The 115,343-nt window shown below is 73.1% G+C and carries 84 protein-coding genes, 2 pseudogenes and 1 riboswitch (1 of these 87 running past the window's edge); of the genes and pseudogenes, 57 read left to right on the forward strand and 29 right to left on the reverse strand.

Going from position 1 to position 115,343, the window contains the following annotated elements; all coding sequences use genetic code 11:
- Positions 1–588 precede the first annotated feature (588 nt).
- The 6 genes from ACU6P3_RS20585 (at position 589) to ACU6P3_RS20610 (ending at position 8,280) form a co-directional block, all read left to right on the forward strand.
- Entirely contained in the window at positions 589–1,683 is a 1,095-nt protein-coding gene (locus ACU6P3_RS20585; RefSeq protein WP_447197986.1) for a GNAT family N-acetyltransferase, read from the forward strand.
- A gap of 71 nt (positions 1,684–1,754) precedes the next feature.
- Entirely contained in the window at positions 1,755–3,272 is a 1,518-nt protein-coding gene (locus ACU6P3_RS20590; RefSeq protein ID WP_447193570.1) for a glycosyltransferase family 2 protein, read from the forward strand.
- On the forward strand, positions 3,269–4,237 hold the full coding sequence (locus ACU6P3_RS20595) for a polysaccharide deacetylase family protein (protein WP_447193571.1): 969 nt from the start codon (positions 3,269–3,271) through the stop codon (positions 4,235–4,237). Before ACU6P3_RS20590 ends, ACU6P3_RS20595 begins: the two co-directional genes overlap by 4 nt.
- Positions 4,238–4,444: 207 nt before the next feature.
- Positions 4,445–6,466 carry a hypothetical protein gene (locus tag ACU6P3_RS20600; RefSeq protein WP_447193572.1) on the forward strand — a complete coding sequence of 674 codons (2,022 nt, stop codon included), beginning with the start codon at positions 4,445–4,447 and terminating at the stop codon, positions 6,464–6,466.
- Between the two features lie 93 nt (positions 6,467–6,559).
- Positions 6,560–7,048: a hypothetical protein gene (locus ACU6P3_RS20605; RefSeq protein ID WP_447193573.1), complete on the forward strand. Its 489-nt coding sequence runs from the start codon at positions 6,560–6,562 to the stop codon at positions 7,046–7,048.
- 164 nt (positions 7,049–7,212) lie between these two features.
- A complete protein-coding gene (locus ACU6P3_RS20610) occupies positions 7,213–8,280 on the forward strand; it encodes a glycoside hydrolase family 26 protein (RefSeq protein ID WP_447193574.1) in 1,068 nt (355 codons plus the stop codon).
- Here the strand turns inward: ACU6P3_RS20610 and ACU6P3_RS20615 are convergent.
- A complete protein-coding gene (locus ACU6P3_RS20615; protein WP_447193575.1) occupies positions 8,255–10,750 on the reverse strand; it encodes a lipopolysaccharide biosynthesis protein in 2,496 nt (831 codons plus the stop codon). The genes ACU6P3_RS20610 and ACU6P3_RS20615 overlap by 26 nt on opposite strands.
- Positions 10,743–12,068, reverse strand: a complete 1,326-nt coding sequence (locus ACU6P3_RS20620; protein ID WP_447193576.1) for a DegT/DnrJ/EryC1/StrS family aminotransferase — start codon at positions 12,066–12,068, stop codon at positions 10,743–10,745. The genes ACU6P3_RS20615 and ACU6P3_RS20620 overlap by 8 nt, the downstream gene beginning before the upstream one ends.
- Before the next feature lie 178 nt (positions 12,069–12,246).
- Here ACU6P3_RS20620 and ACU6P3_RS20625 point away from each other — a divergent pair, with 178 nt between their 5' ends.
- On the forward strand, positions 12,247–12,993 hold the full coding sequence (locus tag ACU6P3_RS20625; protein ID WP_447193577.1) for a hypothetical protein: 747 nt from the start codon (positions 12,247–12,249) through the stop codon (positions 12,991–12,993).
- 110 nt (positions 12,994–13,103) lie between these two features.
- Here the strand turns inward: ACU6P3_RS20625 and ACU6P3_RS20630 are convergent, their stop codons facing one another.
- From ACU6P3_RS20630 to ACU6P3_RS20640, 3 genes are read right to left on the reverse strand one after another with little or no spacing between them, the layout of a single operon-like run.
- Positions 13,104–13,754 (reverse strand): contact-dependent growth inhibition system immunity protein, encoded by a 651-nt coding sequence (locus ACU6P3_RS20630; protein ID WP_447193578.1) that lies wholly within the window; start codon positions 13,752–13,754, stop codon positions 13,104–13,106.
- An 18-nt stretch (positions 13,755–13,772) separates the two neighbouring features.
- Positions 13,773–14,096 (reverse strand): RNase A-like domain-containing protein, encoded by a 324-nt coding sequence (locus ACU6P3_RS20635; RefSeq protein WP_447197987.1) that lies wholly within the window; start codon positions 14,094–14,096, stop codon positions 13,773–13,775.
- Between the two features lie 25 nt (positions 14,097–14,121).
- Entirely contained in the window at positions 14,122–15,492 is a 1,371-nt protein-coding gene (locus tag ACU6P3_RS20640; RefSeq protein WP_447193579.1) for a class I SAM-dependent methyltransferase, read from the reverse strand.
- Between the two features lie 259 nt (positions 15,493–15,751).
- Here ACU6P3_RS20640 and ACU6P3_RS20645 point away from each other — a divergent pair, with 259 nt between their 5' ends.
- The 3 genes from ACU6P3_RS20645 to groL all read left to right on the forward strand — a co-directional run bounded on the left by ACU6P3_RS20645 (position 15,752) and on the right by groL (position 19,525).
- Positions 15,752–16,636 (forward strand): polysaccharide deacetylase family protein, encoded by an 885-nt coding sequence (locus ACU6P3_RS20645; RefSeq protein ID WP_030747397.1) that lies wholly within the window; start codon positions 15,752–15,754, stop codon positions 16,634–16,636.
- A gap of 786 nt (positions 16,637–17,422) precedes the next feature.
- Positions 17,423–17,731 (forward strand): co-chaperone GroES, encoded by a 309-nt coding sequence (gene groES, locus ACU6P3_RS20650; protein WP_023539274.1) that lies wholly within the window; start codon positions 17,423–17,425, stop codon positions 17,729–17,731.
- 168 nt (positions 17,732–17,899) lie between these two features.
- On the forward strand, positions 17,900–19,525 hold the full coding sequence (groL, locus tag ACU6P3_RS20655; RefSeq protein ID WP_030747389.1) for a chaperonin GroEL: 1,626 nt from the start codon (positions 17,900–17,902) through the stop codon (positions 19,523–19,525).
- A 215-nt stretch (positions 19,526–19,740) separates the two neighbouring features.
- On the opposite strand, the gene ACU6P3_RS20660 is transcribed toward groL, so the two are convergent.
- The gene (locus ACU6P3_RS20660; RefSeq protein WP_447193580.1) at positions 19,741–20,523 is read right to left on the reverse strand and encodes an SDR family NAD(P)-dependent oxidoreductase; all 783 of its coding nucleotides are present in this window, start codon (positions 20,521–20,523) and stop codon (positions 19,741–19,743) included.
- 191 nt (positions 20,524–20,714) lie between these two features.
- Between ACU6P3_RS20660 and ACU6P3_RS20665 the strand changes: the two genes are divergently transcribed.
- The gene (locus ACU6P3_RS20665) at positions 20,715–21,605 is read left to right on the forward strand and encodes a LysR family transcriptional regulator (protein ID WP_447193581.1); all 891 of its coding nucleotides are present in this window, start codon (positions 20,715–20,717) and stop codon (positions 21,603–21,605) included.
- A gap of 142 nt (positions 21,606–21,747) precedes the next feature.
- Here ACU6P3_RS20665 and ACU6P3_RS20670 read toward each other — a convergent pair whose 3' ends face one another.
- On the reverse strand, positions 21,748–22,116 hold the full coding sequence (locus ACU6P3_RS20670; RefSeq protein ID WP_344279322.1) for a WhiB family transcriptional regulator: 369 nt from the start codon (positions 22,114–22,116) through the stop codon (positions 21,748–21,750).
- A gap of 424 nt (positions 22,117–22,540) precedes the next feature.
- On the opposite strand from ACU6P3_RS20670, the gene ACU6P3_RS20675 reads away from it, so the two are divergent.
- The 4 genes from ACU6P3_RS20675 (at position 22,541) to ACU6P3_RS20690 (ending at position 27,454) form a co-directional block, all read left to right on the forward strand.
- A complete protein-coding gene (locus ACU6P3_RS20675; protein ID WP_003948568.1) occupies positions 22,541–23,152 on the forward strand; it encodes a response regulator transcription factor in 612 nt (203 codons plus the stop codon).
- Between the two features lie 491 nt (positions 23,153–23,643).
- Positions 23,644–24,219: a sigma-70 family RNA polymerase sigma factor gene (locus tag ACU6P3_RS20680; RefSeq protein ID WP_030747378.1), complete on the forward strand. Its 576-nt coding sequence runs from the start codon at positions 23,644–23,646 to the stop codon at positions 24,217–24,219.
- Positions 24,220–24,583: 364 nt separating this feature from the next.
- Positions 24,584–26,086 (forward strand): IMP dehydrogenase, encoded by a 1,503-nt coding sequence (gene guaB / locus ACU6P3_RS20685; protein WP_447193582.1) that lies wholly within the window; start codon positions 24,584–24,586, stop codon positions 26,084–26,086.
- Positions 26,087–26,329: 243 nt separating this feature from the next.
- Positions 26,330–27,454 (forward strand): GuaB3 family IMP dehydrogenase-related protein, encoded by a 1,125-nt coding sequence (locus ACU6P3_RS20690; protein WP_030747372.1) that lies wholly within the window; start codon positions 26,330–26,332, stop codon positions 27,452–27,454.
- A gap of 106 nt (positions 27,455–27,560) precedes the next feature.
- Here ACU6P3_RS20690 and ACU6P3_RS20695 read toward each other — a convergent pair whose 3' ends face one another.
- On the reverse strand, positions 27,561–28,823 hold the full coding sequence (locus ACU6P3_RS20695) for a nucleotide sugar dehydrogenase (RefSeq protein ID WP_344279313.1): 1,263 nt from the start codon (positions 28,821–28,823) through the stop codon (positions 27,561–27,563).
- Between the two features lie 340 nt (positions 28,824–29,163).
- Between ACU6P3_RS20695 and ACU6P3_RS20700 the strand changes: the two genes are divergently transcribed.
- The 4 genes from ACU6P3_RS20700 to ACU6P3_RS20715 all read left to right on the forward strand — a co-directional run bounded on the left by ACU6P3_RS20700 (position 29,164) and on the right by ACU6P3_RS20715 (position 38,949).
- On the forward strand, positions 29,164–30,870 hold the full coding sequence (locus ACU6P3_RS20700) for a glycerol-3-phosphate dehydrogenase/oxidase (RefSeq protein ID WP_447193583.1): 1,707 nt from the start codon (positions 29,164–29,166) through the stop codon (positions 30,868–30,870).
- 367 nt (positions 30,871–31,237) lie between these two features.
- Complete coding sequence (locus tag ACU6P3_RS20705; RefSeq protein WP_447193584.1) at positions 31,238–33,196, forward strand: serine/threonine-protein kinase; 1,959 nt, start codon at positions 31,238–31,240, stop codon at positions 33,194–33,196.
- 218 nt (positions 33,197–33,414) lie between these two features.
- Entirely contained in the window at positions 33,415–36,738 is a 3,324-nt protein-coding gene (locus ACU6P3_RS20710) for a serine/threonine kinase C-terminal domain-containing protein (protein ID WP_447193585.1), read from the forward strand.
- 228 nt (positions 36,739–36,966) lie between these two features.
- Positions 36,967–38,949, forward strand: coding sequence for a serine/threonine-protein kinase (locus tag ACU6P3_RS20715; RefSeq protein WP_447197988.1), 1,983 nt, complete (start codon positions 36,967–36,969; stop codon positions 38,947–38,949).
- Between the two features lie 81 nt (positions 38,950–39,030).
- Here the strand turns inward: ACU6P3_RS20715 and ACU6P3_RS20720 are convergent, their stop codons facing one another.
- Positions 39,031–39,993 (reverse strand): alpha/beta fold hydrolase, encoded by a 963-nt coding sequence (locus ACU6P3_RS20720; RefSeq protein ID WP_447193586.1) that lies wholly within the window; start codon positions 39,991–39,993, stop codon positions 39,031–39,033.
- 141 nt (positions 39,994–40,134) lie between these two features.
- Here ACU6P3_RS20720 and ACU6P3_RS20725 point away from each other — a divergent pair, with 141 nt between their 5' ends.
- Both ACU6P3_RS20725 and ACU6P3_RS20730 read left to right on the forward strand, forming a co-directional pair.
- Complete coding sequence (locus ACU6P3_RS20725; protein ID WP_447193587.1) at positions 40,135–41,778, forward strand: succinic semialdehyde dehydrogenase; 1,644 nt, start codon at positions 40,135–40,137, stop codon at positions 41,776–41,778.
- A 149-nt stretch (positions 41,779–41,927) separates the two neighbouring features.
- Entirely contained in the window at positions 41,928–43,829 is a 1,902-nt protein-coding gene (locus ACU6P3_RS20730; protein ID WP_447197989.1) for a GMC oxidoreductase, read from the forward strand.
- Between the two features lie 182 nt (positions 43,830–44,011).
- On the opposite strand, the gene ACU6P3_RS20735 is transcribed toward ACU6P3_RS20730, so the two are convergent.
- Together ACU6P3_RS20735 and ACU6P3_RS20740 are read right to left on the reverse strand one after the other, a co-directional pair.
- On the reverse strand, positions 44,012–45,094 hold the full coding sequence (locus tag ACU6P3_RS20735; protein WP_447193588.1) for a hypothetical protein: 1,083 nt from the start codon (positions 45,092–45,094) through the stop codon (positions 44,012–44,014).
- Between the two features lie 257 nt (positions 45,095–45,351).
- The gene (locus ACU6P3_RS20740; RefSeq protein WP_447193589.1) at positions 45,352–45,678 is read right to left on the reverse strand and encodes a chorismate mutase; all 327 of its coding nucleotides are present in this window, start codon (positions 45,676–45,678) and stop codon (positions 45,352–45,354) included.
- Between the two features lie 480 nt (positions 45,679–46,158).
- Between ACU6P3_RS20740 and guaA the strand changes: the two genes are divergently transcribed.
- The 4 genes from guaA (at position 46,159) to ACU6P3_RS20760 (ending at position 50,760) form a co-directional block, all read left to right on the forward strand.
- Entirely contained in the window at positions 46,159–47,751 is a 1,593-nt protein-coding gene (gene guaA / locus ACU6P3_RS20745; RefSeq protein ID WP_447193590.1) for a glutamine-hydrolyzing GMP synthase, read from the forward strand.
- Between the two features lie 166 nt (positions 47,752–47,917).
- Entirely contained in the window at positions 47,918–48,544 is a 627-nt protein-coding gene (locus tag ACU6P3_RS20750; protein WP_447193591.1) for a Uma2 family endonuclease, read from the forward strand.
- 192 nt (positions 48,545–48,736) lie between these two features.
- The gene (locus ACU6P3_RS20755) at positions 48,737–50,002 is read left to right on the forward strand and encodes a hypothetical protein (protein WP_447193592.1); all 1,266 of its coding nucleotides are present in this window, start codon (positions 48,737–48,739) and stop codon (positions 50,000–50,002) included.
- 218 nt (positions 50,003–50,220) lie between these two features.
- Positions 50,221–50,760: a DoxX family protein gene (locus ACU6P3_RS20760; protein WP_447193593.1), complete on the forward strand. Its 540-nt coding sequence runs from the start codon at positions 50,221–50,223 to the stop codon at positions 50,758–50,760.
- A 156-nt stretch (positions 50,761–50,916) separates the two neighbouring features.
- Here ACU6P3_RS20760 and ACU6P3_RS20765 read toward each other — a convergent pair whose 3' ends face one another.
- The gene (locus tag ACU6P3_RS20765) at positions 50,917–52,332 is read right to left on the reverse strand and encodes a PspC domain-containing protein (RefSeq protein WP_447193594.1); all 1,416 of its coding nucleotides are present in this window, start codon (positions 52,330–52,332) and stop codon (positions 50,917–50,919) included.
- Between the two features lie 204 nt (positions 52,333–52,536).
- Here ACU6P3_RS20765 and ACU6P3_RS20770 point away from each other — a divergent pair, with 204 nt between their 5' ends.
- Positions 52,537–53,880, forward strand: coding sequence for a PspC domain-containing protein (locus ACU6P3_RS20770; RefSeq protein WP_447193595.1), 1,344 nt, complete (start codon positions 52,537–52,539; stop codon positions 53,878–53,880).
- A gap of 218 nt (positions 53,881–54,098) precedes the next feature.
- Positions 54,099–54,821, forward strand: a complete 723-nt coding sequence (locus tag ACU6P3_RS20775; RefSeq protein ID WP_447193596.1) for a LuxR C-terminal-related transcriptional regulator — start codon at positions 54,099–54,101, stop codon at positions 54,819–54,821.
- A gap of 85 nt (positions 54,822–54,906) precedes the next feature.
- Here ACU6P3_RS20775 and ACU6P3_RS20780 read toward each other — a convergent pair whose 3' ends face one another.
- On the reverse strand, positions 54,907–55,353 hold the full coding sequence (locus ACU6P3_RS20780) for a hypothetical protein (RefSeq protein ID WP_447193597.1): 447 nt from the start codon (positions 55,351–55,353) through the stop codon (positions 54,907–54,909).
- A 188-nt stretch (positions 55,354–55,541) separates the two neighbouring features.
- A complete protein-coding gene (locus tag ACU6P3_RS20785) occupies positions 55,542–56,597 on the reverse strand; it encodes a C40 family peptidase (protein WP_447193598.1) in 1,056 nt (351 codons plus the stop codon).
- A 296-nt stretch (positions 56,598–56,893) separates the two neighbouring features.
- Here ACU6P3_RS20785 and ACU6P3_RS20790 point away from each other — a divergent pair, with 296 nt between their 5' ends.
- Positions 56,894–57,247 carry a hypothetical protein gene (locus ACU6P3_RS20790; protein ID WP_447193599.1) on the forward strand — a complete coding sequence of 118 codons (354 nt, stop codon included), beginning with the start codon at positions 56,894–56,896 and terminating at the stop codon, positions 57,245–57,247.
- Positions 57,248–57,370: 123 nt separating this feature from the next.
- Here ACU6P3_RS20790 and ACU6P3_RS20795 read toward each other — a convergent pair.
- A pseudogene (locus ACU6P3_RS20795) lies at positions 57,371–57,781 on the reverse strand (C40 family peptidase); the annotation flags it as partial.
- Between the two features lie 1,489 nt (positions 57,782–59,270).
- Positions 59,271–59,434, reverse strand: a riboswitch (cyclic di-AMP (ydaO/yuaA leader).
- A gap of 250 nt (positions 59,435–59,684) precedes the next feature.
- Here ACU6P3_RS20795 and ACU6P3_RS20800 point away from each other — a divergent pair.
- Positions 59,685–62,330, forward strand: a complete 2,646-nt coding sequence (locus tag ACU6P3_RS20800) for an ATP-dependent DNA helicase (RefSeq protein WP_447193600.1) — start codon at positions 59,685–59,687, stop codon at positions 62,328–62,330.
- A 204-nt stretch (positions 62,331–62,534) separates the two neighbouring features.
- On the opposite strand, the gene ACU6P3_RS20805 is transcribed toward ACU6P3_RS20800, so the two are convergent.
- Entirely contained in the window at positions 62,535–64,343 is a 1,809-nt protein-coding gene (locus tag ACU6P3_RS20805; RefSeq protein ID WP_447193601.1) for a M23 family metallopeptidase, read from the reverse strand.
- A 334-nt stretch (positions 64,344–64,677) separates the two neighbouring features.
- Positions 64,678–65,529, reverse strand: coding sequence for an esterase/lipase family protein (locus tag ACU6P3_RS20810; RefSeq protein WP_447193602.1), 852 nt, complete (start codon positions 65,527–65,529; stop codon positions 64,678–64,680).
- A gap of 601 nt (positions 65,530–66,130) precedes the next feature.
- On the opposite strand from ACU6P3_RS20810, the gene icmB reads away from it, so the two are divergent.
- On the forward strand, positions 66,131–66,544 hold the full coding sequence (gene icmB, locus ACU6P3_RS20815; RefSeq protein WP_030747301.1) for a coenzyme B12-dependent isobutyryl CoA mutase small subunit: 414 nt from the start codon (positions 66,131–66,133) through the stop codon (positions 66,542–66,544).
- 280 nt (positions 66,545–66,824) lie between these two features.
- Here icmB and ACU6P3_RS20820 read toward each other — a convergent pair whose 3' ends face one another.
- Both ACU6P3_RS20820 and ACU6P3_RS20825 read right to left on the reverse strand, forming a co-directional pair.
- Complete coding sequence (locus tag ACU6P3_RS20820; protein ID WP_447193603.1) at positions 66,825–68,747, reverse strand: DUF5691 domain-containing protein; 1,923 nt, start codon at positions 68,745–68,747, stop codon at positions 66,825–66,827.
- A gap of 50 nt (positions 68,748–68,797) precedes the next feature.
- The gene (locus tag ACU6P3_RS20825; protein WP_447193604.1) at positions 68,798–70,153 is read right to left on the reverse strand and encodes an SWIM zinc finger family protein; all 1,356 of its coding nucleotides are present in this window, start codon (positions 70,151–70,153) and stop codon (positions 68,798–68,800) included.
- Positions 70,154–70,286: 133 nt separating this feature from the next.
- On the opposite strand from ACU6P3_RS20825, the gene ACU6P3_RS20830 reads away from it, so the two are divergent.
- The 6 genes from ACU6P3_RS20830 (at position 70,287) to sucD (ending at position 78,162) form a co-directional block, all read left to right on the forward strand.
- Entirely contained in the window at positions 70,287–70,718 is a 432-nt protein-coding gene (locus ACU6P3_RS20830; protein WP_447193605.1) for an MmpS family transport accessory protein, read from the forward strand.
- A 134-nt stretch (positions 70,719–70,852) separates the two neighbouring features.
- Positions 70,853–72,010, forward strand: a complete 1,158-nt coding sequence (locus tag ACU6P3_RS20835) for an ATP-binding protein (protein WP_447193606.1) — start codon at positions 70,853–70,855, stop codon at positions 72,008–72,010.
- Positions 72,007–74,607, forward strand: a complete 2,601-nt coding sequence (locus tag ACU6P3_RS20840; RefSeq protein ID WP_447193607.1) for a DUF5682 family protein — start codon at positions 72,007–72,009, stop codon at positions 74,605–74,607. The genes ACU6P3_RS20835 and ACU6P3_RS20840 overlap by 4 nt, the downstream gene beginning before the upstream one ends.
- Positions 74,604–75,818 carry a VWA domain-containing protein gene (locus ACU6P3_RS20845; RefSeq protein WP_447193608.1) on the forward strand — a complete coding sequence of 405 codons (1,215 nt, stop codon included), beginning with the start codon at positions 74,604–74,606 and terminating at the stop codon, positions 75,816–75,818. Before ACU6P3_RS20840 ends, ACU6P3_RS20845 begins: the two co-directional genes overlap by 4 nt.
- A 257-nt stretch (positions 75,819–76,075) precedes the next feature.
- Complete coding sequence (gene sucC / locus ACU6P3_RS20850) at positions 76,076–77,257, forward strand: ADP-forming succinate--CoA ligase subunit beta (RefSeq protein WP_447193609.1); 1,182 nt, start codon at positions 76,076–76,078, stop codon at positions 77,255–77,257.
- A 20-nt stretch (positions 77,258–77,277) separates the two neighbouring features.
- Positions 77,278–78,162: a succinate--CoA ligase subunit alpha gene (gene sucD / locus ACU6P3_RS20855; protein ID WP_030747281.1), complete on the forward strand. Its 885-nt coding sequence runs from the start codon at positions 77,278–77,280 to the stop codon at positions 78,160–78,162.
- Between the two features lie 240 nt (positions 78,163–78,402).
- Here sucD and ACU6P3_RS20860 read toward each other — a convergent pair whose 3' ends face one another.
- Both ACU6P3_RS20860 and ACU6P3_RS20865 read right to left on the reverse strand, forming a co-directional pair.
- The gene (locus ACU6P3_RS20860) at positions 78,403–79,749 is read right to left on the reverse strand and encodes an RNA polymerase sigma factor (RefSeq protein WP_447197990.1); all 1,347 of its coding nucleotides are present in this window, start codon (positions 79,747–79,749) and stop codon (positions 78,403–78,405) included.
- 105 nt (positions 79,750–79,854) lie between these two features.
- Positions 79,855–80,160: pseudogene (locus tag ACU6P3_RS20865) on the reverse strand (helix-turn-helix domain-containing protein); the annotation flags it as partial.
- Between the two features lie 29 nt (positions 80,161–80,189).
- Here ACU6P3_RS20865 and ACU6P3_RS20870 point away from each other — a divergent pair.
- A complete protein-coding gene (locus ACU6P3_RS20870) occupies positions 80,190–82,130 on the forward strand; it encodes a cell division protein PerM (RefSeq protein ID WP_447193610.1) in 1,941 nt (646 codons plus the stop codon).
- Here the strand turns inward: ACU6P3_RS20870 and ACU6P3_RS20875 are convergent.
- On the reverse strand, positions 82,098–83,135 hold the full coding sequence (locus ACU6P3_RS20875) for a hypothetical protein (RefSeq protein WP_447193611.1): 1,038 nt from the start codon (positions 83,133–83,135) through the stop codon (positions 82,098–82,100). The two genes, ACU6P3_RS20870 and ACU6P3_RS20875, sit on opposite strands and share 33 nt — an antisense overlap.
- Before the next feature lie 369 nt (positions 83,136–83,504).
- On the opposite strand from ACU6P3_RS20875, the gene purN reads away from it, so the two are divergent.
- Positions 83,505–84,164, forward strand: coding sequence for a phosphoribosylglycinamide formyltransferase (purN, locus tag ACU6P3_RS20880; RefSeq protein WP_344279223.1), 660 nt, complete (start codon positions 83,505–83,507; stop codon positions 84,162–84,164).
- On the forward strand, positions 84,161–85,747 hold the full coding sequence (gene purH, locus ACU6P3_RS20885; RefSeq protein ID WP_447193612.1) for a bifunctional phosphoribosylaminoimidazolecarboxamide formyltransferase/IMP cyclohydrolase: 1,587 nt from the start codon (positions 84,161–84,163) through the stop codon (positions 85,745–85,747). Before purN ends, purH begins: the two co-directional genes overlap by 4 nt.
- Before the next feature lie 134 nt (positions 85,748–85,881).
- On the opposite strand, the gene ACU6P3_RS20890 is transcribed toward purH, so the two are convergent.
- Positions 85,882–86,511: a hypothetical protein gene (locus ACU6P3_RS20890; protein WP_447193613.1), complete on the reverse strand. Its 630-nt coding sequence runs from the start codon at positions 86,509–86,511 to the stop codon at positions 85,882–85,884.
- Positions 86,512–86,879: 368 nt separating this feature from the next.
- Between ACU6P3_RS20890 and ACU6P3_RS20895 the strand changes: the two genes are divergently transcribed.
- Entirely contained in the window at positions 86,880–87,743 is an 864-nt protein-coding gene (locus ACU6P3_RS20895; protein ID WP_447193614.1) for a bifunctional methylenetetrahydrofolate dehydrogenase/methenyltetrahydrofolate cyclohydrolase, read from the forward strand.
- Positions 87,744–87,789: 46 nt separating this feature from the next.
- A complete protein-coding gene (locus ACU6P3_RS20900; protein ID WP_447193615.1) occupies positions 87,790–88,527 on the forward strand; it encodes a DUF3017 domain-containing protein in 738 nt (245 codons plus the stop codon).
- 253 nt (positions 88,528–88,780) lie between these two features.
- Here the strand turns inward: ACU6P3_RS20900 and ACU6P3_RS20905 are convergent, their stop codons facing one another.
- Positions 88,781–89,227: a peptidoglycan-binding domain-containing protein gene (locus ACU6P3_RS20905; protein WP_447193616.1), complete on the reverse strand. Its 447-nt coding sequence runs from the start codon at positions 89,225–89,227 to the stop codon at positions 88,781–88,783.
- Between the two features lie 333 nt (positions 89,228–89,560).
- Between ACU6P3_RS20905 and ACU6P3_RS20910 the strand changes: the two genes are divergently transcribed.
- The 9 genes from ACU6P3_RS20910 (at position 89,561) to ACU6P3_RS20950 (ending at position 102,668) form a co-directional block, all read left to right on the forward strand.
- On the forward strand, positions 89,561–90,412 hold the full coding sequence (locus tag ACU6P3_RS20910) for a helix-turn-helix domain-containing protein (RefSeq protein WP_447193617.1): 852 nt from the start codon (positions 89,561–89,563) through the stop codon (positions 90,410–90,412).
- Positions 90,409–91,410, forward strand: a complete 1,002-nt coding sequence (locus ACU6P3_RS20915) for a helix-turn-helix domain-containing protein (protein WP_447193618.1) — start codon at positions 90,409–90,411, stop codon at positions 91,408–91,410. The genes ACU6P3_RS20910 and ACU6P3_RS20915 overlap by 4 nt, the downstream gene beginning before the upstream one ends.
- Before the next feature lie 393 nt (positions 91,411–91,803).
- Positions 91,804–93,006: an XRE family transcriptional regulator gene (locus ACU6P3_RS20920; protein WP_447193619.1), complete on the forward strand. Its 1,203-nt coding sequence runs from the start codon at positions 91,804–91,806 to the stop codon at positions 93,004–93,006.
- 378 nt (positions 93,007–93,384) lie between these two features.
- A complete protein-coding gene (locus tag ACU6P3_RS20925; RefSeq protein ID WP_352084242.1) occupies positions 93,385–94,374 on the forward strand; it encodes a malate dehydrogenase in 990 nt (329 codons plus the stop codon).
- A 397-nt stretch (positions 94,375–94,771) separates the two neighbouring features.
- Positions 94,772–96,274 (forward strand): aldehyde dehydrogenase family protein, encoded by a 1,503-nt coding sequence (locus tag ACU6P3_RS20930; RefSeq protein ID WP_344283529.1) that lies wholly within the window; start codon positions 94,772–94,774, stop codon positions 96,272–96,274.
- A gap of 281 nt (positions 96,275–96,555) precedes the next feature.
- A complete protein-coding gene (locus ACU6P3_RS20935; RefSeq protein WP_447197991.1) occupies positions 96,556–98,223 on the forward strand; it encodes a GMC family oxidoreductase in 1,668 nt (555 codons plus the stop codon).
- A complete protein-coding gene (locus ACU6P3_RS20940) occupies positions 98,220–99,530 on the forward strand; it encodes a quaternary amine ABC transporter ATP-binding protein (protein ID WP_447193620.1) in 1,311 nt (436 codons plus the stop codon). The genes ACU6P3_RS20935 and ACU6P3_RS20940 overlap by 4 nt, the downstream gene beginning before the upstream one ends.
- Positions 99,530–101,635: an ABC transporter permease subunit gene (locus ACU6P3_RS20945; RefSeq protein WP_447193621.1), complete on the forward strand. Its 2,106-nt coding sequence runs from the start codon at positions 99,530–99,532 to the stop codon at positions 101,633–101,635. Before ACU6P3_RS20940 ends, ACU6P3_RS20945 begins: the two co-directional genes overlap by 1 nt.
- A gap of 1 nt (position 101,636) precedes the next feature.
- A complete protein-coding gene (locus ACU6P3_RS20950) occupies positions 101,637–102,668 on the forward strand; it encodes an ABC transporter substrate-binding protein (RefSeq protein WP_447193622.1) in 1,032 nt (343 codons plus the stop codon).
- A gap of 190 nt (positions 102,669–102,858) precedes the next feature.
- Here ACU6P3_RS20950 and ACU6P3_RS20955 read toward each other — a convergent pair whose 3' ends face one another.
- From ACU6P3_RS20955 to ACU6P3_RS20965, 3 genes are all read right to left on the reverse strand, one after another.
- A complete protein-coding gene (locus ACU6P3_RS20955) occupies positions 102,859–103,338 on the reverse strand; it encodes a hypothetical protein (RefSeq protein ID WP_030747197.1) in 480 nt (159 codons plus the stop codon).
- A 180-nt stretch (positions 103,339–103,518) separates the two neighbouring features.
- Positions 103,519–104,538 (reverse strand): ArsR/SmtB family transcription factor, encoded by a 1,020-nt coding sequence (locus tag ACU6P3_RS20960; RefSeq protein WP_447193623.1) that lies wholly within the window; start codon positions 104,536–104,538, stop codon positions 103,519–103,521.
- 292 nt (positions 104,539–104,830) lie between these two features.
- Positions 104,831–105,385, reverse strand: coding sequence for a carboxymuconolactone decarboxylase family protein (locus ACU6P3_RS20965; RefSeq protein WP_447193624.1), 555 nt, complete (start codon positions 105,383–105,385; stop codon positions 104,831–104,833).
- A 191-nt stretch (positions 105,386–105,576) separates the two neighbouring features.
- Here ACU6P3_RS20965 and ACU6P3_RS20970 point away from each other — a divergent pair, with 191 nt between their 5' ends.
- The 4 genes from ACU6P3_RS20970 (at position 105,577) to ACU6P3_RS20985 (ending at position 109,737) form a co-directional block, all read left to right on the forward strand.
- Positions 105,577–107,118 (forward strand): aminotransferase-like domain-containing protein, encoded by a 1,542-nt coding sequence (locus ACU6P3_RS20970; protein WP_447197992.1) that lies wholly within the window; start codon positions 105,577–105,579, stop codon positions 107,116–107,118.
- 385 nt (positions 107,119–107,503) lie between these two features.
- Positions 107,504–107,899, forward strand: coding sequence for a VOC family protein (locus ACU6P3_RS20975; RefSeq protein ID WP_447193625.1), 396 nt, complete (start codon positions 107,504–107,506; stop codon positions 107,897–107,899).
- Between the two features lie 341 nt (positions 107,900–108,240).
- Complete coding sequence (locus ACU6P3_RS20980) at positions 108,241–108,474, forward strand: hypothetical protein (protein ID WP_447197993.1); 234 nt, start codon at positions 108,241–108,243, stop codon at positions 108,472–108,474.
- Positions 108,475–108,549: 75 nt separating this feature from the next.
- The gene (locus tag ACU6P3_RS20985) at positions 108,550–109,737 is read left to right on the forward strand and encodes a glutathionylspermidine synthase family protein (protein ID WP_344283491.1); all 1,188 of its coding nucleotides are present in this window, start codon (positions 108,550–108,552) and stop codon (positions 109,735–109,737) included.
- 367 nt (positions 109,738–110,104) lie between these two features.
- On the opposite strand, the gene rocD is transcribed toward ACU6P3_RS20985, so the two are convergent.
- Positions 110,105–111,403 carry an ornithine--oxo-acid transaminase gene (rocD, locus tag ACU6P3_RS20990; protein ID WP_447193626.1) on the reverse strand — a complete coding sequence of 433 codons (1,299 nt, stop codon included), beginning with the start codon at positions 111,401–111,403 and terminating at the stop codon, positions 110,105–110,107.
- A gap of 299 nt (positions 111,404–111,702) precedes the next feature.
- On the opposite strand from rocD, the gene trpS reads away from it, so the two are divergent.
- A complete protein-coding gene (gene trpS, locus ACU6P3_RS20995) occupies positions 111,703–112,716 on the forward strand; it encodes a tryptophan--tRNA ligase (protein ID WP_344283486.1) in 1,014 nt (337 codons plus the stop codon).
- 219 nt (positions 112,717–112,935) lie between these two features.
- Complete coding sequence (locus ACU6P3_RS21000) at positions 112,936–113,526, forward strand: 2'-5' RNA ligase family protein (protein ID WP_447193627.1); 591 nt, start codon at positions 112,936–112,938, stop codon at positions 113,524–113,526.
- A gap of 59 nt (positions 113,527–113,585) precedes the next feature.
- On the opposite strand, the gene dprE2 is transcribed toward ACU6P3_RS21000, so the two are convergent.
- Positions 113,586–114,380 carry a decaprenylphospho-beta-D-erythro-pentofuranosid-2-ulose 2-reductase gene (gene dprE2 / locus ACU6P3_RS21005; protein ID WP_447193628.1) on the reverse strand — a complete coding sequence of 265 codons (795 nt, stop codon included), beginning with the start codon at positions 114,378–114,380 and terminating at the stop codon, positions 113,586–113,588.
- Positions 114,381–114,530: 150 nt separating this feature from the next.
- Between dprE2 and ACU6P3_RS21010 the strand changes: the two genes are divergently transcribed.
- Positions 114,531–115,343, forward strand: partial view of a YihY/virulence factor BrkB family protein gene (locus ACU6P3_RS21010; protein WP_447193629.1) — the 5' portion only. It continues 165 nt past the right edge of the window; the window shows 813 of its 978 coding nt (coding positions 1–813); its start codon is at positions 114,531–114,533; its stop codon lies beyond the right edge, outside the window.

Consider the following 115,343-nt stretch of genomic DNA (forward strand, 5'->3'; position numbering starts at 1 on the left):
GTTCGTCGTCGCGGTCTGCGCGCTGGGGCTCACACTCGCCCTGGTCGTGGGGCTGCGGCTGTAGATCCGCGCCGGCCGGACGCGCCGAGCACTGACGGCGCACGGTGGCGGAGCGGGTTGTGCGCGGAGCGGTGGTGCGCACCTCGGTGGTGGTGCGTACCTCTGTGGTGCGCGCCTTTGTGGTGCCTGAAGCCGAGCGGGTGGGGGAGTTCCCACTCGGGGACGGTCCGATCCTAGAAGCGGCCGGTGGCTTCGGACAGTGGTGGTTCCGGCCCCTTTGGCGGGGCCGCGGTGAGGTCCGTACCGCCCCATCCGTTGAATTCGTCACCGGATGGGCAACTGGCACTGTCCCGGCGTGATTCGGGCCGGTATCGTCCTGTCGGGCGTGAGCACATGGGGACGCGGTACGGGGGTTCGCGGATCCATGAGGCTCATGGGGGGATGTGACCGGGGGGTCGAGAATTGAACGTTCCGCCGCGTGCCCGGTCCGACGGCGCGCAGGACGACGCACAGAGCGCTGTACGGAACGGCGCACAGAACGGTGTCCGGGACGGTGTCCGGCACGGCGAACGCGGTGCCGCGCACAACATCCGGGTGATCGCGCCAGGAGAGCTGTCCGAGGCGGACGCCGAGGTTTGGCGCGCTTTACGGGCCCGGTCCGGCGCGCCGGCCAACCCGTTCATGGAACCGGAGTTCACGCGCGCCGTGGGCCGGGTCCGGCCGTCCGCCCGCGTCGCCGTCCTCCGCGCGGATGATGGCGCCGACGGCGCGCACGGCAGCGGACCGGCCGGCTTCTTCCCGTACGAGAAGGGCCCGTTGGGCCACGGCCGGGCGATCGGCTTCGGCGTGTCCGACACTCAGGGCGCGGTGCTCCGCCCCGGGCTGGAACTGCCGACGGCCGCGCTGTTGCGGGCCTGTTCCCTCGCGGCCTGGGACTTCGACAACCTCGAGGCCGGGCAGGAACTGTTCGTCCCCGACGCCGCCGAAGAGTTCGAGTCGCCGGTCATCGAGCTCGGGGAGGGGTACGAGGCGTACGAAACGGGCCTGCGGGAACGCTCGCCGAAGTTCTACCGCACGACGACCGCGAAGGAACGCAAGCTCGGCCGCCGCGAGGGCGAGGTCAGGTTCGTCCTCGACGAACGGGACCCGGCCGCGCTGCGCACGCTCATGGCGTGGAAGTCGGCGCAGTACCGCAGGACGGGCCGCCGCGACCGGTTCGCCAAGGAGTGGATCAGCGACCTGGTGCGGCAGCTCGCCCACACCCGCGCGCCGGGCTGCTCCGGACTGCTCTCCGTGCTCTACGTGGCGGGGCGGCCCGTCGCCGCGCACTTCGGGCTGCGCTCGCGCACGGTCCTCTCGTGCTGGTTCCCGGCGTACGACCCCGAGTTCGCGAAGTTCTCGCCGGGGCTGATCCTGCATCTGCGGATGGCCGAGGCGGCGGCGCGGGAGGGCATCACGATGCTCGACCTGGGGCGCGGCTCCGCCGAGTACAAGGACGCGCTCAAGACGGGCTCGCTGCGGGTGTACGAGGGCTCGTCGGTACGGCCGGGGGCGCGCGCGGCGCTCTCCTGGCTGGCCCGTGAGCCCGCACGCCGGGCGCACGGCTTCGTACGGGACCGGCCCAAGCTGGCCGGGTACGCCCAGCGGGCGCTCAAACAGGTGGGCCGGCTGCGCGACAGGTGAGGGCGCGTGAGGGGCGCGAGGAGCGGAAGGGCGCGAAGGGCGCGAGGCCGGGGAAACGGGAGCGGACAGCCATGACGTACACACAGAGGGCGGCGAGCGCCGGGACCGCGCGCCTGCCCGAGTTGCCGCCGGTCGCCGTGGCCGATCTCGATCTCGACGGCCCCGGTGGGTCGGTGCTCGCGCTCCGGCCCGCACCAGGCGGCCCGCCCCTGGAGGCCGGGGACGTCTACGCGCTGGTGCGCTTCCGGGGCCGGCCGGTCGCCACCGTACGCGCACGGGTGCCGGCCGGGGGAGATCCGGCGCGCGTCCTCGTCGCGGCTTTCCGGGCGCAGTGGAACGACCAGGACGACCAGGACGGTAGCGGCCACCGGGACGGCAGAGACGACCGGGGCGGAGGAGGCCACCGGGGCGGGGGAGGCGGCCAAGGCGGTGGAGAAAGCAGGGGCGGTGGAGGAAGCAGGGGCGGCACGGAAGCGGCGGCCCCGACTCCGCCCCGTACCACCGTCGTCGTCGCCACCCGTGACGGCGCCGGGCGGCTCGCCGGGGCCCTCGACTCGCTCCTCGCCCAGGACCACCCGGACTACCGGGTCCTCGTCGTCGAGAACGTGCCGCGCACCACCGCCGTCCGCGAGCTCGTCGAGTCCCGCTACGCCGGCCGGGTCGACCTCGTCCAGGAACTCCGTCCCGGGCTGGCCGTCGCCCACAACCGCGGGCTCGCCTCCGCCGACGGCACGGTCGTGGCCTTCACCGACGACGACGTCGTCGCCGACCCGCACTGGCTGACGGCCCTCACCACGCCGTTCGCAACGGACCCCGGTCTCGGGTGTGTCACCGGCCTGATCCTGCCCGCCCGGTTGCGCACGCCGGCGCAGATCCTGCTGGAGAGCCACGGCGGCTTCGCCAAGGGATTCAGGCCCAGGCTCTACGACCCGGCCGGGCCGCCCGCCGGCGAACCGCTCTTCCCGTTCACGGCGGGCAGCTTCGGATCCGGCGCCAACATGGCCTTCCGGGCCGATGCCCTGCGGGCCGTCGGCGGGTTCGACCCGGCGACCGGCACGGGCACCCCGGCCAAGGGCGGCGACGACCTCTACGCCTTCGTACGGATCCTGTCCGCCGGCCACCGGCTGCGCTACACGCCGGAGGCGCTGATCTGGCACCACCACCGCGAGACCGCACGTGACCTGCGCAACCAGGCGTACGGCTACGGCGCCGGGCTGACCGCCTACCTCACCGCTGTCCTGGTCCGGCGGCCCGCGCTGCTGCCCGCCCTGCTGGCGAGACTCCCACGCGGACTCGCGCACGCCCGCGCGATCACGGCGCCGCGGGCGCACGCGAGCCGCACCGGTCCCAGTGGCGCCGACGCCGACAGCGGGAACAGCGATGGCAAGGGGCCAGACGGTACAGGGGGCGAGGGCACGGGGGCCGACGGCACGTGGGTGGCCGGTGCGCCGGGCGCGCACGGCGCTCAGAGCTACCCGTGGCCGCGCTCCCTCTCCCGGCTCGAGCGCCGGGGCATGCTGTACGGCCCGTTCGGTTACGCGCACGCGCGCGTGCGGGCATGGGCGCGCGAGAGCGGGAGACGGACATGAGAGCCCCTGATGCCTCCGCACGCGCCCTCCGCGCTCCCGGCGCGATACCGGTCCTCCTCTACCACGCGGTGATGGACGACCCGCCTTCCTGGATCGCCGAATTCACGGTCACGCCGAGGGACTTCGCCGCTCACCTGGACGCGATCGTGGCCGGTGGCCGCACCCCGATCACCGTCAGCACGCTCGCCTGCCACCTCCCGGCCGCCGTGCCGGGACACCGCACACACCGGCCGACGACGTTCCCTTCGGCACCGGAGACGTCTCCGTCTCTGTCTGCGTATCCGCCGACGCCGACGCCGACGCCGCCACCCGCACCGGCACCGCCGGCCGCGCCCCTGCCGCCCCGGCCCGTCGTCCTCACCTTCGACGACGGCTTCGCCGACCTCCCGGGTCCGACCGCCGAGGCGCTCGCCGCCCGCGCGCTGCCCGCCACCGCCTATCTGACCACCGGCGCCATCACGCCCGGCCGCACCAGCCTGCTGCCGCCCGCCCCGATGATGCGGCTCGCCCAGGCACCCGCCCTGGAGTCGTACGGCGTGGAGGTGGGCGCCCACACGGTCACGCACCCCCCGTTGGACACCCTCCGCCCGGCCGCTCTCCTTGGTGAACTCCGCGCGTCCAAACAGGCGCTGGAGGACACCCTGGGGCACGAAGTGGCACATCTGGCCTATCCGCACGGCTACAACAGCCGCGCCGTGCGCCGGGCCGCCGCGTCCGCCGGTTACTCCTCCGCCGTCGCCGTACGCCACGCGCTCAGCTCGGTACAGGACGAGCCGTACCGCATCGCCCGGCTCATCGTGCGCCGGCGCCACACCGTGGCCGACGTCGAGGCGTGGATGGCGGGCGCCCCCGCCCGGGGCGAGCGGGCCCGGGTCGCGCCCTTCCCGGACTCGCCGGCCACGCTGGGCTGGCGGCTCTACCGGAGCGCGCGCGCCCGCGTGCGCGGCCCGGAGTTCGCGGGATAGCGACGGCACCACCGGACAGGGTCCGATACCGGTCGCCTCTTCACAGGGCCCGATTCCGGCCACCACCCCGTACGGCCAACTCCCCTGCGCACCAAAGATGTACGAGAGCACCACAAACGCGAAGAGAGTTCCTATACTTTCCTATACCGCGCTTCAGGGGGACAGCGGCGTGACGGCCGCGACCACATCGGTGGGGGGAGTCGTGCCGTGCAGCAACGTGTGCCCTCGCCGGGCACGACGAGGAGCGGTGAGCCGTCCACCGCGCGCCCGCCCGACATCGATCCGGCGCGCGAGACGGCCGCCGGGTCGGGAGCGCCGCATCACCGGCCCGGGCACGGCCACGGACTCGGCCCCGGGGATCTCGTCGTCGCCCTCCTACGGCCCCAACTGCTCTTCTCCTGGCTGCCGCTCGCCGTGGCAGCGGCCCTGTGGACGTGGTCCTTACCCAGGATCGGGTTCCGTCACATGGGGGCCTTCGGCCTCCTCGACCGCTTCCCGATCGCCTTCTACGCCTCGTCGGCCGTGCTCTCGGCCGGCTTCCTCGTCAGCCTGCGCCGGGCCGGGACGGCTCCCTGGTGGCCGCTGACGTACTGCGTCACCATGCTGGTCGCGCTCAAGGCGCCCCCCGCGCTCCTCTACGACTCCGTCCGCTACGCGTGGGCGTCCAAGCACGAGGAGGTCATCGCCCGGCTGCTGGCCGAGGGCACCGTCGAACCCCGGCTGCGCCTGTCCGGCGGCATGTCCGCCTACGACCAGTGGCCCGGGTTCTTCTCGCTCAACGCGGCGCTGATCAGGGCCTTCGGTATCGAGGGCGCCGCCCCGTACATCAACTGGGCCCCCATCGTCCTCGGCGTCCTGACGCTGCCGGTGCTGGTGCTGATCTACCGCACCTTCACCGACGACTGGCGGCTGGTGTGGACCGCCGTCTGGATCTTCCAGCTGGCGAACTGGGTGGGGCAGGACTACCTCGCCCCGCAGGGCTTCTCCTATCTGCTCTTCCTGGCCGTCCTCGCCGTCGTGCTCCGCCACTTCGTGCGGCCCGGCTCCGCCGGAAGGCTGCGCGACCGCACCCGTCTCGACCCGGCGTCGGCCGCCGTACCGCCGCCCACGACCCGGCGCCAGCGGGCCGTCGCCCTCGCGATCACCGCCCCGCTCATCGCGGCCGTCAACGCCTCGCACCAGCTCACCCCCGTCATGCTCTGCATGACGCTGCTGGCGCTCTGCCTCACCCGTCGCCACCGCAACATCGGACTGCTCGTCGTCACCGGCGTCATCATGATCGTCTGGGATCTGACGATGGGGCGCGTCCTCTTCCTGGACACGCTGGCCACACTGCGCGACTCGGTGGGCGACCTGATGCGCAACTCCCGCGCCGGATACGCCGGTCAGCCGACCGGGCCGGGGCCCGAACTGGTCGGTACCGCCAACATCGCGATGGTGCTCGTGCTCGGCGGACTCGCGGTCACGGCCGTCCTGCTGCGCCGCGGGCTCGCGCGGGGCGCGCTGCCGCTGCTGCTGGCGGCCGCCGCGCCCGTACCGCTGTTCGCGGTGAACGACTACGGCGGCGAGATGCTGTTCCGGGTCTATCTCTTCGGGCTCCCCGGAACGGCGTTCTTCGCCGCGGCGGCCCTGGTCCCGGCCGCCGCCGGGACGGCCACGGCTCGGCGCGTGGCCAGGGCGACCGCCCGGGTGGCGCTGCCGCTCGCCCTGGTCGCGCTGCTGGCCGGCTTCCTGCCGTCGTACTACGGCAAGGAGAGCATGCAGTACGCGCCGCGCGGAGAGATCGAGCTGGTCAGGAGGGCGTACGACCGGGCGCCCGACGGCGCGCTGATCCTGGCGGCCACCGGTTCCTTCCCGGCCGCCTACTACCGCTACGACCACTACGAGCGCTGGTTCTTCACCGAGCAGGAGGTGCCGGAGAACCTGAGGATGCTCAAGGACCCCGCCGGCTATCTGAACGCGGGCATCGCGGCGGGCCGGCCGGCCTACGTGATCCTCACGCCGACCCAGGAAGAGGCCACGACCGGGGAGGGGTTCCTGCCGGTGGGCGGCTTCGCGCGGCTGACCACCGCGTTGAAGCGCTCGCCGTACTTCCGGACGGTGGAGGAGAGCCGGTACGGGCTCGTGCTCCAGCACGTGGAGAGCGCGCGGGTCACGGACACGGGCACGCCCGCGGACAGGAACGCGGTCACGGGCGCAGGCCCGGACACGGGCACGCCCGCGCGATGACGTACGCGACGTGCCGGCACCGCGAGACGCCTTGCCGGACGCGCCGACCGCACCACCACACGCACGAGACGCACGCGGAGGTCTGACGCCACCATGCCCGCCACCGAAACCGGCGCCCGCCCCCGGCGCTCGCCCCGCTCGTCCCGCCTGCTCCGGCCGAGCCGTCCCTGGCTCAGAGCCGTACTCGCGCTCTCCGGGTGGGCGGGCCTCGCGGCGACCGCGCTGCCCGGCGGCTCGCCCGCGCGCTGGATCCCCGTCCTGGTCTTCGTCGCCGTCGGCCCCGGCTGCGCGCTGCTGCTGCCGCAACCGCCGGCCGACCGGCTGCGGCCCGCCGCGCGGATGGAGGCTGTGGCACTGGCCGCGCCGCTGAGCCTGTCCCTCGCGACGCTCGACGCGACGGCCCTCCATCTGGTGGCGGGGTTCTCGGTGCCGCTCTTTCTGGGGTCGCTCGCGGCGTTCTGTACGGTCGCGGCGCTGCTGCCGGGGCTTCCCCTGCCCGCCGCCACGCGCGGCGCCGTCGAACGCGAGCGCCCCCGCGACGGACGGTCCGGAAGCCGGAACAGCGCCGTGAGCGACCGATGACGCGGCGGGGGGACAGGGGGGAGTGGCCGGCCCGGGGGCAGTCGTCGGCCCGGGGGGAGCAGCCTGCGTGGCGGGAGCGGGCGGCGCGGCGTCTGTCGGGTCTCCGGGCGCGGCGCGTTCCGCGGGCCCGCCGCGGCACGTACCTGGCCCTTGTCCTGGCCGCCGTGGGCGCGCTGCTCGCCGGGATCGGCGTCTGGCTGATCCGGGAGGAGGGGGCGGAGAACAAGGAGCCCGGCGCCGCGGGCACCGGGCTGCCCGGGAACGCCGCGTCCGGCTCGTACCCGGACGGCGAGTGCGCCCCCAGCGCGTCGCTGGAGCCCCGCTGCGGGGCCTGGTGGGGAGCGTATGTCCCGTACGCCCGGAGCGGTTCCCTCAAGGACGCGGTGCACGACTTCGAGGCCAGGATCGGGCGCGAGCTCGACCTCGTCTACAACTACCACGACATGTCCAACACCCCGCGCGACGGCGTCCTGCTCACCCCCGACGAACAGGAACTCGGCCGGGACCGGCTGCTGATGCTGGCCTGGGAGTCCACCGTATGGACCGAGCCGCACCACGAGAACTGGACGGAGACACAGCTCGGCTGGGCGAACGTGGCCGCCGGAAAGTTCGACGAGGAGATCATCGATCCGCAGGCTCGACGCCTCAAGGCGTACGGCAAGCGCGTGTTCCTCTCCTTCGACCAGGAGACCGACTTCCGTACCCCGGACGCGGGGACGCCGGAGGAGTTCGTCGCCGCGTACCGCCATGTCCGCGACCGCTTCGAGCGACTCGGCGTGGACAACGTGGTGTGGGTCTGGACGGTCTCCGGCTACCTGGGCAACGCCGGGCTGATGAAGGCGCTGTACCCGGGTGACGCGTACGTGGACTGGATCGGCATGGACCAGTACAACTACTACCTCTGCCACGACTCCGCCCGGTGGCTGGACTTCGACCGCAGTCAGCGCCCCTCGTACGAGTGGCTGCGCGCGAACATCACCGACGAGAAGCCCGTCATGCTCGCGGAGTTCAGCACGGCGCCGGACCCGGAACGGCCGGACCGGCAGCGCGACTGGTACCGGCGGATCCCGGAGGTCGCGCCGACGCTGCCGAGGGTGCGGGCGTACGTGCACTGGAACCGTCCCGTGCCGGGTGAGCACTGCGACCTGACCGTCAACGAGGGGCCGGCGCTGGAGGGTTACCGGGAGGCGGGCCGGGCCCCGTACTTCAACCAGCCCGTTCCGACCCGCTGACCCCGTCGTCGGCCGGCGGGGCGGCGAGGCGGCTGGGTGGCGGGGCGGCGGACGAGGCTGTCAGCGGGGCGGAACCACGGTCGCGGTGCCGGTGCCGGTGTCGGCGCCGGGCGCGGTGATGCCGTACGACCGTCCCCGCCCCGGCCACCAGCAGCAGCCCGGCCGCCACCCCCAGCCCCAACGGCAGGGCTGCCGCCGCGAACTCGTGCTGTGCCGCCCAGCCGGCCACGACGAGCACCCACAGCGCGCTCGACGCGACCCGGCCGTCCGTACGCGAAACTCGCAGCGCGACGGCGGCCGACACCAGGCAGAGCAGTTGCAGCACCACCGGCAGCAGGCGCACCAGGTGGTCCTGCGCCGTCAGGCCGTGGTGCGCCGTCAGGCCCCCGTGCCCGGCCGCGCCCGGCAGCCGGCCGAGGAGATCCATGGCCGCGCCGTGCCAGGGGCCCGACGCGCGGTCGGGCGGGACACCGAGCAGCGGCGGCGCGGTGTGCAGCGCCGCGAAAGTGATCAGCGGGACAATGGTCAGCAGCACGGGTCCTGGCCGGACGAGCGAGACGACCGCGCACTGCAGGACGATCAGCAGGATGCCCGCCACCAGCGTGAGCGGTGGCAGGAACGCCAGCAGCTCGGTGCCCGTCAGCTGATCGCGGCCGATGTCCACGGCCCGGACCAGCGGGGTCCAGAACAGCCCGGTGGCCAGCCCGAGCAGCAGCCACACCACGCTGATCGCCCGGCTCTCGTCCGGCGGCCCCTCGTGTGCGGGCCGGGCCGCCGGTGCGGGCAGGGGCGCGGGCAGGCCGAAGGACAGCGTCGGGGTGTCGCGGGCGCCGTCCAAGGAGGCGGCGCGCGCGGCCCAGGCGGTGCCGTACTCCTGGTCGTGGCCCGTGCCGTCCGCGGTGCCGCGCGCGGCTTCGTCCCTGGCTCCGTACCCGTACCCCGCTTCGTACCCCGCTCCGTTCCCGACTCCGTCCTCGGCCCGTCCGCGGGCGGCTCCCGTACGGCCCCTGTGCGCGGCCTTCCGCGCCCACTCGGTGCCGTACTCCTCGTCCGTCCACGCCGTTCGCGCCGCCCGGGGCGCCGGCGGTCGCCGTACGTGGCGGGCGGGCCCGCCGTCGCGCAGGGCCGAGCGCAGCCCCGGCGCCGCCACCAGCGCGATCAGAGTCATGGACAGCAGCATCGCCAGCCCGGCGCCGGAAATCCCGGCCGGACCGAGCAGGACCAGCGCGCCGCCGAGCACGAGCACGCACATGGCGCCCTGGAGCGCGGCGAGCATGCCCGTACGGCCCTGGACGCGCAGCACCCCGATGTACAGCTCGACCACGACCCGGGGCAGGGCGGCGGCGGCCAGCAGGCGCAGCACCGTCGTGCCGTGGCGTGCGTAGTCGGCGCCGAACGGCGCGAGCACCTGCGGCGCGAAGATCACCAGCACCAGGACCACCGGCACCAGCAGGACCGCCATCCGGCGCAGCGCCCCGCGCACCCCCTCGGCGAGCTTGCCCGGGCTGTGCGAGGCGTGCGCGGTCAGGGAGGAGGCCATGTTGATGGCCATGAACTCCATCGTGCCGCCGACGGTGTACGCCGTGTAGAAGAAGGCGTTGTGCGCGGCGTCGAAGCGGACGGCGACCAGTACTGGCAGCAGGTTGATCATCGCCAGGCTGAACAGCGCGCCGACCGAGTCCCCGGCGAGGAACCGCCCGATCTCGCGCAGCCGGGGCGGCTCACGGTCGTGGTCGGCGGCGGCCTGCCGGGGGATGAGCCGGCGGAAGACGAGCCAGCCGAGCGGCAGCACGGACAGGGCGATGGCCGCGGCCCAGGAGACGAACACGCCGAGGACGGGCAGCGCCGTGGCGAACACGACGAGCAGCAGCAGCTTTCCGAGGGAGAACACGGCGTTGCCGACCGGTACCCAGAAGGCTTTCCGCAGGCCGGTCAGGACCCCGTCCTGGAGCGTGAGCAGCGCCCAGGCCACGCAGGAGGCGGTGAAGAGGACACCGGCCGTGACCCCGCCGAGCGGCGCGTAGGACGGCCCCCACAGGTCCAGGGTGAACAGGAAGACGGCACACGCGAGGCACACCACCAGCGAACTGACCGCGTACGCGCGCCACACCAGCGGACCGGTGGCGCGGCCGGCCCTGGGCACGTAGCGGACCACCGCGCCGATCATGGTGGTGGCGGTGAGGGAGGCGAGGAGCCGCATGGCCGCGATGGCGGCCGAGCCCTGGCCGACCGCCTCCTCGGTGTAGTAGCGGGCGGCGACCAGCCAGAATCCCAGGCCGAGGGCGGCGGAGACGCCGGTGGAGACCATCAGGGCGTAGGCGTTGCGGAACATGGGGTCCCCGCCGCCGGACCGTTTCCGCACGGTCTCCAGCCCTCGTCGGGGCGCGGGCACGGCGGCGCCCGTGCCGGTGTCGGCGCCGGGTGCCGCCGCGGGGTGACCGGGGCCGTGTAACCGGGTGATGTCAGCCACCGGTGCCGCCGGTGCCGCCGGTGCCGCCGGTGCCGCCGGTGTCGCGGGTGCCACGGGTGTTGCTCGAAGCACCTCTCGTGCCGCTCGTGCTGTCGCTCGTCTCCGGTGGGGTCGTCGGCCGGATGCCGGCGGCGCGGAGGATGCCGATCACCTGATCCGCCTGGTGAGGGTCGACCGGCAGCGCGTGGCGCGCGAACCAGGCGGCGCCCTCGGGGGCGGGCGACGGATCGGTGAACGCCTCGCCCGCGTAGGCGTCGAGCGGCGGATCGTAGAGATAGCCGGTGGTGATCCGGTGCCGGGCGAGGGCGGCGACGGCCGCGTCACGGTCCTCGACCAGGAGGGGAACGCGGAAGAGGGGCTGTCCCTCCCCCTCCCCTGGGCCCGCCCCCGCAGCGGCCCCCGCAGCGGCCCACGGACTGGCGAGCAGCCGCCGCGTCCCGCTCCGGTGGACTGCGAGCCGTTCGTCGAGTCCGGCCAGGAGCCGCGCCGTTCGTCGCAGGCGCATCCGGCTCGGCCGGAGCCGGTAGTCGTGCATGTCGACCCGCACCCAGGAGTGGAACCCGTCAAGGCCCGGCGCCGTTCCCAGGGCCCGTGCCAGCTCGCCGGGCCGCAGCGGCATCCGGATCCCCTGCCGCTCCTCCCGCCCCAGCAGCCGCAGCGTCGCGTGAGCGGCGCGGGCGAGCCGCAGCCCGCGCACCCCCGCCTCCGCGTACGGCCGCAGGGCGTACGCGAGGTCGGCCGTGAGCCGCGACGGGACGAGCAGCGCGTCCCGCTCCGCCTCCAACTCCGCCCGCGAACCCGGATCCGCGACCGCGAGGAAACCGCCGGTCTTCGCGCCCACGTGCTTCGACAGGCTGAACACCGAGGCGGCACCGAACGTCCCGACCGGGCGGCCCCCGACCCGGCTGCCGATGGCGTGCGCGGCGTCCTCGATCAGCGGGACGCCCGACGCCTCGCAGCGGGCGCGCAGCTCGGGCGCGGGATCGGGATTGCCGTACAGATTGGTCGTGAGCACGCACGACAGCGAGCGCCACACGGACTCCGGCACGCCGGCCGGGTCGACGGTCCCGTCCCACGGACGCAGGGGTGCCTGTACCGGACGCAGCCCGGCGGCCAGGACGACGAAGAAGATCACGTCGTCGTTGACCGGGGACATCAGCACCCGCCCGCCCGGTGGACACCAGTGCCGCAGCGCCACGTACAGCCCGAGGCGGCAGGACGGCACGTACAGGCACTCCCTGCCGAGCCGGCGGCGCATGGACATCTCCAACGCCGCGTACGCCGAACCCTCCGCCGGGCAGCCCTCCCCAAGAGCCATACCGCTTCCCCCTGCTTCCCCTGCCCCGGCTCAATGTGTCCCATATGGGACGAGCCGTCAACAACGCCTCGGAGGACCGGGGCGAGGCCGTCGTCGGGGCACGCCGACGTCGTCGACGGGTCCCGAGGGTCCCGACCCCGCCGCGCGGCCGACGGCCCGCACCGCTACTCTCAGCCGGATGATCGTCCGCCGTCCGTTGCCGCCCCCGCCTCCCGAGGACCCCCACGCCTGGCCCGACCGGGAATCGATGCTGGCGGACCGGGCCGCGGTCCTCACCGAGCTGACCAGGCGCCGGCTGGCGGCCGGCCGGCTGGTGCTGCTCTGGCTGACCGGACTGGCCGCCGCCGTCGGCTGGGCGGCGGCGGGGCTGGCGGTGCGCAGCCTCGAAGTCGGCGGCCTGAACCTGCCGACCGCGCTGGCGGCGCTGGTGCTGGCGGCGGTGCTGCTGGCGGTGGCGGGCGTCGGGCTGGACTTCTGGCTGCGTCAGGGGCGTGTCGTAAGGGAACGCCTGGAGGCATGGGCCGACCTCGCCCGGGACCCCGCGACGGACGTCCGCGCGCGGGCGCGGCGGCGGTACGTGACCTGGCTGGTGGTCTCGCTCGCGCTGTGCGCGGTCGGGGCCTGGATGCTGTTCCATCTCGTGGCGCCGGGAGCGGACGCGGGCGTCGGAGCCGCCGCCGGCACCGTGCCGGGAGCCGGTTCCGTGTCCGGAACCGGTAGCGCCCTCGTTCCCGACCGGGAACCGGGCGCACCGGCGGAAGCGGACTTTGGGGGCCTCGGCGGGACGGTCTACGTGCTGGGGTGGTCGGTCACCTGCCTGATCACCGGCCTGCTGGGCGTCGCCCGGTCCGTGGGGCACCAGCACTGGTCGGAACGGCTGCTGAGCGCGGTGCCCGAGCGCTGGGGCGGTGGCGCGCACCGCTGACGAGGGTACGGGTCCGTTGACGCGGGTACGGGTCCGTCGCTTCGGTACCGGCCCTTCGCTTCGGTACGGGACCTCGGCTTCGGTAGGCCGTTCCCCATGGGCGGCTCTCCTCACCGCCCCCTGTCACGGCGCTCGGCCTCCGGTTCCATGAGCCGTACGGCGACGGTGGCCGGCCAGCCACTGGGGGTGTACGGGGCCGGCGGGGCCACCTCCATGCCCAGCTCGGTGACGGCCACGGCGTGGTCGGTCTCGCCGAGGGGCAGGGCCAGCAGTTCGTGCAGTTCCCCCGCCAGCGCGGCGACGAGGTCGGGGTGGGTGCCGGCCAGGTAGTCACGAAGGGCGGCGTCGTGGTCCGCGAACTCGGCCGGCATGGCCTGGGAGAACCAGCACCCGAGGAACTGCCCCAGCTCCGGGAAGCGCGCGTGCCACTCCCAGTGCGTCCGAGGTGTCGCGGGCGGCGGGGCCTGCCCGGTCGTGACGCTCTGTTCGACGCGCTCGGCGAGGGCCAGGAGCCAGGGCCGGATCTCGTCGTCGGGCAGCCCGACATCGGGTACGGGGATGTCCGCGAGGTCGCCGCCGGACGCGGCGCACTCCCGTAGCTGCCGCCCGGCCACCGCGAGGGCCCAGGGCCGGGTACGCCAGGTGTGCCGCAGGTACGCGGTCAGGGCCTCCTCGTCCTGGGCGAGCCGGCCCAGGTGGGCGCCGACGACCTGGTCCAGTTCGCCGTACGCGCGGTCGTGTTCGAGTGGTCCGAGGGGCATGGACGGCTCCGGAACCGGTCAGAGGCGGACGGGAAAGGACGCGTGGACGGCGAAGCCGCGCGGTTGCGCGGAGTCACGGCGGAGGACGACCCGCGCCGCCCGGACCGCGCGCGCCTCTCCCGCGATCCGCACGTGACCGACGGGCGCGTCCCGGGACGGCCAGGCGGCCTCAACGGCCAGTCGCCCCCGGTCGGTCCGGGCGAGCCAGCGGCGGATGGCCTGCTCATGGCCGGCCAGCACCTGACGGGTCGCCCACTCGGCCGTCTCCGGGTCGGTATAGGCGGCGGATCGTTCTCGCACAGTCGGTTGCCTCGCTCTCGACGGTTCCGCATTCCCCCGGATCGACGCCGCCCAATCCCGCTGGTCGCTATTCGGCGCGGTTGCACACCGTCGGCCGTACCGCGGCCGGGTGGCCGATCAGCATGGCCGGCGCGCCCGCGACACGGGTGAGGAAGACGGTCGCGGCGTTCGGGCCCTTGAGCTTCATGCGGCGGCGCAGTTCCTCCGGTTCCACCGCCGAGCCGCGCTTCTTGACCGTCAGTACGCCGACTTCGCGTTCACGCAGCAGCGCCTTCAGTTTCTTGAGGCCGAAGGGGAGTTCGTCGGTGATCTCGTAGGCGGTGGCGTACGGGGTGGCGCGCGCCTCGTCGGCGGTGATGTACGCGATCGTCTCGTCGAGGAGCCCGCCGTTCAGTTCCTCCGCCACCTCCGCCACCAGATGCGCGCGGATCACGGCTCCGTCGGGCTCGTACAGGAATCGGCCCGGCCCGCGCACCGGCGGGTCCGGCAGACCCCGGGAGGTGAGCGTGGCGCCCGAGGGGAGGAGCGTGGCGCGCCGGGTGCCGCCGACGACGGCACCGGGTACCTCCGGCGCCCCGGCGGGCGCGAAGGTGTCCGGCCGGCCCCCCGCGTGCGCCTGCGCCGCCTGGCCACTCGGGTCCGCCTGCGCCGCCCGTGCCGCCCGGCCGTCGTGCCAGAGCACCGCCTCCTTGACATCTCCGCCGTCGGAGATCCACTCGGCCTCGAAGTCGTCGGGGACCAGCTCGTGCGGGATTCCCGGGGCGATCTTGATGGCACCCAGACCTGTCCGGCGTACCGCGTCGACCGCCCAGGACAGCGGTGGAGAGTACGCCTCCGGGTCGAAGATCCGGCCCCGTCCGCCGCGCCGCGCGGGGTCGACGAAGAGGGCATGGGGCGCCGTCCCGCCCGGTTCCGGGAGTTCCGTCTCGCGGACGTCCTGGCAGCGGACCGTCGGTGACGGCGCGTCGGGGGCCAGCGTGCGCACATTGGTCAGCGCGATCTCGCAGGTCAGCGGGTCGAGATCGACACCCGTCACGGCGAACCCGGCGCGGGCCAGCTCGATCGCGTCCCCGCCGATGCCGCAGCAGAGGTCCAGGACTGCGGCCCCCGCCTCCGGGGCGATGCCGCGCAGCCGCGCTGCCCGGTGGGCGGCGACGGCGGTCCGGGTCGACTGTTCGACGCCGTGCGGCGTGAAGTACATGCGGTCGGCGTCCCGGGCGCCGAACTTGGCCGCCCCGCGCTGCCGCAGCCGCGCCTGGGCCAGTGCCGCCGACACCAGCTCGGCCGGGTGGTCCCGGCGCAGCCGGGTGGCGACGGCGAGTTCCCGGGCCGGGTCGTAGTCGCGCAGTTCGGCCAGGAGGGCCTGGCCCTTGGGGGAGAGCAGGGGCGCGAGGTGCGGGAGGTGAGGGGCGGGAGCGCGGTCGTTCACCCGCCCCATTGTGAGCCAGTTGTGAGCCGGGCGGGGGACGGTGCGCCGCGGACAGCGGTGTCGTACGGCTGACGAAGGACCGGCGCTGACAAGATGCGGCGCCATGCGACTAGTACGACAAAAAGAAAAAATGACATCGAAGGTGATGGTTCGCAGGGCCCAGCGGGCCGTCTTCCCAGCCTCCACCTCCACCTCCGCGTCCGCCTCCACCTCCGCCCCGGCCGCTCCCGTGGTCCCCGTCGTCCCCGTCGTCCCCGTCGTCCCTGCCGTGCTCGCGGCGCTGCTCGTCGCCGCGCTCGGCTCCGGATGTTCCGCCGGTTCCGGCGAACCGGGCGGCCACGCCTCCGCCAAGCCCGCCCACGGTCAGGAGGCGGCCCACAAGCCGGGCTCCGCCGCCGCGCGCGCCGCGTACGCCGAGAAAGTGCGCCGTACGCAGGCCGCGCGCGCCGTGGCGGCCAAGAAGTGGGGGCTCGCCAAGACCCCGCTCGCCGCTCCGCCTCCGCCGGCCGTCAAGCCGAAGATCACCACGCGGAAGGGGTTCGAGGTCGAGGGCGGTGAGAACCTCCCGCCCGTCTTCACCACCGTGCCGGTGAAGGGCAAGAAGGTCGTCTTCCTGACCATCGACGACGGTTCGGAGAAGGACCCCGAGCTGCTGCGGATGATGAGCGAGCTGAAGATCCCGTACACCGCCTTCCTGAGCGACTACGTCATCAACGACGACTACGGGTACTTCAAGCAGATGCGGGACCGCGGGGTGACCCTCAACAACCACACCCTCAACCACCCGTACATGCCCGGCCTCTCGTACGACGAGCAGAAGTACGAGATCTGCGGTCAGCAGAAGGTGCTGCAGAAGCAGTACGGGAAGAGGCCCGTCCTCTTCCGTCCGCCGTTCGGCAACTACAACGTGGACACCCTGCGCGCCGCGAAGGCGTGCGGCATCAAGGCGGCGCCGATCTGGGCGGCCGAGGCGTTCCCCGACCACATGGAGTGGCGCGAGTGGGACCGCGACATGCACCCGGGCGACATCATCCTCACGCACTTCCGCGGGTCCGACGAGTGGAACGGATCCATGACCGACATGGTCCGGCACGTGATGAAGGTGATCACGGACAAGGGGTACGCCGTGGGCCGGCTGGAGGACTACGTATGAGCCCCGCGCACCGGCTGCTGGCCGGGGTGCTGGCAGCCGGTGCGCTCCTGACCGCCGGCTGCGCGCAGTCGGTGGACCCGATCGAACGGCTCGGGCGCAAGGCGGCGCAGCGGATGAGCCCGCACGCCCCGCTCCCCGCGCCGGCTCCGGCGCCCGCGCCGTCCGGCCGCGCGCCGGCGCTCCCCGGCCCGCCGGCCGAGCGGTCCGCGGTCCGGCTGCCGGTCGTTCACCGGCCCGGGGCGGGCCGCCCGGCGACCGCGCCGGGCGCCGCTCGTCGGCCCGCCTGCGACCGGGCCGACGAGCGGTCACCCGTACGGCCGCCCGTCCGGCGGCGGCCATCACGGCGGGAGGGGGACCGTCCGGGCGCCCGTGGGCGGATGCCGCACGTGCCGCCCTCGTCGTCCCCGCGGGCCCGGCACTGCCCCCGCCCGTACGACCGCCCGTCCGCCGGGCGGTATGACGGCGACAGGCCGGGTGCGCCGTACGCGACCTGTCAGGGCGCGACGCGTTCCGGCGGGACGTATTCCGGCGCCGGCGCGACGTATCGAGGGCGACGGGCCGGGCGCGACACGCCCGGGGAGGGGCCGCACACGCCGCCACACCGGCGCACATTGGCACTCCGCTTGACCGAGTGCTAATCGCGGTCATAGTCTCAGGCTTGGCACTCCCCGGTGGAGAGTGCCAAAACGAGCGACGGGCAGGTCCGGCACCCGCGACGACGGATCGACCTGGTCGCCACCCTCAGACAATTGACCCCGTGAGATCTCCGAAGGGGGAGGTCGGATCGTGACGACCGCCAGCACCAAGGTTGCCATCAAGCCGCTTGAGGACCGCATCGTGGTCCAGCCGCTCGACGCCGAGCAGACCACGGCCTCTGGCCTGGTTATCCCGGACACCGCCAAGGAGAAGCCCCAGGAGGGCGTCGTCCTGGCCGTCGGTCCGGGCCGCTTCGAGAACGGCGAGCGTCTCCCGCTCGACGTCTCCGTCGGCGATGTCGTTCTGTACAGCAAGTACGGCGGCACCGAGGTGAAGTACAGCGGCGAGGAGTACCTCGTCCTCTCGGCTCGCGACGTGCTCGCGATCATCGAGAAGTAGGCCGGACGGCTGGGGGACGCCCCCAGCAGCTCCGGATCCAATTTTTGCTTGTGAACTGCGCCCCTGGCCCCCCTGCGACAGCCGGGCGGACGGGGGCGCAGCTCATAGGAGCGGTAGCGGTCGCCAGGGGTGGCCGAGATTCGCAACGAGAGGACTGAGAAAGCTCCCATGGCGAAGATCCTGAAGTTCGACGAGGACGCCCGTCGCGCCCTTGAGCGCGGCGTCAACAAGCTTGCCGACACGGTGAAGGTGACGATCGGCCCGAAGGGCCGCAACGTCGTCATCGACAAGAAGTTCGGCGCCCCCACCATCACCAACGACGGCGTCACGATCGCCCGTGAGGTGGAGATCGACGACCCGTACGAGAACCTGGGCGCCCAGCTGGTGAAGGAGGTGGCGACCAAGACCAACGACATCGCCGGCGACGGCACCACCACCGCCACCGTGCTGGCCCAGGCGCTGGTCCGCGAGGGCCTGCGCAACGTCGCCGCGGGTGCCTCCCCGGCCGCGCTGAAGAAGGGCATCGACGCCGCGGTCAAGGCCGTGTCCGACGACCTTCTCGCGACCGCGCGCCCGATCGACGACAAGTCCGACATCGCCGCCGTGGCCGCGCTCTCCGCGCAGGACCAGCAGGTCGGCGAGCTCATCGCCGAGGCGATGGACAAGGTCGGCAAGGACGGTGTCATCACCGTCGAGGAGTCCAACACCTTCGGTCTGGAGCTGGACTTCACCGAGGGCATGGCCTTCGACAAGGGCTACCTGTCCCCGTACATGGTGACCGACCAGGAGCGTATGGAGGCCGTCCTCGACGACCCGTACATCCTGATCCACCAGGGCAAGATCACCTCCATCCAGGACCTGCTGCCGCTGCTGGAGAAGGTCATCCAGGCGGGTGGCTCCAAGCCGCTGCTGATCATCGCCGAGGACGTCGAGGGCGAGGCGCTCTCCACCCTCGTCGTCAACAAGATCCGCGGTACCTTCAACGCGGTCGCGGTGAAGGCCCCCGGCTTCGGTGACCGTCGCAAGGCCATGCTCGGCGACATCGCCACCCTCACGGGCGCGACCGTCATCGCCGAGGAGGTCGGCCTCAAGCTCGACCAGGCCGGTCTGGACGTGCTGGGCTCCGCCCGCCGCGTGACCATCACCAAGGACGACACGACCATCGTCGACGGCGGCGGCAACGCGGCCGACGTCACCGGCCGCGTCAACCAGATCAAGGCCGAAATCGAGACCACGGACTCCGACTGGGACCGCGAGAAGCTCCAGGAGCGCCTCGCGAAGCTGGCCGGCGGCGTGTGCGTGATCCGCGTCGGCGCCGCCACCGAGGTGGAGCTCAAGGAGAAGAAGCACCGTCTGGAGGACGCCATCTCCGCGACCCGCGCCGCGGTCGAGGAGGGCATCGTCTCCGGTGGTGGCTCCGCCCTGGTGCACGCCGCCAAGGTGCTCGAGGGCAACCTGGGCAAGGAGGGCGACGAGGCCACCGGCGTCGCGGTCGTCCGCCGCGCGGTCGTCGAGCCGCTGCGCTGGATCGCCGAGAACGCGGGCCTGGAGGGCTACGTCATCACCGCGAAGGTGGCGGAGCAGGACAAGGGCAGCGGTTTCAACGCCGCGACCGGCGAGTACGTCGACCTGGTGAAGGCCGGCGTCATCGACCCGGTCAAGGTCACGCGCTCCGCGCTGGAGAACGCCGCGTCCATCGCGTCGCTGCTGCTCACGACCGAGACCCTGGTCGTCGAGAAGCCGGCGGAGGAGGAGCCCGAGGCGGCTCACGGCGGTCACGGGCACAGCCACTGACGCGCCCCGCGCGGCGTCCCGCGCGCTGACGGCCGCCCCGGCCGACGCGCACGGCGACATCACCACCGCACCGACCGAGGCCCGGTGCCCCCTCGCGGGGGTGCCGGGCCCCGGCGCGTCCCGGCACGATTTCCGCGTGTCGCCCGATCGGTCCACCGGGCCCCGTCGGCCCCACAGGCGCCCCCGGGTCTGCCGGCACCTCCGGTCCGATAGGCCTACTGAGACCTGCTGGGGCCGAACTTCCGGCCCGTCTTCGTCGTGACACCGCCCAGCAGCCCGCGCGGGGCCAGCTTCACCGCTCCCATCAGCGCCTTGTAACGCGGGTCCGGGACGGAGACGTTCCGCCCGCGCGCCAGGTCCGCCAGTGCCGCCGTCACCACCTTGTCCGCGTCCAGCCACATCCAGCCAGGGATGTTGTCCGTGCCCATACCGGCCCGCTCGTGGAACTCGGTCCGTACGAAACCGGGACACAGCGCCATCAGCCGCACGCCCGATCCGGCCAGGTCCCGCGCCACGCCCTGGGTGAACTGCACGACCCACGCCTTGGACGCGCCGTACGTGCCGCGCGGCACGAACGCGGCCACCGACGCCACGTTGACGACACCGCCCCGGCCGCGCGCCCGCATGCCCGGCACCACCGCCGACGTCAGCCGCAGCACCGCCTCGCAGTGCACCTTCAGCATGGTCAGCTCGTCGGCGACCGGGACGTCGAGGAACGCGCCCTTGTTGGCGAACCCCGCGTTGTTGACCAGCAGATCGACCGGCTGCTTACGGTCCGACAGGCGCTTCTCCACCGAGGAGATACCGCTGTCCGTGGCGAGGTCGGCCGTCAGCACCTTCGCCTCGATCCCATGGCGGTCGTGCAGTTCCGTGGCCTGTTCCCGCAGACGCTCCGTGTCGCGTGCCACCAGCACCAGGTTGTGTCCGTCGGCCGCCAGCCGCCGCGCGAAGGCGGCGCCGATCCCCGCCGTCGAGCCCGTAATCAAAGCAGTCGTCATACGCGCACGTTAATGCCTGTGTCCGTGGACTCGCCGTCGGTGCGCGACAGGCGGACACCGGTGCCCGGCCCGTACCGCCCCACGCCACCGCCGGACGAGCCGCCGGACGAGCCGCGGAGCCCCTCCGCCACTGTCTCAAAGTCGATCACCCCTATTCGGTGATACCCCAAAGCATTCCTTATAATCGAGAAATGATCGAGCCCCGCCATCTCCGCGTCCTGCGCGCCGTCTCCGCCACCGGTTCCTTCTCGGCCGCGGCCCGCGAGCTGGGCTGCACGCAACCGGCCGTCAGCCAGCAGATGAAGGCCCTCGAATCCGCCGCGGGCACCCCGCTGATCGTCCGCGCCGGTCGCGAGATGCGGCTGACGCAGGCGGGCGAGGTGCTCGTGCGGCACGCGACGGGCATCCTCGCCGGGCTCACCGCCGCCGAGGAGGAGATCGCCGCCATCGCCGGGCTCCGGGCCGGCCGGGTCCGGCTCGTGTCGTTCCCCAGCGGCAGCTCCACGCTGGTCCCCAGCGCCCTGGCCGCCCTGCGCGCGGCCCATCCGGGCACCCGCGTCTCGCTCGTCGAGGCGGAGCCGCCGAGTTCGGCCGAGATGCTGCGCGCGGGCGACTGCGACGTGGCGCTGGCGTTCCGGTACGGCGGCCCCGGTGAGGAGTGGGGCGACCTGGTGGAGCGACCCCTCCTGACGGACCGGCTCGTCGGTGTCGTCCCCGAGGATCACCGGCTGGCGCGGGCGGAGTCGGTGTCGATCGCAGAACTGGCCGAGGAGGCGTGGATCGCGGGCTGCCCGCGCTGTCGCACCCAGCTCGTGGAAGCGTGCGGGGCGGCGGGATTCAGTCCCCGGATCGACTTCGCGACGGACGACTATCCGGCGGTGATCGGCCTGGTCGCGGCGGGGCTCGGGGTGGCGGTGCTGCCGGAGTTGGCGCTGGCTTCGGCGCGGGTCGACGGCGTCCGTACGCTGAGGGTGGCACCGGCGGTCCGCCGGGAGATCGTGGCGCTGACCCTGCCCGACCTGGCTCAGGTCCCGGCCGTCGCGGCCACGTTGGACGAACTGGAGCGCGCCGCCGAGCGCTGAGCGTGTCGCGACGCCTGACGGGCGGTCGGGGACCGGGCGAAGAGGCGGGGGCCGGAATGGCACGGGACGGAAAGGCGTAGGCGCTGAGGTGTGGGCTACCTGTGCAGGAACGTTTCTTCTGGGTCTGTCGCCAGCCGACGCGTCATCCGTGCGGGCGAGGGCGGCCTTCCGTGTCGGCCGCGCCGTTGCCGTGTCCCCGTGCGGTCGTCGACGCCGACGTGGTGATCAGCCGCGCGCGGGCCCGCCCCATCAGTTCTTCGCGTTCGTCCTCCGTCAGCCCGCCCCACACGCCGTACGGCTCCCGCACCGCCAGCGCGTGTGCCGCGCACTCCGCACGGACCGGGCAGCGCATGCACACCTCTTTCGCCGAGTTCTCGCGCGCGCTTCGCGCAGCGCCCCGTTCCCCTTCCGGGTGGAAGAAGAGCGAGCTGTCGACGCCACGACAAGCCGCCAGGAGCTGCCAGTCCCACAGATCTGCGTTCGGTCCGGGAAGGCGGGAGAAATCTGCCATTGCTCATGTCCCCTTGAAACCGTGCTGAGGGCGGATACGGGCCGCGCGGACGCCGGGTCGAGCCCGGCGTGCTACTCGCACCGGTGCTCACGACGGTACATCTACTATCCAAGTAGATGTAAATATGACTCATTGCGAATCTAGCTATAGACGCTGATAAAAGGAAGAAAAACCGCTAAATGGGGCATACCTCTGCGTGCGGACCTGGCGCCCCGGGCTGCTCTCCTGTGTGCGCGACCCCTCACGGGGAGTGCCGAATTGAGGTGCGTGGGCCGTAACTCTTTCGAGTGACCGTCGTTGAATGTGCGAGGCGGTTGAGAGAAACGGCAATCGGGCAAATGTCCGGGAGCGTCAATCGCACAGGTGACGACATGTAACCAGCCTGGAGGCTCAAGGTGACGCGCATCAGCTGCGGAGGACGGTCATGACATCCGTCCTCGTCTGCGACGACTCCCCGCTTGCCCGAGAGGCGCTCCGCCGCGCGGTCGCGACCGTGCCCGGCGTCGAGCGCGTGACGACCGCGGCCAACGGGGAGGAAGTCCTCCGCCGATGGGGCGCCGATCGTTCCGACCTGATTCTGATGGACGTACGGATGCCGGGTCTCGGCGGTGTCGAGACCGTCCGCCGGCTGCTCTCGGCCGACCCCGGCGCCCGCATCATCATGCTCACGGTCGCCGAGGACCTGGACGGAGTCGCGCTCGCGGTCGCGGCCGGAGCCCGTGGCTACCTGCACAAGGACGCCTCGCGCGCCGAGTTGCGCGCCACGGTCACCCAGGCGCTCGCCGACCCGACCTGGCGGCTCGCGCCGCGTCGGCTCCGCTCGGCGGAGATGGGTGCCGCGCCCACCCTCACCGCCCGGGAGATCCAGGTGCTCGAGGGGATGAGCCACGGCCGTTCGAACGCGGAGATCGGCCGTGAGCTGTTCCTCTCCGAGGACACGGTCAAGACGCACGCACGGCGCCTGTTCAAGAAGCTCGGCGCCTCGGACCGCGCCCACGCGGTGGCCCTCGGGTTCCGCTGGGGCCTGGTCCGCTGAGGTTCGTCGGGATCCCTGGGCCGCAGCGGGCTCCGCGGCGTGCCGCCCGTCGCAGGGTCCTGCCCGGCAGGCCGCCACGGCCGGTCACCGCGGCCGGGCCCGCGCCCGTACGAGGGCCAGGGCCCGTACCCGGACTCGTGTCCGGGCTCGCGGTCGTACCCGGCCCGAGCCCGCCTCCGGGCTTGTGCCGGTCGCCGGGCGGTCGGCGGCCGTCCGGTCCGGTTCCGGGCCCTGCCCCGCTGGTCGGGGCGCTGTCCGGGGGCGCGCGGACGCCCCGGAACGACCCGGAGCGCAGGGGGACGTATGCCCGTACGCACCCGTTTCCCGCGCGATGCCGCATCCTTGAAGGTGTGGAGTTCCTCGGGGACGAGTCGGACGAGCGCGAGGGGAGAGCGCAGGGGATGAGTTCTGCGGCACCCGCTCATAACGCTTCGGTGCACAACTACGGACGTGGAGCCGCTGATTCTGAGCGGCCAAGGCACCATGGACCGATGCGCGATGACGAGACCACGGTGATCGGTGCGCTCGTTCACCGTGCCGTCGACGGCGACGAACGGGCCACGCACGACCTCCTGGCCCGTGTCCACCCGCTCGCGCTGCGCTACTGCCGTACGCGGCTGAGCAGGCTGCCCGGTGACGCTCGCCACTTCGTGGAGGATCTCGCGCAGGAGGTATGCGTCGCGGTGCTGATGGCGCTGCCGCGCTACCGCGACACCGGCAGACCCTTCGAGGCGTTCGTCTTCGCCATCGCCGGACACAAGGTCGCAGACCTCCAGCGGTCCGCCATGCGCCATCCGGGATCCACCGCCGTGCCGTCCGACGAGATGCCCGAGCGGCCGGACGACTCGCTGGGCCCCGAGGAGCGCGCGCTGCTCAGCAGCGACGCCGAGTGGGCCAAGAAGCTGCTGGCCAACCTGCCCGAGAACCAGCGTGAGCTGCTGGTGCTGCGCGTCGCCGTCGGGCTGACGGCGGAGGAGACCGGCCAGCTGCTGGGCATGTCCCCGGGCGCGGTCCGGGTCGCCCAGCACCGCGCCCTCAGCAGGCTGCGGGCGCTGGCCGGGCAGTAGCCCAGGGGCGGGGGGACCACCGGGCCGGGGGACCGCGGGACGGGCATCCGAGGGCTCGGGTGGTACGGACCGGGTGGCACGGGCAGGCCCGTCCGGGGCCTGCGGCCGGATCGCGGCCGTTCGGGCGCGGTGGTGGCGCGGAAGTGCGTCGCGGCGGCGGTCCGGGAGCGAGCGGACCGCACCCTCCGGGGCGCCCGTTGAACAGCATATGGTCGTACCGCGTACGTCCATACATACGTCCATACAGACGACCGCGCGCCCGGCCGCGCTCACCCGGCCGGTCACCGTGATCGTGGAATGAGGGGCCCGCGAAGGCCGTTAGCATGGACATCCGCACCGATCAAGGCCATTTGGGGAAGGTGTCATGACTGCAAACGTCGACGGAGTGCCCGAGAAATTCGCGACGCTCGGGCTGACATACGACGACGTGCTGCTGCTGCCGGGCGCGTCCGACATGACGCCCGACGCCATCGACACCTCGTCCAGCATCTCCAAGAACGTCCGGGTGAACATCCCGCTGCTCTCCGCGGCGATGGACAAGGTCACCGAGGCCCGGATGGCCATCGCGATGGCACGCCAGGGCGGCGCCGGGGTGCTGCACCGCAACCTGTCCATCGCCGACCAGGCCAACCAGGTCGACCTGGTGAAGCGCTCCGAGTCCGGCATGGTCACCGACCCGATCACGGTGCACCCGGACGCCACGCTCGCCGAGGCGGACCAGCTGTGTGCCAAGTTCCGGATCAGCGGTGTCCCGGTCACCGACGGCGGCGGCAAGCTGCTCGGCATCGTCACCAACCGTGACATGGCCTTCGAGGCGGACCGGACCCGCCAGGTGCGCGAGGTCATGACCCCGATGCCCCTCGTCACCGGCAAGGTCGGCATCTCCGGCGTGGACGCCATGGAGCTGCTGCGCCGGCACAAGATCGAGAAGCTGCCGCTGGTCGACGACGCGGGGGTGCTCCGCGGTCTGATCACGGTCAAGGACTTCGTCAAGGCGGAGAAGTACCCGAACGCGGCCAAGGACAAGGAAGGCCGGCTGCTGGTCGGCGCGGCGGTCGGCGTCGCGGGCGACGCGTACGAACGCGCGCAGGCGCTGATCGAGGCGGGCGTCGACTTCATCGTCGTGGACACCGCCCACGGCCACTCCCGGCTGGTCGGGGACATGGTCGCCAAGATCAAGTCCAACTCGGCGGTCGATGTCGTCGGCGGCAACATCGCCACCCGCGACGGCGCCCAGGCACTGATCGACTCCGGTGTCGACGGCATCAAGGTCGGTGTCGGTCCCGGTTCCATCTGTACGACGCGCGTGGTCGCCGGTATCGGCGTCCCCCAGGTGACGGCGATCTACGAGGCGTCGCTCGCCGCCAAGGAGGCCGGTGTCCCGGTCATCGGCGACGGTGGCCTGCAGTACAGCGGTGACATCGCGAAGGCCCTGGTCGCGGGGGCGGACACGGTGATGCTCGGCTCGCTGCTCGCGGGGTGCGAGGAGTCGCCGGGCGAGCTGCTGTTCATCAACGGCAAGCAGTTCAAGTCGTACCGCGGCATGGGCTCGCTGGGCGCGATGCAGACGCGTGGCGACCAGCGGTCGTTCTCCAAGGACCGGTACTTCCAGGAGGGCGTGGCCTCCGACGAGAAGCTGGTGCCCGAGGGCATCGAGGGCCAGGTGCCCTACCGGGGCCCGCTCTCCGCGGTCGTGCACCAGCTGACCGGCGGACTGCGCCAGTCGATGTTCTACGTCGGCGGGCGGACGGTGCCGGAGCTCCAGGAGCGCGGCCGGTTCGTGCGGATCACCTCGGCGGGGCTCAAGGAGAGCCACCCGCACGACATCCAGATGACGGTCGAGGCGCCGAACTACAGCCGGGGCTGAACGGCGGGCCGGCGGCGAATCGCCCGAACGGACCGTACAAACGCGACGTACGAACGGATCGAACATGTCCCCGAGGGGCGGCTCCGGTGGTTTCCGGAGCCGCCCCTCGGCGCGTACGGGGCGTGTCCGGGGGCCCGCGTCGCATGACGACGGGGCCGTACCGGCCGGGCACCGCGCCCGGTACGGCTGTCGGAGGCGTCGGGGATACTGGGACCGCAGACGTAGAGGGAAAGGCCACACATCGTGACTGAGATCGAGATCGGGCGCGGCAAGCGCGGCCGCAGGGCGTACGCCTTCGACGACATCGCCGTCGTCCCCAGCCGGCGCACCCGGGACCCGAAGGAGGTCTCGATCGCCTGGCAGATCGACGCCTACCGGTTCGAGCTGCCCTTCCTGGCCGCTCCGATGGACTCCGTCGTCTCCCCGCGGACCGCCATCCGTATCGGTGAACTCGGCGGCCTGGGGGTGCTCAACCTGGAAGGCCTGTGGACCCGGTACGAGGACCCGCAGCCGCTGCTCGACGAGATCGCCGGCCTGGACGGCGTGACGGCCAACCGCCGCCTCCAGGAGATCTACGCCGAGCCGATCAAGGAAGAGCTGATCGGGCAGCGTATCAAGGAGGTGCGGGACTCGGGCGTGGTGACGGCGGCCGCGCTCTCGCCCCAGCGCACCGCGCAGTTCTCCAAGGCCGTGGTGGACGCCGGCGTCGACATCTTCGTCATCCGCGGCACGACGGTCTCCGCGGAGCACGTCTCCTCGGCCGCCGAGCCGCTGAACCTGAAGCAGTTCATCTACGAGCTGGACGTGCCGGTCATCGTCGGCGGCTGCGCCACGTACACCGCGGCGCTGCACCTGATGCGGACGGGCGCGGCGGGCGTGCTGGTCGGCTTCGGCGGCGGCGCGGCGCACACCACGCGCAACGTGCTGGGCATCCAGGTCCCGATGGCGACCGCCGTCGCGGACGTCGCGGCGGCCCGCCGGGACTACATGGACGAGTCCGGCGGACGGTACGTGCACGTCATCGCGGACGGCGGCGTCGGCTGGTCGGGCGACCTGCCCAAGGCGATCGCCTGCGGTGCGGACTCGGTCATGATCGGTTCCCCGCTGGCCCGGGCGTCGGACGCGCCGGGGAAGGGCCACCACTGGGGCATGGAGGCGGTCCACGAGGACGTGCCGCGCGGCAAGCTGGTGGACCTGGGGATCGTCGGGACGACGGAGGAGGTCCTGACGGGCCCGTCGCACATCCCCGACGGCTCGATGAACTTCTTCGGAGCGCTGCGCCGGGCCATGGCGACGACGGGATACAGCGAGCTCAAGGAGTTCCAGCGCGTCGAGGTGACCGTGGCGGACTCGCAGCACCGTCGCTGACGGCGGGCGGCCGAGAGCGGGCGGCGCACGGCGGGGCGGCGGCTGGGCAGCGGCCGCGGGCCGGCGGGTGTCGCCGAGCCCGGCGGGCGGGGCGTGCCGAGACGGCTCAGAGGCGGTAGGCCGCGCCCGCGGGAGTCGCCCCCCTGGTGTCGAGGAGTAGTTGCGCCTTGACCGCCAGCCCTTGGAGGTCGTACGTGCGGTGGTGCTGGAGCAGCAGGGTCAGATCGGCGTCGGCGGCGGCCTCGTACAGGGAGTCCGCGCGCGGCACGGGCCGGTCGCGTACGCGCCAGTCGTGGATGTAGGGGTCGTGGTAGCTGACGGCCGCGCCCAGGTCGGACAGCCGGCAGGCGATCTCGGTGGCCGGTGAGTCCTGCCGGTCGGCGAGGTCGGGCTTGTAGGTGACGCCGAGGAGCAGCACCCGGGCGCCGCGTGCCGACTTGCCGTGTTCGTTGAGGAGGGTGGCGCAGCGCTGGATGACGTACCGCGGCATCCGGCTGTTGATCTCCCGCGCGAGCCCGACCATGCGCAGGGGGTGGCCGGGTGTGCGCCCGGCGCCCGGCAGGTAGCCGGGGTCCAGTGCCACGCCGTGGCCGCCGACCCCGGGGCCCGGCCGGAACGCCTGGAAGCCGAACGGCTTGGTCTCGGCGCACCGGATGACGTCCCACAGGTCGACGCCGAGGTCGTGGCAGAGCACGGCCATTTCGTTGACCAGGGCGATGTTGACGTGCCGGAAGTTGGTCTCCAGGAGCTTGACGGTCTCCGCCTCGCGCGGGCCTCGGGCCCGGACGACCTTGTCGGTGAGACGGCCGTAGAAAGCGGCGGCGGCCTCGGTGCAGGCCGGCGTGAGGCCGCCGATCACCTTGGGGGTGTTGGCCAGGCCGTGGGTGCGGTTCCCGGGGTCGAGCCTGCCGGGGGAGTAGGCGAGGTGGAAGTCGCGGCCGGCGCGCAGGCCCGAGCCGTCTTCCAGGAGGCCGCGCAGGAAGCCTTCCGTGGTGCCGGGCGCGACCGGTGACTCCAGCAGCACGGTGGTGTGCGGACGCAGCCGGGCGGCCAGTGCGGCCGCCGCGTCGCCGATCGCGGTGAGGTCCGGGGTGCCGTCGGCGCCGAGCGGGGCGGGCGCGCAGATCACGGCGGTACGGACCCGGCCCAGCGCATCGGGGGTGGTGGTGGGCCGGAAGCCGCCCGAGAGCATCCGGCGGATGTCGGCGGCGGTGAGCGGGCCGTCGAGGGGGGCGTGGCCGGCGGTCAGATCCGTGACCGGCCGGGGGTCGGTGTCGTAGCCGATGGTGTCGATACCGGCGGCCACGGCGGCCTGGGCGAGGGGCAGGCCGAGATGACCGAGGCCGATGACGGCGAGATCTGCGGGCACGGCGGTGGCCGTCCTTCCCTTGGCCGGAGTGGACAGAAGGCGCGAGTCCGATGGACACATGGGCGGGCGCACCGTCAGACTAGGCGTAAATATGACCGTTATGCGGCATTGCTCGCCGTGGCCGGGTTATTTGTTGGGGTTATTCATTGGACGGCCAGGTGCGGGCATGGTCGTGCGTCACCTGCGTCACCTGCGTCACCTGCGTCACCTGTGGTCCCCGTACACCCGTGCGATCCGTGAACCGGAACCGGAGTTATCCACAGGCGGTGGCTGAAGTCGCGTGGTGCGGACAGAATCGAAGCTGTGAGCCCGACCACATGGGGGACGACGGGAGGCAGCGGTGAGGACAGCGACACTGGGGCCCGTGGAGCGCGGCCAGGCGCTCGAGGCGATGGCCGAGCGTGAACTGGACGTGCTGGTCGTGGGCGCGGGCGTGGTGGGTGCCGGGACCGCTCTCGACGCCGTGACCCGAGGACTGACGACCGGACTGGTCGAGGCGCGGGACTGGGCGTCCGGCACGTCGAGCCGGTCGAGCAAGCTGATCCACGGCGGCCTGCGCTATCTGGAGATGCTCGACTTCTCCCTCGTACGGGAAGCTCTCAAGGAGAGGGGGCTGCTCCTGGAGAAGCTGGCCCCTCACCTGGTGAAGCCGGTGCCTTTCCTGTATCCGCTGCGGCACCGGGGCTGGGAGCGGCTCTACGCGGGCACGGGCGTCGCGCTGTACGACACGATGTCCGTCTCGTCCGGGCACGGCAGGGGCCTGCCGGTCCACCGCCACCTCTCGCGGCGGCACGCGCTGCGGGTGGCTCCCTGCCTGAAGAAGGACGCGCTGGTCGGCGCGTTGCAGTACTACGACGCGCAGATGGACGACGCGCGCTTCGTCACCACCCTGGTCCGTACGGCCGCGACGTACGGCGCGCACGTGGCCTCCCGCGCGCGGGTGACCGGGTTCCTGCGGGAGGGCGAGCGGGTGGTCGGGGCGCGGGTCCAGGACGTCGAGGCCGGCGGGGAGTACGAGATCCGGGCCAGGCAGATCGTCAACGCGACCGGGGTGTGGACGGACGACACCCAGTCGCTGATCGCCGAGCGCGGACAGTTCCACGTCCGCGCGTCCAAGGGTATCCACCTGGTCGTGCCCAAGGACCGGATCCACTCCACGACGGGCCTGATCCTGCGGACCGAGAAGTCGGTGCTGTTCGTCATCCCCTGGGGCCGCCACTGGATCGTGGGCACCACCGACACGGACTGGGACCTGGACAAGGCCCACCCCGCGGCCTCCAGCGCGGACATCGACTACCTGCTGGAACATGTGAACGCGGTGCTGTCGGTCCCGCTGACCCGGGACGACGTCCAGGGCGTGTACGCGGGGCTGCGCCCCCTGCTGGCCGGGGAGTCGGACGCGACCAGCAAGCTCTCCCGCGAGCACACGGTCGCGCACCCCGTGCCCGGCATGGTGGTCGTCGCCGGCGGCAAGTACACGACGTACCGGGTGATGGCCAAGGACGCCGTGGACGAGGCGGTGCACGGCCTCGACCGGCGGGTGGCGGACTGCGTCACGGAGGAGGTGCCGCTGCTCGGCGCCGAGGGCTTCGCCGCGCTCTGGAACGGGCGGGCCGGCCTGGCCGCGCGCACCGGACTGCATGTGGCACGCGTGGAACACCTGCTGAACCGCTACGGGACGGTGGTGGGGGAGCTGCTGGACCTGATCACCGCCGACCCGGGCCTGGGCGAGCCGCTGGCCGCCGCCGACGACTATCTGCGGGCCGAGATCGTCTACGCGGCCTCCCACGAGGGCGCGCGCCATCTCGACGACGTGCTCACGCGCCGGACCCGGATCTCCATAGAGACCTTCGACCGGGGCGCGCGCAGCGCGCGGGAGTGCGCGGAGCTGATGGCGCCGGTGCTCGGGTGGGGCGCGGACCAGGTGGACCGCGAGGTCGAGCACTATGAGAAACGGGTCGAGGCGGAACGGGAGTCGCAGCGGCAGCCGGACGACCGGACCGCGGACGCGGCGCGACTCGGCGCGCCTGACATCGTGCCGATCTGAGCGTCCGCCGGGCCGTGCGGCCCTCCCGGCCCGCCGGCCCGTGACGCGAGCAGCCATAACGGACAGGCCAAATCGGGGGTGAACGGCTCTACAAGACACGTTGTCACTCTTCCGGCCTATGGGGAGAACGCCGATTCGTGGCGCGATCGCATCCATTTCGAACAGAGTTCTGGTCGGCAAGGTGGCCGGACGAGGGCGGAGGAGGGGCCCGGTGAGGTCTTTTTCACCGTCCTTCCCCCGTCGGACGCGGGCCCCGCGAACGGTGACGGTCCCGGAGTGAGGGACAATGAAGGCTCTGCCAGGGGGCGTTACGCACCGCGCGGGTGGGCGGCGGTCGCGCCAGGATCGGGTATCGCAGAGGGGACGCATGTCGGAGTCGAAGCAGTTGCGGGACACGGCGAAGGAGCCCCGTAAGGACGCGGACAGGAGCGCCGACACCAGTCCCGAGGGGCGGCTGCTCGCGGGGCGGTACCGGCTCGGCGCGGTCCTCGGGCGCGGCGGCATGGGCACCGTCTGGCGAGCCCTCGACGAGACGCTCGGCCGTACGGTCGCGGTGAAGGAGCTGCGGTTCCCCTCCAGCATCGACGAGGACGAGAAGCGACGGCTCATCACGCGCACGCTGCGCGAGGCCAAGGCGATCGCCCGGATCCGCAACAACGGCGCCGTCACCGTCTTCGACGTCGTGGACGAGGACGACCGGCCCTGGATCGTCATGGAGCTGGTCGAGGGCAAGTCGCTGGCCGAAGCGATCCGGGAGGACGGCCTCCTGTCACCGAGACGGGCGGCCGAGGTGGGCCTCGCCGTCCTGGACGTCCTGCGTTCGGCGCACCGCGAGGGCATTCTGCACCGTGACGTGAAGCCGTCGAACGTGCTCATCGCCGAGGACGGGCGGGTCGTCCTCACGGACTTCGGGATCGCCCAGGTCGAGGGCGACCCGTCGGTCACCTCCACCGGAATGCTCGTCGGCGCCCCCTCCTACATCTCGCCCGAGCGTGCCCGGGGGCACAAGCCGGGGCCCGCCGCCGACCTCTGGTCGCTCGGCGGCCTGCTGTACGCGTCGGTGGAGGGCTGTCCCCCGTACGACAAGGGTTCGGCCATAGCGACCCTCACTGCCGTGATGACCGAGCCGCTGGACCCGCCCAAGAACGCGGGCCCGCTGACGGAGGTCATCTACGGGCTCCTCGCCAAGGACCCGGCCCAGCGGCTGGACGACGCGGGTGCGCGGGTGCTGCTCGAAGGGGTCCTCAACGCGCCGGAGGAGCCGGCGCGGGAGCCGGAACCCGAGCCGGAGGCCACCCGGGTCGTTCCGCTGCCGCCGCTGCCCGCCGCCGATCCGGCCAGGCCGGCGGCGCGGCCCGTGGCGGCCGCGGCCGTCGGGGGTGCCGACCGGCTGCGCGGCGCGCTGCGCTCCGCGAAGAACGCGGCGGCGGGGTCCGGCGCGGTGGGCGCGCGGCGGACGGAGCCCGTGGCTCCGCCGCGGCCGGTGCCGCCGCGCGCGTCGCTCACCGACGTCGTGCCCCGGCGCACACTGGTGATCATCGCGGTCGTCGCCGCGCTGGCGTTGATCTCCACGGTCCTGCTCGTCGCGTTCAGCGGCGACTCCTCCGAGGACGCGAACGGATCGAAGGCGGGCCGGGACGGCTCGGCCGTATCGGCGGGAACCTCCACCGGCAACGAGGAAAGGGAGAACGGCGGACGCGACGCGGACTCGCCCAAGAGCGCGGACGAGGGTGGCACGAGCGGACGGTCGGGGCCGGACTCGGGCAAGGACTCCGGCTCCGACGAGAAGGCGTCGGAGAGTTCGGACGCCTCGGACGGTGCGGGCGACGACGGCGGGGACCGGGGCGGCGAGAAGGACGACGGGAAACCGCCGGCGGACTACGCCACCGTCACGGATGATCAATTCCGCTTCTCGATGTCCATGCCGAAGGGTTTTCACCGAACCGGTATAGCCGGACGGAACTCCGGCGGCATTTTCAGTGAGAACGGCGGATTCCCGCGCGTGCAGGTGGACTTCGGCGGCAGCCCGACCGACGACGCCGCGGCCGCCTGGCGGGCGGCCGAGCCCGCGGTCAGCGGGAGCAGTAGCAATTACCGGCTGATCGGCATCAAGAAGGTGGACTACAAGGGCTATCCGACCGTCGCGGACTGGGCGTTCGAGCGTGATCAGAGCGGCAAGCGGATACGGGTCCTGAACAGGGGTTTCAAGATCGACGACAAGCGCGGTTACTCGATCATGATCAGTTGTCGCGCGGAGGCATGGGACTCGGAGAAGTGTGAGACCCTGCGCGAGACGGCATTCGCCACGTTCGCACCGAAGGGCTGAACGGGCGGATGAATGGGGCTCGTTGCGGGGATGGATGTGGTTCGGCGAAGGCGTATGTTCCCGGGTCGGTTACCGCGACCCTGCGACATGTTCGCCCGCGGCCACGTATCGTGAGAACTCGCGAACCGTACGCATCCACAATGAGCCGGTAGACGACCGGAATTGGCGGTTTCGCGAGTCTCCGTGACCGGGAGACAGCGTGTTGGTGGGGAGGCGTCGTGGACGACTACGCGGGCCGGGTGCTGGCCGACCGCTACCGCCTGCCGTTGCCGCCCTCCGACGAGTACGAGCTTGCCGAGACGAGGGCGTTCGACACTTACAGCGGGCAGGAAGTCCTCGTCAGGCAGGTGCCTCTGCCGGAGGTCGTGGACGCGGAGGTCGTCGACGCCGACGGTGACGCCGTGCCGCGCCGGGTCTCCGGACGCTCGGTGCGCAAGGCGACGGATCCGGCGGTACGGCGGGCGATCGAGGCGGCCCAGAGCGCGGCCCAGATCCCGGACCACCCACGGCTGGACCAGGTCTTCGACGTGTTCGCCGAGGCGGGCTCGCTGTGGATAGTGAGCGAACTCGTCGCCGCCAGACCGCTGGCCGCGCTGCTCGCCGAGAGGCCGCTGAACCCGTTCCGCGCGGCGGAGATCGCCTCGGACGTGCTCGCCGCCGTCCGCGTGCTGCACGGACACGGCTGGACCCACCGGAACATCACCGTGCGCACGGTGCTCGTCTGCGACGACGGGCGCGTCGTGCTCACCGGCCTCGCGGCCGGTGCCGCCGAGGAGGCGCTGTGCGGCTACGCGCCGGTGCCCGTGCCGGAGCGGCCCGACCAGGCCGGGCCCGGCCGGCAGGGGCACCACGAGTCGGAGTCCTACGAGCCGGGGCGTCAGGGACCGGAGTTCTACGACTCGGAACCGTACGGGGCCGATCCGTACGGGGCGGAGCGGCCCGGCGCGCAGGCGCTCGAGCAGGGTGGCGAGCAGGACCACGAGCAGGGTCACGGGGCCCCGGGCGGACCGCGGGACCGTCCCGGGCCGGCGGACCACGTCGTACCGCCCCAGGGGCTGGCGGGCCACGGCCATGGGGCGCCGGGGCTGTCGTACGACCCGGGGGTGACCACGGGCGTGCCGGGCGGTCCGGGCCGAGCCGCGCTGGAGACGGCACGGGCGGCGGACGCCCCGTACGACGACGGTGCCTCCTCCGGTACGTCCGGCGCGATGCCGCGTCCGCCACGCGACACGTCCGGGATCCCGGCCCCGTACGGTGGCCGGAGCGCGCTGCCGGGCGGGAGTGCCGCGGGGGACATCCGGGCCGCCCGTGCCGGGGCCATCGCCGCCTACCGCGCGGGCGCACGCGCGGCGGCACGCGCGCACGAGGACCAGGGGCCGGGCGCGGAAGCGCTGCCTCCGGCGGTGGACCGGGACACGGACGCGACGGGTGTGGCAGGAGCGACGGACACGACGGGAACGGGTGGCCAGGGCGTGGGCTCCGGCGCCGACGTCACCCGACGCGGTGAGGGAACGGACGCCCCCGCTCGGCACGTCCCGCAGCACGGTCGGCCGGACCGCCCGTCGCCGGAATCCGCGTACGACCCCGCGCCGGGGACCGTGTACGACTCGTGGGGCGCCCAGGAGGACCGCGGCCCCTCGAGCGGCGGCGAGCCGGACTGGTGGGACCGGCCCCGGCCCTTCGGCGAGGCCGACGCCGACGAGGACGACGACCCGCCCACCCCCTACCGGCCCCGGCTCTCGGGCAGCTGGCACGACGGCCCGACGTCATGGAACGACTCCTCCGGGTCCCTGCCGGCGGCGGGTGGCGGCGGAAGCGGCCGAACGGGCGCAGGCAGCGGGACCGGCCTGAGCGCCGGCACGGGCGGCGGCGCGCAGCGGTACGCGGCGGCCCTGCCCGCCGTACCGGAACCGGGCGCGGGAGCCGGACGCTGGGACGACATCGTGGCGAGCGGTTCGCTGCCCGCCTACCGGGGCCCCGCCACGCCGCTGGCCGCCGAGCGGGCCCGGCAGGCGCGGATCGCCGTCGTCGGCGCGGTCACCGAGCGCTGGGCGCCCGAGCAGGCCGGGCCCGTGCACGAGAACTGGCAGCTGGCCCCGCCCATCGGGCCCGCCACCGACCTGTGGGCGCTCGGCGCGCTGCTGTACCGCGCGGTGCAGGGCCACGCCCCGTACCCGGAGGAGAACGCGGCCGAGCTCGTCCAGCTCGTCTGCGCCGAACCGCCCGCATTCGCCGAGGAGTGTGGTCCGCTGCGCCCGGTCGTGGAGTCGCTGCTGCGACAGGACCCCACCGAACGCCCCGACTTCGAGGAACTGCGCGGCTGGCTGCGGTCGCTCATAAGGTCCGCGCCCGAACCGGAGGCCGGACTGGACGTCGTACCGCTGCCCGCGGACGAGGCGCGCCTGCCGATCGTGCGGCGCCGTGGCGAGCTGGTGCGCAAGCGCTGGTGGCGGGGGCGCGACCGCGACCTCGGTCACGGGCGCCACCGTCACCGCAAGGGCAGGGAGCGGGCGGAGCGCGCGGGCAGGGACAGCGGGGCCGGCGCGATCGGCATGTCCGGTGCGGACCTGTCCGACGAGCGGACTCGGCAGGCGCGGCTCCAGCGGGAGGCGACGCTCCCGTACGGGGACGACGGCCGGTACCCGCCCGGGGCCGAGGAGGCGTACGCCCGCGCGGAGCGGCTGGGCGCGCCCGGGCGGTCGGACCGGGCCGGACGCGCCGACCGTGGTGACCGTGACGACCGGATGGCGTGGTCGGACCGGGAGGAGCGGTCCCGCGGGGCCGGACGGCCGGGGCAGGGCCGCGGCCCGCGCGCGCTGGGCCGCACCCTCCTGCTGCTGATACTGCTGCTGCTCGCCGCCGCCATCGCCTACGCCGTTCTCTTCATGCCGAAGAACGACGCGGGTGGCCCCGGCAGCAGTGTCGACGAGGCGAGTCCGGGCGCGTCCGCCGGGGGCGCGGCGCCGGGCGGTCAGGATCCGGGCCGGCCGTCGGAAACGACGGACCCCGGCTCGGCGGACGCGGGTTCGGGCGGCGCCGAGCAGCCCAACGCCTCCGCGCCGCAGACCTCCGACCCCGCCGTCAACGTCGCCGACGGCTACGTCCTCCGCAAGGACAGGGAAGGGTTCCAGATCGCGGTCGACGAGGACTGGCAGCGTCGGCCCATCAACGACAGCGGGCAAGTCCGCTACGAGGGCGGCGACTTCACGCTGATCGTCGTACCGGGCCGGGACTCCGTCGCGGACAACGGCGCGGACCCGCTGGCCTACCAGCGCGACAAGGAACGCGAGATCCAGCCGTACCGCGACTCCTCCTGGGCGGAGGTCAGCGGGGAACGCCGGGTCGACGTGGGCCGACAGGCCATGGCCGAGGGCCGGTACACCTGGCAGGACAGCAGCGGCCGCCCCGTCTATGTACGGAACCTCGCGATGGTCATCAGCGGCCGGTACCACGTCATCCAGGTCATCGGCCCGGAGGGAGAGCGGGACAAGGTCGACGAGATGTACCAACAGGCCGTGAACGCCTACCGCATGACGGGCTGAGAGGTAAGGCCCTCTTCACGGAGGGTGATCGAGTCAGGATATTCCGCGCCGTCAGGAGGCGTACCCGGCCCCGCCGTACGTCCTCTACGGGTGACTTTGTCGCGCTTCGGGGTCACAGTGCGGTCACCTGGGACACCCGAAGTTCCCCCCATGGGCCTTCGCTCCGTAACCTGTGATCCCGAGGAACCGGGCAGGACGTGGAGCACGATCGAGGTACGGGGCACGGACATGGGTACGAGCACGGGGCCGGTGCTCGCCGGCCGCTACCGGCTGGGTGAGGCCATCGGCAGCGGCGGCATGGGCAAGGTGTGGCGCGCCCACGACGAGGTGCTGCACCGCGTGGTGGCCATCAAGGAGCTGACCGCGGGGAGCTACGTCTCCGAGGCCGACCGCGCCGTCCTGCACCGGCGGACCCGCACGGAGGCGCGGGCCGCGGCCCGGATCACCCACCCGGGCGTCGTGACCGTCCATGACGTCCTCGACCACGACGACCGGCCGTGGATCGTCATGCAGTACGTCGACGGACCGTCCCTGGCCGACACCATCAAGGCGTCCGGGCCGCTCGCGGTCCACGAGGTGGCCAGGATCGGCCTGGAGACCCTCGACGCACTGCGTGCCGCGCACGCCGCGGGGGTGCTGCACCGCGATGTGAAGCCCGGCAACGTGCTGCTCGAACGGGGCAGCAGGGTGCTGCTCACCGACTTCGGCATCGCGGCGATAGAAGGGGACTCGACCCTCACCAGGACCGGTGAACTCATCGGTTCCATCGATTACCTGGCGCCTGAACGGGTACGAGGCTCCGACCCCGGGCCGGCGTCCGACCTCTGGTCGCTGGGGGTGACGCTGTACACGGCGGTGCAGGGGAACTCGCCGTTCCGCCGCACCTCACCGCTGAGCACCATGCAGGCCGTGGTGGCGGAGGAGGTGCACCGCCCCGAACGTGCGGGGCCGCTCACGCCCGTGATCGACGCGCTGCTCGCCAAGGAGCCGCAGGACCGGCCGGAGGCGGACGAGGTCGAGCGGATGCTGCGTGGGGTGCTGGAGGGGCGGGCGGAGAGCGCCGAGGCGACGACGCACGCGCGGACCCGGGTGCTGCCGGACAGCGACCGGCTGTCGTCGCCCGCCGGCGCGCATGTCCCCGCCGGCGCGCAAGCCCCGTCTCCCGGGCAAGCCCCGTCTCCCGCGCAGGTCCTGCCTCCTGCGCAGGACCGGCCACAGCCCTTGGCCGCGGAGTCCGCCGGGAGCCAGTCGGCATCGGGCATCGGAGCCGGGGCCGGAGCGGGCGCCGGGACCGGCCTCGGCGCCGGTAGCGGTGCCGTCGCCGCCTCCGAAACCGGCGCGGGAGCCGGGGTCGGGGCCGGGGCCGTGCCACCCGGACCGATGCCGTCCGCACCTCTTCCGGCGGGGTACCACCAGCCGGGCCAGGGCCAGGGCCAGGGCCAGGGCCAGGGGCCGGGCGAGCCCCGTGTCCAGGGCCCGCAGGGGGCCCGGGAGCCGGAGCGGGACCGTCGGCGCGACCGCAGGCGCAGGACGATCGTGGCCGTCGTCGTCGCGGCACTTCTCGGGAGCGGTGCCGGATACGCCGCCCTGCAGTACTCGTACGGCGGTGGCGGTTCCGAGGAGAACGTGACCGACACCGGAGGCGGAACGGGGAACGACGGTACGTCCGGTGACGATACGGCCGCCGACGACACGACCTCCGGCGGAACGGACCATGGCGACACCGGCGGCTCCCAGGGGGACACGGTCGCCGAGGGCTGGCAGCGCGTCGAGGCCCCGGAGGGCTTCAGCATGAGCATCCCCGAGGGCTGGGAGCGCCTCGCCGCCAGCGAGCAGATCGACTACTCCCCCGACAACGGTGTGCATCTCATACGGATCAGCATCGGTCCGCCCGACTTCGAGACGCCGTACCAGCACCTGCAAAGCATGGAGCAGGGCGTCCTGAAGCGGCTTCCGCAGTACGAACGGCTGGAGCTCGCGCCGAACGACTTCCGCGACATGAAGCTGTCCGCCCGCTGGGAGTTCACCTGGAACGCGGCGGCGGCGCCGATCGAGCGGCGCGCGATCGACCAGGTCTACTACTCCGAGGACAGCACCACGGAGTACGCCATCTATATGGCCGGTCCCGCGGAGGACTGGACCGAGACGCGCAAGCAGTTCGACGCGGTCCTGCGCAGCTGGCAGCCGCCGCCGAGCGACGCCGCCCGCTGACTGTCACTGCTCTGTGCTCGCGCCTCGGCAGCACGGCAGCACGGCAGCACAACTGCCGGAATGGACCGGGACCCGGCTGGATCAGAGCAGTTCGTCCAGGAAGCCGAGCAGCGCCGCGTTGACCTCGTCCGGCCGCTCCTGCTGCGTCCAGTGGCCGCAGCCGGGGAGGATGAGAGGCTCCCGGACGTCGGGCAGCAGCCGGGGCAGGTTCTCGACGAGTTCCGGGGTGCCGGGGAACGCGGTCACCAGGTCCCGGTCACCGGCGATGTAGAGGGCGGGCGGCTGGACCGTCGCACCGGCCCAGGGGGCCGTCAGCTCCCAGTTCCGGTCGATGTTGCGGTACCAGTTCAGGCCCCCGGTGAAGCCGTTGGCGGCGTACTCCTCGGCGAAGACGTCCACATCGGCCTCGGTCAGCCAGGACGGCAGCGTCTCCGGCTCGGGCATCCGCTCCAGGAAACCGCCGCCGCGCGGGACGAGTGGCTGGGGAGGGGTGACGTTGGCGGGGTTGTCGCCGGAGGCCGCGTAGAGGAACCGCCGCAGGGACGTGCGCACGTCCCGTTCGAACTCGGCCTCGGCGACCCCGGGCTTCTCGAAGTAGTTCCAGTAGAACTGCCCGTCGAACAGCTTGTTCATCGCCTCCAGTGGCCGGGAACCGCCCCGGAACGGCGGCGGGACGCTCAGTCCGGCGACTCCACGGACGACATCGGGCCGCAGCAGGGCCGTGTGCCAGGCGACGGGCGCGCCCCAGTCGTGGCCCACGACGAAGGCGCGTTCCTCGCCCAGCGCGTGGATCAGGCCGACGACATCGCCGACGAGGTGCAGGATCGTGTACGCGTCGACCGCCTCGGGGCGTTCGCTGCGGCCGTAGCCGCGCTGGTCGGGGGCGACGACGTGGAAGCCGCGGGCGGCGAGCGGGCCGAACTGGTGCCGCCACGAGTACCAGCACTCGGGGAAGCCGTGCAACAGCACCACGAGTGGCCCCTCGCCCTCCTCCGCGATGTGCAGCCGTACCCCGTTCACGTCGACAGCGCGATGCTCAACCATGTGCCCAGAATAGTGACGGTACGTCAGCTGTCGACCATGTCGTTGTCGGTCACGCCGGCGTTGACCGGGCCGTCGTCGGCCGGGCCGAATGTGTTACCGCCTGGTAGTCAAACGTGCGGGGAGCGTCATACCCTCGGGCGCATGACCGAGTCGCAGGATCCCACCGCACCTGACACCGGCGCCGGGCTGCCGGGCCCACTCGGCACCAACCCCGTCGCGGCCGCCCCCGCCGGTGCGCGTACGGCGGCCGATGTCGTCACGCCGGACGTCGTCGCCCGGCTCACGCGCGACGTCGTCGGCTCGGGCCGTACCGCGAGTCATACGCCGCTCACCGCCCGGAAGCTGGCGGACCTGCCCGAGTCCACCCCCGAGGACGTGGCGACCGCGTTCGACCGGGCCCGTTCCGCCCAGCCCGTCTGGGCCGACACGCCCGTGCGCGAGCGCGCGGCCGTCCTGCTCCGCTTCCACGACCTCCTCCTGGAACGCCAGGCCGAGGTCCTGGACCTCGTCCAGCTGGAGACGGGCAAGGCCAGGCTGCACGCCCACGAGGAGGTCCAGGGCGTGGCCGTCGTCGCCCGGCACTACGGCCGGGCCGCGTCCTCGTACCTGCGCCCGAAGCGGCACATCGGCGTCGTCCCCGTGCTGACGAAGGTCACCGAACTGCGCCGGCCGCGCGGGGTCGTCGGTCAGATCGTTCCCTGGAACTACCCGCTCGAACTGTCCGTCGGCGACGCCCTGCCCGCGTTAGTCTCCGGCAACGCCGTCGTGATGAAGCCCGACACGGAGACCGCGCTGTCCGCTCTGTGGGCGCGCGAGCTGCTGATCGAGGCCGGGCTCCCCGAGGCGGTGTTCCAGGTCGTGCTGGGCGAGGGCCCGGTCGTCGGGCCCGAGGTGGTGCGGCACGCGGACTACGTCTCGTTCACCGGCTCGACCCGTACCGGCCGTGAGGTCGCGGCCAGGGCCGCCGCCCGGCTCGTCGGCGCCACCCTCGAACTCGGCGGCAAGAACCCCCTGCTGGTGCTCGCGGACGCGGACGTGGAGAAGGCGGCGGCGGGCGCGGTCCGTGCCTGCTTCACCTCCGCCGGGCAGTTGTGCGTCTCGGTCGAGCGGCTGTACGTCCACGAGTCGGTCGCCGACGTCTTCGCGGAGCGGTTCGTGGCCCGCACGAAGGCGATGCGGCTCGGCACCTCGCTCGCGTACGGCGCGGACATGGGGTCCCTGGCCGGCGAGCGCCAGTTGAAGGCGGTGACCGGCCACGTCGAGGAGGCCGTGGCCAAGGGCGCCACGGTCCTCGCCGGCGGTGTCGCCCGCCCCGACATAGGGCCGTACGTCCACGAGCCGACCGTCCTCGAGGGCGTCGAGGCGCCCATGGCGGTGTGCGCGGAGGAGACCTTCGGTCCGGTCGTCTCCCTCTACCGCTTCGGCGACGAGGACGAGGCGATCCGGCTCGCCAACGCGACACCGTACGGACTCAACGCCAGCGTGTGGACGAGGGACGCCCGGCGCGGCCACGAGGTCGCGTCCCGGCTGCGGGTGGGCACGGTCAATATCAATGAGGCGTACGCGTCGGCGTACGGCAGCGTGCGGTCGCCCATGGGCGGCATGAAGGACTCCGGTCTGGGCCGGCGGCACGGGTCCGAGGGCATCCTCAGGTTCACCGAGGCCCAGACCGTCGCGCGGCAGCGGCTCCTGCCCATGGGACCGGCGTTCGGGATGGACGACGAGGCGTACGCCGCGTTCATGAGCCGGAGCCTGCGGGTGATGAAGGCACTGCGGCTGCGGTAGCGCGCGGTGGTGAGCGGCAGCGCGCACCCCGGCGGCCCCTCCCGCCCTCTCGACGAGGAGAGCCAGTGACACAGGACAGTCCCGCACAGGCCGGCGGCCACGCCGGGGACGACGACCGGGGGCACGGCGACCGCGCGCAGGGGGACAGCGTGCGGGAGGGCAGCGCGTACGCCGACCGGGAGTACGACTACGACGTCATCGTGGTCGGCTCGGGGTTCGGCGGCTCGGTCGCCGCGCTGCGTCTGACCGAGAAGGGTTACCGCGTCGGCGTCCTGGAGGCGGGCCGCCGCTTCACCCGCGACACCCTCCCCAAGAGTTCCTGGGATCTCAGGAACTACCTCTGGGCGCCCGCCCTCGGGCTCTACGGCATCCAGCGGGTGCACCTGCTCGGCCATGTCATGGTGCTCGCGGGCGCCGGGGTCGGCGGCGGCTCGCTCAACTACGCCAACACGCTGTACGTACCGCCCGCCGCGTTCTTCGAGGACCCGCAGTGGGCGGCCGTCACCGACTGGAAACGGGAACTCGCCCCCTATTACGACCAGGCGCGGCGCATGCTCGGCGTACGGATCAACCCCACCATGACCGCCTCCGACGTCCATCTCAAGGCGACCGCCGAGGCGATGGGGGTCGGGGAGAGCTTCCGCCGGGCACCGGTCGGGGTCTTCTTCGGGGACGGCGAGGACGCCGACGGCAAGGGTGCCGCGGCCGGGCCGGGGACCGCCGTGGACGATCCGTACTTCGGCGGCGCGGGGCCGTCCCGTACCGCGTGCACCGAGTGCGGCGCGTGCATGACGGGGTGTCGGCAGGGCGCGAAGAACAGCCTCACCGAGAACTATCTCCACCTGGCCGAGCGGGCCGGGGCGGCCATCCGTCCGATGACGTCGGTGGTCGCGGTGACGGAGGATGGCGCGGACGGTTACCGGGTCTTCACCGTGCCGACCGACGCGCGCCGCGTCACGGGACGCAAGACTGCGACTGCGGACATGGACACCGGCGCGGAGCCGGACACCCGCGCGGACACGAACACGGGCGCGGACAGGCGACGGGGGAGCACGCGTCACACCGTGCTGCGCGCCCGCCGGGTCGTGATCGCCGCGGGCACCTACGGCACGCAGACGCTGCTGCACACGATGAGGGACCGTGGCCTGCTGCCACGTCTCTCGGCCCGGCTGGGGGAGCTGACCCGTACCAATTCCGAGGCGCTGGTGGGCGCGCAGACCGATGACCGGCGCTACCGCGCACGCCATGGCGCCCGTAAGTGCGACTTCACGCGTGGCGTCGCCATCACGTCCTCGATTCACCCGAACGAGTCCACGCACATCGAGCCCGTACGGTACGGCAAGGGCTCCAACGCGATGGGGACGCTGTCCATCCTGCAAGTGCCGTACGCGGAGCGGCGGATACGGGCCTGGCTGGGACACGTCGCCCGGCACCCCGCGTTGTTGCTGCGGTCGTTCTCCAACCGCCGCTGGTCTGAACGCACGATCATCGGCCTGGTCATGCAGTCGCTGGACAACTCCCTGACGACGTACCGCAAACCGAGGGGCGTGGGGAAGGGACTGCTGACCGCCCGCCAGGGCCATGGTGCCCCCAACCCGAAGCAGATACCGGAGGCGACGCGGGCGGCGACACTGCTCGCGGAGGAGATCAACGGCTTCCCGGGCAGCAATGTGGGCGAACTGATGGGGACGCCGCTGACCGCTCACTTCCTGGGCGGCTGCCCGATCGGCGCGTCGGCGGCGGAAGGCGTGATCGACCCGTACCACCGGCTGTACGGCCACCCCGGTATCTCGGTGGTCGACGGCTCGGCGGTCTCCGCGAACCTCGGCGTGAACCCGTCCCTGACCATCACCGCGCAGGCGGAGCGCGCGATGGCCCTCTGGCCCAACAAGGGGGAGCCGGACCCGCGGCCCGCGCAGGGCGCGTCCTACGTCGAGCTGGAGCCGGTGCGACCGGTGTCACCGGCGGTACCGGAAGAGGCGTTCGGCGCGCTGCGGCTGCCGTTCCTCGGCATGCCGAAGATGCCCGGCGACTCCGGGCGGCAGCGGTAGCGGTAGACGGGGGCGGTCGCCGGAGGCGGGAGTGGGCGGGCACGCAAGAGGCGCTGCACCCCCCTCCGAGTGCAGCGCCTCTTACGTATGCGGGCCGTTCGCACGCCGCCCGTGTGCGTGCCGCGTGCGTGCGGCCGTGCGGCCGGTGCGGCCCGAACGGCTCGCTCGTACGGCGTTCTTCGTTACGCGGCGGCGCCGCTCCGGCGCCGCTTCACCGCGAACATCACGCCGGCACCGGCCACGACCGCGATTCCGCCGGCCATCCCGACGACCGGGAGCACGGACGAGGAACCGGTCTCGGCGAGGGTGCCCGTCGGCTTGATCTCCGTGTTGCCCGCGGGCTTGGCCGGCAGCGGCTTCTTGCCGCCCTGCGGGGTGGCCTCGTTGGGGTCGCCCGCGTCCTTTCCGGCGGCGAGGACGTCGAACAGGTAGACCTCGTAGTCCCCGACGACGCAGTCACCCTCGTCGTCGGCGTAGAGCCCGATGCCGAACGCGTAACCGATTCCGTCGGGGGCGGACTTGTCCACGCTCATGCGCAGGTCGACGGAGTACGTCGTCTTCGCCTTGACGTCCGTGTAGCCGAGGTAGCCCTGCTCGTCGTCCTCGGCGTCGACGGAGATGTTCTTCCACGTACCGGACTCGGGGTCCTTGTACTGGAGCGTCAGGTGATCGGTGCGGTCCTCGAAGGTGTCACCGTCGACCTGCGCGGCGAAGACGCCGAGGTCCACGCGCCGGTAGTCGGTGTTCCCCTTGTTCGCGACGTCGAGGGTGAAGGCGTGGAAGCCGCTGCCCGCGACGACGCGCTCCGGGAGACCGGAGAACGTGGTCTTGAGGTTCGTGTCCTCCTTCACCTCTTCGCCGTCCAGGCAGCCCTCGGGGCCGTCACCGGGGGAAGCGCTCGGGGAGGCGCCCGGGTCGGTCGGCTCGGCGGCGGACGGGGAGGGGGCGGGAGTCTCCGGGGTGGTCTCGGACCCGGGTGCCGACGGCTCGGGGTTCTCCGGAGTCTCCGGGTTCTCCGGGGTCTCCGCGGCAGGCTCGGAGGCGGTCGCGGAGGGGTCCTGGCCCTCGGGTGACGTCCCGGGCCCGGACGGGTCCTGGTCGGGGCTCTCGGGTGTCTGGGCGTCAGGTCCGGAAGGCGGCTGCGGCTCGGTCACCGTGGTGTCCTGGGCCCCGTCGGCCGCGAAGGCGGCAGGGGCCGCGAGGAAGGCGGTGGGCGCTATGACAGCGGTCGCGGCGGCGACGGCCAGGGAGCGGCGGAGCTTCATGAAGACCTCTGCGATGTCCGGCGCACCGCTGGGCGCGGTGCGTTGAGTCGTGGGGCCTTCCCCGGCTGGGGGACACAGGTGAGGCCGTTGGATTTCGCAAGCAAGACCTGTGACACGTGTGAATGGTTGTCCTCGTTTTCACAGAATCTTTAAGTGTCCTGTGTCACATGCGCCGCAGGTCCCCCTGCGGTGCCACCGAGGGAACCGGCCGGCACCGGGGACCTCCCAGTGCCGGCCGGTTCCCTCGGCGGGTGGCCTCAGACGTGGCCCCGGCACAGCTCCAGCAGTGTCATCGCCAGCGCCGTACCGGGTTTGCCGAGGGCGTCCCTGTAGCGGCCGAGGATCTCCATCTCGCGCGAGAGATTGACCCGGCGGCCCCCGGAGGCGATCCGGGCGTCCTGGATCACCGCCGAGACCGCCATCCGTTCCTGTACGAGGCCGAGGATCCGGTCGTCGAGCGCGTCGATGCGCTCGCGGGCGCCGCCGATGAGTGCGGCGGCCTCGTCCGTACGGGCGCCGGTCCGCTCGGTGGCGGGAGCGGTCACGCGGTCGGAGGTGGTCACGGTGCCGGTGTCGACTGCCATGGGCTGAAGCCTTTCGGGAGCGGTGCCCCGCCGGCCGGACGGCCCCGGACGCGACAGGCGCCCCGGGCCTGTTCGGCCCGGGGCGCCTGGGAGGTCGCTTGTCAGATCAAGCAGCACGACCATGGCAGCCGGACGGGCCGGTGCCATAGGTAAAGACGAAGCTGTGCTGCTGACGCATGCTCCCAGTATGGACCCTGCCTCCCGGAGGGGGCGGAGCGTGCCGCATGGTGAGACGGCCGGTGGTCCTGGCCGTGGCGGTGGCCGCGGTGGCGATGGCGGTGGCGGTGGCCGCGGGGACGGTGGCGGGCCGCCGGGTCCGGACGCCCGAACGGTGCGGGGGAACGGCGTGCGGAGCCGGACGCCGGAACGGTGCGGGCGGGGCGTGGGTGCTCCATCGCTCGGCGTCCCCGTGGGTGTCGGCGCCCCCCGTTAGAATCGAGGAGAACCCCGAGTCACTCTCCATCGCCGGAAGGCCGCCACGTGCCAGCAGCGCCCCCCGCCGCCCCCGCCACGCCCGACGTCGTCCTCGTCGTCGACTTCGGCGCGCAGTACGCCCAGCTCATCGCCCGCCGCGTCCGCGAGGCCCGGGTGTACAGCGAGATCGTGCCGTCCACGATGCCCGTGGCGGAGATGCTGGCCAGGAAGCCCAGGGCGATCATCCTCTCCGGCGGCCCGTCCTCCGTGTACGCGGAGCACGCGCCGACCGTCGACCGTTCGCTCTTCGAGGCCGGGGTCCCCGTCTTCGGGATGTGCTACGGCTTCCAGCTGATGGCGACCACGCTCGGCGGGACCGTCGACAACACGGGTGCGCGCGAGTACGGCCGTACCGAGCTGCGGGTCTCCCGCCCCGACTCCACGCTCTTCGAGGGCACCCCGGTCGAGCAGCCGGTCTGGATGTCCCACGGCGACGCGTGTTCCGCCGCCCCCGAGGGGTTCACCGTCACGGCGTCCACGGACCTGGTCCCGGTCGCGGCGTTCGAGAACGACGAGAAGAAGCTGTACGGGGTCCAGCACCACCCCGAGGTGATGCACTCCACCTTCGGCCAGCAGGTCCTGGAGCACTTCCTCTACCGGGGCGCCGGCATCGAGCCGAGCTGGACCACCGCGAACGTGGTGGACGAGCAGATCGAGGTCATCCGCGCGCAGGTCGGCACCAAGCGTGCCATCTGCGGCCTGTCCGGCGGGGTGGACTCGGCCGTGGCGGCCGCGCTGGTGCAGAAGGCCATCGGGTCCCAGCTGACCTGCGTGTACGTCGACCACGGGCTGATGCGCAAGGGCGAGACCGAGCAGGTCGAGAAGGACTTCGTGGCCGCGACGGGCGTCCAGCTCAAGGTGGTCGACGCGCAGGAGCGCTTCCTGACGGCGCTGGCCGGGGTGTCCGACCCCGAGCAGAAGCGGAAGATCATCGGCCGGGAGTTCATCCGGGTCTTCGAGCAGGCGCAGGCCGAGATCGTGGCCGAGGCGGGCGCGGAGGGCGAGGACGTCGCGTTCCTCGTCCAGGGCACCCTCTACCCGGACGTCGTGGAGTCCGGCGGCGGTACGGGCACGGCGAACATCAAGTCCCACCACAACGTCGGCGGCCTCCCCGAGGACATCGAGTTCGAGCTGGTCGAGCCGCTGCGCAAGCTGTTCAAGGACGAGGTCCGGGCGGTCGGCCGGCAGCTGGGCCTGCCGGACGAGATCGTCGAGCGCCAGCCGTTCCCCGGCCCCGGTCTCGGTATCCGTATCGTCGGCGAGGTCACGCGCGAGCGCCTCGACCTGCTACGCGAGGCGGACGCCATCGCCCGCGAGGAGCTGACGGCCGCCGGCCTCGACCGCGACATCTGGCAGTGCCCGGTGGTCCTCCTCGCGGACGTCCGCTCCGTCGGAGTCCAGGGCGACGGCCGCACGTACGGCCACCCGATCGTGCTCCGGCCGGTCTCGTCGGAGGACGCGATGACGGCGGACTGGACGCGCATGCCGTACGAGGTGCTGGCGAAGATCTCCACCCGCATCACCAACGAGGTCGCGGAGGTCAACCGCGTGGTCCTCGACGTGACGAGCAAGCCCCCGGGGACGATCGAGTGGGAGTGACCACTCCTCCCGGCCCCGGCCCGTGCCGCCGGGCCCCGGCCCGTGCCGCCTGACACGGGCAGCAGGTCAACACCGACGCCGTCGCTCATTCGTTTGGGCGGCGGCGTCGCTGTTCGGCGTGGGTACGCTGCTGATAGACGCGAGACTCCGTCGCATGGGAGCAATCATGAGCGCCGCACCTGAGCATGGGCTGGAACCGCGGTACCAGTGGCCGATCCCGCCCGCCGGGGGCTGGACCGCGGACGATCTCGACCGGATTCCGGGCCTCCCGCCGCACACCGAGCTGATCGACGGGAGTCTTGTTTTCGTGAGTCCGCAGCGAAGGTTCCACACGCGCACCATGTGGCTGCTGGAGAACAGCCTGCTCTCGCAGCTGCCGGACGGCCTGGACGTGGATCGCGAGATGACGATCAGGATCGACCGAAAAAACCGCCCGGAGCCGGACCTCGTGGTCTTTCGGGGGGAGGGTGATGAGGACGCGGATCCGGACCCGGACCAGACGTGGTTCCGCCCCGAGGACATTGTTCTCGCCGTCGAGGTCGTCTCGGACGACTCGGTGGAACGCGACCGTGACATCAAACCGCGCAAGTACGCTGCCGCGGGCGTACGTCACTTCTGGCGGGTCGAGAAGGAACACGGCCTCCCCGTCGTCTACAGCTACGAACTCGACCCGGCCACTCACGTGTACGTGCCGACCGGCATCCACCGCGAGCGGCTGGAGCTGAAGGAGCCGTTCCCGATCGACATCGACCTCACCGCGGTGAACCGACGCCGACCGTCCCAGGACGACTGAGGCCGAGGGTCCCTGAGACCCGCCGGTCCGGCGTGTCAACTCCGTCACCGGGTTCTCACTCTTCCTCGCCTTCCGGCGGCGCGCGCCACCGCCCTCGTACGGCACAATTCCCAGTTACGGCACGGACGTTCACGGCAGTTCGCCAAGGTCGCCGTGGCTCGGGGTCTCGGGGTGGGGAAGGCGGCGTTCGGGGTGGCGGTGCAAGACGCGGAGCGGCGTGCGCACGGCGGGAGCTGTACGTGCGGGGACTGTCCGCTCGGGGCACGTGAGGGACATCGACGGGCCGTCGCCGCGTTCCTGGTGAAACGGGACGAACTGGCGGCGGGGCGGGGGCTTCCCACCGCGCTCGCGCACTCGGCGGGCGCCTCTCGTCAGTGGGTGTCCGACGCGCTGACCGAGTCCGCCCGCGCGGTGGCGGAGCGCGGGCGGGAGGCGGGCGAGGCCTGGCTGCACACGGTTCCGCGCCATACGCTGCTGGCGGTCTGGGGCGCCGTCGCGGTGATCGCGCTCGGCCAGGCCGGCACCGCGATCGGCGCCGGCTGGACCGCCGCGCGCACGGCCGGACTGCTCGCCGCCCTCGTCGTCGCCGGGCTGCTGACCGCGGCCGCCCGGCTGCACCGGGCGCGCGGCGGACTGCTGGCACCGCTCATCGGCGAGGACAACCGGCTGTCGACCTCGCGCACCGTCGCGTCCGGCTGGGTGCTGCTCGTCGTCTTCGCCGTGCTCGTGCTCGCCCTCCAGCTCGCGGGCGCCGCGGGACCCGACAGGCGGGACGAACTGATCGCCGGACTCGAACTCGCCCGGGGCATCGGCCTGGTGACCGTACTGGCCGTGGTCTGCGCCATCGCCGTCGTCGTACGCCGGGTGGTGACCGTACGGGTGCTGGCCCAGCGGCTGCAGAAGGTGCGGGCCGAACGGCCGCGCCCCGCCGACCTGCTCTGCGACGACAGCGGGCGCGGCAGTTTCACCGATGTGCAGTACACGCTGGTGAACGCCGTCGCCGTGGTGTTCTCCGCCGTCCGGCTGGCCCGGCGGCCCGACCAGCTGCCCGACCTGCCCTGGGCGCTCGTCCTGCTGGTCGTCGTCTCCGCCGCCACCTATTTCGCGGGCAAGTACGCGGAAGGCGGGCGGCCCGTCGTCCTGTCGGTGGTACGGGCCCGGGAGGCGGGCGACCTGGACGCTCCGATCCGTACCGGGGACGACATCGAGATCCGGGGCGCCGGATTCGTCCCCCCGGGCGCGGGCACGCCGGACCGGCTGGCCCGGATGGTCGTCAGGATCGGGCCCGTACACGTCCACGTTCCGCTCGTGCCGGTGCCCGGCGGGTTCGCCAACCCGTCGGACACGGCGCTGACCGTGCCCGTCCCGGTGGACGTGGAGCCCGGCCCCGTCGAGGTACAGGTGGTGACGGCGGCCGGCGTGGAGACGAACCGGGTCGTCGTCGAGGTCGCGGACTGACCGGTCTCGGCGCAGTCCCTCAGCGCGGAAGACCCCCCGGCCCCCTGGCGCACGGATACCAGCCCGGACAGGACACCTCCACGCTCCGGCCGGTTACAACGGCTTCCCCGGCTGGTTGACTGAGTGACCCAAGCGCCCCCTGCGTATGCATGGAGGAGGCGCGCGGGGAGACGTACCTCCTCGCGACTGTGGCGCGGACAGGGAGAGGCGGACCGGCGATGACGCACAGCTACCGGGCGGACACCTATGGAGCGGCCACCTACGACATGGACGGCGGTCCGGGGCGAGGCGGCGGGGTGCGGCAGACCGCCACACGCCACGCCCTGCTGCCGCTGAGGATCTTCCTCGGCGTCACCTTCGTCTACGCGGGCATCGACAAGCTGACCCAGAACGGCTTCTTCGCCGCGAGCGGCCCCGGATCGGTCGGCGAGATGATGCGTGGCGTCCGTGACAGTTCCGCCGTCCCGGCCCTGGTCGACCTGGCGTTGAAGAACCCCGCCGGCTTCGGCTACGCCATAGCCATCGGCGAACTCGCCGTGGGCCTGGGCGCGCTCTTCGGCGTGCTGACCCGGCTCGCCGCCTTCGGGGGCGTTCTGCTGTCCCTGAGCCTGTGGCTGACCGTCAGCTGGCAGAGCACCCCGTACTACTACGGCAACGACCTGCCCTACCTGATGGCGTGGGTGCCGCTGGTGCTCGCCGGAGCGCCGTCGTTCTCGCTGGACGCGCTGCGGGCCGGGCGTCGGCGACGTATCCGGTAGGCCGTCCAGGCCGACAGCGCGGCGAGGGAGAGCCCGCCCGAGAGCATCGGGAACACGGCGTACCACGGCACCTGCCAGGCACCGGTCGCGTCTCCCGCGTACGCCGTGGCGGCGCCCAGCATCACCAGGCCCGCGACCAGACGGCCCGGCCGGAACTCATGACGCGACACGGGTCACCTCCACCTGTCCCAGACCGACTTCGAGCCGCAGGTCGAGCGTGCCCGCCGGGGGCGCGCCGACCGCGGGCCGAAGGGTGTCCTCCCGCGAACGGCCCGGTGAGACGTCCGTGTCGTTGTGTGGGTCCCCGGGGAACCGGATGTCTCCGAGACCGGCCTCGGCGTGGACCCGTACCGTCGCCTCCGGCGGCACCAGGACCCGCAGCCGCCCGGCCCCGACATCGACGGCCGTACGCACGGTCCGCCCCTGAGGGACGGCCAGATCGCTCAGGTCGAGCGTCCCGTCCCCGGAGCCCAGCCCGTACCGGTCCTGCACCGCGGAGACCGAGGCGGGCTTCCAGTTCGTGCGGCTCCAGTGCGTGGAGATGTCCTTCGGCAGCGCCGAGGCACCCGCGAGCAGCACGGCCGTCACCGTCGCCAGGAAGATGGTGCCGAGGCCCGTACGCCCTACGAAGGAGGCGAGCACGAGGCCGAGACCGAAGACCACCAGCGCGGCGGTCAGCCCGGTCTGGACGCTCGTGGCGAACGGGCGTCCTTCCCACGACAGGCCCGTACCGAGCCCGCCCGCGAGCAGGGCCAGCAGGAAGACGAGCCCGCCGATCCAGCGCGGCCCCCGCTGCCCGGCCGGGCGGGCCGGCCGCCGCCCGCTCGCGGGCGGGGCCGCGTCCGCCGCCGTGTCGGCCGGGCCCCATATGTAGCCCGGGTAACTGACCGTCCAGCCCGTCGGGCCCCCCTCGAACAGAGCGCTCCCGAAGCGGCCGTCCTTGGAGAGTCCGTCCTTGGAGAGTCCGTCGCGCCACCATGAGGGCGTGCCCGGGGTGGGCGGCGCCTTGGTCTCAGGAGGCACGTCTCCCACCGCGTGCGCCGCCATGGCGTCCGGTGCCGTCCCGCCGGGTGGGACGATCCGGCGGCGCTGGGACCAGACCGCCGCGCCCGCGACCGCCAGCGTCAGCATCGTGGCGAAGCCGAGCGTCTGCCCGTTGCTCAGCATCGACAGGAACAGGCCACAGCCGATCAGCGCGAGCAGCACGGCGATCAGCGACGCACCGTCGACCCGGCCCGAGAGCAGCCTGCGGGCCTCGTTCTCCTCCTCTCCCTCCAGGGGGAGGAGGAGCCAGGCGAAACCGTAGAAGATCAGCCCCACCCCGCCGGTCAGCGAGAGGACGCCGACGGCGATCCGGAAGATCACCGGATCCAGGTCGTAATGCCGTCCGAGCCCGCCGCACACGCCCGCCACCGCCTTGTGCCGCCGTGAGCGACGCAACGGCGTGCTCGCGACGGAAAGAGGGGTGCCGGCCCGGTCGGCCGGGCCGGCGGGACCGGATCGGCCGGATTCGGGAGGCGGAGGGGGAGGAGGGGCCGGCGGTGCGGCGGGCGGCTCGGGCGGCTGGGTCATGCGTTCCATGGTGACGGGGCGGTGGCCGTGGCTCCAGCGGCATCGACCCTGGCCTGTCCCTGATATCGCCCCTGATCGGCGTCGGGGGCGCGCGGCGGGGCCGGGGACGGGCCGGAGCCGACCCGGGATCAGGGGCGTCTCAGGGGCTTGTCAGGGATCCGACCCTGATGCCCCCGCACGTCCCGCCGTGTGACCATCGATGGCATGCCGAGCGCCCCGCCCCGCCCCGCCGCCATGCCCTCCTCCCGCGCCGCCGCGCCGGAGGAGCCCGGGGTGCGCAAGCTCTACCGCAGCGCGGACGGCCGGATGCTCGGCGGAGTGGCGCGCGGGCTGGCCGGACACCTCGGCATTCCGGTCGTCTGGGTCCGGCTGGTCTTCCTCGGCCTCCTCTTCTCCCAGGGCCTCGGCGCGGTGCTCTACGCCGCCTTCTGGTTCGTCGTCCCGCTCGGCGTCGGCGGAACCGCGGTCGCGGCGCGTCCCATGTTCGAGACCAGCCCCGACGGCAGGCGCCGGCTCCGCAAGCCGGACAAGGGCCAGATAGTCGCCCTGGTCGCGCTGCTGATCGGCTTCGGCACGTTCGTGGGAAACGTCAACCTCGGCCGCAGCCAGGCCGACCGGTACATCTGGCCGGTGCTGCTGATAGGCGCGGGCGTGGTGCTGGTCTGGCGACAGGCCGACAACGCCCGCCGCGCCCGGTGGACCGAGGTCGGCAGCCGCCGCCAGGTGCTCCAGCTCGCGCGCGGCGTGGCGGGCGTGGCGCTGGTGGCCCTGGGCCTCACGGTCTTCGTCGTGGTGCGCGGCTCGGCGGCGCAGCTCGGGAACGTACTGACCGGCGCGATCGCCGTCGTGGCCGGGATGGGGCTGCTGGTCGGGCCCTGGCTGGTCCGGATGGCCCAGGACCTCTCCGAGGAGCGGCTGATGCGTATCCGCGCCCAGGAGCGCGCCGAGGTCGCCGCGCATGTTCACGACTCGGTGCTGCACACCCTCACGCTCATCCAGCGCAACGCGGACGAGCCCGGCGAGGTGCGCCGCCTCGCCCGGGCCCAGGAGCGGGAGCTGCGGGCCTGGCTGTACCGGCCGGAGGGCACGGGCAAGGACGAGGAGGACGAGCCGGCCACCCTCGCCGAGGCGGTGAAGCGGACGGCGGCCGAGGTGGAGGACCACCACGGCGTGCCGATCGAGGTCGTCGTGGTCGGTGACTGCCCGCTGGACGAGAAGCTGTCGGCCCAGATGCAGTCCGCGCGTGAGGCGATGGTCAACGCCGCCAAGTACGGTGGCGAGGGAGGGGCGGTGCAGGTCTTCGCGGAGGTGGAGGGCCGTACGGTCTTCGTCTCCGTACGGGACCGGGGGCCCGGCTTCGACCTGGACGCGGTGCCCGCCGACCGGATGGGTGTGCGGGAGTCGATCATCGGCCGGATGCGCCGCAACGGCGGGTCGGCGCGGCTGCGCTCGGTGCCGGGCGGCGGGACGGAGGTCGAGCTGGAGATGGAGCGGGCGACGGCGGAGGACGACGCCGCCGGCCGAACAGCCGACCGGGCCGCCGGCTGACCGGACGGCGGGCTCGTCGCGCGGTGGGCTCGTCGGCCGGCGGGCTCGGCGGGCGGCGGACTCGCCGGGCGGCGGACTCGCCGGGCTCGGGTGAGGCCGGCCGACGGCCGGGCCGACGGCCGCGGGACCGGGGCCGTACGGTGACAGGAGATGCCGGAAAACGATCCGCCGCCGGACAGGCGGACGACGGCACGGGACCAATGGGTGAGGGGCAAGGCATGAACGAGGGCGTACCGGCCGGGGGCACTGCCGGCGAGAGCGGAAGCCCGGCCGACGAGGGCCGCCGGGTCCGCGTCGTGCTGGTCGACGACCACCGGATGTTCCGTACCGGTGTCCAGGCCGAGATCGGGGTCACCGAGCAGACCGGTGTGGAGGTCGTCGGCGAGGCCGCGGATGTCGCCCAGGCGATCAGCGTGATCACGGCGACGCGTCCCGAGGTCGTCCTGCTGGATGTCCATCTGCCGGGCGGCGGCGGAGTGGAGGTGCTGCGCCGCTGCGCCCCTCTGATGGGGGCGAGCGTCGACCCCGTGCGCTTCCTCGCCCTGTCGGTGTCGGACGCGGCGGAGGACGTCATCGGCGTGATCAGGGGCGGTGCCCGTGGCTATGTCACCAAGACGATCACCGGCGCCGATCTGGTCGACTCGATCTTCCGGGTGCAGGAGGGCGACGCGGTCTTCTCACCGCGGCTGGCCGGCTTCGTACTGGACGCCTTCGCGTCGACGGACGCCCCGCCGGTCGACGAGGACCTGGACCGGCTCACCCAGCGGGAGCGCGAGGTGCTGCGGCTGATCGCGCGGGGATACGCGTACAAGGAGATCGCCAAGCAGCTCTTCATCTCGGTGAAGACCGTGGAGTCGCACGTCTCGGCCGTGCTGAGGAAGCTCCAGCTCTCCAACCGCCATGAGCTGACACGCTGGGCGACGGCCCGCAGACTGGTCTGACGCCCCGTCCCGGGGCCGCGGGGCTCTTGGGGCCGCGCGGGGCTCTCGGGACTGCGCGGGGTCCGGACCAGTGCCGCGACCGGCATCAGGAACAGAGCCACTCAGTGACGAACACCCGGCCCCGGTGGTCCAGCAGACCGCGGATGCACTCGCCCGGCAGCGTGGCGATCGTACGGGACAGCTCGGCGCGGCCGGAGCGGGTGGGCGAGGTGCCGAACCAGTCGGGGAACGCGGTGATCCGCTCGTCCTTGCGCTGGTAGCCGAGTCGTACGGAAAGCCCGGGGCCGGCACCGTGGCGCACGTACCGGACGGTGAACCCGCCCGTGCCGCCGATCGGGCCCGCCACGCAGAGCCGGCCCCCGGAGAGGTCCCCGCAGCCCCGGGGGGTCAGACCGACGGGGGCGAGTACGAAGAGCGCTCCGACCGCGAGAACCGTGACCGTGAGCGCGGTACCTCCGGTGGTCCGGGCCCGGGGAGCGGCGGTGGGAGCGGTGTGCGCGGCATGCGCCCCGGTGGCGTCGGCTCCTCTCACGGCTCCCCCTTCATGGGCCGATGGCGTGCTGCTGCTCATCGTGACCCGGATACGGGAGCGGGGCATCCTGGAGCGGACCGGTCCGGCGATCCGGCCCGCGCCGGGACATGGCACGCGGGACGGCCGGACAGGGCACGGCCAGATCGGGGCGGTCGGACGGGGCGGGCCGGTCAGGCGGGGCGGGCCGGTCAGGCGGGGCGGGTGGCTCCCGCGAACGGCATCTGGTCCAGGGGCGCCATCCGGACCGCTGTGCCGGGCCGCGGGGCGTGGATCATCTGGCCATTGCCCACATAGATGCCGACATGGCTGATGCCGGAGAAGAAGAACACCAGGTCACCCGGGGCCAGCTGATCACGGCTCACGCGTCGGCCGACATTGATCTGGGCGTACGAGGTGCGCGGGAGGGCGACGCCCGCGGCGCGCCAGGCGGCCTGGGTGAGCCCCGAGCAGTCGAAGGAGCCGGGGCCGGTGGCGCCCCAGACGTAGGGCTTCCCGATCGCTCCGTGGGCGAACGCGACGGCCGAGGCGGCGCGTGGATTCGGTGCCGGGACGGTCCCCGCGCCCTGCGGGCCGCCGGGGCCCGCCGCGCCGCCCTGGTCGTCCTGTGCGGCGTCCCTGGCGTACCGCGCCCGCTGGGCGGCGGTGAGGCCGTCGAGCAGCCGCCGGGCGGAGGCCAGCTTGTTCTCGACGGTGGCTCTGTGGTGTGCGAGTTCGCTCTGGCGGGTCTTGAGTTCGGAGAGCCGGCCGTTCGCCCGTGCACGCACACCGGCGATCTCGGAGAGCCCCCTGCGGACTCCGGCGATCATGGCGGCCTGGCGGGTCCCCGCCCGCTCGGCGAGGGAGGCGTCCCTGAGGTAGTCGTCGGGCCGGGAACTGAGGACGAGCTGCGCGGCGGGGTCGAGGCCGCCGGACCGGTACTGCGCGGCGGCGATCGAGCCGAGCGCGGCCCGGGAGGTGTTGAGCCGCGCCGTCCTGCGGGCCGCCTCGTCCCGCAGCTCGGCCAGGGAGTCCCGGGCGGCGTCCGCCTTCTCCTTCGCCCCGTTGTACTTCTCGGTCGCGGCCCCGGCCTGCTCGTAGAGCCGGTCGACCTCGGCCTTGACCTGCGCGGGCGTCAGACGGGGCTCGGCGTGTGCGGGGCTGTCGAGGGCGGTGGCCGTCGCCGCGCCGGTGAGCGCGATCGTGGCGGCGGTGCGGCCGGCCGGACCGGCCAGAGATCGTCGTTTCGGTTTTCTGTGCGCTCCCACGGGGGCGGGTCCTCTTCCTCGTGTCGTGCGGTGGGCGGTCCACGGAGGTGGAGCGTCCGCGGAGCCGGGCGGCCCGCGGAGGCGGGCCGCCCGGAGAAGGACGGTAAGCGCGAGATCACTGCTCGACGGCGGCATGGCCGCTATTGGCGTGAGGTGACCGTTGCAGGATGCTTTGTGTTCACGCAGGTCTCTGGAACAGCGGATCCGGGGCCCGCAATGGATCGATTCACCGCCAAGGCGACAAAGCCACACCCTGCCCGAAGAGCGCCGATACCGACCTGGTTAGGCTCCGGGCCATGGACGTACTCATCAATGTCTTCGTCGCCCTGCACATCGTCGGCATCGCCGCACTGCTCGGCGGCTTCCTGACACAGACGAAGGCCATGAGTGCCGGGACGGCGACCTTCAGCCCGGCGATGCTGCACGGAGCCCTGACGATGCTGCTCACCGGCATGGTGCTGGTCGGCCTCAACCAGGCCGACGGCGCGGCGGTGAACAACATCAAGATCGGCGTCAAGCTGGCCGTGCTGGTCGTGATCCTGGGGATCGTGTACGTGAAGCGCGACGAGGAGGTCGCGCCGAAGCCGCTGTTCGGCGCGGTGGGGGGACTGACAGTCGCCAACATCCTGATCGCCACGCTCTGGACCTGATGGATTCGGACCGGGCTTGACCGCTCCGTCGGCCTATCGGCGCGGGACAACGACACGGGTGCGCAGCGGCCCGGACCATGCTTTCCCAGCGCGGTCCGGGCCGCTCCGTGCGGGCCGGCTCTCTCAGGCCGGGCGGACGCTGCCGTAGATCGGCATGTAGTAGATCGATTCCTCGCGGACGTTCGAGCCCGGTCCGGGGGCGTGGATCATCATGCCGTCGCCGATGTAGATCCCGACATGGCTGATGTCGTCGTAGAAGAAGACCAGGTCGCCGGGGAGCAGCCCCTCGGTCGCGACGCGTGTGCCGGTCTTCACCTGGTCCCAGGTGCTACGCGGCATCTCCACGCCCGCCTCCTTCCAGGCGGCCTGCGTCAGCCCGGAGCAGTCGTACGAACTGGGGCCGGCCGCGCCCCGGACGTACGGCTTGCCGATCTGCGCGCGGGCGAAGGCGAGGACCTTGGCGGCCTTGGCCGCGTACGTGCTGGTCCCGGTGCCCGTGCCGGAACCTGTAGTGGTGGGCGAACCGACTCCGGCGACCCGTCCGGTTCCGGTGACCGACGTGGGCAGTGCGGGCGAGCCCGTCCCCGTGACCGACTCGGGGAGGCGTACGGAGCCGGTTCCGGTGGCCGACCGGGGCGCGGGGACGGCGCCGTTGGCGGCGCCGGTGCCGGGGGCCGACCGGGGCGCGGGGATCATGCCGGTCCCTGTGACGGACGGGGGCATCGGACTCGCTCCCGTGCCGGTGGCCGATCGGGGTGCGGGGATCGCGCCGGTTCCGGTGATCGACGGCGGCATCGGGGTGGAGCCCGTACCGGTGATCGATTCGGGGAGGCGTACGGAGCCGGTTCCGGTGGCCGTGGCGCGTCGGGCGCCGGCCCAGGTTCCCGCCGCGCGTTCCTGCGCTGCTCGTTCCTGCTCCGCCCGCTCTTGCGCCGCTCGTTCCTGCCGCAGGAGTTCGGCCGCGGCCTGGGCCTCCGCCGCCGCGCGGGCCTCGGCCTCGGCTCTGGCCTCCGCCGCGCGGCGGGCCTCCGCCTCCTTCGCGCGCTCCAGCGCGGCCAGTCGCTCCTGCTCCTCGGCGGTGAGCCGGGCCAGCAGCGTCCGCGCGGTCCGCAGCTTCCGCTGAACGTTCTGCTTGCTGGTACGGAGCGAGGCCTGCGAGGCGTTCAACGACGCCATCCGCGCGGCCTTCTCCGCCGCCCGCTTGCGCATCTTCTTCGCGATCGCGGCCTGCCGCGCCGGATCGTCCGGGACGTCCGCGACGGCCGGGGAGACGGGGGCGGCCGGGGCAGCCGAGGCGATCGGGACGTCCGGGACTACGGGTGGGGCGGTAGGAACAGGAGGAACGAGAGGAACGGGCGGGACAACCGGGATGGATCCCGTCCCGGGTCCTGAAGCGGGACCTGCCTGACGTCCCGTCATGGATCCGGCCGTCGCGCCGCCTTCGGTGTACGACCGCGGGCCGTCCGAGAACAACTGGGCCGCCGTGGGGCTGAGGCCCCCGTTCCGGTACTGTCCGGCCGCCGAGTCACCGGGCATCCGAGGGGACCCGTACCGGCCGGCCGCCGGCTCCGTGTCCGCCCGATCGCCGCCGGCTCTCCTGCCGTCGGCCCGTTTGCCGTCCGCGCGCCTGCCGTCCGTGAGCTTGGCCTCCGCGAGTCTGGCCACGTCGTCGAGTACGCGACCGACGGTGCTCTTCTGCCTGTCCTGCCTACCCGGCCGCCCAGGATTCCCCGGGTTCGCCGACTTCCCCTTCTTCTCCGCGGCCTCCCTGGCCGGTTTCGACCTGTTGTTCTGCGGAGTCGCCCCACCGGCCTGGCGGTACAGGTCGCTGACCTTCTGCTGCACCTCTTCCAGGGACGGCTTCGCCTCGAGGGGCGGGGTGGGCGCGGACGGCGCGTCGAGCACGTCCCGCGTCGAGAGCAGCGTGGCCGAAGCGAGGGCGGCCGCCGTCACACCGTTGGCGGGGGAGTCCGTGGGGACTCCGTCGCGGCCGCGCGACTTGCGATGCGACGCCAAGGTCGGCATCTCCTTCCGTGGACCGCCTACCGGGTTAGCTGTCGGGTTCGGGCGGAACGGAAGGCTGCCCTACGGGCCTGAGACGTACGGCCCGATTCACCCCGGTCGTGCGAAGTGGGTCCCCGGCTTCGAACTCCCCCTCGGGAAGCCCGAATTCGGCGTGGGCCGCCCGCTTGGCGTGGATCGCCTTGAGGGTACGGGCTGCCTGACGGAGCACGCTAGCCAAAGTGTGGCGCTTGTGTGAAGGCGGATGGCCGATATGCCCGATACGTTTTCGTGACCTTCGCGGGTGTGACGTGCGTCGGGGCGCACGGCCGTGTTCGCGCTGCCACAGTACGTGACCAGGGGCTTTGTGAAGGCGGGGGGAGACGGGTGAAGGCGGGTACGGACTGTCGGTGGGGCGGCCTAGACTCGGAAGGCGATGAGCAGCCTTTTCGACGACAGTTTCCTGGCGGACCTCCAGCCCTCCGACGAGCTTCCGCCACCGCCCGAGGAGCATGACGAGCATGCCCGCGAGGAGGTGCCGCACGATCTCTTCGAGGGGAAGTTCGACTCGCCCCCGGCGCCCAGGGACGCCTACCACCGCAACGGCTCGCCCCGTACGGTGGTGGACCCCGCCGCCCTGCTCGAAGGACTGAACGAAGAGCAGCGTGCCGCCGTCACGCACTCGGGTTCGCCCCTGCTCATCGTGGCCGGTGCGGGGTCCGGCAAGACGAGGGTGCTGACGCACCGGATAGCGCACCTGCTGGGCACCCGCCATGTCCATCCGGGCCAGATCCTGGCGATCACCTTCACCAACAAGGCCGCGGGCGAGATGAAGGAGCGCGTCGAGCAACTCGTCGGACCGCGCGCCGCCGCGATGTGGGTGATGACCTTCCACAGCGCGTGTGTGCGGATCCTGCGGCGCGAATCGAAGAGGCTGGGGTTCACGTCGTCGTTCTCGATCTACGACGCCGCCGATTCCAAGCGCCTGATGGCCCTGGTCTGCCGCGACCTGGAGCTGGACCCCAAGCGCTACCCGCCCAAGTCCTTCAGCGCCAAGGTCTCCAACCTGAAGAACGAGCTGATCGACGAGGAGACCTTCGCCGACCGGGCCGCCGACGGATTCGAGAAGACGCTCGCCGAGGCGTACCGCATGTACCAGGCCCGGCTGCGGGACGCCAATGCCCTGGACTTCGACGACATCATCATGACCACCGTCCATCTGCTCCAGGCGTTCCCCGATGTCGCGGAGCACTACCGGCGGCGGTTCCGGCACGTCCTGGTGGACGAGTACCAGGACACCAACCACGCCCAGTACTCACTCGTACGCGAACTGGTGGCCCCCTCCGGGCAGGGCGGTGGCGAGGACGGGGCCGGAGCCGGCCAGGACCGGGCCGAGCTGTGCGTCGTCGGTGACGCCGACCAGTCGATCTACGCCTTCCGGGGCGCCACGATCCGCAACATCCTCCAGTTCGAGGAGGACTACCCGGACGCGACGACGATCCTCCTGGAGCAGAACTACCGCTCCACCCAGACGATCCTGAGCGCCGCCAACGCGGTCATCGAGCGCAACGAGAGCCGTCGGCCGAAGAACCTGTGGACGAAGGCGGGCGCGGGCGCGCAGATCACCGGCTACGTCGCCGACACGGAGCACGACGAGGCCCAGTTCGTCGCCGACGAGATCGACCGGTTGACGGACGCGGGCGACGCCAGGGCGGGCGACGTCGCCGTCTTCTACCGTACGAACGCGCAGTCGCGCGTCTTCGAGGAGATCTTCATCCGGGTGGGCCTGCCGTACAAGGTCGTCGGCGGGGTGCGCTTCTACGAGCGCAAGGAGGTCCGCGACGTACTGGCCTACCTGCGGGTGCTGGCCAACCCGGAGGACAGCGTCCCGCTGCGCCGGATCCTCAACGTGCCCAAGCGCGGCATCGGGGAGCGCGCCGAGGCGATGATCGACGCCCTCGCCATGCGCGAGAAGATCACCTTCCCGCAGGCGCTGCGGCGGGTGGACGAGGCGTACGGAATGGCGGCGCGCTCCGCCAACGCCGTCAAGCGGTTCAACACGCTGATGGAGGAGCTGACCACGGTCGTCGAGTCGGGCGCGGGGCCCGCGACGGTCCTGGAGGCCGTACTGGAGCGGACCGGGTATCTGGCGGAGCTCCAGGCGTCGACCGACCCGCAGGACGAGACGCGGATCGAGAACCTCCAGGAACTGGCGGCGGTGGCGCTGGAGTTCGAGCAGGCGCGCGGCCAGGCAGGCGGCGGAGGAGAGGGCGGCGAGGGCGGTGAGGCCGCTGCCACGGGCACGGCCGAGACCGGCGGCGACGTGACCGACACCGCCACCGGTACCGGCACGGCGACGGACACCGCCGCCGATGACGCGACCGCCACTGCGACCGCGACCGCCGCCACCGGCACGCTCGCCGAGTTCCTGGAGCAGGTGGCGCTCGTCGCGGACTCCGACCAGATCCCCGACGAGGACGAGGACGGCTCCGGCGTCATCACGCTGATGACGCTGCACACGGCGAAGGGGCTCGAATTCCCCGTCGTGTTCCTCACGGGAATGGAGGACGGAGTCTTCCCGCACATGCGGGCGCTCGGCCAGACGAAGGAGCTGGAGGAGGAGCGGCGTCTCGCGTACGTGGGCATCACGCGCGCCCGCGAGCGCCTCTACCTGACCCGGTCGTCGATGCGGAGCGCCTGGGGGCAGCCCTCCTACAACCCGCCGTCACGGTTCCTGGAGGAGATTCCGGAACGGCACCTGGAGTGGAAGCGGACCGGGGCGCAGATCCCGGCCGGGCCGACCTCCGGGATCGCGTCCTCGTTGTCGTCCCTGTCCTCGCTGTCAGGGGCCTCGTCCGCTCGGAGCAGGACCGGCGGCCCGGCGGGCTTCGCCACCCGGCGGGCGACGGACAAGCCGGTGATCTCGCTGGCGGTGGGTGACCGTGTCACACACGACCAGTTCGGTCTTGGCACGGTGACGGCGGTGACGGGGACGGGCGCGGACGCGCAGGCGACGATCGACTTCGGCGACGCGAAGCCGAAGCGGCTGCTGCTGCGCTACGCGCCGGTCGAGAAGCTCTGAGGCGGTGCCGCCGGTCGTGCCGCCCCCGCCGGAACGGCTGGGGTGCGGCCGGCGGGTGAGTGGCCGGCGGCCAAGCGGTCCGCGGGTGCGAACGCGGTGCGTCCGGCTGTCCGGCCGTCCGAAAGGGGCGGCTCCCCGAGTGGGATCCGTCGATGGCCGAACCTCGGCCCAGGCCCTCGGCCCCCAGGCCCTCGGCCCCCGGGCCTACAGCGGGTTGAGGCCGTGGCTCTGCAGCCAAGCCAGCGGGTCGATCGCGGCGCCGCCGCCCGGCCGTACCTCGAAGTGGAGATGCGGGCCGGTCGAGTTGCCGGAGTTCCCCGAGTAGGCGATGACCTCGCCGGCCTTGACGGAGCCGGAGCGGATCTTCGTGCTGCTGAGGTGGCAGTACCACGTCTCGGTGCCGTCGGGCGCGGTCACGATGGCCATGTTGCCGTAGGCGCTGTTGTACTGGGTGCGGACCGTACCGTCGGTCGCGGCCATGACAGGCGTGCCGTACGACACGGGGAAGTCGATGCCGGTGTGCATGGACATCCAGTTGACGCCGGCCTGGCCGTACTGCGCGCTGAGGCCCTGCTGGGTGACGGGCAGTGCGAACTTGGGGCGCAGCGCTTCCTTGCGCGCCGCTTCCGCCGCGCGCCGCTTCTTCTCCGCGTCCTGCCGCTCCTTGAGGTCGATGCGTTCCTGCGTACGGCTGGCACGGTCACCGAAGTCACGCGCTTCGGCGCTGAGGGCCTCGAGCTGGGTGTCCAGCTTGTTGTTGGCCTGGCTGGCCGCGGCGGTCTGTACGGCCGCCGTGTCCTCGGCCGACGCCGTCGTGGTGGTCTCGTCCTGGCCTTCCTCGCCGCTGATGCCGCTGACGGAGGCGGCGGCGATACCGGCGACGCCCATCACGCAGGCGGAGGGTACGGCGACGGTGAGCAGCGCGGAACGCTTGGCGGGGGTACGGCGACGGCCCCTGCTGCCACCGCTGCCCGCCCGGCGGGCGGCCCGGGGTTCGACGGTTATGGCGGGAACGGTCATGGTCGGCGCCATGTGCACCGAGTCCGGGTCGAGGCCGGCGTCGGACCGGCCCCCGTCGTTCTCGGCGCCGGCCGGGTTCTCGCCGCCGTCGGCCGGGGAACCGGCTCCGGTGTCCGGGCCCGCCCCGGTGCCGGTGCCGCTGCCGGGTCCGGCTGATGCCCCGGTCTCCGTGCCGGAGGCGTCGTAGCCGCCCGGGGGCGTATCGAACTCGCCCTGGCCGTACGGCTCCTGGCCGTCGTACCCGGGGTGGTACTGCTCCGGGGCTACGGCTTCGGTGCCGAGGGAGTCCTGGTAAGGGTCCGACGACTCCGTCGCGCCGCCCGCCTGATCGGCCGTCGCAGTCGCCGAGTTCCAGGCGGTGGTGTCGTACGTTCCGGTGCCGAACGTGGGCGCCATCCACTGCTGGGTCGCCTCGTAACCCAGGGGTGCGGCCGGGAACTGGTCCGTCCCCGGCTGTGCTTTCTCGAACTGCACGCTCTCGAACGTGGTTCCGTCGAACCCGGCCGTCTCGAACCCAGCCGATTCGAACCCGGCTGTCTCGAATTGCGCCGCATCGAACTGCGCCGCATCGAATTGCGCCGCCTCGAACTGGGCTGCCTGAGCCGGATCGAACGGGGCGGTGATGACCTGGCCCGACGCGTCGTACCCGAACGGCGCCGCGTCGAACTTCCCTGTCTGCTCGGACCCGTTCAGCGGGCCCGTGAGCGGGTCGGCCTGGTTCCACGCGGTGGTGTCCCACTGCGCCGTGGCCTCGTACTGAGGAGTGGCGGGTGACGCGGTGGTGGCGTACGTGTCGTAGCCGCCCGTCTCGTACGCGCCGCTGTCCCACTGGGGGGTGGCGGCGTACTGCGGGACGTACTCACCATGGGAGGTGGCGGCCTCCTGGCCGCCGGGGAGGCTACCGAAGAGTGGATCTGCTTCGAAGGTGCCGTTGGTGCCGTTCTGGTAACCGTCGTATGCCGCGTACCCGGCGTGGGCGTGCTGGTCGTTCACCAACTTCTCTCTCGCCTCGGCAGCAGAACCAGGGTCTTCCGGGGGCCGGTCTCCTGCGTGAGCGGAGGGGACCCCAGAGGGAAAGCAGTGGCCGCGACTGTACCCGGCGGTATGCGACGGCGACAATCTTCAGCAAGTTTCGGTCCTTGTGGAAACGGGCATTCGGCCGTGTTTCGGCGAACTGCGGGCGCAGCTTTGGCCATATGTTCGAAGCATGTTCGAGCGTGAGTGTCTACGGGAGGCCAATCGACGAGGACGGGCCGACTCCGGAAGCCGGATGTCGCAGGGCCGGTCTCGGGCCTTGTGGCGTCGGCTGCTCGGAAGCCGCCGTCCGTCAGGCGACGACGGCCGATCCGTCGGGTACGAGATCGGCCTCCAGCGCCTGCCGGATTCCGGTGGCGACGGCAGGGTGGACCGGGAGGGCGAGATGGCCGAGGCCGCTCACGCGCACGTTGCGCGCCGGGAGGTCCGGATGCGCGATACGGGCCGTCTCCACGGGTGCCATCAGCTGGTCGTGGTCGCTCCAGAAGCTCACGAAGTGCGTACGGCAGCCCGGTGCGGGGAGCCGCAACTCCTCGATGACGGGGGATCCCGGCCGCATCTGCCGGACGACCGGGTGGGCGTTGGCGAGGGGGACCGCCGCCGTTCCCTCGTGCGGGGTACCCAGCGTGACCAGGGTGCGTATGCGGCTGTCACCGCTCAGTCGCTGAACGTAGTAGCGGGCGATCAGGCCGCCGAGGCTGTGGCCCACGACATCCACCCGGCCATGGCCGGTCCGGACGCAGATCTCCTCGATCTCCCGGCCCAGCAGCTCGGCCGCCGAACGGATGTCGCAGGTCAGCGGTGAGTAGTTCAGGGAGATCAGATAGGGCCAGCCGTGCCGGGCGAGGGACCGGCGCAGCAGTACGAACACGGAGCGGTTGTCGACGAAGCCGTGGATCAGTACGACCGGTGGGCGGGTGTGTCCCCCGGCCGGCAGCCGGCGCGTTTCCGGCGGCAGCGGGGTGGCTCGGCGCTCCTGGATGATCCCGGCCGGGTAGAGCGCGAGATGGCCGGTGAGGATGGCCAGGTCGAGGACCGAGGCGCGCAGGAGCGGAACGGGGAACCGCAGGAGGGGGACGCGGCCGAGGTGGCGCAGCAGTCCAGTGAGGACCGGCGTGAGCGGGAAGAACGGCGGGCGGGGCACGGGAAGCGAGGCCGGCCCGGGAAGCGCACTGAGCGGAGGCAGTGAGATGAGCGAAGGGAGTGAGGCGATTGAGGTGAGCGAGGGGAGTGAGGCGATTGAGGTGAGCGAGGGGAGTGAGGCGATTGAGGTGAGCGAGGGGAGCGATGGCGGCGGGAACGGCATGAGCGACGAACGCGAGAGCGGAAAGAGCGGCGGAATCTTCATGGCCGACCTCCGAACGGCACCCGGGAGGCGATCGAAGTCCCCCGCGTGCCCTCATGGAGCCGCCGCTGCCACCGGTCGGCGTCCGCCGTCCGGTCGACGCACCGGTACGGGCCCGAACAGCGGCGCCGCGCGGTCGGCGGGGCTGCGGAGCGGCACCCGTGGAGCGATCCCTGTGCGGCTCCCCTTGCTGTCGCTCCGGCCCGGTCCGGCTCAGGATCCGCGCACCACGCGAACGACGCAAAGCGAACAATGTCCCTCCGTGTGATTTCCCCCTCCCCGGCCGCCGTGAAACGGTCGCCTGCGGGATGCTGTGGATAACGTTCGTTCACTTCTCCGGGTCCTGATGGGCACGGGGGCCGGTGCCAAATGACGGTGCGGTCGGTATGTGGAGGCAGTGATGGGTGTGACGGGTCCGATCCGTGTGGTGATCGCCAAACCGGGGCTCGACGGGCACGACCGCGGGGCCAAGGTGATCGCGCGGGCGCTGCGCGACGCGGGTATGGAGGTCATCTACACGGGGCTCCACCAGACCCCGGAACAGATCGTGGACACGGCGATCCAGGAGGACGCGGACGCGATCGGTCTGTCCATCCTGTCCGGTGCCCACAACACGCTGTTCGCCAAGGTGATAGAGCTGCTGAAGGAGCGGGACGCGGAGGACATCAAGGTCTTCGGCGGCGGCATCATCCCGGAGGCGGACATCCCGCTGCTGAAGGAACAGGGCGTGGCGGAGATCTTCACCCCGGGCGCGACCACGACCTCGATCGTCTCCTGGGTCAACGAGAACGTGCGCCAGCCCGCGGGTGCGTGATCGCCGGACGCCGATCCCCGCGGACGTCCGGCCGGTCCCGGACGTCCGGCGATGCCTGGCGCCCGGTCGGCCGGCTCCTGGCGCGCGGCTGCCGGCCATGGGCGTCCGGGACCGGGCCGGGACGGCAGCCGACGGCAGCCACAGGCCGGCCGGGCGGTGGCGCGGCAGGGGCGAGGGACAGGGCCTCGTTTCGGCACGGTCCGGCTCGTGCGGCCGCGGCTCCTGCCGTCACGGCTCGTGCACCGGCACGGCTCGTACCGCCACACGGCCGTGCGAGCCGTCAGGTGGTCTCCGGCGGGTCCGACGGCGCCGTCAACTCCCGCAGCATCGCCTCGCGCAGCCGCAGGGTGGAGACCAGGCGCTGGAACGCCTCCGACCAGTAGCCGCCCGCGCCCGGTGACGCTCCCTCCGGCTCGTCCGGGGTGGCCGTGAGCAGTTCCAGACGGCCGGCTTCCGACGGGTCCAGGCAGCGCTCCGCCAGGCCCATGACCCCGCTGAAGCTCCAGGGGTAGCTTCCGGCGTCCCGGGCTATGTCGAGCGCGTCCACCACCGCACGGCCCAGTGGCTCCGCCCAGGGCACCGAGCAGACTCCCAGGAGCTGGAACGCCTCCGACAGTCCGTGCGCGGCGATGAACGCCGCGACCCAGGAGGCCCGTTCCCCGGCGGGCAGCGTGGCCAGCAGCTTGGCCCGCTCCGCCAGGGACGGGGATCCCTGGCTCGCGGCCGGGGACGCGGACGGCGGCCCGAGAAGCGCCGCCGACCACCGCGCGTCCCGTTGGCGGACCGCCGCCCGGCACCAGGCCGCGTGCAGCTCGTCCGCCCAGCCGTCCAGCACGGGCAGCGCGACGATCTCCTCGGGCGTACGGCCGCCGAGCCTGGCCGGCCAGCCGCCGAGCGGGGCCGCCTCCACCAACTGGCCCAGCCACCAGGACCGTTCGCCACGGCCCGCCGGGGCGGCCGCGAGGACGCCGTCCCGCTCCATGTCGGCGTCGCACTCATGTGGTGCCTCGACCGCGACGACCTGCCCCGCGCCCGTACGGTCCATGCCCACGCAGGTGGCCGCGCGCGCGGCCATCCGGGCCGCGAACGCCGAATCGGGCAGCGCGGAGAGCAGTTCGGCCGCGGTGGCGCGGACGTTGCGGCTGCGGTCCGCCAGGGCGCGCTCCAGGAACGGCTCGTCCGCCCCGGACAACCGCGTCCGAAGCGAATCGAGGAACATCAGCCGGTCCTCGGCGCGCTCGGTGGACCAGGTGGACGCCAAGAGCTCCAGGCCGGCGGCGGGATCACGGGTGCGGACGGCCGCGAGCAGCGCGATCCGCTCGGCGAACAGGCCCTCGTCCCACAGTCGGCGGACGCCCTCGGCGTCCCGCGTGTCCGGCAGGGTCGCGCTGCCGGACCCGCCACGCAGCGCGAACCGCCACTCCGGATTGAGCCGGGCGAGCCACAGCCCGCGCGGCCCCGCGAAGGCCAGTGCCCCCGGCCGCAGGTCGGTGCGCGCGCGGGCCGCGTCGAGCAGCGCCGGGAGCGCGGTGGCCGGGGCGCGGTAGCCGCGCTCGTTGGCGGTGGCCAGCCACTGCGGGAGCAACTCGGTCAGGTCGGGGACGGTGCTCCGCCGCCCGCCGCCTCCGGGACCGCCCGACCGGTCGGCGAGCAGTTGCGCGAGCCGTCGCGCGGCGGCTTCGGGCAACTCCTCCCGCTCGTCCCGGGGCGCGGGTTCGGGCCGGGCGGCGGCGCTCGCGGGCAGCAGGCCGGCCCTGCGTCGTACGGTGTGCAGCGCGGCGGCGTCCAGCAGGGCCGTGGGCTCGTCCCGACCCGGAGCCAGGATCCCCGGCGCGGGCCGGCGCCGGTCCGTGCCGAGCAGAGCCGTGGTGACCAGCTCCTCCCAGGACGTCCCCGGGCCGGCCGGGGAGCCACCGTGCGCCGCGTGGGGGAGGGCGGGGCCCGTGGCGGCACGGGGGCTCGTCGCGTGTGTGGAGTCCGCCGTCGGGCCGGTGGGGCCGGCCGCCCCGGACGTGCCGGTCGTGGTGCCCGCGCCGCCGTCACCCACGACGGTGCTCGCGCCGGTCGCCCTTCCGGCGGCACTCGCGGCCGGAGCGCTCCCGGCCGGCGTGCTCGCCGTCGCGGTGTCCGCTGCGGTGTTCTCCGTCGGGGTGTTCTCCGTCGGGGTGCTCGCGGTCGGGGTGCTCGCGGTGGTGCTGGTCATCAGGTCCTCCCGTACAGGCATCAGGTCCTTTCGGACCGCGTGGGGCGCGGTCACGTGAGCGGAACCGTCCCCGGTATGTCCTCGGCCCAGGCCGCCAACGGCTGGAAGCCGCGGTGGCCGCACTCGCCGAAGACCGAGACCGGGCCACCGCCCGACAGCGCCGCCAGCTTCCACAGCCCCGGCCGGGCGACGGCGGCGGACGTGAGGGGCAGCGCGGACGTGCCGTCCGCGTCGGCCAGTTGCCACCCGCCGTCCCGGGCGGGCACCGGCACGACCTCCCGCAGCGTCACCGGCCAGGAGTCCAGCCAGGGATCGTCGCGCAGCGCCCGGCCGTACGCCTCCACCGCGTCGGTGGTGGATCCGCCCGGCGGCGGTCCCTCGATGGGGCCGGGCGGGCCGAACTGCCGGCCCCAGTCCGCCCGCAGCGCTCCCGACCCCGCGTGCGGGACGACCTCCGCGTCGATCATCAGGCCCACCGGAAGTCCCAGCTCCGGTGAGCGGCCCGCCGCCCCGAAGGAGAGCAGCAGCGCCGATCGGCCCGAGTCCCGTCCGTACAACCGGATGCGGCGCGTGACGAGCTTGCCGTCCGAGGTGTCGTACTGGGCGAGGACCAGCCAGTGGTCCCGGACCGGCGCGCCCTCGGTGACCGACGGGAGCCCGACACGCGTGCGGACCGTCGCCGCCAGCGGTCCGGGCAGCCGGTCGAGCCCCAGCCAGCCGCTGGTCAGCAGGTGCAGCAGCGCGGACTCCTCCAGCAGCCGCACCGGCCAGCCGGGCCCCGAGCCGGGGACGGCGCCCAACTCCCGCACCCGGCCCGCGAGCCCGGGCGCCTGCGCGTCGACCATGCGGGCGGCCGTCTCCTCCCACAGGCCGTAACCCGACTGCTCCGCCGCGGCCAGTCCGCCGCGCAGCAGGTCCGTCAGCCGCTGTTCCAACTCCGTCGCCCCCGCCGTGATCCGGGCCGCCCGCCGGTCCGCCCTGCGCCTGGCCGCCTCGGGATCGGCCGGCGGCGCCGCCGCGCCGGCGTCCCCGCCCGCCCGGGCCGCGGCCTTCTCCTCGCTCCGCTTCCGGCGCCCTTCGAGCCATTCCCCGGCCCACTCGGGCACCTCCGACTCCGTCACGCCCCGCTCGTCCGCCGCCCAGAGCAGCAGCAGCCCCAGGGCGTGCTTGCACGGGAACTTCCGGCTGGGACAACTGCACTTGTACGCGGGCCCGGCCGTGTCGACCACGGTTTGATACGGCTTCTTGCCGCTGCCCTTGCACAGGCCCCAGACGGCCCCGTCGGCCGCACCCGCCTCCGACCACGGCCCGGCCGTGCTCAGCTTGCCGCCCGCTTTCCGCGACGCGTCGTCAGGAGCCAGCGCGAGCACCTGCTCCGTCGTCCAGCGCACCCCCGGTCCATTCATGACCACGACGTTAGGACGCCCCACTGACAATCGGCCTGACCTGCGTTTTCGGCGAGAACGCAACGGCGCCGTTTTGCCGGGCCTTTGCTACTCTGCGAGCTTCTACAAGCATGGATCCGGGGGGATCAGACCGATGAACCGCATCACGCGCATCACACGCATCACCGTCACCACGCTCGCCGTCACCGGCCTCGCGCTGGGCCTGGGCGCCTGCTCCGAGGCCGCCGACGAGGCGGCCAAGCAGGTCGACAAGGCCGTCAACGAGAAGTACGAGGTCACCTACGAGGTGACCGGGAAGAACGTCGACTCGATCGGCTTCCACGGCGGGGAGGGCGACGGCATGGAGCCGAAGATCGAGACGGTCGAGAAGCCCACGCTGCCGTGGAAGAAGACGGTCACGCTGCGGGGCATCATGCCGCCCGCCGTCATGCCGGCCGCCGCGGACCTGACGGGCGCCGAGGTCACCTGCAAGATCACGTACAAGGGCGAGGTGATCAAGGAGGAGTCCGCCGAGGGACTGGCGACGGCGGGCGGCTGCGTCGCGGTCTCGCCGATCGCGGACTGAGAGGTCCTGGCCCCACAGCCGGAGCCGGCAGCCGGTGGCGCACCCGGGATTGGGCTCCGGCCTGCGAAGACGGTCGATTGTCAGTGGCGTGGTGCACGGTGGAACCACATCCGGTCGACCGATCTGGGGGATCCATGACCGTGCCCGAAATTTCCGTGCCCGCGGGAGCCACGCCCGTGGAATCCGCTCCCGACGGCCCGGCGGGCGCCCACGGCCAGGCGCTGCGCCCGCATGCCGAGGACGCGTTCGCCGCCGAACTGGCCGCGCTGGCCGCCGCCGACGACCGGCCGCGGCCGGCCAGGTGGCGGCTGTCGCCCTGGGCCGTGGCGACCTACCTGCTCGGCGGTACCCTGCCGGACGGGACGGTGATCACGCCCAAGTACGTGGGGCCGCGCCGGATCGTCGAGGTCGCGGTCACCACGCTCGCCACCGACCGCGCGCTGCTGCTGCTCGGGGTGCCGGGCACGGCCAAGACCTGGGTCTCCGAGCACCTCGCGGCCGCCGTCAGCGGGGACTCGACCCTGCTGGTGCAGGGCACGGCCGGGACGCCCGAGGAGGCCATCCGCTACGGCTGGAACTACGCGCAGCTGCTCGCCCACGGCCCCAGCCGCGCCGCGCTGGTGCCCAGCCCGGTGATGCGGGCGATGTCCGAGGGCATGACCGCGCGCGTCGAGGAGCTGACCCGGATCCCCGCCGACGTGCAGGACTCGCTCATCACGATCCTTTCCGAGAAGACCCTGCCGGTGCCCGAGCTGGGGGAGGAGGTCCAGGCGGTCCGCGGCTTCAACCTGATCGCCACGGCCAACGACCGCGACCGGGGCGTCAACGACCTGTCGAGCGCGCTGCGCCGGCGCTTCAACACCGTCGTGCTGCCGCTGCCGGCCGACACGGAGGCGGAGGTCGACATCGTCTCCCGGCGCGTCGACCAGCTCGGGCGCTCGCTGGACCTGCCCGCGGCTCCGGACGGGATGGCCGAGATCCGCCGGGTGGTCACGGTCTTCCGTGAACTGCGCGACGGAGTCACGGCCGACGGCCGTACGAAGCTCAAGTCCCCTTCCGGCACGCTCTCCACGGCCGAGGCGATCTCCGTGGTCACCGGCGGCCTCGCGCTCGCCGCCCACTTCGGCGACGGAGTGCTGCGCCCCGGCGACGTGGCCGCCGGGATCCTCGGCGCCGTCGTCCGTGACCCGGCGGCGGACCGGGTGATCTGGCAGGAGTACGTCGAGACGGTGGTGCGCGAGCGGGAGGGCTGGAAGGACTTCTACCGTGCCTGCCGCGAGGTGAGCGCATGACGGGGGCACGCCGGGGCGCGGGCGCCGCGCCACGGGCGGGAGCGGCGCCCGCCCCCGGCGCCGGCCGTGGGCCCCGCCTGCTCGGGATCCGGCACCACGGCCCGGGATCAGCCCGGGCGGTCCGGGCGGCGCTCGACGCGGCCGGGCCACGGGCGGTGCTCGTCGAAGGGCCGCCCGAGGCGGACGCGTTGGTCGCGCACGCGGCGGACGAGGCGATGCGCCCGCCCGTCGCGCTGCTCGCGCACGCGGTGGACGATCCCGCCCGGGCGGCGTTCTGGCCGCTGGCCGAGTTCTCGCCGGAGTGGGTCGCGATCCGCTGGGCGCTGGAGCACGACGCGGTGGTGCGGTTCATCGACCTCCCGGCGGCGCACACCCTGGCCGAGCCGGCACCGGCCGAGGACGGGACGGACGCCGAAGCGGGTTCGGGCGAGAGGGCGCCGGCCGGGGGAACGGCGGGCCGGGAGGAGGGCGCGGGCGGCCGCGGGCGCGCGGCCACCGGCACGGGCCGCGACCAGGACGGCGACCGGGCCGACGCCCCCGACGCCCCCGGCACCGACGGCGAACGGCCACCGGACGAGGAAGGGCTGCGCGTCGACCCGATCGCCGTGCTCGCCGAGGCCGCCGGGTACGACGACCCGGAGCGCTGGTGGGAGGACGTCGTCGAGCACCGCGGCCCGGGCTCCGGCCCGGCCGGGGACCCCTTCGCCCCCTTCGAGGCGGTCGCCGAGGCCATGGCCGCGCTGCGCGCGGAGTTCGGCGACGGCGGGCGACGGCGCGACCTCGTCCGCGAGGCCCACATGCGCCTCCAGCTGCGGGCCGCCCGCAAGGAGTTCGGGGACGACGGCGTCGCCGTCGTCTGCGGGGCCTGGCACGTGCCCGCGCTCGGCGAGAAGACGACCGTCACCGCCGACCGCGCCCTGCTCAAGGGGCTTCCCAAGGTCAAGACCGAGCTGACCTGGGTGCCCTGGACGCACCGCCGCCTGGCCCGGCGCAGCGGCTACGGCGCGGGCATCGACGCGCCCGGCTGGTACGCGCACCTCTTCGGCGCGCCCGACCGGCCCGTGGAGCGCTGGCTCACCAAGGTCGCCGGGCTGCTGCGGGAGGAGGACCGGATCGTCTCCTCCGCGCACGTCATCGAGGCGGTACGGCTCGCGGAGAGCCTCGCCGTCATGCGGGGCCGCCCGCTGGCCGGTCTCACCGAGACCCTCGACGCCGCCAGGGCCGTGCTGTGCGAGGGCTCCGACGTACCACTCGGGCTCATCACGGACCGGCTGGTCGTCGGCGACGCGCTGGGCGAGGTCCCCGACACGGTCCCCGCCGTACCGCTCCAGCGCGACCTCACCCGGCTCCAGCGCTCGCTCCGCCTCAAGCCGGAACTCCTGGAACGGGAGCTGGACCTCGACCTCCGCAAGGAGAACGACACGGCGCGCAGCGCGCTGCTGCACCGGCTGGCCCTGCTCGGGGTGGACTGGGGCGAACCGGCCGGCGGACGCGGCGGCACCGGCACCTTCCGGGAGAGCTGGCGGCTGCGCTGGGAGCCCGAGTTGTACGTACGGGTCGCGGAGGCCGGCGTCTGGGGTACGACCGTGGACTCCGCCGCCACCGCCAAGGCCATGTCCCGGGCCCGGTCGGCGACCGCGCTCGCCGAGGTCACCGCCCTGGCCGAGCGGTGCCTGCTCGCTTCGCTCCCCGCCGCCCTGCCGACCGTGATGCGGGCCCTGGCCGACCGGGCCGCGCTGGACGCCGATGTCGGCCACCTCGCCGAGGCGCTGCCGGCGCTGGCCCGCTCGCTGCGGTACGGGGACGTGCGGTCGACCGACACCACGGCGCTCGGCGGAGTGGCGGCCGGGCTCGCCGAGCGGATCTGCGTCGGGCTGCCACCGGCGTGCGCCGGGCTCGACGCGGACGGAGCGGCCGGCATGAGGACGCATCTCGACAACGTCCACGGCGCGATGGCGCTGCTCCCGGACATCGACGGGCGGGACCTGGCCGGGCGCTGGCGGGCGGTCTTGCGCGTCCTCGCCGAACGGGACACGGTCCCGGGCGTCATCAGGGGCCGCGCCGCGCGGATCCTGCTGGACGACGGGCGGCTGGCGGAGGACGAGGCCGCACGGCTCATGAGCCTCGTCCTGTCGCCCGGCACGCCCCCGGCCGACGCGGCGGCCTGGGTCGAGGGCTTCCTCGGCGGCGCGGCCGGCGGCGGCATGCTCCTGGTCCACGACGAACGCCTCCTGGCACTGGTGGACGCCTGGCTGACCGGGGTGCCCGCCGACTCCTTCACGGACGTGCTCCCGCTGCTGCGCCGCACCTTCGCGGCGTACGAACCGGGTGTGCGCCGCACGCTGGGCGAGCTGGTCCGGCGCAACCCCGCAGAAGGTGGGGCCGGAGGAGCCGTCGGGGCCGGCGGGGCGGCCGGGGAGTCGGCGGCCGGCGTGCCCGGCTTCGGTCAGGGACTCGACCGGGCGCGCGCGGACGCCGTGCTGCCGGTGGTCCGGCTCCTGCTCGGCTCCGCCGCCCCGGACGGTGCCGCAGCCCTGTACGGCGCCGCCCGGTCGGACGGCGCGGACAACGACGATCTTGTGGGGGTGGCGGGATGACCGCGGCGGGAACGGCCGTGACCGGCCGGAGCGGTGACGCCGGCGACGGCCGCGAGGCCGCCGACCGGGCCGCCGACGAGCGGCTGCGGCGGTGGCGGCTGGTACTCGGCGGGGAGGACGCCGACGGCACGGGCCGCGCGCTCGCCGGGAGCGACGTGGCGATGGACGGCGCGCTGTCCGCGCTGTACGGCTCGGGACGGCGGCGCGGCGGGAACGCGGCCGACCGGAGCGCGGGTCTCGGCGCCTCCGCGCCGTCCGTCGCCCGCTGGCTCGGGGACATCCGGACGTACTTCCCCAGCTCCGTCGTCCAGGTCATGCAGCGCGACGCGATCGACCGGCTCGGTCTGTCCGCGCTGCTGATGGAGCCGGAGATGCTGGAGGCGGTCGAGGCCGACGTCCACCTCGTCGGCACCCTGCTCTCGCTCAACAAGGCGATGCCGGAGACCACCAAGGAGACCGCGCGCGCCGTGGTCCGCAAGGTGGTCCAGGACATCGAGAAGCGGCTGGCGACCCGGGCGCGGGCCACCCTTTCCGGTGCCCTGGACCGGTCCGCGCGGATCAGCCGGCCACGCCACCGGGACATCGACTGGGACCGCACGATCCGGGCGAACCTCAAGAACTACCTCCCGGAGCACGGCACGGTCGTCCCGGAGCGGCTGATCGGCTACGGCCGCGCGTCGCGGTCCGTGAAGAAGGAGATCGTCCTCTGCGTCGACCAGTCGGGTTCGATGGCGGCGTCCGTCGTGTACGCCTCCGTCTTCGGCGCGGTCCTGGCCTCCATGCGCTCCATCAGCACCCGGCTCGTCGTCTTCGACACGGCCGTCGTGGACCTCACCGACGAGATCGAGGACCCGGTCGACGTCCTGTTCGGCACCCAGCTGGGCGGGGGCACGGACATCAACCGCGCGCTCGCCTACTGCCAGTCGCGGATCACCCGGCCCGCCGACACCGTCGTCGTCCTGATCAGTGATCTCTACGAGGGAGGCATACGCGACGAGATGCTCAAGCGGGTCGCGGCGATGAAGGCCTCGGGCACGCAGTTCGTGGCGCTGCTCGCGCTCTCCGACGAGGGGACACCGGCGTACGACCGTGAGCACGCGGCCGCGCTCGCCGCCCTGGGTGCCCCGGCCTTCGCCTGCACGCCGGACCTGTTCCCCGAGGTGATGGCGGCGGCGATCGAGAAGCGTCCCCTGCCCGTGCCGGAGGGCTGACGGGCCGGCGAGGCCACCGCCGATGGTCTGGACCGCAGGGTTCCGCTCTGTGACAGGTATCACCGCTCATCTGTGATCCGCGATTTAGGGTCGCGCGGCCCACGGAGATAACCTGCGAGACGGACATGCCGCGTACCGGACAGCGCGTACGCCTCCCTCTGTGACGGCGTAGTCACGTTGCCCTCCGCGGCACGCCCACGCAGACAACGAACCCGCGATCACCAGGCTGCGGTTAAAACGACAAGGGACGGACACGCGTGGACCTGTTCGAGTACCAGGCGAGGGACCTCTTCGCCAAGCACGGCGTACCGGTGCTGGCCGGTGAAGTCATCGACACGCCCGAGGCCGCCCGCGAGGTGACCGAGCGTCTCGGCGGCAAGGCCGTCGTCAAGGCACAGGTCAAGGTCGGCGGCCGGGGCAAGGCGGGCGGCGTCAAGCTGGCCTCCGACGCGGCGGACGCGGTCGAGAAGGCCGGCCAGATTCTGGGCATGGACATCAAGGGCCACACGGTCCACAAGGTGATGCTGGCGCAGACCGCGGACATCGCGGAGGAGTACTACGTCTCCTTCCTGCTGGACCGCACCAACCGCACCTTCCTCGCCATGGCGTCCGTCGAGGGCGGCGTGGAGATCGAGGTCGTCGCGGAGGAGAAGCCCGAAGCGCTGGCCAAGATCCCGGTCGACGCCAACGAGGGCTGCACCCCGGAGAAGGCCGCCGAGATCGTCGCCGCCGCGAAGTTCCCGGCCGAGATCGCGGACCAGGTCGCCGAGGTCCTGCAGAAGCTGTGGACCGTCTTCATCAAGGAAGACGCGCTCCTGGTCGAGGTCAACCCCCTGATCAAGTCCGGCGAGGGCAAGATCATCGCGCTGGACGGCAAGGTCTCGCTCGACGAGAACGCCGACTTCCGCCAGCCGGAGCACGAGGCCCTGGAGGACAAGGCCGCGGCCAACCCGCTGGAGGCCGCCGCCAAGGCCAAGAACCTCAACTACGTCAAGCTCGACGGCGAGGTCGGCATCATCGGCAACGGCGCCGGCCTGGTCATGTCGACCCTGGACGTCGTCGCGTACGCCGGTGAGGCCCACGGCGGTGTGAAGCCCGCCAACTTCCTCGACATCGGTGGCGGCGCCTCCGCCGAGGTCATGGCGAACGGCCTGGAGATCATCCTGGGCGACCCGGACGTCAAGTCCGTCTTCGTCAACGTCTTCGGCGGCATCACCGCGTGCGACGAGGTCGCCAACGGCATCGTCCAGGCCCTGGAGCTTCTCAGGACCAAGGGTGAGGACGTCACGAAGCCGCTGGTCGTGCGGCTGGACGGCAACAACGCGGAGCTGGGTCGCAAGATCCTGTCCGACGCCGACCACCCGCTCGTGCAGCGCGTGGACACCATGGACGGCGCGGCCGACAAGGCCGCCGAGCTCGCCGCCGCCGCATCGAAGTAAGGGACGAGGACTCCAACACCATGGCTATCTTCCTCACCAAGGACAGCAAGGTCATCGTCCAGGGGATGACCGGCGCCACCGGTATGAAGCACACGAAGCTCATGCTCGGTGACGGCACGAACATCGTCGGCGGTGTGAACCCGCGCAAGGCCGGTACGTCCGTCGACTTCGACGGCACGGCGGTACCCGTCTTCGGGTCGGTCGCCGAGGCCATCGAGAAGACCGGTGCCGACGTCTCCGTCGTCTTCGTGCCGCCGGCCTTCGCCAAGGCCGCCGTCGTCGAGGCCATCGACGCCGAGATCGGGCTGGCCGTCGTGATCACCGAGGGCATCGCGGTGCACGACTCCGCCGCGTTCTGGGCGTACGCGACCAGCAAGGGCAACAAGACCCGGATCATCGGTCCGAACTGCCCGGGCCTGATCACCCCCGGCCAGTCCAACGCCGGCATCATCCCGGGCGACATCACCAAGCCCGGCCGGATCGGTCTCGTGTCCAAGTCCGGCACGCTGACCTACCAGATGATGTACGAGCTGCGCGACATCGGCTTCTCCTCGGCCGTCGGCATCGGTGGCGACCCGGTCATCGGTACGACGCACATCGACGCCCTGGCGGCGTTCGAGGCCGACCCCGAGACCGACCTGATCGTGATGATCGGCGAGATCGGCGGCGACGCGGAGGAGCGCGCGGCCGACTACATCGCCAAGAACGTCACCAAGCCGGTCGTCGGCTACGTCGCGGGCTTCACCGCCCCCGAGGGCAAGACCATGGGCCACGCCGGCGCCATCGTCTCCGGCTCCTCCGGCACCGCCCAGGCGAAGAAGGAGGCCCTGGAGGCCGCGGGCGTGAAGGTCGGCAAGACGCCGACCGAGACCGCGCAGCTGGCGCGTGCGATCCTCGGCGGCTGACGGCTGACGGCTGACGGCTGACGCCTGATGGCCGGCCGTCTCCTCCCCGGCCACCGGCCGGTTCACCGAGCGGCCAACCGGCCACCGACCGGCCGAGCGGCCGAAGGGCCGGTTCTCCGGTCGTACGGCGCGGCGCCCGCACCGGTCGTACGGCGGATCCGCACCGGCCTCACGCGCGTGGACCCGCACCCCTGCTCCGGGGTGCGGGCCCACGCGCGTGAGCGGGGCCGGCCACCGGGCTCAGCGCGCCTCCGGTACGAGCCGGGAGGGCCCGTTCACCGGCTCGGCGCGGAGCTTCCGGCGCAGTTCCAGGTCCTGCTTGCTCAGCCGCTGCGGACCGCTCGACACCGGCACACCGCCGATCCGCTCCCCCGGAGACAGCGGCGGAATGTACTGCCGGGGGGCGGTGGCCAGCGTGAAGCTCGTCGCGCCGATGATCAGAACGGTGAAGGCGACGGCCGACCGGGTCAGCCGGCGTGCCCGCTGTTCGCAGGCGGTCCGTACCTTCCGGGGCTGCGGGATCGCCGCGGGCGCCGCCGCGCGGGTGAGGGCACCGAGGCGGGCGTGCAGCAGCGCGGGGTCGGCGAGCTCCGGCAGCCGTTCGGCCAGCGCCGCGCGGGCGTGCGTGAGCCGGCTCGCCGTGGCGGCGGTGCTCGCCTCCGTCTCGGCCGCCGTCTCCGGCAGGTCCAGGCCCAGTCCGTCGTAGAGCAGCACGGCGCGGCGGTACGCGGGCGGCAGGTCCAGCAGCGCCTCGCGCAGCGCCCGGTCGGCCGGCCCCTCGTCCCGCGCCGGCTCCACGGGCTGTTCCTCACGGCGCTTCCGTGCCTTCCGCCCGGCCCTGTCCGGTTTCCGGTCCGCCACGTCGTCCTCCTCGCGGAGGCGCCGCATGCGGTGCCAGGGCGACAGGGCGTACTCGTGGGCCGCGGCCCGTACCCAGCCCGCCGGGTCCCGGTCCGTCGCGACCTCCGGCCAGCGCTCCCAGGCGAGGCGGAAGGCGTGCTCGACGGACTCCTGGGACAGGCCGCGCAGCCCCGTCAGCAGATATGCCTGGTGCAGGAGGGCGGGGGCGTTACGGGCGTACAGCGCGTCGAACGCCCGACCCGGGGTCAGGGGGCCCACCTCGGTGAACGTGCCGAGGCGCATCTCCGTGTCGGCCGCCGCGCCCGAGTCGCCCAGCGTGTCCGGGCCGCCCGCCGCTGTGCCGCCGCTCCGTCCGGCTGTCGTCCCGGGTGTCTTCTCGGCCGTCCGCGGGGCCGTCCCCGTGGTGATGTACGGGGCCGCCGTGGGACGGGCGTCGCCGCCGGCGCGCTTGCCGCCCGCCGCGTCGGGGCGGGCCGCCTCGACGCCGGGCGCCGTGGTCCCCGGCGGCTTCGCCCCCCGCTGTTCGGTGCCGGCCCCCCGTCCGACGGCGTCCCGGTGGGCGGTACCACGGACGGCGGCACCACGGACGGCGGCACCACGGACGGCGGCACCACGATCGACGGCGTCCCGGTGGGCGATACCACGATCGGCGGCGTCACGGCCGGTGTTGTCACGGCCGGCCGGCCGGCCGCGCTCGCTCGACGCGGACGCTTCCGCGCTCCTCACGGTTTTCGTAGCCGCGCTTCCCGTTGTTCTTTCCGCTCCCTCCCCGGGTTTGGTCCGTCCGGGTTGCCGCGAGCGCGCCGCGGCCTTCCGGGGCTCGGCCACGCCTGCCGTCAGCAGCCGTGCGTACGCCTCGCCCTTCGGCCCGCGCGGACTGGTCCGGCCCCTCTCCCAGGACCGCAGAGTGGACCGGGAGACCCCCACAGCCGCGGCGATCTGCCGCTCCGTCATCGACCGTGCCTCACGCAGCCCGCGCCGTTCCTCGGGAGGGGGCAGCGAGGTGGCGGCGGCGCCTGCCCTGGCTCTCCGCGTGGTGTTCCGCGTCATGAACGACTCCCCGCAGCACTGTAATGGGCGAAAAAGCACATAAACGTATTTTGGGTGACACGACGATCTTTCGCCTGTTGCGCGCATACGGGGGGCGGCGTTGGCAGCATGTCGGCGTGAGCCAATTGACCGACCCCGCCACGACGTTGTCCCCGGCCTCCGCCCCGGCCTCCGTGCCGGCACGCGGCCGGGCCACCGCGCTGACAGCAGCCTTCCTCCGCGGAGTCGTCGCGGCGGGACTCGGGCTCGGCTCGTTCGCCGTGCTGGCGATGGCCGTCTGGATCAGCTCGCCGTACCCCGACCGGGGGCCGGGCGGCGCCCTGCACGTCGCGGCGGCACTGTGGCTGCTGGCCCATGGCGTCGAACTCGTACGCCCGGACACCCTTTCCGGGACGCCCGCGCCCCTCGGCGTCGTACCGATGCTGCTCGCGGTCCCGCCCGCCTATCTGGCCTACCGGGCGGCACGGGACGCGCTCGACGCCGACGAGGGCCGGCCGCAGCTCACCCTCTTCGGCGCCGTGGCCACCGTGACCGGTGGTTATCTGCTGGTCGGCGCGGGCGCGGCGGCGTATGTCACGGGCGGGCCGCTCACCGTGCGACCGCTGGGCGCGGCGCTCACGCTGCCCGTCGCCGTCCTGCTGTCCGCCGGCGCGGGCGCGTGGAAGGTGAGCGGACGGCTGCGTGGCCCGCTGCCGCTGTGGCTGCCCGGCGGCTTGCGCAGCCTGCTCGTACGGACGGTCTGGGCGTCCGCGTCCCGGCGCCGGACGACGGTGGCGACGCGCGCGGGTGCCGGGGCGGCGGCGGTACTGGTCTGCGCGGGCGCGCTGTTGACCGTGGTGTCGCTGGTGTGGCACGGCGGGGCGGCACACGCTTCGCTCACCCGGCTCGCGGAGGACTGGTCGGGACGGGTCGCGCTCGTGCTGCTGGGCCTGACGCTGCTCCCGAACGCCGCAGTCTGGGCCGTCTCGTACGGCCTCGGGCCCGGGTTCGCGCTCGGCACGGCGGCGACGGTCACCCCGCTGGCCGTCACCGGTACGCCCGCGCTGCCGCCGTTCCCGCTGCTCGCAGCCGTGCCCGACGGGTACGGTACGGTCGCGCACCGGGCGGCGGTGGCCGTCGCCCTCGTCGCGGGGCCGGCGGTGGCCTGGTTCACCGTACGGGTCGCGGCCCCGCCCTTCGCCGTGCGGGAGGAGGCCTGGCGCCCGGGCGAGACGGCCCTGACGGCGGCCCTCGGCGGGGTGGTGTGCGGGGGGCTGACGGCGGCTCTGGCCGCCGTCGCGGGCGGTCGGCTGGGGGACGGGGCCCTGGCGGTCTTCGGTCCCGTGTGGTGGCGGGCGGGTCTGGCGGCGCTGGTCTGGGCGGTGGCCCTGGGCGTGCCGTCGGCGCTGCTGCTCCGGGCCTGGCGGCTACGGGAACGGCGCGTGCGGCCGGTGAGGGAGCGGCCCGTACGGAGGAAGCCCACCCGGAGGAAGCCCTCCCGGAAGAAGCCGTTCCCGAAGGGGTCGGCGCGGAAGAGGGCCGAGCGGGTACGGCCCGTACAGGCGGGTCCCGGGGCGGGACCCGTACCGGAGGAGGCCGCGCGAGGAGCGGGGGAGGCGTCGCCCGGCGCCGATGTGAGGGGCGGGGCGGGCTCCGTACCGCAGCAGGCGTCGGCCGGGTGTGCGAAGCCGGCCGGGGAACCGGACCTTCTGGACCCGCCCGCGAGGACGACAGGCGGCGAGATCCCGGAGGCGAGCACCGAAACGGGTGGACCGGGCGGAGCGAGCGGATCAGGCGGTGCGGGACCGGACGCGACGGCGGGACCGGACGGGACGGCGGGACCGGACGGCCCCGGAGGCGCGGATCACGGCACGGACCCGGCCGACTGGCACGACCGCGGCGCGCGACAGGCGCGCTGGGCGGCCTTCAGTGCGGTGAGGGAGCCGTCCCTTTCCCGTCGGCACGTCCCCCGCACCGGCACCGATGCGGGGGCCGGCACGGAGGAGGACCGCGGAACGGCTCCGAGGCCGCCGTCGACTCTTCCTTTACTCCTTGACCCCGAAGACCGGGACCAGTGACTCCGGGAGCAGTTCGTTGCAGGACAGCTGGCCGGTCTTCGTCAGGGCGTCGTCCACACACGTGTAGTAGTCGCGGTAGGTCAGCTGGATCGTGAAGGTCGCCGCCACGATCGCCAGCGCCACACACGCCGTCACCAGGCCGCTGACGGCGGCCGTCGTCTTCTGCCGGGCCGCGCCCGAGGCCGTGCCGTAGGCCGGGTTCTGCCGGGGCTGTCCGGACGGCTCGGCGGCGCCGCCCGGGCGGGCCCCCTCCGGGCCGCCGCTCGCGAACGGATCGCCCTGGCCCGCCGAGCTCTTCGGCGACTTCTCGCGCAGCGAGCTGATGGCCCAGTACACCGCCAGGGCACCGAGCAACAGCGCGACCTGCGGGAAGTCGAAGAGGGCGAAGAAGAAGGCCCACATCCCGCCGAGCAGCGCGTAGCGGGCGCGCCGCTGGGCCGGGTCCGCGGGATCCCAGCGCAGCCCGCCGCCACGGCCTCCGTCGGGCCCCTCCTGGCCGTTCTGTCCGCCGCCGGTCCTGGAGCCGAAGCCGTCAGCGGAGCGGCCGGGCTGGCGGCTGCTCCACCGGCTGCCCCAGACGTCCTGCGCACCGGAGCCGGAGCCGGAACCGGAATCGGGGCCGGATCCTGAAACGTCCCCGGAGCCGCCGTTCCCGGGGCGCCGTGGCCGCCACGGCCGGTCAGGGGCGCCCTCGGGCGGCGGGGCGAAGGGGTTGTCGTCCGCAGGGGAGCCGGACCGGGATCCCGGACCGGACCCCGGGCCCGCGTCGGGGCGGGAGCCCGAAGCCTCCGACGTACCACCGGAACCACTGGCACCACCGGAACCACCGGCCGGCCCGGAGGCGCCACCGGGCGCCGCCGGGTCCCGCGAACCGGAGGTGTCCGAGGCGCCCGACGCCTCCGCGGGAGACGCCCCCGGTGACGAGGACTGGCGGTCACGCGGCAGCAGCACCGGCCCAGCGGGCGGCGTGAGGCGGCGTGCCGTGCGGCGGAGTCGGTCCTGCATCTGGTGAACGTCTTCCCCTCGTACCCGCCGCTCGCGAGGTCCGGTGCGCGGCGGGTCTTGTCTCGTACGGTCCGTCCCGGAGACGGAACCCTGTCCCCAGACGCTACCTCCCGGCCGAGCCCCCGTCCCGTGGGGGCCGCCCGGTGTGCCGGTATCGTTGCTGACGGTCGGCTCCTTCGTAGAGTTCCCCGTATCGGAGAACACGGTTCGTTCGTACGACCACACAAACGCCGCCGCACGACCCGCGAGGCTGTGCCCGCCCCGAGAAAGGCGCCCGTTGTGGCCTCCTCATCCTCCTCCGCCCCACCGCCCCCGGACTCCGTGCCGGCCGCGTCGTCCGCACCGGATGTCCCACCCGGGGCGCCCGCGGTGTCCTCGGCGGCTTCCGGATATTCCTTCCCCGGCGCGCCCGAGGGACGCCCGGCGCGGCTCGTCGTCCTCGTGTCCGGATCCGGTACGAACCTCCAGGCCCTGCTCGACGCGATCGGCGACGACCCCGACGCCTTCGGGGCGCGCGTCGTGGCCGTCGGCGCGGACCGCGGCTCCATCGCGGGACTGGAGCGCGCCGAGCGCGCCGGGCTGCCGACGTTCGTCCGCAGGGTGAAGGACCACGCGACGCGGGAGGAGTGGGACGCCGCGCTCGCCGAGGCGACGGCCGCGTACGCCCCCGACCTCGTGGTCTCGGCGGGATTCATGAAGATCGTGGGCAAGGAGTTCCTCGCGCGTTTCGGCGGGCGGTTCGTGAACACCCACCCCGCGCTGCTGCCCAGCTTTCCCGGTGCCCACGGCGTGCGCGAAGCGCTCGCGTACGGCGCGAAGGTCACCGGCTGCACCGTCCACTTCGTCGACGACGGCGTCGACACCGGACCGATCATCGCGCAGGGCGTGGTCGAGGTACGGGACGAGGACGACGAAGCCGCTCTCCACGAGCGCATCAAGGAAGTCGAGCGACGCCTGCTCGTCGAGGTCGTGGGGCGTCTGGCCCGGCACGGCTACCGCATTGAGGGACGAAAGGTAACCATCCAGTGACCGCCGAAGGTACGAAGCGCCCCATCAGGCGCGCACTTGTCAGCGTCTATGACAAGACGGGTCTCGAAGAGCTCGCCGGCGGGCTGCACGAGGCGGGCGTCACCCTCGTCTCGACCGGCTCCACCGCCGCGCGGATCGCCGCCGCCGGGATCCCCGTCACCAAGGTCGAGGAGCTGACCGGCTTCCCCGAGTGCCTGGACGGCCGTGTCAAGACGCTGCACCCGCGCGTCCACGCGGGCATCCTCGCCGACCTGCGGCTCGACGCGCACCGCGAGCAGTTGGCCGAGCTGGACATCGAGCCGTTCGACCTGGTCGTGGTGAACCTCTACCCGTTCCGCGAGACGGTCGCCTCCGGAGCCACCCCCGACGAGTGCGTCGAGCAGATCGACATCGGCGGCCCGTCCATGGTCCGCGCCGCCGCCAAGAACCACCCATCGGTCGCGGTCGTCACCAGCCCGGAGCGGTACGCGGACGTCCTCGGCGCGGTACGGGACGGGGGCTTCGACCTGCCGACGCGCAAGCGGCTGGCGGGCGAGGCGTTCCGGCACACGGCCGCGTACGACGTGGCGGTGGCGTCGTGGTTCGCGGATGCCTACGCGGCGGCCGACGCGGAGTCCGGCAGCGGCTCCGCCGCGGGAGCTCTCCCGGAGTTCCTGGGCTCGACGTACTCCAGGAAGAACGTCCTGCGGTACGGCGAGAACCCGCACCAGCCCGCCGCGCTCTACACCGCCGCCCGCGGCGGCCTCGCCGAGGCCGAGCAGCTGCACGGCAAGGAGATGTCGTACAACAACTACACGGACACGGACGCCGCGCGCCGTGCCGCGTACGACCACGCCGAGCCCTGTGTCGCGATCATCAAGCACGCCAACCCGTGCGGCATCGCGGTCGGCGCCGATGTCGCCGAGGCGCACCGCAAGGCGCACGCCTGCGACCCGCTCTCCGCGTTCGGCGGCGTGATCGCGGTCAACCGTCCGGTGTCCGTGGCGATGGCCGAGCAGGTCGCCGAGATCTTCACCGAGGTCATCGTCGCCCCGGACTACGAGGACGGCGCGGTGGAGGTGCTGGCCCGGAAGAAGAACATCCGGGTGCTGCGCTGCCCGGAGGCGCCCTCGGCCCCGGTGGAGGTCAAGCCGATCGACGGCGGCGCGCTGCTCCAGGTGACCGACCGCCTCCAGGCCGACGGTGACGACCCGGCGAACTGGACGCTCGCGACGGGCGAGGCGCTGTCCGGGGCCGAGCTGGCCGAGCTGGCCTTCGCCTGGCGCGCGTGCCGCGCGGTGAAGTCGAACGCGATCCTGCTGGCCAAGGACGGCGCGTCCGTCGGCGTCGGGATGGGCCAGGTCAACCGGGTCGACTCGGCCAAGCTCGCGGTGGAGCGGGCGGGCGAGGAGCGGGCACGGGGTGCCTACGCGGCGTCCGACGCGTTCTTCCCGTTCCCCGACGGTCTGGAGATCCTGACGGCGGCGGGCGTCAGGGCGGTGGTCCAGCCGGGCGGTTCGGTTCGTGACGAGCAGGTGGTCGAGGCGGCGGGCAAGGCCGGCGTGACGATGTACTTCACCGGGACGCGCCACTTCTTCCACTGAGCGACCGGGCCCGGGTACGGCCGGGCTCGTGCACGACCGGGCTCGTGCCCGCGAGCGGAAGGCCGCGCCCCTCACCTTCGAGGTGAGGGGCGCGGCCTTCGTCCTCGTCGTCACGGCCGCCGACCGTGTCGGCGTCAGTGGCGCGGGCGCTGGAACCAGGCCGCGCCGTCCTTGTTCGCGCAGAAGACGATGATCATGATGCCCAGGGCCAGGCTGATCAGGGCGAAGATGTTCAGCGTCAGCAGGCTGATGACGCTGGACAGCGTCACGAGCGAACCGTAGATGATCGCGGAGATCCGGATGCCGCCGCCTCCGGTGCCGAACTTCACGGCGGTGAGGATCGCCCACAGACCGAAGGCCAGGATGAGGACACCGGTGACGATGAGGATGCCCGTGCCGAAGTTCGCGGCGTCCTGGGTGTCACTGTCGTAGACGGAGGCGCTGTCGGACAGCTGCTGGCCGATCCACGCGCTGCCGACGAAGACGATGATGGCGCCGAGCACCTGGAGGCCGCCCAGGATGTGGAGCAGCACCCGGGCCGTCTTGACACCGCCCGGCATCTCCGTCGGACCGCCGGGCATGCCCGGGTAGCCCGAGCCGTACGGCTGCTGGACCGGCGGGGCCTGCGGATAGCCGTACCCCGGCTGCTGCTGCGGCTGGCCGGGGTAGCCGTAGCCCGACTGCCCCTGGGGCTGGCCGTAACCGGGCTGCTGACCCGGCTGGCCCTGCTGGCCGTACGGGTTGTTGGGGTCGCCGAAGCTCATGACGGGGTTCCTCCGTTGGTGGTGCGGGGACGGCACCGCCCGCGTGGAGGAACATCTCGAATGGAGCGGTCGTCCCCCGACGCCGGCCGCGCGCTGCGCGGTAATCGTGTTATCTGGCTTTTATTTTGTCCAGTCACTATCCGTGGGTGTTGTGCAAGTGCAACCTGTCGCGGAAACCCCCGACAGCGCCGTGGCCAGCACCGGCGACAACGGCGTGAACAAGGGCCTCACGGGGTATTTCCGGGCCCTGTCCGCAGGCCCGCGCCGTGCGCCGGCAGGGGCCGGGAACGCCTTTTCGGCGCCGGTGGCCGGATCACGACTGGGACCGAATTGGAACAGGAGCGGGGTCATCCGGGAGGATGGGGCCCATGACCGCCCAGATTCTCGATGGCAAGGCCACCGCAGCCGCGATCAAGTCCGATCTGACCGCCCGTGTGGCGGCGCTCAAGGAGCGGGGCGTGACGCCCGGCCTCGGGACCCTGCTCGTCGGTGACGACCCGGGCAGCCGCTGGTACGTGAACGGCAAGCACCGCGACTGCGCGCAGGTCGGTATCGCGTCGATCCAGCGCGAACTGCCCGGCACCGCGACCCAGGAGGAGATCGAGGCGGTCGTCGCCGAGCTGAACGCGAACCCGGAGTGCACGGGCTACATCGTGCAGCTCCCGCTGCCCAAGGGCATCGACACCAACCGGGTGCTGGAGCTGATGGACCCGGCCAAGGACGCGGACGGGCTGCACCCGATGAGCCTGGGCCGGCTCGTGCTGAACGAGACCGGGCCGCTGCCCTGCACCCCGTACGGCATCATCCAGCTGCTCCGCCACCACGGCGTCGGGATCAACGGGGCGCACGTGGTGGTCGTGGGGCGCGGTATCACCGTCGGCCGGTCGATCCCGCTGCTGTTGACCCGCAAGTCCGAGAACGCGACGGTCACGCAGTGCCACACCGGCACGCGTGACCTGTCGGCGCAGCTCAAGCAGGCGGACATCGTCGTGGCCGCCGCCGGGGTGCCGCACATCATCAAGCCCGAGGACGTGAAGCCGGGCGCGGCGGTCCTGGACGTCGGGGTGAGCCGGGACGAGAACGGCAAGATCGTCGGAGACGTCCACCCCGGCGTCGCCGAGGTGGCGGGCTGGATCTCACCGAACCCCGGCGGGGTCGGCCCGATGACCCGGGCGCAGTTGCTGGTCAACGTGGTCGAGGCGGCCGAGCGCGCCGCGGCCGACGCGGGCTGAGCCGGCGGGCGGACGCGGTACGGACACGATGCTGAAAGGGGCACCTGTGGGTGCTGGTACGAGCGCGGGGGACGTGACCGGCTCGGAGGCGGGGGCCGGATCCGCCGCGACCGGTGAGGCCGTCACGTCGGACGACACCGAGGACACCGCGCGGGGCGGCGGGGCCGAGGGCCGTACGGGGGCCGCCGGGAACGCACCCGGCGACGGGTCCGCCGACGGCGGGGCCGTGGCAGCCGGAACGACGGCCGCGGGGGCTACCGAGGCCGACGCGCAGGCCGGTACCGACGCTGACGACGCCGGTGCTGACACCGACGCCGGTGCCGACACCGGCCCAGGGACCGGGACCGGCGCCGGGGACGGCGCGGCGCGACCGGGCGCGCCGGGACGGACCAGGCGCGCCAGGCGGTTCTCGTTCACCCGGGACACCGCGCGCCCGGAGGGCGGCGGCCGGGCCGCGTCCGGGGACGCTCCCGCGCCGGCCCGGCAGTGGCCGCTGATCAGCGTGCTCGGGACGACCGGGCTCGGGCTGCTGACGGTCACCCTGCCGTTCGCCGAGGCGTTCCGCGTCGGCACGATCCTGGTCGGCGTGGCGCTCATCGGCGGTGCGGTTCTCCGCCGCGTGCTGCCCTCCGTGGGCATGCTGGCCGTACGGTCACGCTTCACCGACATGCTGACGTACGGTCTGCTGGGCGTCGCGATCGTGCTGCTGTCGCTGATGACGCAGCCCAAGCCGTGGCTGGAGATCCCGTTCCTGAACGACATAGTTCATTCGACGGTGCCGTGATGACCGACCGCTGAAGACCGAGCGCTGAGGACGTCTCGCCGAGCCGGACGGCTCACGCGTGACGGTGGGCCCGCCCTCCTGGTCAGGAAGGGCGGGCCCACCGCGTTTCCCCCGTTGTTCCCCCGTGTTCTCGTTCCCCCGTTCTTCCCCCGTTCCCCGGAGTTCCCCCGGTTCTTTCGCCGCCCCCCGGTTCTCCCCCGTAGATCTCCCGCCCGTTCCCCCGAGCGAGGGCAGGAGACCCGTTCCGTGCCGGTCAGCCGCAGTAGTACGAGCTCTGGCGCAGCTTCTTCCAGGTGTTCTTGCCGACGATGCCGTCGGCGGTCAGCCCGTTCTTCGACTGGTAGCGCTTGACGGCGGCCTTCGTGTTCGCGCCGTAGCGCCCGTCGACCCCGGCGGGGTCGCACTTGTAGCCCTTCAGCAGGCACTGCGCCTCAGCCACGGCAGCACCCTGGCTGCCCGTGTCGAGGACGGCCGTCATGGTCTTGCTGAACCCGGCGGTCCAGCCCGTGGTGCCGTCGGCCATGGTCGCCCGCTTGTACTGGGACGCCGTACCCGTACACGTGTACGCCGCCGTCTGCGTGACCCGCTGCTGTCCGGCCTCGCCCGCCGTGCCGGCGTGCGCGGCCGGCGCGAGGGTCAGCGTGCCGGCCACCAGCGCGGCCGACAGCATCCCCGTGGCAGCTCCCCTGCGTACGTTCATGGTGCCTTCCTCCCCCTGGGTCAGGAGGGCGGCGCGGGGTGGATCCGCGCCGCCCGGTGTGCACCACAGACTGTTCCGCGCCAGATCGGGGCAGCGCAAGACAAACCGGTGGAACTGGGCTTCCGTGGGACGTAGAGGGTTCGGACCTGCGGGGATGTCATGTCCCATGGGATGTCGTGGGACGGGCCGGGACGGTCGCGGCCGGGTGGCGAACTGTCCGGAAGCGAACGGGGCCCCGGACGGGCCCGCGACCCTGAGTTGGGCGCTTGTCGTCCCGGGGGAGGATGAGGGCGTGGAGCCCCCGGAGGGGTCCAGAGCACGCATGAGGTGGACATGCCGCGTTGGAAAGAGCTTCCGTCGGAACTGCCCGAGAGGGAACGTCAACTGATCGTCCAGTTGAGACGGTTGAAGGACCGCTCGGGGTGGGGACTGGCCGCGCTGGCGGCCAGGACGGGGTACAGCCGCTCCTCCTGGGAGCGCTATCTGAACGGGAAACAACCGGTGCCATTGGCGGCGGTGGAGAAGCTGGCACAGGTCTGCGGTGCCGACCCGACCCCGTTATTGGTCCTGCACGAAGTGGCGGCCGAGGTACGGGAGACGAGACCCGCGCCCGCCTCCGGAGAGCGGCCCGCGCCCGGAGAGCCGGCCGCCCCCGGTGAGCCGCCCGCGCCCGCCGGGCCGGAGCCCTCTCCCGCTGGGCCGGAGCCCGCCGGGTCGGAGCCCGAGTCGGAGCCCTCTCCCGCCCCCGAGGGCCGGCGGGCCCCGCGAGTGGTCCCGGTGCGGTACGCCCTCCCCGCCGCGGTCGTCGCCGCGGTCGTCGCCGCGGGCCTCGCCTTCGGCGGCGGTCTGCTGGCGGGCGGCGGTGGCGGGGACGGCGACGGCCGGGCGGCGGCCGCACGGACGTACGGACCGGGCCGGACGTACGACTGCGAGTTCAGCCGCAAGGACGGCGGGGTCTACGCAGGCCACAGCGTCAGCAGGGAAGTGCTCCTGGACACGAACGCGAGCGGCCGCGACGTCGTCGAGGCGCAGTGCCTGCTGCGGCGGCACGGATTCGACCCGGGGGCCGTCGACGGGCTCTACGGGCCGAGTGCTAAAGCCGCCGTACGGGACTTCCAGACCGCGCGCAAGCTCGTCGCCGACGGCATCGTAGGGCCCGACACCTGGGGGGAGTTGCGCCGGTGAGCGCGGTGCCACCGAAGGCCGCGGAGTGCGAACGGCTGGCGGCGGAGCTGCGCGCCCTGCGCGATGGTACGGGCCTGAGCCTGGCCGAGCTCGGGAAGCGCACGCCCTACAGCAAGTCGTCCTGGCAGCGCTACCTGGGCGGGACGAAGCCGACTCCCCGGCAGGCGGTCGAGGCGCTCTGCGCACTGGCGGACGAGCCCGCCGGGCGCCTGCTCGTCCTGTGGGAGCTGGCGGACGCGGCCTGGAGCGGCCGGGCCGGAACGACGACTGCGGCGGCGGCCGTTCCGGCGCCGGTTCCGGGGCCCGTTCCGTCGGACGCCGCGACGGCCGGGGGAGCGGGCGAGTCCGCTACGAAGACGTCCCCAGGGGCGTCCTCGGCGCTGTCCCCGGCGGTGTCCTCGACATCTGGACAGGAGAGATGGCCGTCCGCCGTACCGGTACCCGTGTCCGGGGGCGGGAAGGGCCGCTTCGGCGGGCCCGGACGGTCGCGGCTCCTCGTCCTCGCGGCGGTGGCCGTGACCGGCGGGTCCCTGCTCGCCGTGGCGCTGGCCAACGGTGACGGGACCGCGGGCACGCGGGGCGGTGCGGAACCGTCCACCGCGGCGGGGGAGGGGTGGGGCACGGCCACACCGGCGATGCCCGGTTGCGCCGGCCCGTCGTGCGAGGGCAAGCATCCGGAGGTCATGGGCTGCGGGGGTACCGGGATGGTGGACACGCTCCGTACGTTCTCCGCCGAGCACGGCCAGCGGCTGGAACTGCGGTACGGCAAGGCCTGTCACGCGGTGTGGGTCCGGGCGACCGGGCTCCGGCTCGGGGACGAGGTCACGCTGCGGGTGGGCGACCGGCCGGTGCAGAAGATCACGGCGCTCGCGCGCCGGGACACGGTGAACTACGTTCCGACGCCGATGGCGGCGGCGGACGACCCGAGCGACGCGCGGGTCTGTCTTCGCCCCGGCGCGGACGGCGCGGACGCCGGACAGGAGTGTTTCGGCCGATGACCGTTCCGCCGAGTGCGCGGAGCCGGAGACCGGAGTCGGAGGCCGGAGCCGGGGAACAGAAGCCGGAGAGCAGAACCGGAAGGGTGACGGCGCCCGTCCTCTCCCCCGAGCACAAGACGGGCGCCGTCGGTCTGTGCTGTTGAGATAAGCGTCACGGACACGCCAAACCCGTTCAAGGGCTCCCTGTGGCCTGTGGCACGGAAGTGACCATTCCGCCATGGTGTGATCAGCACGCGACGGATGCGAAACTGGTCCGGGGGATCGGCGCGCGTACGTTCCAAGGGGCATGAGCGCACGGACCGTTCACGCTGCCGGGCAGGGCGGCGGAACGGCCGCCGGGCGACGCGGCGCGGGGCACATCAGGCACGTGCGGGGGGACAAGGGGGAGGCGGAATGCCTCGTTGGAAGGCGCTACCGGACGGGATCGATCCGGAGATCAAGGAGTTCACCGGCCAGCTGCGCGGACTGGTGGACCGCAGCGGTCTGAGCATCGCGGCGGTGGCGGACCGGACCGGCTACAGCAAGACGTCCTGGGAGCGTTACCTGAACGGCAGGCTGCTCGCGCCCAAGGGCGCGATCGTCGCGCTGGCGGAGGTGACCGGCACCCAGCCGGTCCATCTGACGACGATGTGGGAGCTCGCCGAGCGTGCCTGGAGCCGGGCCGAGATGCGCCACGACATGACGATGGAAGCGATACGCATATCCCAGGCACGGGCGGCGCTGGGGGAGGGCAGCGTGTCGTCGGGGGTCGGAGAGGACCCTGGCGCGCGCCACCGCCGGGGTGCCGGAGCGAAGGGCCCGGGCACGCGGACGAAGCCGAAGGACGGGACGGGACGCGGGGAGCGTACGGAACCGGGTGCGGCGGGTGCGGGGGAGTCGGCGGGCGCGACGGGAAAGACGGGACCGGGAGGACTGGCCGAACCGGCCGGTTCGGCGGGAGCGGCCGGCGTGGCCGGCACGTCGTCGTGGCAGGCGCGGCCGCCCTCCGTACCGGTACAAGCGACTCCGCCGCCGGGGCATGCGCCCGGTCACGCGGCCGGAGCCCCGGGCGCCGCTCCCGCCGGCCCGCGGCGCGGGCGCCCCAAGGCGGCGGTCTTCGCGGCCGGTATCGTCGGCGCGCTGCTGCTGGTCGCGGCCGCGGTGCTGCTGACCGACATCGGCGGGGACAGCGGCGAGTCCACGCTGGCCGAGGAGTCCTCGCCCCCGCCGTCGCCGTCCAAGAGCGCGCCGTCGCTGCCGGCCGGGGTGCTGTGCTCCGGCGAGGACTGCACGGGCAAGGACCCGGAGGAGATGGGCTGCGGCGGGGAGTACGCGCAGACCACCAGCAACGCCACGGTCGGTACGGCCCTGATCGAGGTCCGTTACAGCGAGACCTGCGGGGCGGCATGGGCCCGGATCACCCAGGCGGTGGCCGGCGACGAGGTCCGGATCACTCAGGGCGACGCCCAGGAGGAGGGGGCCGGGAAGGCGCAGACGGGCTCGGTCGAAACGACCAACGACGCGTACACCCCGATGCTCGCGGTCCCGGACGCGGCGGCGGCCAAGGCGTGCGCGACGCTGGCCGCGGGACAGACGGGGTGCACGACGACGCCGTGACGACCCGCCGGGCCGAGCCGTCTCGTGCCCGCCCGCGGTGGACGGTCACGAACCCCGGTGCGCCGGGCCCCGTACGGCACGGGCCGCGGGGGCCCCGTACGGCGGGTGGCCCGTGGGTCGGGCGGCCGCGTACGGCACTGCGGCAGCAGCCCGCCACCGGCCACGCCCGCCCCGCGAGCCCGGCCCTCCGAGAGTCACGGCCACCCTGTGAGCCCCGTTCCTCGTGAGCCGCGCCACAAGGGGGCAGCGGTTCGGGCGGGGACGGTTCGGATAGCCTGACCGCTGGATGTCTCTTCACGTCAAGATTCAGTGCGCGGGGGAGATGTCCCGCACCAGGGGCAGGAAACCCCCACCGCCAGCTGTCTTACGGAGATCGCCATGACCCGCACTCCCGTGAATGTCACCGTCACCGGCGCCGCCGGCCAGATCGGCTACGCACTGCTGTTCCGCATCGCCTCCGGCCATCTGCTCGGCTCGGACGTGCCGGTCAAGCTGCGTCTCCTCGAGATCCCGCAGGGTCTCAAGGCCGCCGAGGGCACGGCGATGGAGCTGGACGACTGTGCCTTCCCGCTGCTCCGCGGCATCGAGATCACGGACGACCCCAATGTCGCTTTCGACGGCGCGAACGTCGCCCTCCTCGTCGGCGCCCGGCCCCGTACGAAGGGCATGGAGCGCGGTGACCTGCTCGCCGCCAACGGCGGCATCTTCAAGCCGCAGGGCAAGGCCATCAACGACCACGCCGCGGACGACATCAAGGTCCTCGTCGTCGGCAACCCGGCCAACACCAACGCGCTGATCGCGCGCTCCGCCGCCCCGGACGTACCGGCCGAGCGGTTCACCGCCATGACCCGCCTCGACCACAACCGCGCCATCTCGCAGCTCGCCGCGAAGACCGGCGCGGCGGTCTCCGACATCAAGCGCCTGACCATCTGGGGCAACCACTCCGCCACCCAGTACCCGGACATCTTCCACGCGGAGATCGCCGGCAAGAACGCCGCCGAGACCGTCAACGACGAGACCTGGCTGGCCGACACCTTCATCCCGACCGTCGCCAAGCGCGGCGCGGCGATCATCGAGGCCCGGGGCGCCTCCTCGGCCGCCTCCGCCGCCAATGCCGCCATCGACCACGTGTACACGTGGGTCAACGGCACGGCCGAGGGCGACTGGACGTCCATGGGCGTCGTCTCCGACGGCTCCTACGGGGTGGCCGAGGGCCTGATCTCGTCCTTCCCGGTCACCACCAAGGACGGCGCGTACGAGATCGTCCAGGGTCTGGAGATCAACGACTTCTCGCGCACCCGCATCGACGCCTCCGTCAAGGAACTGGCCGACGAGCGCGACGCGGTCCGTGAACTCGGCCTGATCTGAGTCGATTTCGGTCGGTGCGGATCGCTCCCGGTCGCTCCGGGCCGACCGGGAGCGACCCCGCACGAGGGCCAGGGCCCCGGCTCGCCGCGTGAAGCGGCCGGCCGGGGCTTTTTCGTATGCCCGGGGCCTTTTCGTGCGTCGGGGAGTGCCCGGTACGCGTCCGTCGGCGCTCGGGAAGCGCCCCGCGCGTACCCGCCACGCACTCCGTCACACGCACTCCGTCACACGCTCGGCGCCGCGTGACCGCGGGCCGCCGTGCCCGTTCTGTACCAGTTGCGCGTGACCCCCAGCACTTTCGGCCACCGGAAGCGCATGCTTCCTCCCCTCCGGGGCAGGCGCCGCAATCGCCAGTCAGTGCTGGTGAGCAACGTTCCGGAATGGAAGGCAAAGACGCGACGTGTCGGCACAACAGACGATCCACGTGGACGGAAAGTGGCGAAAAGCCGCCTCTGGTGCCACACGAGACATTCTCGACCCCGCGGACGCCACGGTCCTGGCCGTCGTGTCCGAGGGCGGGGCCGAGGACGCCGACGCCGCGATCGCCGCCGCGCGTACGGCCTTCGATCACGGGCCCTGGCCGCGTACCCCCGTGGCGGAGCGGGCCGGGCTGCTGCGCCGGACCGCCGAACTGCTGGTCCGCAATCGCGAGAAGATAGCGCTGCTGGAATCCCGGGACTCCGGCAAGACGCTGGAGGAGGGGCGCGTCGACGTCGACTGTGTCGCCGACGCCTTCCGCTACTTCGCGGACCTGGTGATGAACGAGAGCGGCGGCCGGGTGGTGGACGCGGGCTCCGACACCGTCCACAGCGTGGTCGTCCATGAGCCCGTCGGGGTCTGCGCCCTGATCACCCCATGGAACTACCCGCTTCTCCAAGCGAGTTGGAAGATCGCCCCGGCCCTGGCCGCGGGCAATACTTTTGTGATCAAGCCGAGCGAGATCACCCCGCTCTCCACGGTCGACCTGATCGACCTGCTCGCCGAGGCCGGCCTGCCGCCCGGCGTGGCCAACCTCGTGACCGGCGAGGGCGCCACCGTGGGCGCCCGGATGTCCGCCCACCCGGACGTCGACCTCGTCTCGTTCACCGGTGGGCTCGTCAGCGGTACGAAGGTGATGGAGGCCGCCGCGCCGGGCGTGAAGAAGGTCGCCCTCGAACTCGGCGGCAAGAACCCGAACGTCGTCTTCGCCGACGCCTGCGCCACCGACGAGGGCTTCGACACCGCCGTCGACCAGGCCCTCAACGCCGCCTTCATCCACAGCGGCCAGGTCTGCTCCGCCGGCTCCCGGCTGATCGTCGAGGAGTCCGTGCGCGAGCGCTTCGTCGCCGAACTGGCCCGCCGCGCGGCGCGCGTCCGGCTCGGCCGGGGCACCGAGGACGGCGTCGAGTGCGGCCCGCTCGTCTCGGAGCGGCAGCTGGCGCGGACCGAGGAGTACGTGGCCTCGGCGCTCGCCGAGGGCGCGGTGCTGCGCTGCGGCGGCAGGCGCCCCGAGGCCTCCGACGTCCGGCCCGCGGCCGGCTACTTCTACGAGCCGACGGTCCTCGACCAGTGCCACCGGGAGATGCGGGTCGTGCGGGAGGAGGTCTTCGGGCCGGTCCTGACCGTCGAGACGTTCCGTACGGAGGACGAGGCCGTCGCCCTCGCCAACGACACCGAGTACGGGCTCGCGGGCGGCGTGTGGAGCGCCGACCCGGGGCGCGCGCGGCGCGTGGCCGGGCGGCTGCGGCACGGCACCGTATGGATCAACGACTTCCACCCCTACCTCCCGCAGGCGGAGTGGGGCGGCTTCGGCAAGTCCGGCATCGGCCGGGAGCTGGGCCCCGCCGGGCTGGCCGAGTACCGCGAGTCCAAGCACATCTACCAGAACCTCGAACCGCGCCCGGTGCGCTGGTTCGCGGGCTGATCATCCCGTGCGCCGACGGGCGGTGCCGGGTCCCACCCCGGCCCGGCACCGCCCGTCGGCGCGCATGCCGGTGCACACCCCGGAGCGGTGCCGCCGGGCGCCCGGGGCGGGAGCGCTCCGCCCGCGCCCGGCGGTGCCCCGTAGCGGTGCTCTGTCGTGGTGACCCGTAGCGCTCACCAGTGCGCCCGCGCCGCCGGCGACCCGAACGGCACAACCGCTCACCCCGCCCCGCACCACCCTCCGGAAGAGGAGCCACACCACTCATGCCACCCATGCCACCCATGCGACCCGTGGCCGAGCAGGAGAGCCAGGACGGCCAGGCAGGTCCGGACAGCCAGGACGGCTACGACTATGTCGTCGTCGGCGGCGGCACGGCCGGCTCGGTGATCGCCTCCCGCCTCACCGAGGATCCGGACGTCACCGTCGCCGTCATCGAAGGCGGCCCCTCCGACGTCGACCGTCCCGAGGTGCTGACCCTGCGGCGCTGGATGGGCCTGCTGGGCGGTGAGCTGGACTACGACTACCCCACCACCGAGCAGCCACGCGGCAACTCGCACATCCGGCACAGCCGCGCCCGGGTGCTGGGCGGCTGCTCCTCCCACAACACGCTCATCGCGTTCAAGCCGCTGCCGTCCGACTGGGACGAGTGGGCGGCCGCCGGGGCCGAGGGCTGGGACGCCGCCGCCATGGACCCGTACTTCGCCCGGCTGCGCAACAACGTCGTACCGGTGGACGAGGCCGACCGCAACGCCATCGCCCGGGACTTCGTCGACGCGGCGCGCGGCGCGCTCGGCGTCCCGCGCGTCGAAGGGTTCAACAAGAAGCCCTTCCACGAGGGCGTCGGCTTCTTCGACCTGGCGTACCACCCGGAGAACAACAAGCGTTCCTCCGCCTCGGTCGCCTACCTCCACCCCTTCCTGGACCGGCCGAATCTGCACATCGCGCTGGAGACCTGGGCGTACCGGCTGGAGTTCGACGGTACGCGCGCCACGGGCGTGCGCGTCCGCGCCGCGGACGGCACCGAGCGGCTGGTCCGGGCCCGCCGCGAGGTCCTCGTCTGCGCGGGCGCGGTGGACTCCCCGCGCCTGCTGCTGCACTCGGGCATCGGGCCCCGCGCGGACCTGGAACGGCTCGGCATCCCGGTCGTGCACGACCTGCCGGGCGTCGGCGAGAACCTGCTGGACCACCCCGAGTCGGTCATCGTCTGGGAGACGAACGGGCCGATCCCGGAGAACTCGGCGATGGACTCGGACGCGGGCCTGTTCGTCCGGCGCGACCCGGCGGCCGAGGGGCCGGACCTGATGTTCCACTTCTACCAGATCCCCTTCACCGACAACCCGGAGCGGCTGGGGTACGAACGCCCCGCGCACGGTGTGTCGATGACGCCGAACATCCCCAAGCCGCGCAGCCGTGGCCGCCTCCACCTGACGAGCGCGGACCCCGAGGTCAAGCCGGCCCTGGACTTCCGTTACTTCACCGACGAGGACGACTACGACGGCCGGACGCTCGTGGACGGCATCCGGATCGCGCGGCAGGTCGCCGCCGCCGAGCCGCTGGCGAACTGGCTCGCCCGCGAGGTCTGCCCCGGGCCCGAGGTCACCTCGGACGAGGAGCTGAGCGAGTACGCCCGCAAGGTCGCGCACACCGTCTACCACCCGGCGGGGACCTGCCGCATGGGCGCGGCGGCCGACGAACAGGCCGTCGTGTCGCCCGACTTGAGGATCCGCGGTCTGGAAGGCATTCGCGTCGCGGACGCGTCCGTCTTCCCGACCATGCCGGCGGTGAACCCGATGATCGGCGTGCTGATGGTCGGCGAGAAGTGCGCGGACCTCCTCAGGAACGCCACGGGCGACGACACCCGGACCGATACGGGCACGGACGGCGACACGGGCACGGACAGCGGCACAGGCACCGACACGGGCACGGACCAGGAGGCGCGGATCCGATGAGCGTTCTGAACGAAGCGGGCAAGGACGGTACGGGACGGACGGGGCGGACCGAGGACGAGCGGAGCACGCGGGCCCTCGCCCCGCCGGGCACCGAGGCGGAGGTGTCGACCCGCCCGCCGGTGTTCGGCGTGCGCAACGTGTGGAAGGTCTTCGGGCCCAAGGCGGAGCGCGTCCCGGGCGATCCCGGACTGGCCGGGCTCTCCCCGGCCGGCCTGCGCGCCCGCACCGGCTGCACCGCCGCCGTGCGCGATGTGTCCTTCGACGTCCGCAAGGGCGAGGTCTTCGTGGTCATGGGCCTGTCCGGCTCCGGGAAGTCCACCCTCGTACGCTGCCTGACCCGGCTCATCGAGCCGACGGCCGGGGAGATCCTCATCGACGGCGAGGACGTCCTCTCGATGGACCGGACCCGGCTGCGCGAGCTGCGCCGGCACCGGGCGGCCATGGTCTTCCAGCACTTCGGCCTGTTGCCGCACCGCACGGTCCTCGACAACGTCGCCTACGGCCTGGAGGTCCAGGGGATGGGCCGCGCCGAGCGCCGTGAGCGGGCTGCCGAGATGGTCGCCAAGGTCGGCCTGGACGGGCTGGAGTCGCGCCGGCCCGGGCAGCTGTCGGGCGGCCAGCAGCAGCGCGTCGGTCTGGCGCGGGCGCTGGCGGTCGACCCGGAGGTGCTGCTGTTCGACGAGCCGTTCAGCGCGCTCGACCCGCTGATCCGGCGTGACATGCAGGAGGAGGTCGTGCGGCTGCACCGCGAGGAGCACCGCACGATGGTCTTCATCACGCACGACCTCAACGAGGCGCTGCGCCTGGGCGACCGGATCGCGCTGATGCGGGACGGCCGCATCGTGCAGCTGGGCACGCCGGAGGAGATCGTGGGCCGGCCCGCGGACGCGTACGTACGGGACTTCGTCCGCGACGTGCCGCGCGAACAGGTCATCAGCGTCCGCTCCGCCATGCGCCGGGTGGAACCGGGCGAGAGCGACCGGGGCCCCTCGCTCGCCCCGGGCGCGACGGTGGCCGCGGCGATCGAGGCCGTGGCCCGCACCGGTGAGCCGGTGGCCCGGGTGGTCGACGAGGGCAGGCTGCTCGGGGTCGTGGACCGGGAGTGCCTGCTGGACGTGGTGGCGGGAACGATGAGCGAGCGCGACGCGTCCGACGAACCGGACGAGTCGGGTGCTTCCGGTGCCTCCGGCGGACCGGATGCGCCCGTCGGACCGGATGCGCCCGTCGGACCGGATGCGCCCCGCAAGCCCGACGGACCCGACGGACCCGACGGGGCGCGGGCGAGGTCCGACCGGGCGGTGCGTTGATGGCCCACGCCCCGACCCCGACCCCGACCGCGAGCACCACCCCGACCCCGACCGCGAGCACCACCGCGCCCCCGGCCCCCACCGGCGCCGGGCCCGCTCCCCGCGGCCGGCTCGCCTCCGCCCTGCGCGCCCACGCGCTCACCAAGCTCCTGCCCTTCGCCGTCTTCGCCGCCGTGCTCCTCCCGGCGGCGCTCACGCTCCGGCCCGGCACCGCCTGGCCGGACGCCCTGACCGTCGATCTGTCCGGTCCCCTCGGCAGCGCCAGCGACTGGATCATCGACAACCGCGACAGCCACCCCCTCTTCCTCTACTTCTTCGGGCACATCAGCAACGCCGTGGTGCTCTCCGTGCGTGCCGTGTACCTGGTCCTGCTCGGTGCGGGCTGGGCCGGTGTCACCGCCGCGGCCGGGCTGATCGCCTGGCGGGTGGCGGGCGTACGGCTCGCCCTCACCGCGGTGGCCTCGATCGCCGTCTGCGGGCTGCTCGGCATGTGGGTGCCGACGATGCAGACGCTGGCCCTGATGGTCGTCGCGGTCGTCGTCTCCGTCCTGCTCGGCGCGCTCCTCGGCCTCGCCGCCGGGCTCTCCGACCGGCTGTACCGCGTGCTGCGGCCCGTGCTCGACACCATGCAGGTGCTGCCCGCGTTCGCGTACCTGCTGCCGGTGGTGCTGATCTTCGGCATCGGCGTCCCGGCGGCCGTCCTCGCCACCGTCGTCTACGCGGCCCCGCCGATGGCCCGGCTCACCGCGCTCGGCCTGCGTGAGGCGGACCGCGGGGTCATGGAGGCCGTGACCTCGCTCGGCACGACGGCGCGGCAGCGGCTGCTGAGCGCGCGGCTGCCGCTCGCCCGCGAGCAGCTGCTCCTCGGCCTCAACCAGACGATCATGATGGCGCTCTCCATGGCCGTGATCGCCTCCGTCATCGGCGCGGGCGGCCTCGGTGACCGCGTCTATCAGGCGCTGGCCTCGGTCGACGTGGGCGCGGCGCTGGCCGCCGGGCTGCCGATCGTGCTGCTGGCCGTGGTGCTGGACCGGGTGACGGCCGCGGCCGGCTCAGGATCGGGCCCGACCGCGTCCGGCGCGTCCCCGTCCGGCGCGTCCCTGTCCGGTACGGGCGGCGGCGCCGGTGGCCGGCTCCGCGGGGCCTGGTTGGGGCCGGGGCGGACCGGCTGGGTGCTCGTCGCCGTCGCGGCCGTCGCCGTCGCGCTCGCCGGACGCCTCGCCGGCCGGCTGAACTGGCCCGGCTCCTGGACCGTCGCCATCGCCGAGCCCGTCAACGTCGCCGTCGACTGGATGACCGCCCACCTCTACTCGGGCGTGCCCGTCGTCGGCGGCACCGCGGACTGGGCCGGCCGCTTCACCACCTGGGTCCTGGACCCGCTGCGCGGCGGCCTCCAGGGGCTGCCCTGGTGGGCACTGCTGCTGGTCGTGGCCGCGCTCGCGCTGGCGATCGGCACCTGGCGGACCGCGCTCACCGCCGTCCTCGCCCTGGCCCTGATCGGGGTGCTCGGGGTGTGGAACCCGTCGCTGGACACGCTGTCCCAGGTGCTGGCCGCCGTTGTGGTCACCCTGGTCATCGGCTTCGCCACGGGCGTCGCGGCGGCGCGCAGCCGCCGGGTGGAGGCGCTGCTGCGGCCCGTGCTCGACGTCTTCCAGACGCTCCCGCAGTTCGTCTACCTGATCCCGGTGGTCGCCCTGTTCGGGGTCGGCCGGGCGCCGGCGGTCGCGGCGGCGGTGGTCTACGCGCTGCCCGCGGTCGTCCGCATCACCACCCAGGGGCTGCGCGAGGTCGACGCGTCCGCGCTGGAGTCGGCGCGCTCGCTGGGGGCGACCGGCGGCCAGCAGCTGCGCCAGGTCCAGCTCCCGCTCGCGGGCCCGGCCCTGCGCCTCGCCGTCAACCAGGGCGTCGTGCTGGTCCTCGCCGTCGTCATCATCGGCGGCCTGGTCGGCGGCGGCGCGCTCGGCTACTCCGTCGTCTTCGGCCTGGCCCAGGGCGATCTGGCGACGGGGCTGGTCGCGGGCGCTGCGATCGTCTGCCTCGGCCTGCTGCTCGACCGGGTCAGCCAGCCCACGGAACGCGCGGGCGCCGACCGGAAGGGGGCCTGACATGGCTCGTACACCTCACACCCGTACCCGCACGCGAGCCCTTACCCGCGCCCGTACCCGTACCCGCGCCCGTACCCGTGGCGCCGCCGCGCTCGCCTCCGCGTGCGCCCTGGTCGCGGTCACGGGCTGCGGCGCGGCCGACATGACCAAGCAGGCGTCGCCGTACGCCAACGCCCAGGGGGCGAAGTCCGTCACGCTCGCCGTCCAGTCCTGGGTGGGCGCGCAGGCGAACGTCGCCGTCGTGAAGTACCTGCTCGAACACGAGCTGGGCTACCACGTGGACACCGTCCAGATCGACGAGGTCCCCGCGTGGGACGCCCTCAGCCAGGGCCGGGTGGACGCGATCCTGGAGGACTGGGGCCATCCGGAGCAGGAGAAGCGGTACGTCGACGACAAGAAGACGATCGCCTCCGGCGGCGGCCTCGGCGTCACCGGCCACATCGGATGGTTCGTCCCGACGTACTTCGCGAAGCAGCACCCGGACGTCACCGACTGGCGCAACCTCAACAAGTACGCCGACCGGCTCCGCACCCCGGAGAGCGGCGGCAAGGGCCAGCTGCTGGACGGTTCGCCGTCGTACGTCACGAACGACAAGGCACTGGTCAGCAATCTGAACCTGGACTACCAGGTCGTCTTCGCGGGCTCCGAGGCGGCGCAGATCACGCAGATCGAGCAGTTCGCGAAGGAGAAGAAGCCCTTCCTGACCTACTGGTACAAGCCCCAGTGGCTGTTCGAGAAGGTCCCGATGACGGAGGTCCGGCTCCCACCGTACAAGGAGGGCTGCGACGCCGACGCGCGGAAGGTCGCGTGCGCGTATCCGCACACGCCGCTGGAGAAGTTCCTCAACGCGGACTTCGCGGAGAAGGGCGGGGCGGCGGCCGCGCTGATGAAGAACTTCCGGTGGACGACGGAGGAGCAGAACGAGGTCGCGCTGATGATCGCGGAGCGGAAGATGTCACCGGACGACGCGGCGGCGGCGTGGGTGAAGGAGAACAGGCCGGTGTGGCAGAAGTGGCTGCCGAAGCGGAAGTGACGGCGGGCCGGGGCCGGAACCGGCTCCTGGCGGCGTGACCGTCCTTTCGTCGGGCTGCCGCGGGCCGGCGGTACGGCGTGACGCGTGCCGTACCGCCGGCCAGGGGCCCTACTTCGCCGGAGCGTCCTCGTGGCCGAGGCCCCGGTCACTCGTCGGCGCGGGCGTCACCCGCCGTCCCCCGTCCGGCAGGTCAGCAGGGCCGGACGCCGAAGACGGGGGTCCACGACGCCGTGCCGGAGCCCTTGGCGACGTGCGACCAGCGCTCGCTTCCGTCGGAGTTGTAGAACCGGGCCCGGGTGCCGCTGGTCTGGTTGTTGTTGAAGACCCCGTCGCCGATGCCCGAGAAGCTGTAGTAGCCGCAGGTGTAGTAGTCGTAGCGGTAGCCGCGGCCGTCCTGGATGCACAGCCAGCCGCTGCCGCAGCTGATGGCGTTGGTGCTGGGCGGCGTGCTGCCCGGCGCCGGGACGGTCAGCGTGCCGCCCGGGATCTTCACCTTGTCGGTGCCGATCTGCCGGGATTCCGGGTGCTCGGCCACGTAGCTGTCGATCCGCTGCTGGAGCGGGGACTTCTGCGCGGGAGCGGCCGCTGCCGTGGTCACCGCGGCCTGCCCGGCCACCAGGGCCACCGCGGCGGCGGCCGCCGCCAGGACTTTGCGTGGTGCGAGGTTCATGGTTCCCCCAAGGTCGTCTGCCGGCGTCGGCTTTCCTCGCCTGCGCCGTCTGTGACGCCAGCATCGGCCTGCCGGACGTGACGGGACAACGCTTTCGGTGTCAGGCGAAACAGACAGGTCAGGCAGAGCCGGTCAGGCGGGCCAGCCGGTCAGGCAGAGCCGGTCAGGCGGGCCAGCCGGTCAGGCGGGCCGGAGCGGGGGGTGCGCGGAGGGTCGCGGCGGCTCGGAGGGCGCGCCTTCGAGCAGGGCCCGGCCCAGCGGGCTGAGGGCGTGGAGGGCGGCCGTGCCGTCCCTGCGGGTGGTGATCAGCCCCGTCTCGCGCAGGACCTTCAGATGTTCGCTCGCCGACGCGGGAGACGTGCGCACCCGCCGGGCCAGCTCGGTCGTACACCGTCCGTCCGCGGTGGCTTCCAGGACCGCCGCGCGCGTGCGGCCGATCAGCGCGGCCACCTCGCGCCGGGCGCCCTCCGCCGGGGGCACGGCCCAGCGGGGGTCGTGGGTGACGGGATAGACGAGCACCGGCGGCAGGTCCGGATCCCGGAGGACGGTGGGGTGTCCCCAGCAGAAGAAGGAGGGGAGGAGCAGCAGCCCCCGTCCGTCCAGGTGGAGGTCACGGTCGAAGGAGCCGTGGTTCAGGCACAGGACGGGAGACCGCCACTGGACCGACGGGTGCAGGGTGGCCAGGAGCTGGTCCACCCCGCCGCGGAGGACGACGGTGGCCCGCTGCGACCGGTCGGCCGCCAGATGCCGTTCGACGGCGGGCCAGTACGGCGCGAGGAGGGCCAGCCGGAACGCGGCGATGGCGTCCGCGAGGTCGCACAGGGGGCGGGCCCGCCCTTCGGCCAGCGTCCGGAGCCAGGGCAGTTCGCGGCGCTCGGGCGGCAGAGCGTCCAGCTCCCGCCGTAACCGCGTGCGCGGTACCCGGCGTACGGCCTCCAGGCCCGCCTCGACGCCCTCGGCCGACTCGGCGGGGGTGAGGAAGTCCGGCGAGTACCCCCGGGCCGGGGTCACGGCGAGCAGCCGGCGCATCGGCGCGTCCAGCCGGGCTCTGGCGGCCCGGCGCCAGACGTCGAACACCAGCGGACCGTCGTGCGTCTGCAGCGCGTGAGCGGCCAGCAGCACCTCCCAGAGGGGATCCGGCCGCTCGGCCACGGTGACCCGGCCGAGATCGGCCGGGGAGAATCGGATACGTAAACCCATCTGCGTGTGCCCTCCCCGTGAGGATGCGTGGCACCATCCTGCACGCGTGGCGGGGAGGGAGTTCGGTGTTTCGACGGGGTGTGGCCGGTCTTGTGGCGTACGGCCCGCGTCGGGGGTACGGGCCCGCGTCGGGTTTCCCGGTCCGTCGCCTCCGGGCGCAGGGGGTGGGCGCGGGGACCGGCCCCGGGGCACGAACGCGCCCGCGCCGGGGCCCGAACCCGCGCCGGGGCCCGGCCCGCCGGAGTCCGGCCCCGGGCCGACGGACCCGCGCCGTGGGCGGGCCCGGCAGCGGTCAGTTCTTGTACTGGCCCGGGGTGTAGTGGCCCGGGACCTTCCGGGTCGACACGGCGAACCGGTTCCATCCGTTGATCACCGTGATCGCCGCGATCAGGTGCGCCAGCTCGGTCTCCTCGAAGTGCTCCGCGGCCCTCGCGTACACCTCGTCCGGGACGAAGCCGTCCGTCAGGACGGTGATCGCCTCGGCCAGCTCGATCGCGGCGATCTCCTTCGGCGTGTAGAAGTGTCGCGACTCCTCCCACGCGCTCAGCTGGACGATCCGCTCCACCGACTCGCCCGCCGCCAGCGCGTCCTTGGTGTGCATGTCCAGGCAGAACGCGCAGTGGTTGAGCTGCGAGGAACGGATCTTGACCAGTTCGAGCACCGTGGGATCGACACCCTGCCGGGCCGCCGCGTCCAGTCGGACCATCGCCTTGTAGACCTCGGGGGCGAGCTTGGCCAGGTCCATGCGCTGGGTGTGCTCGGGGGCGTATCCGTTGGCCGTCCCGGCCGCGTGAGCCGCCTTGGCTTCCGCCGTGCCGGTTCCGGTCGTGTTCGTTGTCGTCGTCATACCGAGGACGCTAGACCGGCGGTGGCACAGCGGTATGGTCCACTTCTGTGACGGATTCCCGGGCCAATCCCCCGACGGGCGCCCACGGCGGTGTCCGCTCCGCCGAACGTGCCGGAAAAGGCGCCACCGGACGGGCCGGCAAAGGCGCCACCGAACGTCCCGCCGAACCCCGGAGCACCTTCGGCGCCGACCTGCACCTCGAACTGCGCTCCGCCCTCGCCCCGGGCGGCGCCCCCGGCACGCGTTCCGGTTCCCCCGCCGGGCACGTCGGGCTCCGCGCGGGAATCATGGACGCCCTGCGCGACGCCGTCCGTACGGGCCGCCTCGCGCCCGGCACCCGGCTGCCCTCCTCCCGCTCGCTGGCCGCCGACCTGGGCATCGCCCGTAACACCGTGGCCGACGCGTACGCCGAACTCGTCGCCGAGGGCTGGCTCACCGCCCGGCAGGGTTCCGGCACCCGGGTGGCGCGGCGGTCCGCGCCGCGCCGGCCCGCGCCCGCCGCGCCCCGCACCCGGCCCACCCGCCGCCGGCCCGCTTACAGCCTGCTGCCCGGCTCGCCCGACCTGTCCGGCTTTCCCCGGACCCAGTGGCTCGCGGCGGCCCGTCGCGCGCTGACCGCCGCGCCGCACGAGGCCCTCGGCTTCGGCGACGCGTCCGGCCGGATCGAACTGCGTACCGCCCTCGCGGACTACCTGGCCCGTGCCCGCGGGGTGTACGCGGTGCCCGAGCGCATCGTCGTCTGCGGCGGCTTCGTCCACGCCCTGACGCTGCTGGGCGGCGTGCTCAGGGCGCGGCGGCTGCGGGAGGTCGCCGTCGAGTCGTACGGTCTCGGCTTCCACCGGGACCTGCTGCGCGACGCGGGCCTGCGGACCCGGGTGCTGACGGTGGACGACAGGGGCGCCCGGACCGGGGAACTGGCGGGGCTGACGCGTGCGGCCACGGCCGCCGAAGGCCCGGTCGCGGGCACGGGTGACGCGGCGTGGGCGACCGGCGGGGCGGGCGAGGCGACCGGCGGGGCGGGACCCGGGGTACGGGGGGCCGGGGCGCGCGGCGTCGGCGCGGTCCTGATGACGCCCGCCCACCAGTTCCCCACCGGCGCGGCCCTCCACCCCGACCGCCGGGCGGCGGCCGTCGACTGGGCCCGGCGGACGGGCGGCCTGATCCTGGAGGACGACTACGACGGGGAGTTCCGCTACGACCGGCAGCCGGTGGGGGCCCTGCAAGGACTCGACCCCGACCGGGTGGTCTACCTGGGCACGGCCAGCAAGGCGCTGGCGCCGGGCCTGCGGCTGGCCTGGATGGTGCTGCCGGAGGGGCTGGTGGCGGAGGTCACGGCGGCCAAGGCGGCGACGCACTGGGCCTCCAGCGCCCTGGACCAGCTCACGCTCGCGGAGTTCGTGGTGTCCGGTGCGTACGACCGCCATGTCCGCGCGATGCGGCAGCGCTACCGGCGCCGCCGCGACCAACTGGTCGAGGCGCTGGCCGAGCGGGCGCCGGAGAACGGGGTGACGGGGATCGCGGCCGGGCTGCACGCCGTCGTCGAACTTCCGTCCGGTACCGAGCGCGCCGTCGTGGAGGCGGCGGCCTGGCAGGGCCTGGCGGTGGAGGGGCTGGCCGCCTTCCGGCACCCTGCCGCGCCGCCCGGCCCGGACGCGCTGGTCGTCGGCTACGCGACCCCGCCGGACAGCGCGTGGTCGGGCGCGCTGGACGCGCTGTGCCGGGTGCTGCCGTAAGGGCTGTCCCGCAATCCCCGGGGGATCAGCGCGCGGCGTCAGATGCGGTGCATCGCAAGGCGGAGGGGCGCCCGCATACTGGATGTATTCGGGCGTTCCGACAACGCGGCGAGGTGCCGTAGCTGTCGTCGTGCGCCCGCCGGGGATCACGGGACAGCCCTTAACGGTCGCCGGATCCACCGGATGCCCGGGCGCGGCCGACGGCCCCGTCCACCCCATCCGCCCCCATCCGCCCCGATCGCCCCGATCGGCCCCGCGTTTCCGCTTCCGTCGTGAAGCGCGGCGCCATGCCCCGTACGATCATCAACAGGGCATCGCGTGCCGGTCACCGTCCGGGTGAGGCATGGAGGTAGCCCGTGAGAGTGCCCAGTGGAGGCATTTCACCGTGTCAGTCCAGTTGAACCACACCATCGTCCACTCCAGGAACAACCGGGAGTCCGCCGATTTCCTGGCCCATGTCTTCGGTCTCGAGGCCGGAGAGGAATGGGGCCCGTTCGTCCCCGTCGAGCTCGGCAACGGGGTCACGCTCGACTTCGCGACCGTCCCCGAGGGCTCGATCGTTCCCCAGCACTACGCGTTCCTCGTCACCGAGGACGAGTTCGACGGCGTCTTCCAGCGGATCCAGGACGCCGAGCTGACGTTCTGGGCCGATCCGTACCAGCAGCGCCCGGGCGAGATCAACCACAACGACGGCGGACGCGGCGTCTATTTCCTCGATCCGGTGGGGCACGCGCTGGAAGCGCTCACCCGCCCGTACGGCAGCGGCGAGGACAAGAGCTGAGCGGACCGCGCGTAGCACGCGGAAGGACCACCGGCAGGTAACAGCCCCGCGCCCAGGGGCGGCTCGTCCGCCCCTGGGCGTTTTCGTGTGACGGTGCGGGCGTCTACTGTGGGCGGGCACGAACGAGAAACTGTTCGAAAATGTCACGGGGGTGGCGAAGCATGACAGCGCGCCAGATGAGCGAACGCACCAGCGAACTGAGCAGCGAGCGGACGAGCGAGCGGACGAGCGAGCGGATCAGTGATCAGCCGAGCGGGCGGGCGAGCGAGCAATCTCGCAAGCAGGCGGACGAACAGCCGCGGAAGCGGAAGCTGAGGTCGAGCACGGTCGTGCTCGGCAGCATGGGGGTGCTGGCGGTGACGATCACGTCCTGCGGCTCCGAACCCGACAAGCGCTGCGCCGACCGGACCACCCGGGAGACCCTGCCGAGCTCCGCGTGCCGGAGCGGCGGCAGCGGTGGCGGCTCGTACTACTACGGCGGCAAGAGCAGCAACGGCAAGGTCGAGGGCGGCAGTTTCGACAAGTCGGCCGTCGATCGCGGCGGTTTCGGCTGCTCCGGCTCGGGCGGCGGCTGACGGACCGCCGCACGCACGCACGGGAAACAGCAGGACGCCGCCGATACCGCCGAACGACAACCTGACAACGCGCTGATGAAACGTCACACCATCGAACCCCGCCCCGGCTGGCAGCAGACCGTCGAGGAGCAGGGCGTCATCTATCCGCTGACCCGTTACCCGGACGGCTCGCTGCGGCCGTACTGGGACGAGAGCGCCTACTACTCCTTCACCCTGCCCGAGGTCGAAGCGCTCGAGGACGTCGTGGCGGAGCTGCACGCCCTGTGCCTGGACGCCGCCGCGCACATCGTGGCGCACGACCGGTTCGCCGACCTGGGCATCACCGATCCGCGCCTGGTGGACCTGATAGCCGAGTCCTGGCGTCGCCGCCGCGAACTGCCCTCGATATACGGCCGGTTCGACCTGCGGTACGACGGCGTGGGCCCGGCCACGATGCTGGAGTACAACGCGGACACCCCGACCTCGCTGGTCGAGGCGGCGAGCGCGCAGTGGTTCTGGATGGAGGACCGGTTCCCCGGCGCCGACCAGTGGAACTCCCTCCACGAACGCCTCGTCGCCGCCTGGGAACGGCAGGCTCCGCTGCTCCCGCCGGGACCCGTGCACTTCGCGCACTCCGACGGGGACGAGCTGGGCGAGGACCTGATGACCGTCGCGTACCTGCGCGAGACCGCCGAACAGGCCGGTCTGGAGACGGCGGCGCTCTCCGTCGAGCAGGTCGGCTGGGACCGGCTCGCCGGCCGCTTCGTCGACGACCGGCTGCGCTTCATCCGCAGCTGCTTCAAGCTCTACCCGTGGGAGTGGCTGGCGACCGACCGCTTCGGCCCGTACGTCCTGGACACGCTGGACAACGGCGGCGGCACGGGCACCACCTGCTGGATCGAGCCCGCCTGGAAGATGCTCCTGTCCAACAAGGCGCTACTGGCGATCCTCTGGGAGCTGAACCCCGGCCATCCCAACCTGCTCCCCGCCTACCTCGACGGCCCCCGCGAACTGGCCGAGCACACCGGTTACGTCGCCAAACCGCTGCTCGGCCGCGAGGGCGCCGGCGTCACCGTCCACGAGCCGGGGGCGCCCCCGGTCGTACGGGACGACGAGGTCTGCTGCTACCAGCAACTGGCCCCGTTGCCCGACGTCGACGGGAACCGCGTGGTGCTCGGCGCGTGGGTGGTCGACGGCGAGGCGGCGGGGCTCGGCATCCGGGAGTCGGCCGGGCTGATCACGGACGAGTACGCCCGCTTCGTCCCGCACGTGATTCCCGGCTGAATCCTCCGAGACGGTGGCCCGGCCCGGGCGGGGCCGGCCGACGGGGGACGACGGCGGCCGACGGGGGACGACGGCGGCCGACGGGGGACGACGGGGGCCGACGGGGGACGACGGCGGCCGACGGGGGACGACGGGGGACGACGGGGGCCGACGGGGGCCGACGGGGGACGACGGGGGACGACGGGGGCCGACGGGGGACGACGGGGGACGACGGGGGCCGAAAACGGCCGGGAGCAGCTGAAAACGGCCGGGAGCGGCCGGGGAGCCGACCCCCGGCCGCCCCGACCACCGCCAGGGCTCCCGCGGGCCCCCGAGGGCCCCGCCTTCCGATCGCTCCCGTCCGCACCCCGCCGACGGCGAACCGCACTCACCCAGCGAGCACCGTCCGCAGTTGCTCGAGCCCCCAGTCCAAGTCCTCCTTGCCGATCACCAGCGGCGGCGCGATCCGGATCGTGGCGCCGTGCGTGTCCTTCACCAGCACCCCCCGCTCCATCAGCCGCTCCGAGACGTCCCGGCCGCTCCCGTGGGTCGGCGCGATGTCCACCCCGGCCCACAGCCCCCGGCCCCGTACCGCTGTCACGCCTCCGCCGCCCAGCAGCAGCCCCAGCTCCTGGTGGAGGTGGTCGCCGAGCTCCGCCGCGCGCTGCTGGAACTCGCCCGTGCGCAGCATGGCGATCACCTCCAGCGCCACCGCGCAGGCCAGCGGGTTCCCGCCGAACGTCGAACCGTGCTCGCCGGGCCGGAAGACCCCGAGCACCTCCGCCGAGGAGACCACCGCGGACACCGGCACGATCCCGCCACCCAGCGCCTTGCCGAGGACGTACACGTCCGGCACCACGCCCTCGTGCTCGCAGGCGAACGTCCGCCCCGTGCGGCCGAGGCCCGACTGGATCTCGTCCACGACGAAGAGCACGTTCCGCTGCCGGGTCAGCTCCCGCACCCCGGCGAGGTAGCCGGCCGGCGGGACCACCACCCCGGCCTCGCCCTGGACCGGCTCCAGCAGGACGGCCACGGTGTTCTCGGTCATCGCCGCGTCCAGCGCCGTGAGGTCCCCGTACGGGACGATCTCGAAGCCGGGGGTGTACGGGCCGAAGTCGTGGCGCGCCTCCGGGTCCGTGGAGAAGCTGACGATCGTGGTCGTACGGCCGTGGAAGTTGTTGCCCGCGACCACGATCTTCGCCATGCCGTCCGGCACGCCCTTGATCCGGTACCCCCACTTCCTGGCCGTCTTGACCGCCGTCTCGACCGCCTCGGCGCCCGTGTTCATCGGCAGCACCATTTCCATGCCGCACAACTCGGCCAGCCGCGCGCAGAACTCGGCGAACCGGTCGTGGTGGAACGCCCGGGAGGTGAGCGTCACCCGCTCCAGCTGTGCCTTGGCGGCCTCGATCAGCCGCCTGTTGCCATGGCCGAAATTGAGCGCCGAGTATCCGGCGAGCATGTCGAGGAAGCGCCGCCCCTCCACATCCGTCATCCACGCGCCCTCCGCCGAGGCGACGACGACGGGCAGCGGGTGGTAGTTGTGGGCGCTGTGGGCCTCCGCCGAGGCGATCGCGCGCGCCGTCAGGGACGCCGAGGGCGCCGTGGGCTTCGGTGGCGCCGCGGACGAGGTGGGAGAGGCAGGAGAAGCGGGAGAGGCAGGAGAAGCGGGGATGGTCGGCGACATCGGGAACTCCGATCGTTCGGAACGAGCCGTGATGAGCCCTGATCAGCCGCGACACGTTCGTATCGAACCGTGATCGGCCGGCGTCGAGCCCCACGGCACGGCGGGGGCAATGCTCATATCTGCCGTCATTTCCTATCCTCGCGCGCCGCGCCCGCACGGCGCCCCGCCCCCGGCGTAGCCCGACCCCGGTACCTCCGATCGGCCATTCGCCCCCCTTCCTTACTACTTACCGGAGACCGGTCACGCGAGTGTCGGAGATCCGTTCCTGAGCTGTCGGCCGCACCTGAGAGAATGGGGTCATGGCCTCTGACCGACCTCGCGCGCTCTCCGGTATCCAGCCCACCGCCGGCTCGTTCCACCTCGGCAACTACCTGGGGGCGGTGCGCCAGTACGTCGCGTTGCAGGACACGCACGACGCGTTCTACATGGTCGTGGATCTGCACGCGATCACCGTCCCGCAGGATCCCGCCGAGCTGCGCGCCAACACCCGCCTCGCCGTCGCGCAGCTGCTCGCCGCCGGGCTCGACCCGCAGCGCTGCACGCTCTTCGTCCAGAGCCACGTCCCCGAGCACGCCCAGCTCGCCTGGGTGATGAACTGCCTGACGGGCTTCGGCGAAGCGTCCCGGATGACGCAGTTCAAGGACAAGTCCGCCAAGCAGGGCGCGGACCGCACCACGGTCGGCCTGTTCACCTACCCGATCCTCCAGGTCGCGGACATCCTGCTCTACCAGGCGGACGCGGTCCCGGTCGGTGAGGACCAGCGCCAGCACGTTGAGCTGACGCGCGACCTCGCCGAGCGCTTCAACGGCCGGTTCGGGGAGACCTTCCGGGTCCCCGCCCCGCACATCGTCCGGGAGGTCGCCAAGATCTACGACCTCCAGGAGCCGGCGACGAAGATGAGCAAGTCGGCCTCCACGCCCAAGGGTCTGGTCAATCTGCTGGACGAGCCGAAGGCCACGGCGAAGAAGATCAAGAGCGCGGTCACCGACACCGGCACGGAGATCCGCTTCGACCGGGAGGCCAAGCCCGGTGTGAGCAATCTCCTCACCATCTACGCGACCCTCACCGGCACAAGCGTCCCGGAGTTGGAGGCGCGGTACGAGGGCAAGGGCTACGGCGCGCTGAAGACGGACCTCGCGGACGTCGTGGTCGAGTTCGTCACCCCGTTCCGGGCCCGTACGCAGGAGTACCTGGACGATCCTGAGACGCTGGACTCGATCCTGGCCGAGGGCGCGGACAAGGCCCGTACGGTCGCGGCGGAGACCCTCGCCCAGGCGTATGAGAAGGTCGGCTTCCTGCCGGCCAAGCACTGACGGCGCGGGGCGGGCGGTCCCGCGTCGAGCGGTGCGGCACCGGCCGCGTCACCGCCGCCCCGTACACGCCGGAACCGCGGACCGGCCGACCGCGGACCGGCCGACACCACGGACCGACCGACCACCCGCGGCCGACCCGTCGCCCCGACAGCCCCCGACGACTTCCCTACGGCCACCCGGCCCGTCCACCCATCCGACACATCACCCGAGGAGCCCGATGTGGGGACCGTAACGCTCGGCGTTTCGATCGCGGTCCCGGAGCCGTACGGCAGCCTGATCCAGGAGTGGCGTACGGGCTTCGGGGATGACGCCGCGCACGGCATCCCCACCCATGTCACGCTGCTGCCGCCCACCGAGGTCGACGCCTCCGCGCTGCCCGCCGTCGAGGCCCACCTCGCCGAGGTGGCGTCGGCCGGACGGCCCTTCCCGATGCGGCTCTCCGGCACCGGTACGTTCCGGCCGCTCTCCCCGGTCGTCTTCATCCAGGTCGTCGAGGGCGGCTCCGCCTGCGCCTGGCTGCAGGAGCGGGTCAGGGACTCGTCCGGCCCGCTTCAGCGCGAGCTCCTGTTCCCGTACCACCCGCACGTCACAGTGGCGCACGGCATCGCCGAGGAGGCGATGGACCGTGCGTACGAGGAGCTGGCCGACTACGCGGCGGAGTGGAGCTGCACGTCCTTCGCCCTGTACGAGCAGGGTGCGGACGGCGTCTGGCGCAAGTTGCACGAGTACGCGTTCGGGGGCGGCGGGGAGACCACGGGGGTCCCCTCCCAGAGCCTCCCCGCCGACCGGCCCACCTCGTTGCGCCCCTGACGGACGGGCCCGGCTCCGGCGGCGACGGCCGGTCGGCGGCGCGCCGCCCCTCCCGGGGGTCAGACGAGCAGCCGACGGTAGAGCGGGCGCGGCAGATGGCGCAGCGCCGACATCACCAGCCGCAGCGCACCGGGCACCCACACCGTCTCCGAGCGCCGCCGCAGGCCCAGTTCGATCGCCGCGGCCACCGCTTCGGGGGTGGTCTCCGGCACCGGCACCGGCCCGTACGGGCGGCTGTCCGCCGTGGCGCGCGGCGAGCGCGACCGCACGGCACCGGGCCTGACGACCATGACGTGCACCCCCGTACCCTCCATGGCGTCCCCGAGCCCCTGGGTGAACGTGTCGAGCCCCGCCTTGCTCGACCCGTAGATGAAGTCCTCGCGGCGGGCCCGTTCGCCGGCCACCGACGAGAGCACCACCAGCGAGCCGTGTCCCTGCGCCTGGAGTGCCGCAGCGGACACCAGCGCGGCCGAGACCGCGCCGGTGTAGTTCGTCTGCGCGACGCGCACGGCGGCGAGCGGATCGGCCTCGTCGTGCGCCTGGTCGCCGGGGATCCCGAAGGCCAGCAGCACCATGTCGACGGGCCCGTCCGCGAAGACCTTGCCGAGCGCCGCCGCGTGCGCGGCCGGGTCCAGGGCGTCGAACGCGACCGTACGGACGTCGGCGCCCAGGGCGCGCAGTCCGTCGGCGGCGCTCTCCAGGGCGGGGGAGGGGCGGCCCGCCAGCCGGACCGTACGCGTACGGCGGACGATCAGCCGGCGCGCGGTCGCCAGCCCGATCTCGGACGTGCCGCCGAGGACGAGGAGGGAGCGCGGAGGGCCGGAGGTGTCCTTCGTCGCGGGTCGCAGTCGCATGGGGGTCGCTCCTTGCGGGGGCCGTCGGTACGGGTGATGCCGTGACCGTATCGCCCCATAGATCATTCTTTGCGGCCTTCGATGCGGTGCTCGTATGAATGGGTGGTCGGCGACCGGCTGGAACCGTGTTCCCCGGGTAGGCCATTGTTCATGGACTGGCTGAAGAAACTCCCCGTGATCGGCCCGTTCGTCGTCCGGCTGACGCGGACACACGCCTGGCGCTCGTACGAGAGGCTGGACCGGGTCCACTGGACCCGGCTGGCCGCCGCCATCACGTTCATCAGCTTCATCGCGCTCTTCCCGCTGATCACCGTGGCGGCGGCGATCGGGGCCGCGCTGCTCAGCCCCGATCAGCTGGACCGGATCCAGAACGCCATCGCCAAGCAGGTGCCGGGGATCTCCGGCCAGCTCGACATCCACGGCCTCGTCGCCAACGCGGGCACGGTCGGGGTGGTGGCGGGCGCGCTGCTGCTCCTCACCGGCATCGGCTGGATCGGCTCGATGCGGGAGTGCCTGCGGGCCGTCTGGGAGACGGAGGAGAAGGACGAGGGCAACCCGGTCCTGCTCAAGGCCAAGGACGGCGCGGTCCTGGTGGGGCTCGGGGCGGCGGGGCTCATCTCGTTCGGCGCGTCGGCCCTCGCCTCCACGGCCGTCGGCCGGACCGCCCGCCTGCTGGGCGTTCCCGAGCACGGGGCGGGCGGCGCGCTGCTCTCGGTGGCGGCGCTCGCGGTGGGCGTACTGGCCGATTTCCTGCTGCTGCTGTACGTCCTGACGCTGCTGCCCCGCGTCCGTCCGCCGCGCCGCCGGCTCGTCGTGGCCGCGCTGATCGGCGCCATCGGGTTCGAGCTGCTGAAACTGCTGCTCGGCGGCTACATGAGGGGCGTGGCGACGAAGAGCATGTACGGCGCCTTCGGGGTGCCCGTGGCGCTGCTGCTGTGGATCAACTTCACCGCGAAGCTGCTG

The sequence above is a fragment of the Streptomyces hebeiensis genome (assembly GCF_052983195.1).

Excerpts from the sequence above, each read along its gene's own strand:
- ACU6P3_RS20910 (WP_447193617.1), top strand. The coding sequence starts at position 89,561 with ATGCCGCGTTGGAAAGAGCTTCCGTCGGAACTGCCCGAGAGGGAACGT.
- dprE2 (WP_447193628.1), bottom strand. The coding sequence starts at position 114,380 with ATGCGACTGCGACCCGCGACGAAGGACACCTCCGGCCCTCCGCGCTCC.
- ACU6P3_RS20620 (WP_447193576.1), bottom strand. The coding sequence starts at position 12,068 with ATGGCTCTTGGGGAGGGCTGCCCGGCGGAGGGTTCGGCGTACGCGGCG.
- ACU6P3_RS20935 (WP_447197991.1), top strand. The coding sequence starts at position 96,556 with ATGCGACCCGTGGCCGAGCAGGAGAGCCAGGACGGCCAGGCAGGTCCG.
- ACU6P3_RS20765 (WP_447193594.1), bottom strand. The coding sequence starts at position 52,332 with ATGACCCAGCCGCCCGAGCCGCCCGCCGCACCGCCGGCCCCTCCTCCC.
- ACU6P3_RS20825 (WP_447193604.1), bottom strand. The coding sequence starts at position 70,153 with ATGAATGGACCGGGGGTGCGCTGGACGACGGAGCAGGTGCTCGCGCTG.
- ACU6P3_RS20590 (WP_447193570.1), top strand. The coding sequence starts at position 1,755 with ATGACGTACACACAGAGGGCGGCGAGCGCCGGGACCGCGCGCCTGCCC.
- ACU6P3_RS20875 (WP_447193611.1), bottom strand. The coding sequence starts at position 83,135 with ATGCAGGACCGACTCCGCCGCACGGCACGCCGCCTCACGCCGCCCGCT.
- ACU6P3_RS20920 (WP_447193619.1), top strand. The coding sequence starts at position 91,804 with ATGCCTCGTTGGAAGGCGCTACCGGACGGGATCGATCCGGAGATCAAG.
- ACU6P3_RS20845 (WP_447193608.1), top strand. The coding sequence starts at position 74,604 with ATGACCGCGGCGGGAACGGCCGTGACCGGCCGGAGCGGTGACGCCGGC.
- sucD (WP_030747281.1), top strand. The coding sequence starts at position 77,278 with ATGGCTATCTTCCTCACCAAGGACAGCAAGGTCATCGTCCAGGGGATG.
- rocD (WP_447193626.1), bottom strand. The coding sequence starts at position 111,403 with ATGTCGCCGACCATCCCCGCTTCTCCTGCCTCTCCCGCTTCTCCTGCC.
- ACU6P3_RS20725 (WP_447193587.1), top strand. The coding sequence starts at position 40,135 with ATGACCGAGTCGCAGGATCCCACCGCACCTGACACCGGCGCCGGGCTG.
- trpS (WP_344283486.1), top strand. The coding sequence starts at position 111,703 with ATGGCCTCTGACCGACCTCGCGCGCTCTCCGGTATCCAGCCCACCGCC.
- ACU6P3_RS20660 (WP_447193580.1), bottom strand. The coding sequence starts at position 20,523 with ATGACGACTGCTTTGATTACGGGCTCGACGGCGGGGATCGGCGCCGCC.
- ACU6P3_RS20950 (WP_447193622.1), top strand. The coding sequence starts at position 101,637 with ATGGCTCGTACACCTCACACCCGTACCCGCACGCGAGCCCTTACCCGC.
- ACU6P3_RS20775 (WP_447193596.1), top strand. The coding sequence starts at position 54,099 with ATGAACGAGGGCGTACCGGCCGGGGGCACTGCCGGCGAGAGCGGAAGC.
- groL (WP_030747389.1), top strand. The coding sequence starts at position 17,900 with ATGGCGAAGATCCTGAAGTTCGACGAGGACGCCCGTCGCGCCCTTGAG.
- ACU6P3_RS20640 (WP_447193579.1), bottom strand. The coding sequence starts at position 15,492 with ATGGGGCGGGTGAACGACCGCGCTCCCGCCCCTCACCTCCCGCACCTC.
- ACU6P3_RS20965 (WP_447193624.1), bottom strand. The coding sequence starts at position 105,385 with ATGACGACGACAACGAACACGACCGGAACCGGCACGGCGGAAGCCAAG.
- ACU6P3_RS20820 (WP_447193603.1), bottom strand. The coding sequence starts at position 68,747 with ATGACCAGCACCACCGCGAGCACCCCGACCGCGAGCACCCCGACGGAG.
- ACU6P3_RS20840 (WP_447193607.1), top strand. The coding sequence starts at position 72,007 with ATGACGGGGGCACGCCGGGGCGCGGGCGCCGCGCCACGGGCGGGAGCG.
- ACU6P3_RS20890 (WP_447193613.1), bottom strand. The coding sequence starts at position 86,511 with ATGAGCTTCGGCGACCCCAACAACCCGTACGGCCAGCAGGGCCAGCCG.
- ACU6P3_RS20735 (WP_447193588.1), bottom strand. The coding sequence starts at position 45,094 with ATGAAGCTCCGCCGCTCCCTGGCCGTCGCCGCCGCGACCGCTGTCATA.
- ACU6P3_RS20800 (WP_447193600.1), top strand. The coding sequence starts at position 59,685 with ATGAGCAGCCTTTTCGACGACAGTTTCCTGGCGGACCTCCAGCCCTCC.
- ACU6P3_RS20770 (WP_447193595.1), top strand. The coding sequence starts at position 52,537 with ATGCCGAGCGCCCCGCCCCGCCCCGCCGCCATGCCCTCCTCCCGCGCC.
- ACU6P3_RS20605 (WP_447193573.1), top strand. The coding sequence starts at position 6,560 with ATGCCCGCCACCGAAACCGGCGCCCGCCCCCGGCGCTCGCCCCGCTCG.
- ACU6P3_RS20960 (WP_447193623.1), bottom strand. The coding sequence starts at position 104,538 with ATGGGTTTACGTATCCGATTCTCCCCGGCCGATCTCGGCCGGGTCACC.
- ACU6P3_RS20940 (WP_447193620.1), top strand. The coding sequence starts at position 98,220 with ATGAGCGTTCTGAACGAAGCGGGCAAGGACGGTACGGGACGGACGGGG.
- ACU6P3_RS20595 (WP_447193571.1), top strand. The coding sequence starts at position 3,269 with ATGAGAGCCCCTGATGCCTCCGCACGCGCCCTCCGCGCTCCCGGCGCG.
- ACU6P3_RS20955 (WP_030747197.1), bottom strand. The coding sequence starts at position 103,338 with ATGAACCTCGCACCACGCAAAGTCCTGGCGGCGGCCGCCGCCGCGGTG.
- icmB (WP_030747301.1), top strand. The coding sequence starts at position 66,131 with ATGGGTGTGACGGGTCCGATCCGTGTGGTGATCGCCAAACCGGGGCTC.
- ACU6P3_RS20905 (WP_447193616.1), bottom strand. The coding sequence starts at position 89,227 with ATGAACGTACGCAGGGGAGCTGCCACGGGGATGCTGTCGGCCGCGCTG.
- ACU6P3_RS20980 (WP_447197993.1), top strand. The coding sequence starts at position 108,241 with ATGGGGGTGCTGGCGGTGACGATCACGTCCTGCGGCTCCGAACCCGAC.
- ACU6P3_RS20715 (WP_447197988.1), top strand. The coding sequence starts at position 36,967 with ATGGGTACGAGCACGGGGCCGGTGCTCGCCGGCCGCTACCGGCTGGGT.
- ACU6P3_RS20670 (WP_344279322.1), bottom strand. The coding sequence starts at position 22,116 with ATGGCAGATTTCTCCCGCCTTCCCGGACCGAACGCAGATCTGTGGGAC.
- ACU6P3_RS20740 (WP_447193589.1), bottom strand. The coding sequence starts at position 45,678 with ATGGCAGTCGACACCGGCACCGTGACCACCTCCGACCGCGTGACCGCT.
- ACU6P3_RS20630 (WP_447193578.1), bottom strand. The coding sequence starts at position 13,754 with ATGCCCCTCGGACCACTCGAACACGACCGCGCGTACGGCGAACTGGAC.
- ACU6P3_RS20665 (WP_447193581.1), top strand. The coding sequence starts at position 20,715 with ATGATCGAGCCCCGCCATCTCCGCGTCCTGCGCGCCGTCTCCGCCACC.
- ACU6P3_RS20705 (WP_447193584.1), top strand. The coding sequence starts at position 31,238 with ATGTCGGAGTCGAAGCAGTTGCGGGACACGGCGAAGGAGCCCCGTAAG.
- ACU6P3_RS20945 (WP_447193621.1), top strand. The coding sequence starts at position 99,530 with ATGGCCCACGCCCCGACCCCGACCCCGACCGCGAGCACCACCCCGACC.
- ACU6P3_RS20895 (WP_447193614.1), top strand. The coding sequence starts at position 86,880 with ATGACCGCCCAGATTCTCGATGGCAAGGCCACCGCAGCCGCGATCAAG.
- ACU6P3_RS20925 (WP_352084242.1), top strand. The coding sequence starts at position 93,385 with ATGACCCGCACTCCCGTGAATGTCACCGTCACCGGCGCCGCCGGCCAG.
- ACU6P3_RS20835 (WP_447193606.1), top strand. The coding sequence starts at position 70,853 with ATGACCGTGCCCGAAATTTCCGTGCCCGCGGGAGCCACGCCCGTGGAA.
- ACU6P3_RS20790 (WP_447193599.1), top strand. The coding sequence starts at position 56,894 with ATGGACGTACTCATCAATGTCTTCGTCGCCCTGCACATCGTCGGCATC.
- guaB (WP_447193582.1), top strand. The coding sequence starts at position 24,584 with ATGACTGCAAACGTCGACGGAGTGCCCGAGAAATTCGCGACGCTCGGG.
- ACU6P3_RS20985 (WP_344283491.1), top strand. The coding sequence starts at position 108,550 with ATGAAACGTCACACCATCGAACCCCGCCCCGGCTGGCAGCAGACCGTC.
- ACU6P3_RS20625 (WP_447193577.1), top strand. The coding sequence starts at position 12,247 with ATGATCGTCCGCCGTCCGTTGCCGCCCCCGCCTCCCGAGGACCCCCAC.
- ACU6P3_RS20760 (WP_447193593.1), top strand. The coding sequence starts at position 50,221 with ATGACGCACAGCTACCGGGCGGACACCTATGGAGCGGCCACCTACGAC.
- ACU6P3_RS20750 (WP_447193591.1), top strand. The coding sequence starts at position 47,918 with ATGAGCGCCGCACCTGAGCATGGGCTGGAACCGCGGTACCAGTGGCCG.
- ACU6P3_RS20680 (WP_030747378.1), top strand. The coding sequence starts at position 23,644 with ATGCGCGATGACGAGACCACGGTGATCGGTGCGCTCGTTCACCGTGCC.
- ACU6P3_RS20675 (WP_003948568.1), top strand. The coding sequence starts at position 22,541 with ATGACATCCGTCCTCGTCTGCGACGACTCCCCGCTTGCCCGAGAGGCG.
- ACU6P3_RS20830 (WP_447193605.1), top strand. The coding sequence starts at position 70,287 with ATGAACCGCATCACGCGCATCACACGCATCACCGTCACCACGCTCGCC.
- ACU6P3_RS20720 (WP_447193586.1), bottom strand. The coding sequence starts at position 39,993 with ATGGTTGAGCATCGCGCTGTCGACGTGAACGGGGTACGGCTGCACATC.